The organism is Nonomuraea harbinensis, assembly GCF_019396385.1.
Classification (GTDB): domain Bacteria; phylum Actinomycetota; class Actinomycetes; order Streptosporangiales; family Streptosporangiaceae; genus Nonomuraea; species Nonomuraea ferruginea.
Genome location: NZ_JAHKRN010000001.1, coordinates 226,152 through 336,997, shown reverse-complemented (window position 1 = coordinate 336,997; position 110,846 = coordinate 226,152). Strand labels below are relative to the sequence as shown.

Below are 110,846 nucleotides of genomic sequence, written 5' to 3'. Positions count from 1 at the left end.
GCTGCGACAGCCCGACGAGGGGTCGATCAGCGTGCTGGGGCTCGACCCGGCCAAGGACGGCAGGCGGCTGCGCGAGCGGATCGGCGTGCAGCTCCAGCACACGCAGCTGCCGGAGAACATCAAGGTGTGGGAGGCCCTGGACCTCTACGCCTCCTTCTACGCCCAGCCGCGCGACTGGCGCGAACTGATGGCCGAGTGGGGGCTGGACGAGAAGCGCGACGCCCGGTTCGGGAAGCTGTCGGGCGGCCAGAAGCAGCGCCTGTTCATCGCCCTGGCGCTGGTCGGCAACCCGCGGGTGGCCTTCCTCGACGAGCTGACCACCGGGCTCGACCCGCAGGCCCGGCGCACCACGTGGGAGCTGATCAAGCGGGTCCGGGCGAGCGGCATGACGGTGGTGCTGGTCAGCCACTTCATGGACGAGGTCGAGGAGCTCTGCGACCGGGTCGCCGTCTTCGACCGCGGCCGCGTCGTCGCCCTCGACACCCCGGCGGGCCTGATCGACGGGATCGACGCCGAGCACCGGATGAGCTTCACGCTGATGGACGGCGAGCCCGCCGGGCTGGCGGACCTGCCGGGGGTGACCGGAGTGAGCAGGACCGGCGACCGGGTGGTCGTCAGCGGGCGGGCCGACTTCGCCACCGCGGTCACCGCCCACCTCGCCAGGCACCACGTCCTCGTGAGCGACCTGCGCATCGACAAGCGCACCCTCGACGACGCCTTCATCGCCCTGACCGGCCGTTCCTTCGGCACCAAGGAGTAGGACCCGTGACCAAGCTGACCTTCGTCGAACTGAAGCTGCTCACCAGGGAGCCCGGGGCGATCTTCGCCCTGCTCATCCCGCTGTTCATCCTCGTGGTCTTCGGCAGCTCGATCGAGCCCGGCGACACCGTGCTGGTGCCGATGGCGCTGGCCATCGCGGTGGGGCTCGTCGGCCTCTACATGCTGCCCACCACCCTGGCCACCTACCGTGAGCGGGGCATCCTGCGCCGGCTCTCGGCCACGCCGGTGCGCCCGGTGCGGATGCTGGTGGTGCAGCTGATCCTGCAGCTCGTGCTCGCGGTGGCCGCCTGCGGCCTGCTGCTGGGCGTGGCGGGCGGCGTCCTGCGGGCCCACCTGCCCTCCCGGTGGCCGCTGGTCGCGCTGGTCTTCCTGCTCGGGGCGGGTTCCCTGTTCGCCATCGGGCTGCTCATCGCGGCGCTGGCCCCGAACGGGCGGTCCGCCAACGGGATCGGCGTCCTGCTGTACTTCCCGATGGCCTTTCTGGCCGGGCTGATGCAGCCGACGCACCAGATGCCCGATATTTTGGTGCGCGTCGGTGAATACACCCCTCTGGGGGCTTTCCGGCAGAGTCTGCAGGACATCTGGGCGGGCAGTCCGGCCGATCCGCTGCCGCTGCTGGTGATGGCCGGGTACGCGCTGGTCGTCAGTATGATCGCGGCCAGGTTCTTTCGCTGGGAGTAAGGCATGACGGCGCAGCTCGATCGATGGGAGCGCCTGCTGGAGCGCCAGCTGACGGCAGCACCGTACGTCCTGCTGGCAGCCAGCACGATGCTCGCGCTCCTCACGGAGGACGGCCCGCCATGGCGGGTCGTGGCGCTGGCGGCGCTGGCCGCCTTGTGGCTCCGGCTGGTCCCGCGGGGCGTCGTCTACGTGATCGGGCTGATCGTCCTGATCGGCGTGCTGTGCACGCAGGCGGTGTGGTTCGCCGGCTTCTTCGGCTTCATCGGCTACCTGCACTCATGGGAGTACCTGAAAGGGATGTGGCGCTTCGCCGGGGTCACCGCCACGGCGGCGATCAGCGTCACGGCCTTCTTCGGCGGGCCGCCGGACCCCGTCCCGTCCAAGATCCTCTCGTACCTGCTGCTCACCGCCGCCATCGTGGCCGCGGTCGGGCTGTTCAGCTTCGTCGGCGAGATCACGGCCGCGCGCAGCGCCGAGCGGAAGCAGATGGTGACGCGGCTGGAGGAGACGCTGCGGGAGAACGCCGGCCTGCATGCGCAGCTGCTGGTCCAGGCCCGGGAGGCGGGCGTGATGGACGAGCGGCAGCGGATGGCGGCGGAGATCCACGACACCCTCGCCCAGGGCCTGACCGGCATCATCACCCAGCTCCAGGCGGCACACCAGGCCGGCGACTGGCGCCGCAACGTGGACAACGCCCTGCGGCTGGCGCGGGAGAGCCTCGCCGAGGCCCGGCGCTCGGTCCAGGCGGTCGGCCCCGGCCAGCTGGACGCCGCCCCGCTGCCCGAGGCGCTGCGCGAGGTCGTGGCCCGGTGGAGCGAGCTCAACGGGGTGCGCGCCGACTTCACCACCACCGGCACCGTGCGTCCCATGCACCCGGAGGTGGAGGAGACCCTGCTCCGCACCGCGCAGGAGGCCCTGGCCAACGCGGCCAGGCACGCGGGCGCGTCCCGGGTGGGGCTGACCCTTTCCTACATGGAGGACATGGTGACGCTGGACGTGCGCGACGACGGCGCGGGCTTCGACCTCGAACGCGTACGGGACGGCGGCGGTTTCGGCCTGACCTCGATGCGCGGGCGCGTCAGCCGCCTGGCCGGAACCCTGGAGATCGAGACCGAGCCCGGCGGCGGCACCGCGATCTCCGCGAGCGTCCCGGCGGTGGCGCGTGGCTGACGACCCGATCCGACTGCTGATCGCCGACGACCATCCCATCGTGCGCGACGGCATCCGCGGCATGTTCGCCGGCGACCCGGACTTCGAGGTGCTCGCCGAGGCCGAGAACGGCGCCCGGGCGGTCGAGCTGGCGCGGGCGCTGAGCCCTGACGTGATCCTCATGGACCTGCGCATGCCGGGGATGGACGGCGTCGCCGCCATCAAGGAGCTCACCCGGCTCGGCATCGGGGCCCGGGTGCTCGTCCTGACCACGTACGACACCGACAGGGACGTCCTGCCCGCCATCGAGGCCGGCGCCACCGGCTATCTCCTCAAGGACACCCGGCGCGACGACCTCATCAGGGCCGTGCGCACGGCGGCGCGGGGCGAGTCGGTGCTGTCCCCGTCCGTCGCCACCCGCCTGGTGGGGCAGGTGCGCACGCCGGCCGACCCGCTGAGCGCCCGCGAGCTGGAGGTCCTGGACCTGATCGCGCAGGGCACGACCAACCGCGAGGTGGCCGCGCGCCTGTTCGTCAGCGAGGCCACGGTCAAGAGCCACCTGCTGCACATCTACGCCAAGCTCGGCGTGAACGACCGCGCGGCGGCCGTCGCCGTCGCCTTCCGGCGCGGCCTCATCGGCTGAGCGTCAGAGGCCCGCCTCCCGGGCGCGCATGATGGCCTGTGCGCGGTCGGCCACCTGGAGCTTGGTGAAGACGGCCGAGACGTGGTTGCGCACGGTCTTCTGGCTCAGCCCCAGCCGGGCGGCGATCTGCGGGTTGGTGAGGTGGCCGGCGATCAGGGCGAGGATCTCCCGCTCGCGCGGGGTCAGGCCGGGCAGGGCGGGCTCGGCGCGCTCGCCCGCGGAGAAGTAGCCGACGAGGCGGGAGGCGAGGGCCGGACCGAACACGGCGCCGCCCTCGGCCACGTGCCGATCCGGCGGATCCTCGCCTGGACGTCCGTCCGGGGAGCGTCGCCGGTTGAGCCGCAGCCTGCACGACGGGCTCGGCCGGACGCTCGTCGCGATGGCCAGGACGATCGACCTGGCCCGGGGCGGGCCGGCGGACTGCCCGCACGCCACCGACACGCTGCTACGCGACCTGCGGCGCGGCATGGACGACGCCACGGACCACGTCCGCGTGCTCCTGTACGGCCTGCCGACGGGCGGTTCCGGACCCCGTCAGAGCGGGAACCAGCCGTTGCCCTCGTACCAGTGACCGCCGGCGCGCAGGTGGGCGACGATCGCGTGCTCCAGCGTGGTGCGCGGGGAGAGCTGGTCGGGCGGCAGGTCGGGGTCGCCGAAGACGAACTCGATCGGGCCCCCGTCGTTGGGCTGCTCGGCCGGGTAGCCGGGGCGGAAGCGGCGCTGGAAGGCGACGATGTTGGAGCTTTCCGGCAGGTGGTCGGCGAGCTGGGGGTCGAGGAGCCAGGAGTAGCAGGTGGCGACGGTGGGCTCTTCGTCGGGGAAGTGGCGAGGGAAGAAGGCGCGGGCGCGGGCCAGCGAGTCGTCGCAGGCGGCGGGCGTCAACGGCCCGGAGAAGTCGGGAATATGCAGATTCAGTGAGGGGGCGCCGGGCATGACGCCCTCGATGAGGGTCCCCATGCGGGTGCCGAGGGTGGCGCGCTGGTACTGCAGCCGGCCCAGCTGGTAGATCTCGCCCCGGTAGTGCATCTTGATCCAGGAGGGCTGGATCACGCCGCCGACGCCGTGCCGCCTGCGGTGGACGGCGACGTTGCGGCCGAGGTCGGCGAGGGTGTGCCGGGAGACGTCCGCCGGGACGCCGCGCTCACGGTGGTAGGCGCGCACGTGCGGAAGCGCCGCGACGAAGACGAACAGGTGGAAGTAGCGGCCGGCCGCGCCCAGCCCGGCGGGCAGGTACGGCAGGTCGAAGGGGTGGTCGATCAGCCCGATGCCGCGCACCAGCCGCCGGGCGCAGCGTTCCAGCAGCCACCACAGCCCGGGGTCGGCCCTGATCTTCTGGGCCAGCGCGAGGATCTCGTTGACGTCCTCGTGCGGCACGGCCAGGTCGAGCAGGGTGAAGGCGTCCGGCAGGACGACCTCGACGTCCGGTGAGTCGTCGGCCTCCAGTCCGGCGAGCCAGGCGGCCGTCCGGTCGTCGGCGCGGAGCAGGTCCAGGGGGTTGTCCACAGGGGCTCTCCTCAGCGGGTCCGGTCGAGCGTGAGTCGCAGGTTGACCGCGCGGACCAGGTCCTCGGGGAGTTTGAGCACCTCGCGGTCGTAGGTGAGCAGCCCGTTCAGCTCGTCCTCCACGTCGGACAACTGGGTGTAGACCGTGGCGCTCAGGCCTCGCGGGATGGCCGGGACGATCTGCTCGGCGTGCAGCCGGGCGAAGGCCGCGCCCAGCCGGTCGGGGGTGTCGTAGCGCCGGTAGCCGAAGTTGCGGTCGTTGAAGGTGTGGCCGTCGACCCGCAGGCCGTATCCGCCGTACTCCGACAGCACGAGGACCCGCCGGTCGCGGCGGCGCGGCACGCGGAAGCGGCGGAAGTAGACGTGCAGGCTCCGCAGGTCGCCCGCGCCCTGGTCGTGCCAGCCGCTGGCGTGGTCGACGGTGCGGGTGGGGTCGAGCCTGGCCACCTCCGCCGCGACGCGGGCGGCGTCGAACTGGCCCCAGCCCTCGTTGAACGGCACCCAGACGGCGATGCTCACCACGTTGCGCAGGTGCTCCACCGTCTCGCGGAGCTCGGCGAGGAACCGCTCCCGGTGCGCCCGCCCGAAGAACCGGTCGGGCAGATGGAACGGCACGACCGCCGGGGCGGTGACCACCAGCGGATGGTAGCGGCCGCCCGCGTTGACCATGTCCTGCCAGACGATCATGCCGAGGCGGTCGCAGTGGTGGTACCAGCGCAGCGGCTCGATCTTGATGTGCTTGCGCAGCATGGTGAAGCCGAGCCGCTTCATGGTGGCGATGTCGTGGATCATCGCCTCGTCGGACGGCGCCGTGTACATGCCGTCGGACCAGTAGCCCTGGTCGAGGATCCCGGCGTGGAAGTACGGGCGGCCGTTGAGCAGCAGCCGGGGCACCCCGTCGGCGTCGGTCCCCACCCCGTACGAGCGCATGCCCACGTAGCTCCGCACCCGGTCGGCGCCCAGTTCCACCGTGACGTCGTAGAGGAAGGGGTCCTCCGGGCTCCACGGCCGGACGTCCGGGATCGGGACCCGCACCGGCCGACCGGCGGGGACGGTGGCGCGGGCGACGACGGTCCCCGCGGCGAGGATCTCGACGTCCGCCTCCCCTTCGGCGGCGTGCACGGTCACCTCGACGCACGACTCGTCCAGGTGCGGGGTGAGGGTGAGCCGCTCGACGTGCGTGGCGGGCACGCGCTCGGCCCACACGGTCTGCCAGATGCCCGACTGCGGCGTGTACCAGATGCCGCCCCGCTCCAGCTTCTGCTTGCCGCGGGCGTGCTGCCCGGTGTCGGTGTCGTCGCGCACCGCGACGGTCAGGACGTTCTCGCCGTCGCGCAGCAGGTCCGTGACGTCGAAGCCGAACGGGAGGTAGCCGCCGGTGTGGCGGCCCGCCTCGACGCCGTTGAGCAGCACCCGGCAGGTCTGGTCCACCGCGCCGAAGTGCAGCAGCACCCTGCCGCCTGTGCCGAAGCCGTCGGGCAGGGTGAGGCCGCGCCGGTACCAGAGGGTCTGGCCGGGCATCAGCCGCCGGTCGACGCCGGACAGCGCCGACTCGGGCGAGAACGGCACCACGATCGGCCCGTCGTACGTCACCGGTTCCTCGCCGTCGCCGGTGATGGCGTACTCCCACCGGCCGTTGAGGTTGAGGTAGCTGTCGCGGACGAGCTGGGGGCGCGGGTACTCGGGCAGGACCGCGTCGGGGTCGAGGTCCCGGCCCCAGCGGGTGAGCGTGCTCATGCGATCTCTCTCTTGCGCAGGATCCGGACGGGGACGGCGATCAGCAGCAGCACCGCGGCGGCGGCCAGGAAGATCGCGGGAGTGGGCACCTGTCTGAGCACCCCGAGATCCTCGTAGTACGCGTCCGCGCCCCGGATGACGAGGGCCCCGACGTACGGTCCGATCAGCATGGGGATGAGGATCGCGAACACCATCCGGAGTCCCTGCACGTGCCCGGCGCGCTCCGGCGGCGTGTGGTCGCGCACGAGCGCGCCGATGGTCGCGGCGACCAGCATGAACCCGGACATCATCACCAGCCCGGCCGCGATGACCGGCACCATTCCGCGCGCCGCCCACATCGCCAGCAGCCCGGCCGCGTAGACGGCCACGGCGGGCAGCAGGAAGCGCGCCTTGCCGACGCGGTCGATCAGCCGGCCGGACCCGACGGTGACCGCCGACGCGCCGGTCAGCACCACGCCGAGGACGACCGCGTACGCCTCGATCTGCAGGTAGCGCTGCACGTAGATGATCAGGTACGGGAGGAAGACCTGCGTCGAGACGCCCCAGACCGCCCACGCCGACAGCAGCAGGTAGAGGCCGGGGTTGGCGCGCATGGCGCTCGGGCGCAGGCCGTGGAAGACGGCGGCCAGGGCGCCGTCGCGGGCCCGGGGCACGGACGGCCGGTCACGGACCAGGAACCAGGCCACCACCCCGACCACCGTGATGACCGCGCCGATCAGCACGAAGAACTCCCGCCACTGCCCGGCCCTGGTGAGCGGGTCGAGGGCGCCGAAGACGGCCAGCATGGACACCAGCGGCATGATCGCCAGGACGGACTCCACCCGGCCCCGGTTGGCCGGCCGCGTCACGTCGGTCACCCAGGCCTGGAAGGCGGCGTCGTTCGCGCCGGAGCCCAGGAACGACATGACGCAGTCCAGCACGATGACCGCGACCATGGCGACCAGCACGGCGTTCGCGGCCGGCGCGAGGTTCGCCACGGTGTCCACGGTGACCAGCCCGAACGCCGCCGTGGACAGCCCCCACAGCACGTAACCGGCGGCGATGAACACCCGGCGGCGGCCCGTGCGGTCGGACAACGAGCCGATCAGCAGCGTCGCGACCGTCGCGGTGACCGCGCTGGCGGCGACCATGGTGGCGATGGCCGTCGGGTCGTCGCTGATCGTGTCGTACAGGAACACGTTGAGATACATGTTCTCGACGGTCCAGGCGAGCTGGCCGACGAAGCCGAGCACGATCACCGCCGTCCAGCGGCGGGAGCCCAGCTGGGCCGGTACGGCGATGGTCACGCGCGACAGCGTATAGCTACCAACCGGTACCAAACCGGGTCAAACGCGCGGCGGGTCGTGGACCGGGCGGGCCCGCAGGAGGTCCGCCCGGTCGCCGTCTCTAGTAACGGAGCTTCCTCAGGTAGCGGTAGCCGACTTCGGACGTCTGCCTCGGCGTCACGTCCGGGGTGTCGTTCTCCACGATGTACTCGTTGACGCGGTGCGCGTCGAACACCCGCCGGAAGTCGATCGTGCCCGTCCCCAGGTCGGCCATGTCGCCGTCCAGGTGACGGTCCTTGACGTGGTACTGCAGCACGCGCTGCGGCGCCCGTTTGATGACGTCGATCGCGAACCGCACCGGGTCCCGGGCGCCGCGGCCGACGCCGCCGGTCACCGCCCAGTAGATGTCGATCTCCAGGTGGACCAGGCGCGGGTCGAGTTCGGCGGTGAGCACGTCCCACGGAGTCCGGCCGCCGCCGAGGTCGATGGTGAACTCGTGGGCGTGGTTGTGGTAGCCGTACTTCAGCCCGGCCTTGCGGGCGGCCCGCGCCTCGACGTTCATCCGCTCGGCCCAGGCCTTCCACTGGTCCAGGCTGTCGGAGTTCAGGTACGGCACGACCATGTAGGTCTGGCCGAGGGTCAGCGCGTTCTCGATCTTGGCTTCCAGGGCGGCGTCGTCAGGGCTGATGCCGTCGTGGCTGGAGGTGGCCCGGATGCCGAGCCCGTCCAGGAACTCGCGGAGCTGCTTCGCCGTACGCCCGAAGTAGCCGAGCGCGACCTCGATCCGCGGGTAGCCGATCTCGGCGAGGTAGGCGAGGGTGGCGTCGTAGTTCTGCGCGAGGTCGTCGCGTACGGTCCAGAGCTGCATGCTGATCTGGCCCGGGGGGACGCGGTGCTTGTGGTGCGGCCGGTGCGGCGACGCCGCGGCGGCCGGGGAGGCGGCGGCGAGCGCGCCCGCGCCGAGGCCGAGCCCGGCGGCGAGCAGCGACCGCCGGCTGGGGCCGTAGCCGTAGCACATGGGGTTCTCCTAACGGGTGGGCTGGAGGACGACCTGGTCGGTGCCGGTCAGCTCGGGGAGGCCACCGGTGCCCGGGTCGGTGTAGCCCGCGACGAAGACGCCGGTGAGGTCGTCGTTCTCCGGGTCGTGGCCGCCTGGCTCGGTGGTCTGGATGGAGCCGGTGCAGCCGCGGGCCGTGGTCTGCGGGTGGCCGTGGTCGTCGTGGCCGAGGATGTAGTCCACGGTCACGCGGGCGCAGTCGACCGGCTGGTCGTCGGTGACCCGCACCTCGAACTCGACCACGTCGCCGAACGCGAACGGGTCGCCCTCGGCCGGGCGGAGGATCTCGACGACCGGGGTGTCGTTGCCGACCACGATCCGCACCGACGTCGAGGCCGACCTGCCGCTCGGGTCGCTGACCCGGAGCGTGGCGTTGTACAGGCCGTTCTCGGTGAACGTGAACGCGGCCTCGGGGCTGCGGGAGTCCACCCTGCCGTCGGCGTCGAAGTCCCAGGCGTACCGGAGCCTGTCGCCGTCGGCGTCGGTGGTGCCCGCGCCGGTGAACTGGACGGTGAGCGGCGCCTGCCCGGCGGTCACCGACGCCGCGGCGGCCGGGACGGGGGTGTGGTTGCCGGTGTTGCCGATGTAGTCGATGCGGGCGAGCTGGGCGTCCGGGTTCTCCTGGAAGAAGCCGTCGCCGTACTCCAGCACGTAGAGCGCGCCGTCGGGGCCGAACTCCATGTCCATCGGGTTGTCGAAGACGAACGAGGGGAGCACGTCCTCGATCCGCCCGCCCCGGTGGAACGCCTTGACGTAGTCGCGGGTCCACTCGTAGAACAGCGGGACGCCGTCGTAGTGACGCGGCCAGCCCACGGCGTCGCGGCCGCGCGTGTCACGCTGGTCGAAGTCGTAGGCGGGGCCGGCCATCGGCCCGATGCCGCCGGTGCCCAGCTGGGGGAACTCCGCCGACTGGCCGTAGGAGTACCACACGTCCGGCTGGACGACGGGAGGCAGCTCGCGCCGCCCGGTGTTGTGCGGCGACTCGTTGACGGGCGCGGCGCAGCCGAACGCCGCGCCGGACGTCCCGGTCGCGAAGTCGTAGTCGGTGTACGGGAGCCGCGCGGTCGCGCAGTAGGGCCAGCCGTAGTTGCCGGCCTTGCGGATGACCGTCCACTTCCCGGTGCCGGCCGGGCCGCGCGCGGGATCGGCGTTGCGGGCGTCGGGCGAGTAGTCGGCGACGTAGAGGTCACCGTTGGACCGGTTCAGCTCGATGCGGAACGGGTTGCGCAGGCCCATCGCGTAGATCTCGGGCCGGGTCCCGGGAGTGCCGCGCCGGAAGAGGTTGCCTGACGGGATCGCGTAGGACCCGTTGTCGCGCGGGCTGATGCGCAGGATCTTGCCGCGCAGGTCGTTGGTGTTGCCGGAGCTGCGCTGGGCGTCGAACGCCGGGTTCCGGTCGGCCCGCTCGTCGATCGGGGTGTAGCCGTCGGAGAAGAACGGGTTGGTGTCGTCGCCGGTCGACAGGTAGAGGTCGCCCTTGGCGTCGAAGACGATGTCGCCGCCGACGTGGCAGCAGATGCCGCGGTCCACCGGCACGTCCAGGATGCGCTGCTCGGTGCGCAGGTCGACGGTGGCGCCGGTGAAGCGGAACCGCGACAGCCGGATCAGGCCCTCGAACGGCTCGAAGTCCTCGGGGGCGCCGGTGAACGGGGCGTCGCCCTCGTTCACGCCGGGCGTCGAGGGGTCGTCGATCGGGGTGTCGAGCGGCGGCGAGTAGTAGAGGTAGACCCAGTCGTCCTTCTTGGATCCCTTCCCGAAGCCGGGGCTGAGGGCGATGCTCTGCAGGCCCTCCTCGTCATGCTGGTAGACGTCGAGGTCGGCGGCCAGCGTGTTGAGCCCGGTCTTCGGGTCGTGTAACCAGATTTCGCCTTTCCTGGTCGTGTGGAGCACCCTGGAGTCGGGTAACACCGCCAGGTCCATCGGCTCGCCGGGGTTGTCGTTCAGCGTCACCTTCTGGAACCGGTCATCGGGGGGCGGGGCACTGGTGGTCTCCGCGCCCTGGGCGGCCGCGGCCGGCATGAGGATCGCCGCAGCAGTCATGGCCGCGATCGCGGTTCTCGCTCTCATGCCTCTCCCTTCGGTCAACGTGAGGGATAAGTGAGGGCAGATCAACGTGAATGTAACCCGGGTTACGCCGATAGAGGAGGACCCAATCGGCGGCGGGATGACCGACTTTCGCGTCCGATTGGACAAAGTGCCGCCGCCGCGGGGTCGTGGTCAGGCGGCCTCGACGAGGCCGCCGTCCAGGCCGGTGATGCGCAGCAGCCGGGACATGAACGGGCTCGGCCCGGTCAGTTGGACGGTGACGCCCCTGGCCCGGGCCCGGTTGCGGAGCTCGACCAGGACGGACAGCCCGGAGGCGTCGCAGAAGGTGACCCGCGACAGGTCGAGCACGAGCGTGTCCGTGGCGTGGCAGAGCGCGTTCAGCAGTTGCCGGCGCAGCTTCACGCCCGTGTGAAGGTCGATCTCACCGGACACCTGGACGGTGGTACGGATGGTCATGCGGTTCTCCGTTCGGAGATGAAAAACGTCGGGGGCGCGCGACGGGGCCGAAGAGGGGAGGTCGGCTACCCGAAGCCGGTCACCTGAGCTGGGGCTCCAAGGTGAGCGAACGGCTTGCGCGGTGAACCCACCCTACCTCACGGGCCGACGACCGCCCTGTTTCCGAGCGTCCCGCCATACCCATATGTGATCGGCTTGAGAAAGATGGGCGGGTCCGTGCGTACCTCCTGATGGCAGATTCCGGTCTTCGGGAGGTACTTATGCACCGCAGAGTCGCCCTGCTCTCCGCCGCCGCGCTCGCCTTAGCGGGCGCGCTCGTCCCCGCGCAGGCACAGGCAACCGTTACGGCCGATCACCGGCCCGTCCGGTGGTCCGGCGCGGACTCGTCGTCGGAGCGCAGGACCGTCCTGCAGTACTGGACCACGCAGCGGATGCTGGCCGCGCAGCCGATGGACACCATGGCGGCCCCCCGGCGCGCCACCCGGTCGAGCGGGCCCACCCGGGGTGAGCCATGGGCGGCCAGGGGCGACGCGGCGCGGACGGGGCAGCGGGCCGCCCAGCGGACGCCGTGGCGCACCCAGGGCTCCGGGAACCAGGCCCGCGGCGCCCAGACCCAGCAGGCCGTACCCAACAGCCCCGGCCTGCGGTGGACCGACGGCGGGGCCGTCGTGCGCACCAGCGGGCGGCTGTTCTTCACCACCGCCGAGGGCGCCAACGCCTCCTGCTCGGGAACGGCCGTGACCAGCGCGAACGAGAGCGTGGTGATGACCGCGGGACACTGCGTCAAGCTGAACGGCGCCGCGCACCGCAACGTGGCGTTCGTGCCGGCCTTCGACAACGGCCGCCGCCCCTTCGGTACCTGGGTGGCGACCAGGCTGTTCACCACGCAGCAGTGGAACGCCCGCGAGGACATCAACTTCGACATCGCCGCCGCCGTGGTCGCGCCGCTGCAAGGGCGGACGCTGACCGACGTCGTGGGCGGGCAGGGGGTGGCGTTCAACCAGGCGCGGCAGCGGCAGATGTTCGCGTTCGGCTATCCGGCGGCGGCGCCGTTCGACGGCTCGACCCTGATCTACTGCAGCGGGCGGGCGTTCAACGACCCGGTCGCGACCAGGGGCCAGGGGGTGCGCTGCAACATGACGGGCGGGTCGAGCGGGGGCGGCTGGTTCCTCGGGTTCAACGAGTCGACCGGGCTGGGCATGCTCAACTCGGTCAACAGCTTCACGTACGACTTCGCGCCCGGCTTCATGTTCGGCCCCTTCTTCGGGGACGAGGCGATGGAGGTCTACCAGGCCGCACAGAACTCCGGAGCCCTCTGACACCGGCCGCTGGAAAAGGGAGGGGTGCGGCGGCTACGTTGAAGATCGGCGCATCCCGACAAAAGAGGAGTAACTCACATGACGGGTGAAACCCCTCCCCCCGGCTCCCGAATCGACACCACCGTTCCCCATGCCGCGCGGATGTGGAATTACTGGCTCGGCGGCAAGGACCACTACGACGTCGATCGCGTGGCGGGTGACCAGTTCAGCCAAGCATTTCCGGACATTGTGCATATCGCTCGGCTATCTCGTCACTTGCTCGCCCGTATCGTGCGTTATCTGGTCAATGATGCAGGTGTCCGTCAATTTCTTGACGTGGGGACGGGGCTGCCGACGGTCGACAACACCCACGAGGTCGCGCAGCGGGCCGACCCCACCTGCCGCGTGGTCTACGTCGACAACGACCCGCTGGTGCTGACCCACGCCCGCGCGCTCCTGGTCGGCACGCCGGAAGGCGCCACCGACTACGTCGAGGCCGACCTGCGCGACCCCGAGGCGATCCTCGCCGCCGCGGCCAAGACGCTGGACCTCACCCAGCCCGTCGCGCTGATGCTGATGGGCATCGTGGGCTTCGTGACCGACGAGGAGGGCGCGCACGCGATCGTGGCCAGGCTGATGGACGGGCTGGCGCCCGGCAGCTACCTGGCCCTGTGGGACGGCGTCAACCTCGTCACCGGCGAGGCCCTCGACCAGGCCCAGGAGGACTACAACGAGGGCGACGCGGTGCCCTACAACCTCCGCTCCAGGGAGGAGTTCGGCGCCTTCTTCGACGGCCTGGAGCTGGTGGAGCCCGGGGTGGCGTCCGTCCCCCTCTGGCGGCCCGACCCGGACCCGCTGGCCGAGCTCAAGGAGGTGGACGCCCTGGTCGGCGTCGCCCGCAAGCCGTAGGCCCTACAGCTCCTCCATGATCCGGCGCAGGATGCCCGGCGTGGCCTTGGGCGGGGGCGCGTGCACGCTGAGCTCGTTCAGCAGATGCCGGTACGGGTGCGCCTCCGCGTCCTTCGTGAGGTACTGGGCGCTGGCGAGCTGTTCGAGGTAGACGATGTCGTCCAGCTCGGCCTGGGGGAAGCGCAGCAGGGTGACGGGGCCGACGCCGCCGACCGCGACCTCGACGCTGAACGGCAGCACCTGCAAGGTGACGTGCGCCAGCCCGGCCATCTCGACGAGGTGGCCGAGCTGGGCGCGCATGACGTCGCGGCCACCGACCAGCCGGCGCAGCGCGCCCTCGTCCACGATGGCCCAGAGCCTGCGGCCGGAGGTCTCCAGCAGCTCCCGGCGGCGCATCCGCAGCGCGACCCGCGACTCGACCCGCTCGCGGCTCTCGCGGCCGTGGCCCCTGGCGATCACCGCGCGCGCGTAGTCCTCCGTCTGCAGCAGGCCGGGGACGTACTGGATCTCGTGCGTACGGATCAGCTCCGCGTCCCGCTCCAGCCCGAGATACTCCTCGAACCAGTCGGGCACCACGTCGCGGTAGTCGTGCCACCAGCCGTGCTGGTTGGCCTGCTCGGCCAGGAGCAGCAGCGTGGCGCGCTCGGCCCGCTCGACGACGCCGTACAGGGTGAGCAGGTCCTCCACGTCGCGGATCTTGAACCCGCAGCGCCCGCCCTCCATCCGGCTGATCTTGGAATGCGATCCGCGAATGGCGTAACCGGCACGCTCGCGGGTGATGTTCCGCTCCTCCCGCAGCCTGCGCAGCTGCGAGCCCACCAATATGCGCAACGCGGTCGGCCCGGTCCGCTGGAAATCCCCGCCCACGATTTCGGTCAGACCTCTCATATTGCGATAAGTCGGCATAAGCGCTCCTCTATGCCTCCGTCGCCCCACCCCTTCACCGACAATCCTGCCACGCCAAATACCGTAATCACTCTGAATTGCGGCAGCTCGTGAACGCACCGTCACAACACTGGTACGAAAAAGGGTGTATCAGAACCCGGGAACGGACAGGTCAGGTGACCCATGCGCCCGGGAACGGGGGCGGGCGAAGCTTCAGATGTCCGGAAGAGCCGGTGACCACCGGCCCCGACATCCAGAAGGGAACATCACCATGAAGCAGCTGCTCGCCATCGCCGGATTCGTCGTCACGATGGCCGCCGCCCCTCTCGCCGCCTCCGCGGCCGCCGACCACCTGCCGATCCACCGGGGCAAGTTCCTCTTCCACAGCGACTGCATCACCGCCGGCCAGCAGGGCATCGACCGCGGCCACTGGTCGCGGTACCAGTGCGCGGAGGGCTGGCTGTGGAACCTGTGGACCGACCGGTGACCCGGCGGGCGGGCCCGGGATGGCGGCCCTCCGGTCATCCCGAGCCCAGCCCCGCGTCCCTCGCCCGGGCGATCGCCGCCGCCCTGTCGTGGACCTGGAGCTTGGCGAAGATCGAGCCCACGTGGTTGCGCACGGTCTTGTCCGTGACGAACAGCCGCTGGGCGATCTGCCCGTAGCCGAGCCCTCGGGCCAGCAGGTCGAGGACCTCGCGCTCGCGTCCGGTCAGGGTCGGGAACGCCTCCCTGGCCGGCGCGGCGGAGTGGGCGGCGAACAACCCGGCCAGCCGTCCGGCCATGTCCGGGCTGAACACCGCGCCACCCAGCCCGACCGTGCGCAGGGCGAGCAGGATCTCCTCGCGTACGGCGCCCTTGAGCAGGTATCCGCGGGCGCCGGCGCGCATGGCGGCGAGCAGGCTGTCGTCGTCCTCCGACATCGTCATCACCAGCACCCTGACCTCCGGCCGTGCCCTGAGCAGCTGGCGGGTGGTCTCGATGCCGGACTGTCCCGGCAGGCCCAGGTCCATCACCACGAGATCCGGGCCCGTCCGCTCGGCCTCCACCAGCGCCTGCTCCCCGGTGGCGGCCTGCGCCACCACCACGAACTCACCGTCCAGACCCAGCGCCGCCGCCAGCCCTTCCCTGAACAGCGGATGATCGTCAACCACCAACACCCGCCACGGCCCCGCACCATCCATCGACCCACCCTCAGTCATCAACAACCTCCCCCAAACCAAGAACCCCGGCACACCGACGGAAACCAGAAAGCCCAGCGCCCCCGCCGCCGGGGGCGGTCCGGAGGAGCCGGGGGGTGACGGTCACGATCCCACCGCCGGCGGCGGGGCGAAGGCTCAGGAGCGGGACAATCACCCTCCGGACGCCCAGGGCGGTCCGGAGGACCGGGAGTGCAACGGCCACAACCCCGCCACCGAGGACGGTCCGAAAGACCGAGAGAGCGGCGCTCACGATCCCACCGCCGAGGTCAGTCCGGAGGTGCAGGGGGTGACGGTCACGCCCCCACCTGCCGGAGGCGGGGTGGAGGTCCGGGGGACGACCACGATCCCACTGCTGAGGGCGGGGACCTGGAAGGGCCGCAGGGGGTGGTCATGGTTTCGCCGGTGAGGTGGAGAGGGGGAGGGTGGCGGTGATGGTGGTGCCGGTGGGGGTGGGGTGGAGGTCGGCGTGGCCGCCGACCTCCTCGGCGCGTTCGGTGACCGAGAGGAGGCCGGTGCCCGGGACCGTGTCCGCGCCGAAGCCGGTCCCGTCGTCGGTGACGGTGACGGTGAGGGTGCCGGGGGCGGTGGTGAAGGCCACCTCGACGTGGCGGGCGCGGGCGTGCCGCACCGCGTTGGTCACGGCCTCGGCGGCGATGCGGTACGCGGCCGTCTCCACCGCCGGGGCCATCGCGGGAAGCGGCCCGGCCGTGACCGTGACCCGTACGGCGTCCGTGGTGAGGCGGTGCGCCAGGATGCGGGTGGCGTCCAGCAGGCCGCGCTCGACCAGCGTGGCGGGAGCCAGCCCCGCCGTGATGCGACGGATCTCGGCCAGCGCCTCGACGAGCACTTCCGCCGCCGTGCCCAGATGGGCCCGCGCGGCCGGGGACGCCTGCCCGCACGCCTGCGCGACGCCGAGCCGGAGCTGCACCGCGGCGAGCTGAGGGCCGAGACCGTCGTGGATCTCGCGCCGCAGGCGGCGGCGTTCCTCCTCACGCGCCAGCACGAGCCGCTCACGGGCCGCCTGCGCCTCCTCGCCGAACCGCAGCGCGGCCAGCGCCGGCCCGGCCTGGTCGGCCAGCAGCGCCAGCAGCTCGCTGTCGCGCTCGGCAGGGGTGCTCGCCCCGTCGCGGGCCACCTCCAGCCTGCCCACCACCTCCCCGTGGTGGCGCAGCGGGAAGACCTGCGCCGGGCCGTCGACCGGGGCCCCGGCGGCGGCCAGCAGGCGGGCGCCGGCGCGGGTCTCCAGCGCGATCCGCGCGCCCGACAACCCCAGATCCTCGACGACGCCGCGGCAGATCTGCTCGGGCACGTCGCCGGGGTGCGGTGCCTGCTGCAACCGGACGGCCAGCGCCCGCACCGCCTCGTGCGGCCGGGCGCGCGGCCCGTAGAAGGCGCGTTCGACGGCCAGGACGGCGTGCCGGACGAGCGGCCTGGCGGCCCATCCCGTCACCAGCGCGCAGCCCGCGACCACGGCCGTGACGGTGGTGCGCCCGGTGGGCAGGGCCGCCCAGGCCGCCATGGCGGCGCAGGTGACGGCGATGACCAGCACCGCCAGGACGAACGCGCGGGCCATGCGGTGGCTGGTCACCCGCTCCAGGCGCCACAGCCCGCCGTGCGAGGCGGCCAGCCCGATCATCGCGACCCACAGCACCACCCCGGCCGACCGGGCCACCATCGTCCAGCTCTCACCCCACAGGTCGGAGAGCAGGAGACAGGCGTAGAGCGGGCAGGCCGCGGCGATCACCCACCGGGCCGCGCTCCCCCGCCCGGCCTTCGACGCCACGCGGGCCAGCTCGGCGGTCACCGCCGCCGTCACGACCGGCGCCAGCCAGTCGAGTGCTACCTGGCTGTCGTGCAGCAGGCCGGCGGCCCACGTGGCGGGCGCGGTGCCGGCCCACGGGCTGGCGAACCGGGCCGAGCCGGGGGTGCCCAGCCCCCAGACGACCGCGTACTGGATGCTCGCGGCGGCGGCGGTCACGATCACGGCCGTCCTCGGCCACCGCACGGCCGGGCGGGGCAGCAGGCACAGCGGGAAGAGCAGCACCGTCAGCGGCTGGCAGGCGGTGCCTGCCGCGGCGAGCAGGATCGCGGCGGCGGCGACGGGCGTCCCCGGGCGCTCCACGGCGGCGAGCACGTCGGACATCGCGGGCGGAACGATCCACACGACTCCGGCGGCCAGCACGAGCGCGCCCCTGCGCCGGGCGTAGCGGTCGGCCAGGAGCAGCACCCCGACGACGCACACCGGCAGGCCCACCACCAGCCGGGTCACCTCGGCCGTCATCAGCGCCGCGCCGGAGGAGAGCCTTCCCCACTCCGGCAGCGTCACCGCGGCCCTGGTCACCAGCACCGCCAGCAGCAGCGCGGCGGCCATCCCGGCGAGGTGGGGGCCGCGCGCCTGCCACCGGACGGCGGGCGCTAGCCCACCCAAAGGTCCCAGGTGCCCAGCGCGTAGAAGGACCTGATGCACTGGGGCTTGGTCCACTGCCGCTTGCGCACGCCCTCCTGCCCCGCTTTGAGGCAGCCCGCCTCGGAGTGGTAGGAGGCGATGTAGCGCTTGCCGAGAAGGTCGGCCGCGGCGGGCGTCATCGGGGTGACGGCGACGCAGAGGGCCGTCAGGAGAACGGCGAGCGAGCGAGGGGGCCTACGCATGCGAACTCCCGGAGTCACTGAGAGAGATGGATCGCCCACTCAGTGTAACGGCTGTCGCACACGTCGACGCCGCGCGACCGGGACAGCACGAGCCACCAGCGCCGGTGGGCGGCCTCGGCGTCCTTGAAGTGGACCTGTACGGTGACCGCCTTCTCGGGCATCCGGTCGGGCCGGCACTCCCTGCTGATCTGGACCATCAGCAGCACCGGGTCGTACTCGTCCGGGCGCAGCTCGCGCATCCAGCGGATGCCCCACGCGCCCATCATGGTCACCAGCGGCTCCAGCTCCCGGCCGGCCTCGGTCAGCCGGGAGCGGGGCTCGCCGTCGACCACGTGGCGCTCGACGAGGCCGACCCGCCCCAGCTCGCGCAGCCGGGCGGCCAGCAGCGGCGGCGAGATCCTGGGCACTCCGCGGGCGATGGCGCTGAACCGCTCCTCGCCCCAGAGCAGCTCGCGGAGGATGAGCAGCGTCGTGCGCGGGCTGCCCCGCGCTGGAGGACCTGGTCGAGCGGTACCAGAACGCGGGCGGCACGTTCCTCGTCCGGAACGGGGCATTGACGAAAAATTCTTACATGTTATTCATGGATCAAGTCAGAAACCTTCAGCAGCGAGCGCACCCGTAGAGAGGAACTCGCATGGCTCGAAGCAAGTCCCCCGACCCGCCCGCCGACTTACTCGGCCCCGTCACAGGCGAAGTCTCCTGGTTCTGCTGCGGCACCGCGTGGGGGCCGTGCAGCAGCACCGGCAAGGGAGCGTGCGGCACCTGCAATTCCGGCAGCCTCCAGCACGCCTGGCCCAACACCTCCGACGCCTGCTGGTCGATCACCCGGCCCGACCGGTGCGGCGTCGGGCTGTCGCGCCGGACCTGCGGCTTCCGCCACCGCACCACGGCGTTGTGCGGCGGCGCCAGCGTCGTCACCACGATCGCCGACTGCGGGCCGCAGACCGACCTGTTCTGCGGCGAGCGCAGCTGCTGCGGCGCCACCTGCGCCGACAACCGGCTGATCGACCTCACCCCGGCGGCCTTCAGCCGCATCGCCAGCCTCTCCGCCGGCCTGCGGCCGTGCGAGATCGCGACCGGCTGAGGAGGCGGCGATGACCAGCAGAAGAGATCTGCTCAAGTCCGCCGTGCTCGGCGGCGGCGCCACCGTCGTGGCCGCGACCGCGCTCGGCTCGCTCGGGCCGGAGGCGGCCTTCGCGGAGACCGCGTACGACGCCGAACCCGGCGCCCCCGACCCCGATTTCGCCGAGGGCAGGATCCGTACGATCAAGGACGACACGCTGCTCGTCCTGGGCTCGAACATGGTGTTCCACACCATCCGGATCGTGAACGGGACCAGCCTGTGGAAGCTCGGCCCGGTCCCGTTCGAGGCGGCGAAACCGGGTGACGGCCTCTACGCCCGCGGGGTGCGGATGCCCGACGGGATGCTCGCCGCCGAGTCGGTCTGGCTCAACATCGTGAACATCAAGGGCCACATCAAGAACATCACCGACGGCAAGCTCCACCTGGACCACCACGGCAAAGAAGTGCTGTGCCACGTCGTGCCCGGCAAGTCCGTCGCGATCCAGGCGCAGGCGCCGCCGACCGCCGACCTGTCGATGCTCAAGGTGAGCCAGCACGTGCAGATCCTCGGCGCCTGGCGGCCCGACACGAACGAGGTCGACATCGCCACCGTCTTCTCCCCCCACTAAGGAGGCACCGCATGCACGGGATCGCCGCGTCGCAGCCGTACGTCCTGGCCTTCTTCCTCGGCTGGGCGGGCCTGCTGAAGCTGTTCAGCCGCCGGACGCGGGCGCAGGCCGGGCAGACCGCACTGGCCCGGCTCGTCGGCGCGGCGCGCGCGGTCCCGGCGCTCGTCGCCGTGGGGCTGGTGGAGGTGGCGGTGGCCGCGGCGCTGGTGCTGCCGCCGTACTCCGCCGCCGAGGGCGCGGCCGCCGCCGTGCTCGCCGCCGGGTTCCTGGCGTATCTCGGCTACGCCCACGTCGCCGCGCCCACCTCGTCGTGCGGCTGCCTGGGCGCCCACTCCCGCCCTGCCGACCGGCGCGGATTCGGCAGGGCGGGGCTCCTTCTCGCCGCGGGCCTCCTGTCGATGACAGCGGGGCCGCACCCGCCGGTCGCGGCGCTCGTGGTGGTGGAGGTGGTGATCCTGCTGGCGCTCTCGGCGGAGCTGGACCGCTACTGGCTCACGCCGTCGCGGCGCTTCCTCGTACGGATGCGCGGGCCGCTCTCCGTGCCGCCGCCGGGCGACGTGCCGCTGGAGACCTCGCTGCGGCTGCTCTACCTCAGCCCCGCGTACTGCTCGGCGTCCTCGCGGCTCTCCTCGGACATCCGGGAGACGTGGGACGAGGACGGGACCCGGTTCGTGGTCTACGGCGCGGGCGCCCGGACGGCGGTGTTCGCGGTGCCCCTCACCGGGGACGACCCGTCGGCCGTCCGCGTCGCGCTGGTCGAGGAGCCCGCACCCGCCTGACGCTCATGGGAGTTTAAGAATGGCCGCCTAGATTCGTGGCCGTGCTCAAGCAAGAGGTTGTGGAGGGGCCGGTGCGGGCCCGGCCGCGGCGGGCTCGGACGGCGCGGCTGACCGTCGTGGTGGCGGTGGTGTTCGCGGCCGGGACGGCGATGCGGCTGGGCGGGCTGGAGACCGGGTTCCTCCTGGTGCCGCTGGTGTCGTTCACTCCGTACTTCGGGGTGGCGGCGCTCGTGGCGCTGGCGTGCGCGCTGTGGGCCAGGAGCCGCGCGGCCGTGGCGGTCCTGCTGGCGGTCTGCGTCTGCCTGGCCTGGCTGGTGGCGCCGCGCGCCGTCGCGGGCGAGGCACCCGCCGGGGGACGGCCGCTGCGGCTGCTGACCGCGAACCTCAACGGCGGCCGGGGTGACGCCCAGGTGATCGTCGACCTCGTACGGAAGCTAGACGTGGACGTGTTCAGCGTGCAGGAGCTGACCTGGGCGGCGCGGGAGCGCCTGACGGAGGCGGGGCTGAAGGAGTTGCTGCCGTACGAGGTCACCCAGCCGATGCCGCGCGGGCCGGAAGGCAGCGGCATCTACGCGCGTCACCCGCTGCGCGAGCGTTCGGGGCTGTTCCGGCGGGTGGGGCACCACATGCCGGTGGCGCAGGTGGCGCTGCCCGGCGGCCCGGCCGTGGAAGTGGTGGTCGTGCACCCGGTGGCACCGGTGCCGTGGACCGTGGACGAGTGGGAGGCGGGGCTCTCGAACCTGCCGCCCGCCCAGGCCGAGGGTCCGCCGCGCGTCCTGGCCGGCGACTTCAACGCGACGCTCGACCATGTCGTGTTCCGGCGGCTGCTCGGCACCGGTTACACCGACGCGGCGGCGGCCACCGGGAACGGGCTGGCGCCGACCTGGCCGAATCGGGTGCTACCGCCGCTGGTGGCGATCTCCCACGTGCTGACCGACGGCCGCGGCGCGGCGGTGGCGACGCGGGTCCACGACGTGCCCGGCTCCGACCACCGCGCGCTCTTCGCCGACCTGCGCGTACGGTAGCGGAACTGTCAGTGGGCGCCGATACTTTGCGATCATCCCCCAACCACGGAGGCTGGTCCATGTACCGTCAGGGTGACATCCTGATCATCCCGGTGCCCGAGGAGTCGGCGCCGGCCACGCTCCGCCCCGAGCCGCGTGACGCGCGCGGCCGTCTGGTCCTGGCCCTGGGCGAGGCCACCGGCCACTGCCACGCCATCCCCGGGCCCGGCACGCTGTCCGGCGGGTTCCTCCACCTGCCCGACGGCGGCCGGCTCGTGCACGAGGAGCACGATCCGATTTCCCTGCCGAAGGGGTGGTATCGGGTGGTTCGCCAGCGTGAGTACGTTCCGGGCTCCTACCGGGTGGTGGCCGACTGATGGAGACCCTGACGTTCGAGCGGGTGGCGTCGTGGGAGCGGGTCGCGTTCGCGACGGGGCCCGGGAGCGACCAGGGGCCCGCGGTGCGACAGGCTTACCGCGAGGCCGGGCTGGCCGAGCCGGAGCGGGTGATCGTGCTCGGCTCGCCGGCGGCGGGAGCGCTCGCCGCCGCCTGGCTCACCGGCGACGAGTCCGTACGCCGGACACTGGCAGAGACCGGCTTGGTGGCGGACGTGCTGCTCCGGATGGGTGAGAGCAACGGGCTGGAGGCGGGACGGTCGGTGCGGGAGAAGATCCGCACCCGGCCGTGGGCGGCGGCCAGGGCCGCGGCCTGTGAGGCGCTGGGGCATGACGGGTGGTCCGCGCGGTGGGCGGAGACGGGCGGGCGGATCTGGCCCCGGGTCGAGCGGATCGTCGGCGACATCCGCCGCGCCGTGGGCGACCTGGGCGGTGAGTCCCTGCGTCACCACACGCTGGACGCCGTGCTCGGCCAGCACGACGCCCCGTGGCTCTCAGCTTTCGACGGGCTTGACGGGCTCGGGCGGGTGGCCGGGTGCGCCGGGTGGTGGTGGCCGTTCGAGCGGGTGGCGATCGTCACCGAGCGGCCCGCCGAGATCCATCTCGACGAGCTGGGACGGCTCCACCGCGCCGACGGCCCCGCCCTCGCGTACCCCGACGGGTTCGCCCTGCACGCCTGGCACGGCATGCCGGTCCCGGCCAGCTTCGGCGCCGCGATGACCGGCCTGACGGCCGAGCGCATCCGCGAGGAGCAGAACGCCGAGCTGCGTCGGGTCATGCTGGAGCATTTCGGGTTCGAGCGCTACCTCGCCGACTCCGGCGCCCGGCCGGTGCAGCGCGACGAGACCGGGCGGCTGTGGCGCATCGACCTGGCCGACGACGAGCCGATCGCCATGGTCGAGGTGGTCAACTCCACTCCCGAGCCCGACGGCACCAGCCGCACCTACTTCCTGCGGGTGCCGCCGTGGGTGAGCCGGGCACGCCAGGGCGTCGCGTGGACGTTCGGCCTGACGGAGGAGGATTACCACCCCGAGCGCGAGACGTGAGGCCATGAGGCGGGGATCCGCTCCAGGATCCCCCCGGCGAAGACGTCGTACAGGCCGAGCGGCTCCAGGTGGACGTACCCGATGTGGCAGTCGCACGAGCCGGCGGGGCAGCCGCGGGGGCGCAGCGCCGGCCGGTACGACCCGTCGTAGAGGTTGCCCAGCACCTCGGGGACGAAGTGGCAGCGCCGCACGGTCCCCTCGCCGTCCACCGAGATCACGCTCTCCCCGGTCCGGCACGGCAGGTCCCGGCCGGCGTGCGGGAAGCGACTGTAGGAGAAGAGCGGGTCGATCTCGGTCCAGGTGTCGGCCTCGTCGTCGGTGTAGAGCCGCCCTTCCTCGGCGTTCACCCACAGGTACGTCTCCGCGGGTAGGTCGGCCCTGAGCCGGCGGGCGTCCTCCAGATGCGCCGGGTCGCCGACGACGCCGACGCTGTGCCGTACCGGAAGCGAGCGGATCTTGGCCAGCATGCGCTCGTAGGGCACCTGCGTGGGGTGGTAGGTCACCCAGAGCGCGGCCCGGTCCGATGCCTCGGCGAGCCAGCCGGTGCGGCAGCTCAGGTTGGTCTGGATTGCGACCCTGCGCACATTCGGCAGCCACGACAGCGCCACCAGCGCCCGCCGGTACCACGACCTGACCAGGCCCTCCCCCCACGGGGTGAACAGGATCGAGAGCTCGAAGTCCTGCTCGGCGGCCCAGGCGGCGAACCGCTCCAGCGCGGCCCGGTCGGCGCGCAGCTGCTCGGGCGTGTCGCGGCGCTTGGCGAACGGGCAGTAGGCGCAGTCGTAGTCGCAGCTCGACAGCGGCCCGCGGTAGAGGATCGTCAACACGGCCGGTAGCCCTCCATCAGCGCCTTGACCTCGGGCGAGAACAACGCCGGCCCGATCCCGTCCGAGTAGGCCAACCCTTCGGCGGTGAGCCGCACGACGGACGGTTCCAGCACCAGCCGGTCGCCGAACCGGTCCAGCGGGAAGTCGTCGAGCACGTCGGTGCCGAACCGGGCGCGGTAGAAGCCCCGGTCCAGCCCTTCGACCTGGAGCAGCGACTGGATGAGGTGCCGCCGCCCGCGCTCGGCGGCGGAGAGGACGAAGCCGACGTTGGCGACGCCGAAGTCGTCCCGGCTCACGTAGTCGTCGATGATGGCGCGCACCTGCCGCGCGCCGACCGCGTACTCGAAGGAGTAGTGGAGCCTGCTGGTGTACGAGCGGGCGCCGCAGCCCAGGCCGACCATGCCGTCGGTCTGGCAGCAGTAGGCCGGGCCGGCGCCTGCGCCCGGCAGCCGGAACATGCGCATCGACACCTGCTCGTAGCCCTCGGCCAGCAGCCGGTCGCGGCCGATCCGGTACAGCTCCAGCCGCTGGTCGTCCCAGGCCCTGCTCAGTTTGCCGAGCCCGGTCAGCGGGCGGACGTACAGCGGATACAGGTAGAGCTCCTCGGGCCGCCAGGCGAGCGCCGTCTCCAGGGAGTGGAGCCACGAGGCGGGGGTCTGGCCGTCGATCCCGTAGATCAGGTCGATGTTGAGCACCGGGACGCCCGCCGCTCGGATGGCGTCGAGCGCCGCCTCCACCTCGGCGCGTTTCTGCGGGCGCACGGCCGCGCGCGCCTCGGCGTCGACGAAGCTCTGCACGCCGATCGAGATCCGCGCCGTCCCCCGCTCGGCCAGGACGGCGAGACGGTCGGGGGTGGCCGTGGCCGGGGAGGTCTCGACGGACAGCGGGATCGCCGCCAGGTCGATCCCCATGGCCCGTTCGGTCAGGTCGAACAGCCTCGTCAACTCCCCGGGGGTGAGGTAGGTGGGAGTGCCGCCGCCGAACGCGGCCGTGGTGAACGCCGGCGGCTCCGGCAACACGTCCCTGACCTGCGCGGCCTGCCGCTCCAGGGTGTCGAGGTAGGCGCCCGTCAGCTCTTCGGGCGCGCCGGTGCGGGTGAACAGGTTGCAGAACCCGCAGCGCATCTCGCAGAACGGGATGTGCACGTACAGCGCACCGGGCCGCTCCCCCGCCCACACCTCGCGCAGCGGGGGGCGCGGGTCGAGCGGGCGGTAGGCGGTCTTGTGGGGATAGGCGTAGACGTATCCCTCATAGGGGCGCATGGGGCTCCAGGATGAAGTGGGTGTACGGGACGGTCCACACGACCTCGTGGCCGATCCGGTGTCCGGCGTGGCCTTCTTCGCCGTACGCGGTGCCGTGGTCGGAGCAGACGATCACGAAGCAAGGGCGGCGCATGAGGGCGTAGAGCCGGCCGATGTGCCGGTCGACGTACTCCAGGGCGGCCGCGTGGCTCTCCCTGGAGTCCTCGGCGGCGCCGGGCAGGTAGCAGCGGTTCGGCTGGTGCAGCGCGGACACGTTGACGAACAGGAACAGCCGCCCCCGCGTCCGGCGCACGACCTCGGCCGCGCGGTCGATCTGGTGCTCCAGCGAGTGCTGGTCGGTCACCCCGAAGGCGGGCTCCCAGTGGCTCTCGGCGAACAACTCCGGCAGCGCCGAGCCGAGCGGGGTCAGCTTGTTGAAGAAGCCGACGCCTCCGACGCACACCGTGTGGTAGCCGACTCGGGCCAGCCCTGCGGGCAGGTCGGGCGCGTCGAACACCCAGGTGTCTGGCGCGGTGGTCTCGCTGCCGGGGAAGGTCGCGGCGAACAGCCGTGGATGCGGGCCGGGTGTCACGGGCGTGGGCAGGAATCCGGCGAACATGGCGGCGTGTGAGGCGTAGGTGAAGCTGCCGGGGCTGTGCCGCCGCTCCCAGCGCATCCCCGGCGGAAGAAGGTTCCGCAGCCGCCCGGCCTCGGCCAGCTCGGCCGCCACGTCGTAGCGGAGCGTGTCGAGCGTGACGAAGAGGATGTCGTGGCTGCCCACCACCGCGTTCATGTCCACCTGGCCAGCACCGCCTCCACCTGCTCCTCATATGTCGACCGGCCTCTGCCGGAGAAGTCGGTCAGGCCAGGCAGGAGGTCGCCGAACGCGTTCACCTCGGCCACGGCGACGGACTGCCTGCCGGACCCGATCATGACATCGACCCCGGTCATGAGGCTGCCGGGGAAGCAGGCAGCGGCCCGCCCGGCCGCGTCGAGCACCGACTCCCAGAGCCGCGGCCGGGACCGGACGATCTCCAGGTCGCCGCGCCGGCCGCCCAGATGGAGGTTCGTCATGGGCGCGTTCCCCACCCGCACCACAGCGTGCGTCGGCGCTCCGCCGACCGTCACCACCCGAAGGTCGTACGGCGCGCCGCCGGTCGACGCCTTCGGGAACCACCGCTCGACGTGCAGCCCGTCGGGCGCGAGGTGGTCGACCAGGCACCGCGCGTCGGCCTCGTCCCGGTAGCCGCGCACCCGCAGCGAGTTGTGGAAAACCGCCCCCGTCCGAGCGGCCGATGTGATCGCCCGGACCCGGCCGGCCGCCACCTCGAACGCGATCACCCCGGACGCCGACGAGCCGTGGGCCGGCTTGACGAACACCCGGGTCCAGCCCCGCCCGGCCATCAGATCGCGCAGTTCCTCGTACGAGCGGGCCTCGAAGGCGGGCGGGACGGGCACGCCCGCTCGCTCCAGCACAGCGTGGCAGCGCCGCTTGTCGAACATCACCCCGATCTCGTCCACGTCGGCGAGCAGCGTGACACCGGGGATGGCGGCGATCCTGCCGAGCCCCGCCAGGAACGCGCGGTACCAAGCGGCGCCTCCGCCGACCCGGCTCGGGTCACCGGGCCCGCGCAGCAGTGCGTCGGTCCCGGCGTCCTCCCCCGGCGACTCGACGCGGAGCAGCGCGCCGGCGGGCGCGCTCACCTCCCGGCCCGCGAGCACGTCGCGCCAGGAGATCACGTGCGGTTCGGCAAGCCCGTACGCGAGCGCGGCATCGCGGAAGAGCGAGACACGGCGGTCACCGGGCGTGCCGACCACGGCGAGCCGCACGGTCAGCCGCATGGTCACTCGCTCACCGCGATGTAGCGCCAGTCCTCGTCCGGGGTCTCCTGCTCGCTGAGGTCCACCCGCACGCCGGGGAGCGCGTCCGCGACGCGACGCATCATCGATTCGGTGAGGTAGTGGTGGTGCAGGTCGAGCGCGCGCAGGTGGGTCAGAGGCTGTCCGGTGAGCAGCGACTCCGCGCCGGCGTCGGTGAGCGCGCCCATGGACAGGCCGAGCGACTCCAGGCGGGCGACGACGGGCGCGGTGGCGACGGCGGCGGCGATCTCGTCCTGGATCTCGCTGTCCTGCAGGCCCAGGTGGCGCAGCGCGGGCAGACGCTCGCCGGACAGGATCGGGGCGAGGTCGGCGACCGTGGTGTCGCCACCGTAGTTCTCCTCGCCGAGCCAGAGCTCCAGGTGTTCCAGGGCGGGCAGGTCGCCGGCGGCGATCGCGCGGGTCACCTCACCGGGCAGCCCGCCGGTCTCGACGCGGAGGCTGCGCAGAGCCTGGTGGCGCACGGGGCTCAGTCGCAGGCCGCTGCCGCCACGCACCTCCAGCCGCGTCAGCCGGGGGTAGGCCTCCAGTAGCGGGGTGATGTCGGACTGCCGGATCCAGGAGATCTCGGCCTCCTGCGACGTGATCGCCCCCAGGAACAGCGAGCGGAGCTCAGGGAGGCGGGAGGCGTTGTCGGCGAGCATGCTGACGATGTGCGCAGAGTCCTTCGTGTAGCACTCCTCCCAGGCGCCGATGACGACTGCCTTCACCCGGCTGGTGTCGACGTGCTCGAAGAACCAGTCGAACCCCTCGTCCATGGTGTCGGGGCCGTCGCCCCAGTCGTTCGCCTCGAACCGCCAGGCAGCGGCATCGGCGGCGGGCAGGTCGTCGTCATCGTCGGCGAGCACATGCACCACGGGGAGGCCGGCGTAGGTGTCGTTATGGGGCTGCTGGTAGCCGAAGACGCGGTCGTATTCGATCATCGGAGGTTTCCTCTGCTGGGGGTTCGGCGCGTCCTGTCCTACCAGAGCCGGGTGACATAAAGGACTTCTCCTGCTGTGTGTCACGCCGCAACGTGCTGGTCCGCCTGCTGCGCTTTCGTTGTTCAGCAGATGACGACAGAGAGTGCGGACGCCCTGACGGGCGTTCGCACTCTCTTCGTATGACTAGCCCGCGACGATGAACGCGTTACGTGCTCTTAGACAACGGCGTTCAGCGACATCCTGGGGCGTTGCGCTCGATGTCGCAGATGTCCCACGGGGGCGGCCCATCGGGGTATCTGTCGCCGCCGCCTGACCCGCCGTCGGGGGTCCCGCCGTCGGGGGGCAGTTGCGGCGTACCGCCGCCGCCACCACCACCACCGCCGGGGGTGCCGCCGCCGCCTCCGCCGCCGCCCTGCCCCTCGCACACATAGAAGTCACAGTTCGGCGGCATGGCCGCGGCGGGGCCGGCGCTGATCACGCTCGCGGCGCCCACCGAGAAGAACATGGCCATGACCATTATGGCCTTGCGCTTTTTGTTCATTTCGGTCATCTCCTTTCGTGGTAGGACACACGAAAGGAGCTCCAGCCGGCCTTGGAAGCCGGTTGTGGATCAATGAGAGCCTGACTTAACCGTCGAGCGCCGTTCCGTACAACCGGTCCACCTTCAAGCGGATGACCACCCGGCGCTCGGCGACCAGCTGCTCCAGGAACGCGTCTCCGTCCTCGGGCCTCGCGTCCTCCGGGATCATCGCGAGCAGTTCCCGCCCCACCGCGTCGCCCGGAACCGTCGTGATGTCGGAGACCTCGGCCTCGCCGTCGGCGGCGGCGAACGACCACACGTCGCCGCCCTGCACGTGCAGCGCCGCGCGCGGGTTGTGCCGCAGATGCCGGAGCTTGATCCGGTCGGCCGTCGTCGAGAACCGCGCTATGCGGGCTTCGGGATCCCAGCTGTAGAGCATGGTCGTCAGATGGGGGTGGCCACTGCGCTTGACGGTGGCGAGCGTGCCGAACCGTTGCTTGCCGAGCAGGTCGGAGAGGGCTTCGTCAGAGAGGGGCCGAGGCGCCGGTCCTTGGGTCATGACCTGATCAACGTCCGCGACATGCCGGGAATTTCCCTCTTGTCCGTACTGTGTGCCACACAGTATCGTGTGAGACGTGATAGAGGATGACGTACTGGCCACGCACCGCCAGGAGATCCGGCGCGGCACCATCGTGCTGGCCTGCCTGCTGATCCTGCGCCACCCCGGCTACGGCTACGCGCTGCTGGAGACGCTGGAGAGCTGCGGGTTCGCGGTCGACGCCAACACGCTCTACCCGCTGCTGCGCCGGCTGGAGAAGCAGGGACTGCTGACCGCCGAGTGGAACACCGACGAGTCGCGCCCGCGCAAGTACTACGTGACCAGCCCCGACGGGGCCGAGCTGGCCGACATCCTGTCCCGCGACTGGGACGAGCTGCACACCGCCTTCACCAAGCTCAGGGACGACGAATGACCACGCTCACCGACCGCTACGTCGCCGAGGCGCTGCGCGGCATCCCCGAAGGGCAGCGCCGCGACATCGAGCTGGAGCTGCGCTCCTCGATCGCGGACGCCGTCGAGGTGCGGCTCCGGACGGGCGAGGACGAGTCGCGGGCCGAGGTGGAGGCGCTCGCCGCGCTCGGCGACCCGGCCCGGCTGGCCGCCGAGTACGCGGGCCGGCCGCTCCACCTGATCGGGCCCGCGCTCTACCTGAGCTACACGCGCCTGCTCAAGACGCTGCTGACCACCGCCGTCCCGCTGGTGTTCCTGGGTGCGAGCGTGGTGGGGTTCGCGCGGGGCGGGCCCGCCGGGCGGGCGCTGTGGGAGGCGACCGGGACCGCGCTGACGGTGGCGATGCACGTCGCGTTCTGGGTGACGCTGGTGTTCGCGGCCGTCCAGCGGGCGCCGTCGATGCGCGACAGGCGGCCGGCCCGGTGGGATCCGGCCACGCTGCCCGAGCTGCCCGCGCGGCGGATCGACCGCACGTCGCTGATCGGCGGCACCTCGGTCGCGACGGTGCTGATCTGCCTGCTGGTGCTGGTCCAGCTCTACGGGCCGGTCCCGGTGATCTCGCCGGGGCTGTGGGAGTCCGGCTGGCTGTACCTGGCGGTGGTCTTCGCCGCCGTACGGATCGGCTTCGACCTGGTCGGCTACTACGTGGGCTGGGGCGTTCCCCAGGCGGTGGCGCACGCGGTGATGGGACTGGCGTTCGTCGTGCTCGGCGTGTGGGTGACGGCGGGCGGGGCGCTGCTGAACGACGCGTTCCTGGAGGCCATGGGCTGGCCCGAGGGCGTGGTGACGTGGGTGGTCGTGATCGTCGTGGTCCTCATGGCGGTCAACGACTCGATCAACGGGTTCGTCCGGGCACGGAGGAGGAAGGCATGAAGGCGATCGTGCAGCGGGCGTACGGCCCGCCCGGGATCTTAGAAGTCGGAGAGGTGGACCAGCCGGTGCCCGGTGACGGCGAGGTGCTGGTACGGGTGCGCGCCTCGTCGGTCAACTTCGGCGACCTGGTCACCACCAGGGGCGTGCCGTACGCGGCCCGGCTGGTGCTGGGCCCGCGGCGGCCCCGGCATCGGGTGCCGGGCCACGACCTGGCCGGCGTGGTGGAGGCGGTGGGGCCCGGCGTGACGCGGTTCGGGCCGGGTGACGCGGTGTACGGCGAGGTCGTGGCCGGGGCCTACGCCGAGTACGCGCGGGTGCCGGAGAAGTTCCTGGCGGCCATGCCCGGCGGGCTGAGCTTCGAGGAGGTGGCCACGGTCCCCGTCGCGGGCAACACCGCGCTGAAGGGCCTGCGCGACGCGGGCAGGCTGCGGGCCGGGCAGTCGGTCCTGGTCAACGGCGCCTCCGGGGGCGTCGGCACGTTCTCGGTGCAGGTCGCCAAGGCGCTGGGCGCCGAGGTCACCGGGGTGTGCCGGACGAGGAACGTCGAGCTGGTCCGGTCGCTCGGCGCGGACGAGGTGATCGACTACACCCGTGCCGACTTCGCTCAGGCGGGGCGGCGCTTCGACGTGATCCTCGACCTGGTCGGCAACCGGTCGCTGCGGGAACTGACGCGCCTGCTGAACCCGGGCGGCGTGCTCGTGCTCTCCTCCGGAGGCGGCGGCACGTGGCTCGGCCCCATGGGCCGGATCCTCCGGGCCGTCGTGATGTCGCCGTTCGGCGACCGTACGCTCCGGTCGTCCGTCGCCGGCCGGAGCGCCGGCAACCTGGCCACGCTGAAGGACCTCATCGAGTCCGGCGCCGTCCGCCCGCACGTCGAGTGCGCGTACCCGCTGGGCGAGGTCCCCGACGCATTGCGTCACTTCGAGGAACGGCACGCCCGGTCGAAGATCGCCATCACCGTGTGACGCGGGCGGCCGGGAAGCCAGGGTAGCCCTGGCTTCCCGGCCACGACCCTGCCCTCCGCCAGCCAGAACGCGATGTACTCGCGGGAAGCCAGGGTAGCCCTGGCTTCCCGGCCGTCTCGTCATGCCAGGGTCTCGGTGAGGGGGACGGACGGGTCGGCCAGCTTGGCGCGGTCGGCCGGGGCCGCGGCGCGGATCAGGGTCTTGATGTCGTCGGTGACGTCCCAGACGTTGACGTTCATGCCGGCCACGACCCTGCCCTCCGCCAGCCAGAACGCGATGTACTCGCGGGAGGCCAGGTCACCGCGGATCACCACGTCGTCGGCCTCGCCGGGGCGGACGTAGCCGGTGTATTCCATGCCCAGGTCGTACTGGTCGGTGTAGAAGTAGGGCAGCCGGTCGTAGGACGCCTCCTTGTCCAGCATCGCGGCGGCGGCGACGGCCGGCTGGTTGAGCGCGTTGGCCCAGTGTTCGACCCGGATGTGGGTGCCGAGCAGCGGATGGTAGGCGCGGGCCACGTCGCCGGCGGCGAAGACGTCGGGGTCGGAGGTGCGCAGCGAGGCGTCGACCACCACGCCGTCGTCGACCTTGAGCCCGGCCGCGACGGCGAGCCGGGTGTCGGGCTCGACGCCGATGCCGGCGATGACGGCGTCGGCCTCGACGCGGGTGCCGTCGGCCAGCCGGACGCCTCCCGCGATCTCCTCCACCTTGACGCCGAGCCGCAGGTCGACGCCGTGGTCGCGGTGGAGGTCGGCGAAGGCGGCGCCGAGCCGCGGGCCGAGGACGCGCAGCAGCGGCGCGCCGTCGGACTCCAGCAGGGTCACCTCCACGCCGGCGGCGCGGGCGGCGGCGGCCACCTCCAGGCCGATCCAGCCGGCGCCGATGATCACCACCCGGGAGGCGCGGGCCAGGACGTCGCGGATGCGCTCGCTGTCGTCGACCGACCGCAGGTAGAGGGCGTCGCCCGGGAGGCGGCGCGGGGTGGCGCCGGTGGCCAGCAGGAGCTTGGCGTAGTCGAGCCGCGCGCCGTCGGACAGGGTGACCTGGTGGGCGGCGCGGTCGACGGCGGTGACCGAGGTGCCGGTCAGCACCTCCACCTGCTGTTCGGCGTACCAGGCCGCGTCGTGGACGAAGATCTTGTCGCGCTCGGACTTGCCCTGGAGGTAGGACTTCGACAGCGGGGGACGTTCGTACGGCAGGTGCGGCTCCGCCCCCGCCAGGACCAGGCGGCCGTCGTAGCCCTGCTCGCGCAGCGCCTCCGCGGCCTTGGCGGCGGCCAGGCCGCCGCCGGCGATCACGTAGGTCATCGGTCAGGCTCCTCTCAGTTCGACGCAGCAGGCGCCCGGCCGCGGGGCCAGCACGGCCTCGGCGGTGGACGCGTCCAGCCCTTCGAGGAACCCGGCCAGGAACGCGTGGTTGATCGCGCACACCAGATCGGGGTCCTTGGCGGCCAGCGGGTGGAAGGGGCAGTTGAGCAGCCGCAGCAGGGTCGGGCTCGCTCGTACGGGCTCGAACCCGTGGCGTTCGAGCACCTGCCCGGCGCACGTCAGCGCGCGCTCGGCGCCCAGCCTGCCCGGCTTGGCCCGGTCGCGCTCGGCCGCGCCCAGCTCGCGCCCGCGTGCGGCGGCGGCGCGGAGCGCGGCCTCACGGCCCGTCTCCTCCGGACCCTGGACGCGCAGGCCCTCCAGGAGGATGCCGGCGAGCAGCTCGTGCTCGCGCGGCGGGATGCTGACCCGCACGTCGAGGCCGGTGGGCTGGTAGACCTTGGGCGCCCGGCCGACCGGGCGCGGCTCCCCCGGACGTCCGTAACCGGCCGACAGCAGCCCGACCGCGACCAGCTTGTCGAGGTGGAAGGCGGCGAGCTTGCGCGAGATGCCGACGCTCTCGGCGGCCTCGTCGCGGGTGACGGGCCGGTCGGCGCGCCTGATGAAGTCGTACATGCGCCGCCGCAGGTCGTCGCTGAGCACCGCGACGGCCGCACGGGCCTGCTCCGACATCGTCACGCCGTCAGGTTAACACCCAAGACCGCTGGCGAAACAGCTCACTATTGACCAAATATGGGGATATGACTAACACTTGTTGGTGAAAATAGGAGGTGGTCCCTTGATGGACCTGGCCGAGGCCGAGCACGCGGCCGAGCGGTTCCTGGCGGCGCTGGGCGTCGACACCGACGAGGAGAGCCTGCGCGAGACCCCGCGCCGGATGGCGCACGCGTACGCCGAGATGCTGAGCCCGCGCCCGTTCGAACTGACCACCTTCCCCAACGACGAGGGCTACGACGAGCTCGTCCTGGTACGGTCCATCCCCCTGCGGTCGATCTGCGAGCACCACCTGCTGCCGTTCACCGGGCTCGCGCACGTCGGCTACCTGCCGGGCAAGCGCATCGTGGGGCTGTCGAAGCTGGCCAGGGTCGTGGAGCACTTCGCCTGCCGCCCGCAGGTGCAGGAACGGCTGACCCGCCAGGTGGCCGGATGGCTGCACGACCAGCTCGACCCCGAGGGGGTCGGCGTCGTCATCGAGGCCGACCACACGTGCATGACGCTGCGCGGCGTGCAGGCTCCCGGATCGCGCACCCTCACCTCCACGCTGCTCGGTACGCTGCGTGACGACGCCCGCGCCCGGGCCGAGTTCTTCGCTCTCACGGGACTGCCGAAATGATCGAGATCTGGATCAACCCCGACTGCTCGAAGTGCCGCGCCGCCCTGTCGATCCTGGACGCCGAGCGGGCCGGCTACACCGTCCGCCGCTACCTGGACGACCCGCCGACCGAGCAGGAGCTCCGCGACGTGCTGGCCAGGCTCGGGCTGGAGCCGTGGGACATCACCCGTCACGGCGAGCCGGTCGCCGCCGAGCTGGGCCTGGAGACCTGGCCGCGCACCCCGGAGGGCCGCGACCGCTGGATCGGCGCGCTGGCGGGTCACCCGATCCTGATCCAGCGCCCGATCATCACCGCCGCCGACGGCGCCGCCGTGGTCGCCCGCACCGAGGAGGCGGTCCGGTCAGCCCTCTGACGGGCCGGTGACGCGCCGCTCCCCCTTGGTGGTGATCACGTACACCTGCCAGTTGTAGTAGACGTAGTAGTTCACCGGATCCCGCTTGATCTGGCGGGCGTGCGACTGGATGGCGTTCACGTACCGCTGGGAGGGGTTGTAGGCGTGCAGCGCGCGCCCGTAGTCGCGGGGCGCGCCGGTGGCGCGCAGGTAGTTGGCGGCGGCCATGACCGCGTCGCGGTGGTCCTGGACGTCGCCGCCCATCCCGTACGCCTTCCAGGTGGCGGGCATGAACTGCATCGGCCCCTGCGCGCCGACGTGGCTGGCCGACCTGACCCGGCCGAACTTCGTCTCGGCGAACATGACCGCCGCCAGCACCTCCCACTCCACGCCGAAGCGGCGCTCGGCCTGCTTGAAGTAGCGGAGCAGCTCGGCGGCGGGGCGGGCGTCGCGGGTCCTGATGACCGACGTGCTCTTGACGGGGTGGGCGAGGGCCAGCAGCTCGCGGATGGCCCGGGTGTCGTCCCTGGCTCCGGCGGCCAGCCGCTCGGGCAGACGGGCGAACGCCTTCTCGGCGATCTCCGGGTTGCGCGCGGCGAACCGGTGGATGCGCTGGTGGTGGAGGGCGAGGAGCTCGACGTCCTCGGGCGGCTCCCGCTTCTTGTCCCAGCCGTCAATGGCCGCGGCGAGGGCCTCGGTGGTCTTCTCCAGCGCCGCGGCCAGCTTCGCCGGATCCTTCGGGATGCGTTCGTCCGGATCGGGCAGGTCGGGGCTGGGTTCCGGGGCGGGGGGCGCGGTGGTGGGCACGGCGGTGGGCACGGTGGTGGGCGCGGGGACCGACGGCGGGGCGGCGCTCTCCTGGGCGGCGCAGCCCGCGGCGGCCGTGAGCACCGCCGCCGCCGTCACGACGCGGAAGCTTCGCATGGGCGGCCAATCTACCCGGTGTGTGAAGGTCCGTTCCGGTGGTACGCCAAGGGTGACGGCCACTCACAGCAGGGAGCACATCATGACCGAACTGCTCAACCGTGACGAGATCGACACCGCGCTGGTCGCGCTGGAAGGCTGGCACAGCGAGGGGAACGCCCTGGTCAAGGACGTCCCGATCACGCCCGACAGCTTCGGCTGGCTGAGCGAGGCGGTGCTGAACGAGGCGGAGGAGATGAACCACCACCCGGACATCGACCGCACCGACAGCGGCGTCCGCTTCCGCCTCTGGACGCACAGCGCGGGCGGCGTCACGCCCAAGGACGTGGAGCTGGCGGCCCGCATCGACCAGGTGCTGAGCGGCGCCACACGCGACAAGGGCTGAGGTCCTGTCCCGATTTCGGTAGCTTACGTAGTTCTGAACCACCGGAATCGCGACAGAAGGGACCCGGCACGTGGTCGACGACCCCGCTTTGAGGGCGCTCAGCGAGGCCGCGCGCCTCTCCCCGGACAACCTCCCACTGCGCCGGCACCTGGCAGAGCAGCTGCTGGGCAAGGGATATCTCGCCGACGCGGAGGCCGAGTTCCGTGCCGCGCTCGTGCTCGCGCCCAAGGACCCGGACATCGTGGCCGGGCTGGCCGAGGCGTTCGTCCGGCAGAGCTCGTACGGAGAGGCGCTGTCGGCGCTGGAGCCGCTGCTGGCCGAGGGCGGGTACCCGCCGAAGGTGGGCGTGCTGGCGGCCCGCGCCCTGCTGGGTGAGGGCGACCTGCACAAGGCGGCCTACCGCTACCACGAGGCGGTCTCGCGTGACCCGTCCGTCGGGGACTCCGACCTGGCGGGCCGCTTGGTGGCCCCGCCACCGGTGGTCGCGGAACCCGCCGGGGCCCCCGCGGGAAACCCGCCCGCGTACATGCCGCCCTCGTCCGTCACCCACGAGCGCTCGACCGCGGAGGTCGAGCGGTCCGGCTTCAGCTTCGCCGACGTCGCCGGGATGGACGAGGTCAAGGAGGCGCTCCGGGTCAAGCTGCTGCTGCCGATGCAGCAGCCGGAGCTGTTCGCCGCGTTCGGCAAGCGCGCCGGCGGCGGTGTCCTGCTGTACGGGCCGCCGGGAGCCGGCAAGACGCACCTGGCCAGGGCCGCCGCCGGGGAGCTCGGCGCGGCGTTCGTGAGCGTCGGCCTGGCCGACATCCTCGACATGTACATCGGCTCCAGCGAGCGGAACCTGCGCGCCACGTTCGACCTGGCCCGCCGCCACCGGCCGTGCGTGCTGTTCTTCGACGAGGTGGACGCGCTGGCGGCGCGCCGCTCCGACATGCGCCAGACGCACAACCGGCAGCTCGTCAACCAGTTCCTGGCGGAGCTGGACGGCGTGGACCAGAACGCCAACGAGGGCGTGCTGGTGCTGGCCGCCACGAACGCGCCCTGGTACATCGACGTGGCGTTCCGCCGGCCGGGCCGGTTCGACCAGCTCGTCTTCGTACCGCCGCCGGACGCGGACGCGCGCGCGGCGATCCTGCGCATCCTGTGCCGCGACAAGCCGCTGGCGGAGGTCGACTTCGGCGCGGTGGCCAAGGTCACCGACCAGTTCGTCGGCGCCGACCTCAAGGGCGTGGTGGACCGGGCGGTCGAGGCCAAGCTGCAGGAGTCGATCCGCGCGGGCCGGCCGGTCCCGCTGTCGACCCGCGACCTGCTGGCCGCGGCCAAGACGGCCAGGCCCACGTCCGTGCGGGAGTGGATGGCGACCGCGCGCAACTACGTGATGCACGCCAACGAGTCGGGTGCCTGGGACGACCTCATGCCGTACATCCAGCGCAAATGGTGACGGTCCGCGACTCGCTGGAGCGGGCACGGCTGTTACTGCAGATGGGCCGCCCGGCGGACGCCGAGCGGGAGCTGCGCGGCGTCCTCACTGAGGAGCCCCAGCACGCCGGCGCGCACGCGCTGCTCGGCCTGGCGCTGGTCCAGCAGGACCGTACGGACGAGGCGCTGGAGGAGTCGCGCGAGGGGGTCCGGCTCGCGCCCGACCACTACGTTCCGCACTACCTCTCCGGCCAGGTGCACTTCCAGGCGGGGCTGGTCGACGAGGCGGTCCGCGCGGTCGTCGCCGGGCTGGCGCTCTCACCCGAGCACGCCCCGTCCTGGGAGCTGCTGGCGCGCGTCCACATGACCAGGCACGACTGGCCCCAGATGGCCGAGACCGCCGGCCGCGGCCTGGGGCTGGACCCGCAGCACGCCGAGCTGGCCAGTCTGCTGGCCATCGCCCTGGTCATGCTCGGTCAGAACGAGCGCGCCAGGGCCGTCGCCGCCCAGGCGGTCGGCAACGACCCGGAGAGCGCGCTGGCGCACTGGGCCTACGGCCGCGCCGCGCTCGCCGCCGGCGACCCGAAGACCGCCGCCGAGTCCTTCCGCGAGGTGCTCCGCCTGGACCCGGGCTTCGACGCGGCCAGGGACCTCCTGGTGTACGCGCTGAAGCAGCGCAACCCCGTCTACCGCCTGCTGGCGAAGCTGCGGTTCCGGGTGAGCTGGCGGCTGCTGTTCCTGCTGCCCGCGCTGCCGCCGGTCATCGCGGTCTTCGTGATCAGCGCGCTGCTGCACTGGGCGGCGTGGGTGGCCGAGTCCTGGACCACGCTCCGGCTGGCCAGGGCCAAGGCCACCCGCCTGCTGTTCGAGGGGGCGGCGGGCCGGGTGTCCCCGCTGTGCCTGGCCCTGCCGGTGGCCGGCGCGGTCATGCTCGGCCTGGGCATCGGACTCGGCCTCGATGTCCTCGGCACCGCCGGCGTGGCGACCATGGCCCTGGTCACCCCGGTCCAGGAGGCCGTCCACACCGGTTCGGCGGCCGGCCGGCGCATCCTGGCCGTCTGGGCGGGGGCGCTCGCGGTGACGATCGCCGTCGCGGTCGCCACCTCCTCCTTCGCCCCCGCCATCCTGTCCCTGTACGCCGCCCTGGCCACGATCTGGATCGCGGCCGGCGTACGGAAGGTCTTCCGCCCCCGCCAGGCGGCCTAGCGGGACAGGCGGCTCGGCCACCACATGCGGCGGCCGATGTCCAGCGACAGCGCGGGCACCAGCAGCGAGCGCACGATCAGCGCGTCCAGCAGGACGCCGAAGGCCACCAGGAAGGCGAGCTGGATCAGGAACAGCAGCGGCAGCACGGCGAGCGCCGCGAACGTCGCCGCCAGCACCACGCCGGCCGAGGTGATGACGCCGCCGGTGAGCGTGAGGGCGCGCAAGGTGCCCTCGCGCTCGCCGTGCCGGATCGTCTCCTCCCTGGCCCGGGTCATCAGGAAGATGTTGTAGTCGATGCCCAGCGCCACCAGGAAGACGAAGGCGAACAGCGGCACCGCCGGATCGGCGCCCGGCAGGTCGAGCACGTGGTTGAAGATCAGCGCGCCGACGCCCAGGGCGGTGGCGAAGGACAGCACCGTGGTCGCGATGAGCACCAGCGGGGCCACCAGCGAGCGCAGCAGCGCGATCAGGACCAGCAGCACGACGAGCAGCACGAGCGGGATCACCACCCGCAGGTCGCGCGCCGAGGTGTCGAGCGTGTCCAGGGTGACCGCCGCCGTGCCGCCGACCTGCGCGTCCGCTCCCGGCACCGCGTGCACGGCGGCCCGCAGGTCGCGGACGACCTCGACGGCGGCGGTGGACTCGGCGGGCTCGCCGAGCGTGGCGTGCAGCAGCGTCCGCCCGTCCACGACCTTGTCCACCCGGGTGACCTCGGTGACGCCCGCCACCCCTTCTGCGGCGGCCTTGACCTGCTCCGCCTGGTCGGCCGAGGTGAGGATGGTGGCGGGCGTGGCCGAGCCGGCGGAGCCGAAGCCGCGCTCCAGCGTCCGCTGCCCGGCGACGGACTCGACCTCGGTGCGGAACACGTCCAGTTGCGAGGTGCCCTCGGCCTTGAACTGCGGCACGAACGCCGCCGCCGCGGCCAGCGCCACCACGGTGATGACCCAGTACGCGCGCGGCCGCCGTTCCACGGACCTGGCCACGCGGCCCCACAGCCGGTGACGGCGCACGACGGCGGCGGTCGAGTCGGCGTCGGCCTCCTGGTCGCCGGTACGCGGCAGCAGCGGCCAGAACGCGGCCCGGCCGAGCAGCAGGAGCACCGCGGGCAGGAACGTGAGCGCGGAGACGAGGGCGGCGGCGATGCCGAGCGCGGCCACCGGGCCCAGCCCGCGGTTCGAGGCCAGGTCGCTGGCCAGCAGGCAGAGCACGCCGAGGATGACGGTGCCGCCGGAGGCGACGATGGGCTCGACGGTGCCGCGCACCGCCACCCTGATGGCGTCGATCGGCCGTGCCTTCTCGTACAGCGCCTCCCGGTAGCGCGCGACCAGCAGCAGGGCGTAGTCCGTGCACGCGCCCACGACCAGGATGAACAGGATGCCCTGGCTCTGCCCGTTCAGCTCGATCCAGCCCGCGTCGGCCATCAGATAGACGACGAAGGCGGCCAGCACGAGCGCGAGCATGGCGGAGACGATGACCACGAGCGGCAGCAGCGGCGACCGGTAGACGGCGATGAGGATGACCAGCACCGCGCCGAGCGCCACGAGCAACAGCGTGCCGTCGATGCCGCCGAACGCCGCGCCGAGGTCGGCGCCCAGCGCGGCGGGCCCGGCGACCTGCACGGTCGTGCCCTGGGCCGCGCTGTCACCGAGCAGGGCGCGCAGCGCGTCGACGGCGACGTCGGCCTCGACCTGGTCGCTGATCGGCACGACGAGCTGGGCGACGCTCGGGTCCTCGGTGCCCGGGATGGGCCCGGCGACCTTGCCCTGGATCCAGGGCTCGGCGGAGATCCGCTGCGCGTCCTGGGCGATCTCGGCCAGCCGTTCCCGGGGGAGCGGCTGGTCGGCCGAGTAGACGACGAAGGCGGGCACCGCGTCGCTCTCCTCGAAGGCCTCGCGCGCCTCCTGGACCTGCGTGGATTCGGCGCCGATGGGCAGGAAGGCAGACTGGTCGTTGGTCTGCACCTCGGTCAGCTTGCCCATGAACATGCCGAGCGGGCCGGCTCCGAACAGCCAGACCACGGCGATCAGCACGGCCGCGCCGTACCAGGCTCGGTGCCGCCGCGGCCGGGCATGACGGCGCTCCGTACCGGTCCGCGTGCGGGTGTCGTGAACGGACATCCTGCGCCTTCCCTCGATAATCAAGCTACTTGAAAATCAAGATACATGACGCGCGAACGGGCCCCCACACCGCCCCCCTGAGCTGCCCCTACAATGACGGGCGACACCGCGCCGGCCGGTAGGGAGAAAGATGGACACCTCGCGCTCCGGATCCCGCGAGCGCCTCTATCTCGACATCCAGCAGGACGGGCAGCGCCTCGCGACCGGGCTCGTCCGGCTGCTCCACACCATGTCGCTGGGCCTCGACCTCAACCCCACCGACTTCCAGGCGTACGCGCTGCTCCGCATCCAGGGCCCCATGACCCCCGGCGAGATCGCCCAGTGGCTCAGGCTGGCCACCGGGTCGGTCACCGCGCTGATCGACCGGCTGGAGGCCCGCGGCCTCGTCGCCCGCGACCGCCACCCCGACGACCGGCGCAAGGTGATCGTCCGCCCCGCCACCGAGCCCGAGCCCGGCCCCGCCACCGGCGACCAGCTCGGCATCGCCCAGGCCATGCTCGCGATGCACGAGCGCTACTCGGAGGCCGAGCTGGAGGTCATCGCCGACTGGTTGCACCGCGTCACCCAGACGCTGAACGAGCTGGCCTCCCGCCGTTGACCTAGGACGGAGCTCCGGCCAGGCGCCGCGTGACGTACTGGGCGAACAGGCCATGAGCCACCACGACGGCGCCGAACCCGACCACCACCATCGCGATGTACGTCATGCGCCCGTCGGGCGCGAGAATGACCGCGGCGCCGTCGGCGAACCCGGTGGACGCCACCCCGAACCCGGTCACGGCCGCGGTCACCCACCGCCCCGCCACCCGCACCGCCCTCGGCGCGGCACCGGTCACCGCCGCCGGCACGGCGAGCACCGTGAACGCGATGAAGACGCCCACCGTCCCCATCAGGCTGAACTGGCTCTGCTCGGCCGCCGCGATCGCGATCAGGCTCATCAGCAGCCGCGCCGCACCCCCGACCACGATCCCCGCCACGACCGCTCCCCCGGCAGCCGCCGCCATCAGCCGGACCACGCGCCGGCCAGTAATCCCCGACATACACCCCTCCAGTTGCTCAAAGAGGGTTGTAGCGACGCAAATCCCCTCCCGGCAATGCCCGAATTGCAATGCAATGATGCTGTTATTGATGATTTGTCGGGAAAAGCCTGACAGGCGCTGGTCGGAGAGGGGCTTCGAGGCGGTTTGACATGATCCCCTCGCGAGCGATAAACGCGTCGCTGGTGTCGTCCAGAATCTCCGTGCCCGCCTTATCCGCCCTCGCGATCCTCATGCCGCTGGCCCCCGCGGTCCTCGTGCCCAAGACCGCGAACGTCGTCGCCGGCGCGGTCATCGCCGCCCTGCTGGTGGCTCCCGTGGTGGCGCTGCGCCGTAAACGTTGGGCGTCGCGCGCCGGCGCCGCGCTGCTGACGCTGCTCGCCGTGGCCGCCGCCGTGCCGCCGGTCTCCGGGCTCGGCAGGCCGGCCTCGGAGGAGATCCAGCGCTACGTCGCGGTCCAGGTCGCTCTCGGCAGGCCGGTCGACCTCCATGGCGGGGTGCTGGGGTCCCTCCCCTGGGACGACACCGATCTGCTGCTGCTCGCCGTCGCCTGCCTCGCCACGGCGGCACTGCTGCTGATGCTCGGCCGAGCCGTCCATGACGACGGACGGCGCGAGCTTCGTCCGCTGCGCTGGCGATGGCCGCTGGTCATGTGGGGCGCGGCTCTGCTGCTGGTGAGCGTTCCTCAGACGGTGGTGGTCCTCGCCGCCGGTACGGCCGAGTACGGGATGATCGTCATGGACGGCTCCTGCTTCGGCGCCCTGGAGGAAATCCTGCTCTGGCCTGCCATGGCCATGGTGATCCTGCTCCCGCAGCCGCTGGTGGTCGCGCTGGGCTTCGCCCTCTGGGCGCTGCTGGCCCGCACCGGTCACCGGCTTTTGGGCCGGGCTGTGGGCTGGTTGACGCTGGCGCCCCTGCTGGCCGCCGACCTGATGATGACCTGGATGCCTCTGCTCGGATGTACCCGGTCCACGGACCCTGCCGATCCGATCACGTTCGCGTGGGCGCTGTTCACGTTCCTTCCCGTCGTCCTCATCGTGCTGGCGGTACAGGTGCGCCGGGTGGCATGACTACTGATAAGTGTTGATTCAGCAGCACTTCTCAGTTACTGATCAAATTTCAGAGGGTGTCATGCTGGTCGGGGACGCGGTCCTGGGGCTGCGCAGTCCAGGCGGGAGGCTCGTCCACGCCGAGTGATTCGTCGCGCTCGGCGTCGGTGCTCGAAGGCTGGACGATGCCGCGCGAGTGGTGGACCGGGGCGTAGATCGCGTAGAGGCGCAGTGGCTCGTCACCGGTGTTGATCACGTCGTGCCAGGTGCCGGCCGGGACCTGGATCGACCATCCGTCGGAGACCTGTTGCTCGAAGTCCAGCCGATCCTTGGCCGGGCCCATGACACAGGTGCCTTGCCCCGCGTCCAGACGAAGGAACTGGTCGGTCTCCGGGTGGACTTCGAGGCCGATCGACTTACCGACCGGGATGGACATCAGGGTGACCTGCAGATACTTCCCGGTCCATGCGGTGGTTCTGTAGTTCTCGTTCTGCCGCGTAGCCGCTTCGATATCGAAGGCGTTCGGCCGGGGCCCGTTGTCGCTGATGTGCATCGTCTCTCCCAGTCGGCGCTGACTGCTCCTGAGGCGCGGGTAAGTTCCAGGTGCCGGATACCGAAGATGGTTGTCGCTAAACCTGCTGGTCGCTGATCGTTGACGCGGCGGCATCGTCCTCCGGCAGCCTCATGCCGGGCACGGGGAGGACGCGGTGCCGCACCGAGGCGCTCTAGAGTCGCCGGCATGCGGCGACGGACAGGAATGCTGATAGCCGGGGCTGGAGTCCTGGTCTGGGGCGAGTGGTTGAACTGGCGCTGGTCTCGCGCTCTCGTGGCGAACGGTGAAGGCTCGACCGAGGCCGTTGTCGTGTTGGGTTACCGGAACCCCCAGCCCACGGCGAACTTCATCAACCGATGGCGAGTCCGTGCTGGAATTCGCTCCGTCGCTATTGACACCCGCGTCATCTTCAGCGGCGGCGCGACCAGCGGTGGCGCCGCGGAGGCGCGGTTGATGGCCGATTACGCGAAGTCGGTGCTCGAATTCGACGGCGCGGTGCTCCTCGAAGACCAGAGCGCGACGACATGGGAGAACATCACGAACGTGATCCCCCTGCTTGAGGACGTCGACCGTATCAAGATCGTCTCCCAGCCGGCTCACGCCCTCAAGGCCCGCGCGTACCTGCGGCGGCAGCGCCCCGATCTCGCCGAGAGGCTTGTGCGCGCGGACGACTACCGCCCCGGCGAATGGACGCTCGTCAAACCGCTGCTGGCTCTGTACGGACTGTGGACACTCCGCGGTCTCAAGGCCGGCGAACGGAAGATCTCGCGTAGACGGCCACGGTCGCGTCGCAGCTCGTAGGTACTCGATCACGTCGGTTAAGTTCACGTTCACTGTTGCTATCAGGAGCCTCCGAACAGCAATCCGGGGGCAGGTCCCGGCCTCGGAGTCGATCGCCCAACGATCTACCAGGCGTGCTCGGCGTCACTGGCCGAACTCGGCGACCCCGAAGCCTCGTGGATCGCCGCCGACCGGGCCATCAGCGCGGCGGAGCGCGCGGGCAACCCGCTGATGATCGCTGCCGGCGCCTTCCGGCTCGGCGCGCGCCACTTCGACCAGGCCACAGGAGGGGCGCCACCCGCAGGCTCACAAAGTGCGACGACTCATCCCGGGCACGTGGAACCCGGCGTCCCCGCAGCGGGATGCGAAGACCGTAGCTTGCCATGCGAGTGAATGAACTTGAAGTGTCGCCTACGCGCCTTGCTCATCTTGCCTGCCCGTAGCCGGTAAGTACCGCTAGGGAAGCTGGCTGTGAGCTCAAGCCGTCCGCCGATGGCCTCCACGTAACGGGCCACCACATCCACTGAAGAAACTTCGCCACGCTCGATCTGCGAGACGCGTGCCTTCGTCACACCCATCAAGGCAGCAACCTCGCTCTGCGTCAGAGCGGCGTTCTTACGGCGCTGGGCAAGCTGCCAAGCATCGATGAAATCGTCGACCATGCGCCGGGTCTCGACAAGTGCCGCTTCCCCTCCTGCCTGCTCCACGTGCTTGGCGCGGTTCCACTTCTTGAACGTCGTCATGGGTTCCGCCCCTCCTCTTCTGCGCGTTCTTTCAGGTAAATCTCGTACAGCCGCTCTGCGTGCGGTATGGCCTCCTCGTACCAGCGGTTGGGATCGCGAGGGCTTGCCTTGATCTTGTCTGCGGCAACGGAACAATGGCGTCCCGCCTCGGATCGAAGACGAACAGCAGTCGAAGCGCGCTACGCCCGGTGGACCGGGGGCATAGTTCCTTGAGGTTGGCGATGCGCGAGCCGTTCATCTTGCCTACGAGTGGCCTACCCAGCGCTGGACCATTCTCCGCGAGCCGATCGAGCGCATCGATGACCAGCCGATGCGCCTCTGGATCAAGGCCACTGATCCAGGCATCGACCTCATCGGTAACGTAGATCCCCCACTCGTCCTGCACACTCCAAGTATAGGGGTTACTATACTTAGAGCAATCGGGTACTCCGAGAGCGCCCACGAGATACAAGGGCATGGCGGCGCCTGTTCACACCGGTGGCGTGCGCCGTTCCCTGGGACACGCTTGCCAAGCCGACGAACCCCGCCAGCCGACACAGAGAAGCGGGGTTTCCACACGTCAGGGTCTACTTGGCCAAGTGCCGGCTGATCACCAGCCGCTGGATCTGGTTGGTCCCCTCGAAGATCTGCATGATCTTCGCCTCGCGCATGTACCGCTCCACCCGGAACTCCCGCGTGTACCCGTACCCCCCGAACACCTGCACCGCGTCCGTGGTCACCTTCATCGCCGCGTCCGTGGCCACCAGCTTCGCCACCGAAGCCTGGCGCGAGTACGCCAGCCCCGCGTCCCGGCGTCGCGCCGCGTCCAGGTAGGTGGCCCGCGCCGAGTCCACCGCCGCCGCCATGTCCGCCAGCAGGAACCCCAGCCCCTGGTGGTCGATGATGCGCTTGCCGAACGTCTGCCGCTCCTTGGCGTACGTCACCGCCTCGTCCAGAGCCGCCTGGGCCAGGCCGACGGCGCAGGCGGCGATGCCGAGGCGGCCGGAGTCGAGGGCGCTGAACGCGATCTGCAGACCCTCGCCCTCCGAGCCCAGCAGCCGGGAGGAGTCCAGCAGGACGCCGTCGTAGTGGGCGGTGGTGGTGGGGACGGCGTGCAGGCCCATCTTCTCCTCCGGACGCCCGAAGGTCAGCCCGTCGGCCGTGCCGGGAGCCAGGAAGCAGGAGATGCCGCGGCTCCCTGAGCCGGTGCGGGCGAACAGGGCGTAGAAGTCGGCGATGCCGCCGTGGGTGATCCACGCCTTGTTGCCGGTGATCCGGTAGCCGTCGTCGGTCTTGACCGCCTGGCAGGTGAGGGCGGCGGCGTCGGAGCCGGCCTGGGGTTCGGAGAGGCTGTAGCCGCCGATGAGCCGGCCGGCCAGCATGTCGGGCAGCCAGCGCGACTTCTGCTCGTCAGTGCCGTAGGTGAAGACCGGGAAGCAGGCGAGGGTGTGGACGCTCACGGCGACGGCGACCGACGCCCAGCGGGCCGCCAGTTCCTCGATCACCTGGAGGTACACCTCGTACGGCTGGCCGCCGCCACCGTACTCCTCCGGGTACGCGAGGCCGAGCAGCCCCGCCTCGCCCAGCAGCGGGAACAGACCCGAAGGGTAGGTCTCTTCGCGTTCGTGCCGGTCGGCCCGGCGGGCGAGCTCCTTGTCGGCGATCTCGCGGGTCAGCTCGATGAGGTCCCGGGCGTCCTGGCTGGGGAGCAGGCGGTCGACGGTCATGATCTCTCCCGAGCGGTGGTCCGGAGCCGGTCGTCCTGGGTGAGGGCCGCGAGGGCCGCGGCGGCGCGCTCGCGGTATTCCGCGACGCGGGCCAGCTTGATGTCCTCGTATCCGCGGATGCCCTCCGGCAGCGCCGCCAGCTCGGCCACCGCGTCGGCGGTCGAGGGGGTGAGGCGGTCGAGGGCGTCGTTCATGAGATCACGGTATTTTCCCACGAGCCCGCGCTCGACCCGGCGTACCTCCGCGCGGCCGAACACGTCGAGCGCGGTGCCGCGCAGCACGCGGGCGGCGCGCAGGCCGCGGAAGAGCACCCCGGCCGAGCGGCGCAGCTTGATCTTGCGCTTCATGCCGAGCGCGCGGAACACGGGCGGGTGCAGCAGCACGGACACCTTGGCGTCGGGCCCGAACTCGCGGTCCCGCCGTGCCTGCTCGGCGGGGTCGAGGTGCAGGCGGGCGACCTCGTACTCGTCCTTGTAGGCCATGAGGTGGTACAGGCTCCTGGCGTAGGCGAGCGCGACGCGGGTGCCGGCCTCCTGGCCGGCCCGTTCGACGGCGAGCGCGGTGACGCGCCGCACGTCTTCCGCGTACGTACGAGCGTACGTGGCGTTCTGGTAGCCGGTGAGGTCGGCGACGCGGATGGCGAGCGCCTCCTCCAGGCCGGTGGGCTCCGGGACGACGAGCCCGGCGGCCTTGAGCACGGCGTCGCGGTCGTGAGCCAGGGCGCGGCCCCAGCGGAAGGCGGCCACGTTCTTGTCCACGGCGGCCCCGTTGAGCGCGATGGCGCGCTCGAGAGCGGTGGCGGAGACGGGCAGGCAGCCGTGCTGGTAGGCGGCGCCGACCAGGAGCATGTTGGCCGGCATGTGGTCGTCGAAGAGCGCCTCGGCGAGCCCGTGCGCGTCCACGTAGAGGCCCGCGCGGGTGGCGGACTCGATGCGGGCCAGCGCGTCGGCGGGCGAGCCGGGCACGGCGGCGCGGCCGGTCACCATGGCGGCGGTGGGCACGACCGAGGTGTCGACGACGGCGATGGTCCGCTCGGGGGCGGCGACGGAGAGGTTGCCGTCGGCGGCGGCGCCGAGCAGGTCGAAGCCGATGAGCACGTCGGCGGCGCCGCGGGTGGCCCGCACCGAGCCGGTGAGCGGCCGGGCGGAGATGCGGACGTCGCTGACGACCGGGCCGCCCTTCTGCGCGAGCCCGGTCTGCTCCAGCCCGGCGGCGTGCAGTCCGTCGAGGTGGGCGGCCATCTGCAGGATCTGGGAGACGGTGACGACGCCGGTGCCGCCGATGCCGGGCATCCTGATGAGCACGGTGTCGCCGACCTTGCGGTCCGGTTCGCCGGGTTCGACGGGCAGGTCCGGCACCCGGTGCGCGCTTCTGGTGCCCGGCTCGACCAGCAGGAACGACGGGCAGTCGCCCTTGAGGCAGCTCAGGTCGGTGTTGCAGGACGGCTGGTGGATGCGGGTCTTGCGGCCGAACTCGGTCTGCACCGGCTGCACCGACAGGCAGGTGGAGACGTCGCCGCAGTCGCCGCAGCCTTCGCAGACGCGCTCGTTCACCACGACCTTGGCGGCCGGGACGGGCAGCTTGCCGCGCTTGCGCAGCCGCCGCTCCTCGGCGGCGCACCGGTCGTCGTGGATGAGCACGGTGACGCCGTCGACCGCGGCCAGTTCCTTCTCGGCCTGCTGGAGCTCGTCGCGGTGGCGGACGCGGGCGATGCCGGGCAGCCGGACGCCCCGGTACGTCTCCGGCTCAGGGGTGGTGACGACGATCTCCCGTACGCCTTCGAGTGCCAGCTCGTGGGCGAGGGCGGGCACGTCCAGGCGGCCCTCGGCGCGCTGGCCTCCGGTCATGGCGACGGCGTCGTTGTAGAGGAGCTTGTACGTCATCGTCACGCCGGCGGCGACGGCGGCGCGGACGGCGAGGGAGCCGGAGTGGTGGAAGGTGCCGTCGCCGAGGTTCTGCACGAAGTGGCGGTCGCCGGTGAACGGGGCGAGCCCGATCCACTGGGCGCCCTCGCCGCCCATCTGGGTGAGCCCGACCTGGGTGCCGCGCCCGTCGCCGTCCAGCGCGATCATGGCGTGGCAGCCGATGCCGACGCCGACGAGCGTGTCGTCGGAGGTGCGGGTGGAGGTGTTGTGCGGGCAGCCCGAGCAGAAGTACGGGGTGCGGGCGGCGACCAGCGGCAGCATGCGGCGCGCGGGCCTGGGCGCGGCCGGTTTCCTGGGGAGCCGGTCCGGGCCGGCGCAGCGGGCGACGGCTTCGGCCACCTCGTCGGCGCCGAGCGTGCCGCGGGCGGTGAGCAGGTCGCGGCCGTGCACGGCCGGGGTGTGCTCGCCGCCGTAGAGCGCCTGCTTGAGCTGGCCTTCCAGGAACGGCACCTTGTCCTCGACGACGAGCACCCGCTCCAGCCCGGCGGTCTGGGCGGCCAGCGCGGCGTGGTCGAGCGGGAACGGCATGCCGATCTTGATCAGCCGGATCCCGAGGTCCGTCATGGCGCTCTCGTCGAGGCCGAGGTCGGCCAGCGCGCGCCGGACCACGGCGAATCCGGTGCCGGAGGCGAGGATGCCCAGCTTGGCGTGCGGGGCGTCGAACACGACGCGGTTCAGCCCGTGCGCGTGGCCGTAGGCTCGGGCCACGTCGAGGCGGCGGGTGAGCATGTCGTGCTCGGCGTCCAGCGAGGCCGGGCCGACCAGCACCGGCGGCTTGCGCGGGCCGGGCCGCCCGGGCTCCGGGACGCCGTGGTGGCCGCCGACCTCGACGGTGGCGGCGGCGTCCGCGACGTCGGCGACGATCTTCAGGCCGGTCCACAGGCCGCTGGCGCGGGACAGCGCCACCGCGTGCAGCCCGTACTCGATGATCTCGGCGACCGAGCCGGGCGCGAGCAGCGGCATCGACAGGCTCTGGCACATCGGCTCGCACGAGCTGGGCACGGTGGAGGACTTGCTGCCGGGGTCGTCGCCGATCCAGGCCACGGCCCCGCCGAGCGGCGCGGTGCCGGCCAGGTTGCCGTGGCGGATGGCGTCGGCGGCCCGGTCCAGGCCGGGGTTCTTGCCGTACCAGAAGCCGGTGACCCCCTCGTGGCGGCGGCCGGGCAGCGCGTCGAGGAGCTGGGTGCCGGCCACGGCGGTGGCGGCCAGTTCCTCGTTCAGTCCGGGCCTGAACACCACGCCGGCGGGCTCCAGGAAGCGCGCCGCCCGCCCCATCTCCAGGTCGACGCCGCCCAGTGGGGAGCCCTGGTAGCCGGAGACGAAGACCCGGGTGTCCAGGCCGCGCTCGCGGTCGAGCCTGCGCTGCTCCAGGGTCAGCCGGACCAGGGCCTGGATGCCGGAGATCAGCACCCGGCCGCTCTCGGCCGCGTACTTGTCGTCGATCGACACCTCAGCGGGAGTCACGCTCACGCGAACCTCCTTCGTGCGGGGGGAACCCCCAGCACAGCAACGCGGCCCATGGACGCGCAAGAGTCAAGCGGGGAGGGTGTTGAAAGACGCAAAAAGTTTGAGACTGTTGGGGGATTCGGCTGCTTTCTTTGCGCCGGTGAGGAGGCTTTCCCATGTCAGACGTCGACGAGATCGACCACCGGCTGCTGCGCCTGCTCCGGGAGGACGGCCGCCGCACGTTCTCGGAGATGGCCGAGCGGATCGGCCTGTCGGTGGCGGCGGTCAAGCGGCGCGTCGACCGGCTCAGGGAGCTCGGCGTGATCACCGGCTTCACCGTCCAGATCGACTATGCGAAGCTGGGGTGGGGCATCGAGGCGTTCACCGAGCTGAGCTATCCGGGCACGACCCCGGTCGCCGAGATCGTCCGCACGGCGGCGACCGTGCCGGAGGTGCAGGAGGTGTTCACGATCGCCGGCGATCCCGACGCGCTCATCCACGTCCGGGTGCGCGACCTGGGCCACCTGCAGCAGGTCGTCGACCGGCTGCGCAGGGCGGGCGACGTGACGGGCACCAAGACATTGCTGGTGCTGGGTTCCTGGACGCGCGACACGCTGACGCCGCGGACGTCCTGAAGGGCTCTTGTCGGCACTATTTCGGAATGCCATTCTGGAATCCCGTCCTTCGGAGCGCGCATCGTGGACAAAGAGGCCATTCGCCTGAAATATCGGGAAGAGCGCGACAAGCGGTTGCGTCCCGACGGCAACGACCAGTACGTCCGGCTCACCGGCCGGTTCTCCCGCTACCTCGACGACCCGTACACGCCGAGGACCGAGCGGGAGCCGAAGACCGACGACGTGACGGTCGCGTTCATCGGCGGCGGCTTCGCCGGCCTGCTCACCGGGGCCCGGCTCAAGGAGGCCGGCGTCGAGGACGTGCGCATCGTCGAGAAGGGCGGCGACTTCGGCGGCACGTGGTACTGGAACCGCTACCCGGGCGCGCAGTGCGACACCGCCTCGTACGTGTACATGCCGCTGCTCGAAGAGACCGGCCACATGCCCACGGAGAAGTACGCGCACGCGCCGGAGATCCTCGAACACTGCCGGCGCATCGGCAAGCACTTCGGCCTGTACGACGACGCGCTGTTCCACACCGAGGTCACCGGCCTCGAATGGGACGGGTCCCGGTCCCGCTGGATCGTCACGACAGACCGGGGCGACGCGTTCACGGCGCGCTTCCTGGCCATGGGCATCGGGCCGCTGCACGTGCCTAAGCTGCCCGGCATCCCCGGCATCGAGGACTTCCGCGGCCATTCCTTCCACACCAGCCGGTGGGACTACGACTACACCGGCGGCGACCCGTCCGGCGCGCCCCTGGACCGGCTCGGCGACAAGCGGGTGGGCGTCATCGGCACCGGGGCCACGGCCGTGCAGTGCGTGCCCCACCTGGCGCGGGCCTGCGGCGAGCTCCACGTGTTCCAGCGCACGCCGTCGTCGGTGGACGTGCGCGACAACCGGCCGACCGACCCCGAGTGGTTCGCCTCGATCGCCACCCCCGGCTGGCAGCGGCGCTGGCTGGAGAACTTCACCGCCATGCAGACCGGCGTGCTCGCCGACGAGGACCTGGTGATGGACGGCTGGACCGACATCGCGCGCAGGGTCCGCACCAGGATCGCCGAGCTGCCGCCGGAGGAGCGGACCCTGGAGCGGATGCTGGCCGCGTTCGAGGACTCCGACTTCGAGAAGATGGCGGAGATCAGGGACCGCGTGGACGCCGTGGTCGAGGACCCGGAGACGGCCCGCGCGCTGAAGGCGTGGTACCGCCAGCTCTGCAAGCGTCCCTGCTTCCACGACGAGTATCTGCAGGCGTTCAACCGGCCGAACACCCACCTGGTCGACACCGACGGCAAGGGCGTGGAGCGGATCACCGCGAAGGGCGTCGTGGCCGCGGGCCGGGAGTACGATCTCGACTGCCTGATCTACGCCTCCGGGTTCGAGGTGGGCACCGAGTTCACCCGGCGGGCCGGCTACGACCTGGTCGGGCGCGGCGGGGTCAGGCTGTCGGAGCGCTGGGCCGACGGCATGCGCACGCTGCACGGCATCCACGTGCACGGCTTCCCCAACGTCTTCATCGTGCAGCCCACCCAGGGCGCCAACCTCGTCTCCAACATCCCGCACAACCTCACCGAATCCGGCAGGACCATCGCGGCGATCGTCCGGCACGCACTCGACCACGGTCACCGCGAGGTCGAGGTGACCGCCGAGGCCGAGGACGCCTGGGTGGAGCTGCTGCTGACGGGGACGGGCGGGCTGCTCGGCGGGGCCGACTGCACTCCCGGCTACTACAACAACGAGGGCCAGGACGCCGGGCTGCTCGGCCGCCTCTTCGTCGGCTACCCGCACGGCGCGACCGCGTTCTTTGACTACATCGACCGGTGGCGCGCGTCCGGCACGTTCGAGGGGCTCGCCTTCCGCTGAGGTCGCGTCTCCTGTGAGGTTCCGGCCGTCCGGGGTAGCGGGCGATGGACGGCCTGAAAACCTGGAGGGGACGCTGTGACTGAGCACATACCTGAACACGATCCGCGCTCGCGGTTCGAGGACGAGGGGATCCCGGATCTTCAGGACGGCACGCCGGAGCAGCAGTGGGCCGAGGACCCGCAGGAGGCTCCGCTCCCGGCGGACCATCCCACCGCCGTCGACGACTTCGGCACCACCGTCGACGAGCAGATCCGGGGCGAGCCCTTGGAGGGCCGGCTGGAGCGCGAGGTGCCGGAGGAGGAGGCGTCGTTCGGCACGGACACGCCGGTGACCGTGCAGCGGGCCCCGTCCCCCGACCCCGACGAGCAACCGCTCACCGACGAAGGCGGACTGGGCGTCGGTTCCGACCTCGACACCGACTTCCAGGAGGACAGCGGGGTGGACGAGGGGGACTACCCGGACCGCGCCGGCCGCCTGGTGGCCGCCGACGAGGGCGCGCACCCCGACACCGAACCGGACGAGGTGGCCCGCGACGTCGGCCCGGACGCCGGCGGTTACTCCGCCGAGGAGTCCGCCATGCGGGTCGAGCCGGAATAGGGAGACCACATGACCAGAAAAGAAAGGGACAAGGGCGGTTACTCCGAGGAGGCCGGCTACATGGCCGGTCGCGACGACGAGTACAGCGTCACGGCAGGCTCCGACGAGAAGGCCGTGGCCGCCCGCACCGACGAGATCGAGGGCCACGAGGAGGTCGTCGCCGGTCCCAGCCCGCATCCGATGCCGCCCGGCGCGCGTGGCGACCAGGGCCACGGCGGCGACCCGGGCTTCCGCGTGCGAGGTCCGGTGGACGAGGCCAGGGAGGGCGAGGTCGAGGACGACGGCGAGAACCTCGCCGAGCGCGTCCCGGCCGGCGGCCACCTGAGCGGCGACACCGAATGGGTCGACTCCGACCTCGCCGAGGACCCGGACGCCGGCTCCGGCCGCACCGACGCGGATGACGGCGACTACCTGCCGGGCGAGGGCACCGGCCGGCCTTACTGACACGTACCGAACGAGGGAACGGTGGCATGGAGCAGCAGCGAGGCAGCGACAAGCACAGCCCCCGCATGGACGAGGAGCAGAAGCACGACAGCCGGTCGGAGGAGCACCAGCGGCCCGAGCCGACGGGCGACGCGCCGGGCGAGGAGAGGCTCTCCGCGCCGCGCGCGCAGGAGCCCGGCTCTCCGGAGGGCATGACCGCCGAGGAGGTGGACAGCCGCAGCAACCTGGCCCGCTGGGTCAGCGGCGTGCACGCCTTCCCGGCGGACAAGAAGGAGCTGGTGGAGCGGGCCCAGGAGCAGTTCGCGCCGGACGCGGTGCTGTCCGCGCTGCGGTCGCTGCCGGACCGCAGCTACGAGAACATGAACGAGGTGGCCGAGCAGCTCGGCATCGCCGGGCGGGGCCAGTTCGACTGACGGCAGGGACCGATCATGAAGGCTCCGCCCTCGCCCCGCGTCGCGCGTCCGGTGCTGTACCACCGCTGGTCCAGCATGACCTTCCTGCACTGGCGCTACCCGGCCGAGACGGTCCGGCCGCTGGTGCCCGGCCATCTCACGGTCGAGACGTTCGACGGCAGCGCCTGGGTGGGGATGACGCCGTTCCTCATGGAGGACGTGCGGGCGCCGGGTCTGCCCAGGCTGCCGTGGGTGTCGCGGTTCCCGGAGACCAACCTGCGCACCTACGTGCGTGACGAGCACGGGCGCGGCGGGATCTGGTTCCTGTCGCTCGACGCCGGGCGGCTGCCCGCCGTGCTGGGCGGCCGGGCCGGCTACTGGCTGCCGTACCACTGGTCTGACATGTCGGTACGGGTCAACGCCGGTCGATGGCGTTACCGGTGCCGCAGGATCTGGCCGGGGCCGCGGGGCGCCCGCTGCCACGCCGAGTCCAAGGTCGGACTGGTGCTGTCGGAGCGCGAGCGGGACGAGACGGCGCACTTCCTGACGGCCAGGTTCAGGCTGTTCTCGCAGGTCGCGGGCCGGCCCGTCACCGCCGAGGTGGAGCACCCGCCCTGGCCGCTGCACCGCGCGGCGCTGCTGGACCTGGACGAGACGCTGCGGCGCGCGGCGGGCCTGCCCGACACCGATGACGAGCCCCTCGTGCACGCCTCCCCCGGCGTGCCGGTCCGCATCGGCATGTGGAAGCCGCTCTGAGTCAGGCCGTGATCCGGTCCCAGGCCGGGATCGGCAGGACGATCACGGAGGCGGGGAACAGGCCGTGCTCCTCCTTGTCGATGTGCTCGTGCAGCCGCTTCACCGCGCCGAGCACCCGGTCCCAGTCGGGGTCCGCCCGGTCGACGGCGGCGAGCACGCCGTGGATCTCCGCGTGCTCCCCGCACAGCCGGTCGACCTCCCCGGCCAGGGTGCCCTCCTCGCGCAGCTCGGCGAACAGGCCCCGCTCCTCCTCCGCGGTGTGCGGCAGGAGCAGGGCGAGCAGGTCGTCGAGCAGGTCGCGCGCCTCGGCGTAGGCGGCCCGGTCGACGGCCATGCGCAGCGTGCGGGCGACCTCCCCGATCTCCACGTGCTCCGCCGAGAGCCGTCCGATCAGCGGGAAGTCGCGGCATCCGCAGTAGTTGCACATGCCCCCAGTCTCACCGCCGGGCGCCGGGCCGGGCAGGGACCTTGGTCCCTGGTCAGGCGGCCGGAAGCCACAGGTCGGGGCCGAAGACCTCGTAGTGGAGGTCACGCGGCGCCACCCCGGCGCCGATCAGCCGCTCCCGCGCGTCCCGCATGAACTCGAGCGGTCCGCACAGGTAGGCGACCGCGTTCTCCGGGACGTCCACCCCGGTCAGGTCGATCCGGCCGGCCCGGCCGCCGGGGCCGTGCTCGTACCAGAAGACCCGGTCGGCGCCGGGCAGCGCGTCCGCCAGCTCCTCCATGTCGCGGCGGAGCGCGTGGTGCGCGGCCGAGCGGTCGGCGTGCAGCAGCAGGACGCGGCGCCGGTCGGCGGTGAGCGCCAGGTGCTGGAGCATCGCGGTGATGGGGGTGCAGCCGATCCCGGCGGAGGCGAGCACCAGCGGCCGGTCGCCGTCGCCGAGCGCGACGTCGCCGAACGGCGCCGACAGGGTCAGCTCGTCGCCGGGCCTGGCGGTGGCGTGCAGCAGGTTCGACACCTCGCCGTCGGGTGCGCCCTCGCCGCGCACCCGCTTGACGGTGATGCGGCGCTGCCCGCCCTCGCCGAAGCCGGAGATCGTGTACTGCCGGAGCTGCCGGATCCCGTCGGGCATGCGCACCCGGACGCTGACGTACTGCCCCGGCAGGGCCGGCTGGACGGGCTCGTCGCCCACGGGCGCCAGCACGAGCGACATGACGTCGGCCGTCTCCTCCCGCCGGTCGGCGACCCGCCAGGGCCGCCAGGTGCGGCCGTCGCGCGCGCCGGCCTCGGCGTAGATGCGGGCCTCCATGGCGATCAGCGCGCCGGCCATCAGCCAGTAGACCTCGTCCCAGGCGGCGGCGACCCCGGGCGTGACGGCGTCGCCGAGCACCTCGGCGATGGCGCCGAAGAGGTACTTGTGGACGATCACGTACTGGTCCTCGGTGATGCCGACGGCGGCGTGCTTGTGCGCGATGCGGGCCAGCAGGGCGTCGGGGCGCTCGTCCGGGTGCTCCAGGAGCGCGGCGGCGAAGCCGGCGATGGACCCGGCGAGCGCCCTGCGCTGTTCGCCGCTGCGCTGGTTGCCCCGGTTGAACAGGCCGTCGAGCAGTTCGGGACGGTCGGCGAACATCGTCTCGTAGAACCTGGTGGTGATCGTGTCCAGCGCCTCGCCGACGACGGGCAGCGTGGCGCGGACGACGGCCGCGCTCTCCGCGGAAAGCATGGGGGAACCTCCCAGATAATTGGAATCTGAGATGCATATTAAGTGGGCGGTCCCCCGGTCCCTCATTCGGGCGGGGCGGTCAGCGACAGCAGCACCGGCCCGGCGGGCGCCGCCACCAGCGAGGCGATCGTGATCTCGTCGAGCGAGGCGTAGAAGGCCTCCTGCGCCTCGCGGAGCGCGGCCCGCAGCCGGCAGGCGGCGCGCAGCGGGCACGGCATCAGCGCGTCCTCGCAGCCCACCACCTCGCCGTCGCCCTCCAGGCCGCGCACGACGGACCCCACCGACGCGCCGCGCCCCAGCTCCGTGAGCTGCAGCCCGCCGCCGCGCCCGCGCCTGGCCTCCACCAGCCCCATCTCGCTCAGCCGCGCCACCGCCTTGGCGGCATGCGTGTACGGGACGGCGAGCACGTCGGAGATGGCCCGCGTCGTCATCAGCTCGTCGCCCCGCTCCACGGCCAGGCGCATCACGATCCGCAGCGAGATGTCGGTGAAAGCGGTCAGGCGCATGGCCCACAGGTTAGGCCGTCCCCACCCGCGCTCCCGTCAGGATCCGGTCGATCACGTCGGCCGCCGAGTGGTCCCGCGGCAGTTCGGCCAGGAAGCCGGTGTCCTGACCCAGCGTGAGCAGGGGCGGCTCGGCGTAGCCGTCGGGACGGTGCTGGCCGAGCCCGATGGCCGCGAGCAGCCCGTTGCACAAGCAGCGCCGCTCCTCGGCCTCCTCCGCCGGGCGGCCCTTGCGCACGTAGACGTCGACCGGCTCGGCCGCGCACCGGTAGCCGATCGCGCCGTCCGCCTTCTCGTACGGGGTGCGCAGGTAACCGAGATCGCACAGGCGCGGGCGATCGGCGTAGACCACCGGGTCGGCGAGCGTGCCGGGCACGTCGGCGACCTTGAAGGGGAAGCCGGTCGGCGAGGCCAGCGGGTCGTTGCGCACCCGGAGGGTGCCGTCGGCGGCGCCCCGCAGCAGGCGGTCCCGCAGCGCCGGGTCCAGGCCCGACTCCCGGCAGAGCGCGAAGGCCGAGCCCACCTGGATGCCGTTCGCGCCCGCGGCCAGCGCCCCGGCCAGGCCGTCGGCGGTGCCGTAGCCTCCGGCGAGCCAGAACGGCAGCCCGATCGCGGCCACCTTGGCGACGTCCACCTCGTCGCGCGGCCCGTACACCGGCTCGCCCGCCTCGTCGAGCGTCATCCGGCCGCGTGGCGGCGCGCTGTGGCCGCCCGCCACCGGCGACTCCAGCACGAACCCGTCGGGCCTGGTGCGCGGCGTGCGGGCCAGGTAGGCGGCCAGCACGTGCGAGGAGACGATCGCGAGCAGCCGGGGCCGCGGCAGCGGCGGGAGCGTCCGCCCGAACAGCCGGTTCGGCTCGACCGCCACCGGCCGCCGGTCGCCGTCCGCCACGGTGACGGCCACCTCGCCCCGGCGGTGCGCGGCCAGCTCGTCCAGCAGGTGCGGGATCTCCGCCGGGATGCCGGCGCCGACCAGCACGTAGTCGACCCCGGCCAGCATCGCGCCGTAGACGGCGGCGGGCGTGGCCATCTGGATCTTCTCCAGGTAGTTGACGCCGACCAGTCCGTCATGCCCCTCCTTGGCCAGGTACACCTCGGCGAAGTTGGCCACCACGGTCAGCTCGTCCAGCGCGCGGCTCTGCCGCAGGCCCAGCCGGGGCACGGGCCGGTACGGCGTGCCCTCGGGGATGCCGCCGGACACGAAGTAGCGCCGCAGCACCCGCGCGGCCACCTCGGGCACCGGGAAGGCGGCCAGCGCCCGGCGCAGGTCTCCGCCGGGATCGCCCCGCTGCAGCCGCCGGGCCAGGGTGAGGTCCAGGGCCGTCCCCGACACCACGCCCAGCTGCCCGGCGCGGGACACCGCCCGCGCCAGCCGCCATCCTGACACTCCCACGCCCATGCCGCCCTGGATCAGGACGGGCGGGGCGTCGTGCACACTCCTGCCCATGGTGGCCAGTGCAGCACGCGGGCCGGGTGGCGCTGTAGGGGCCAAAGTCCTTCCCGGCGGTGACCCCCGCCCCTACCGAGGGACCGCCACCGGCCGATGTCATGCTGGCAGGCCCTCGCACCGTTGAGGAGTGACCGCTCGTGACCGCACGCATCAAGGCCGGGCTCCCGCCGCCCTACGACGGGATGTACACGGCCTACGCCGCCGCCCTGGCCGGCGCCCGGCTCGCCGAATCCAGCAAGTCCCGCTACCTCACCCGGGTACGCGCCTTCCTGACCTGGACCGCGGACGCCTCCGCCCGCGGCGTGCTGGGCCACGACCCGCTCGGCGACATGTCCGCCGCGATCCGCGCCGCGCACGGCTACCACCGCCATCTCAGGGACGGCGGGTACGCGCCCGCGACGATCGACGGCGTGCTGGCGGCGGTCGACGACTTCTACGGCCGCCACGGCATCGGCGCCACGGGCGCCCGCCGCGAGCGCTCCCGCGCCTAGTCCGGGAAGTCGAGGACCAGGTACTCGTACTCGGCCGGGCCGGTGAGGTCGAACCGCTTGTCGCCGTCACGGTCGATGAAGATCGACAGATGGAGGTCGCCCTTCCACTCGCCGGCCGGGGTCGTGGCGTCCCCCTTCTGGATGGTCGAGAACAGGACCTTGTCCGTGGTGTCCGAGTGCTCGGCGAGCCGGTCGCCGATCAGGTAGTTGTGGGCCTCCTCGTTCAGGTAGAGCGTGCCCGACCCGTGCTCGTAGTCGGCGATGCCGGTGCCCGGGCTGTAGCAGGTGTGGTCCTCGACCTTGGTGTCCCGCTCGATGCGGAAGACCGAGTCGTCGGTCCAGGCGCAGATCTGGGCGGCGGTGTCCTCCGGGAGCGTCGGCAGGCGCAGCTCGAACGGCTCCGCCTTCATGGAGACGGTGCTGATCTCCTTGTCCTCGTCGGTGAACGCCATCGTGCTCGCCGCGCCGCCCTGCCACACCTCGATACCCAGGCGGGGCGAGCGGGCGATCTGGTTCTCGACCGGTGAGGGGCTGCCGGAGGCCGCCGACCCGCCGGGGCTCGGTGTGGGGGTGGGGGTCGCCGGGCGGTCCAGGTTGAGCACGAGCGTCACGGCCACGGTGGCCACCGTCACGGCCGCGGCGACGAGCGACGCGCCGATGGCCATCCCGGCGCGCCTGCGGCCGGGCTCGGTGGTGGGCGACCCGGTCGGCCCGGACCCCCACGGGGTGTTCACGTACCCGGGCGGGGGCGTGGAACCGGGCGGGGGTGTGGAGCCGGGCGGGGGTGTGGAGCCGGGCGGGGGTGTGGAGCCGGGCGGGGGTGTGGAGCCGGGCGGGGGTGTGGAGCCGGGCGGGGGTAGCGGCACCGGCGGGCCGCTCGGCGGCGGGAGGGATCCCGGCCTGGCCGTCGGGAAGGCTTCCTGGCGCTTGTCCATCAGGCCGAGCAGCGCCTGCTGGGCCGTCGGCCGTCGGGCCGGGTCCTTGACCAGGCAGGCGGCCACGTACTCGCGCAGCCGTCCCGACAGCCGGCCCAGGTCGGGCTCGCCGTTGAGAATCCGGTTGATCACGGCGGGCATCGGCTCCTGCCCGAACGGCGGGCGCCCGTTGGCCGCGAACGCGATCGTGCACGCCCAGGCGAACATGTCGAGCGGCGCCCCCGCCGGATGCCCCGCCAGCTGCTCGGGCGACATGTACGCGGGAGTGCCGACGATCCCGCTGGCCGGAGCGGCGGTGCCCTCGAACGGCCGGGCGATGCCGAAGTCGATCACCCGTGGGCCGTCGGCGGCCAGCAGCACGTTGCCGGGCTTGAAGTCGCGGTGCACGATGCCCGCAGCGTGGATGGCGCCCAGGGCCGTCGCGGTGGCCACGGCCAGCCGGTCCAGGTCGGTGCCGGTCAGCACGCCGCGGTCGCGCACGGCCTCATGCAGGGACGGGCCTTCCACGTACTCGCTGATCACGTACGGCGGGTCGGACTCGGGGTCGGCGGCGAGCACCCGCGCGGTGCAGAACGGCGCGACCCGCTGGAGCGCGGCCAGCTCGCGGTGGAAGTAGCGCCGGGCGTCGGTGTCGTTGCCGAAGTCGGCGTGCAGGAGCTTGACCGCCACCTGCTGCCCGGAGTCCGACTCGCCGAGGAACACCACCCCTTGCCCGCCCTCGCCGAGGCGCCCCCGCAGCGCGTAGCCGGCGATCTGGGTGGGGTCGTTGGCGCGGAGGGGACGGATGCCGCTGATCGAAGGCATGCCGTCGATTGTGCCGGACGAGGCGATCGTCCGGCTTGCAGGCTGCTTGACGACGGCCTCCGGCAGAGGTTATCTTCGGAACGAATATAAAGGAAACTTTACTAATAGTTTCCTGGACGCGCGACTCCCATCCCACCCCCCTGTTCACCCCTCCAACCGGATGTCGGAGCATCATGAAACACAGAGTCCTGGCCATCCTTGCCGCGTTACTCATGCCGCTCACCGTGCTGGTCGCCGTCCCGGCGACGGCCTCCGCCTCCTCCTCGGGCATGTCCGCGCTCGCCGAGTGGGCGCCGTGGACCTCGTACACCACGGGCACCCGGATCACCTATCAGGGCGTCGAGTACGAGTGCCGTCAGAGTCACACGTCGCAGCCCGGCTGGGAGCCACCGAACGTGCCGGCGCTGTGGCTGCCGACCGGCGGCGGAGGCGGTGACACCCAGGCCCCGTCGGTGCCCGGCAACCTGCGCTCCACCGGCGTCACCAGCGCCAGCATCTCCCTCGCCTGGAACGCCTCCACCGACAACGTCGGCGTCACCGGCTACGAGGTCTACCGAGGCTCCACCCTCGTCACCACCGTCACCGGCACCACCCACACCGACACCGGCCTGAACGCCGACACCGGCTACACCTACACCGTCCGCGCCCGCGACGCCGCCGGCAACCGCTCCGCCGCCAGCGCCGCCGTCACCGCCAGAACCTCCACCGGAGGCGGCGGAGGCGGGGACAAGGTCCTCGGCTACTTCGTCAACTGGGGCGTCTACCAGCGGAACTACCACGTCAAGAACATCGACACCAGCGGCTCGGCGGCCAAGCTCACGCACATCAACTACGCCTTCGCCGACGCGCGGAACGGCGGCTGCGCGCTGACCGACACCTACGCCGACTACGACCGCTTCTACAGCGCGGCCGAGAGCGTGGACGGCGTCGCCGACACCTGGGACACCGGAGCCCTGCGCGGCAACTTCAACCAGCTGCGCAAGCTCAAGCAGAAGCACCCGCACATCAAGGTGCTGCTCTCGGTCGGCGGCTGGACCCTGTCCGGCGGCTTCGGCCAGGCGGCCCGGAACCCCGCCGCATTCGCCGAGTCCTGCTACCGCCTGGTCGAGGACCCGCGCTGGGCGGACGTCTTCGACGGCATCGACATCGACTGGGAGTACCCGAACGCCTGCGGCCTCACCTGCGACACCAGCGGCCCGGCCGCGTTCCGGAACCTGATGCAGGCGCTGCGCGCCCGGTTCGGCTCCGGCAACCTGGTGACCGCCGCCATCACCGCCGACGGCACCAACGGCGGCAAGATCGACGCCGCCGACTACGCGGGCGCCGCCCAGTACGTCGACTGGTACAACGTCATGACCTACGACTACTTCGGCGCCTTCGCGGCGCAGGGCCCGACCGCCCCGCACTCGCCGCTCACCTCCTACAACGGGATCCCGACGGCCGGGTTCTACTCCGACGCCGCGATCCAGAAGCTGAAGAGCAAAGGCATCCCGTCGAGCAAGCTGCTGCTCGGCATCGGCTTCTACGGCCGCGGCTGGACCGGCGTCTCCCAGGCCGCCCCCGGCGGCACCGCCTCCGGCGCGGCTCCGGGCACCTACGAGGCGGGCATCGAGGACTACAAGGTGCTCAAGACCCGCTGCCCCGCCACCGGCACCGTCGCGGGCACCGCGTACGCGCACTGCGGCAACCAGTGGTGGAGCTACGACACGCCGGCCACGATCGGCGGCAAGATGGGCTACTCGAAGAACCAGGGCCTCGGCGGCGCGTTCTTCTGGGAGCTCAGCGGTGACACGACCAACGGGGAACTGATCACCGCGATGCGGAACGGCCTGCGCTGACCCGCTGACAGATGAAGGGCCGGCCCCGCGATCCGGGGCCGGCCCATTCACGTCCGCCGGTAACCGCGCACGTGATCGACGGTGAACTCCTTCGGGTACGGGCCGCTTTCGGGCCCGGGGAACTCGTAGACGTTGAGCATGAGCTGCATCGGATAGGCCGGTGACTGGCGGACCGTCCTGATGTGCTCGCCGTCCACGAAGAAGGACACGCGGTCAGGCGTCCACTCCGCCGCGTAGGTGTGGAAGTCGCGGGCGTCGATGGGCAGCGTCTCGCGGGTGAAGTCGTCGGTGATGGCGGGGTCGCCGAACGGGTGCACGCCCATGCCGACGCCCGTCGAGTCCGGGCCGACGTCGCGGCCGAAGATCTCGCAGACGCAGATCTCGGCCGAGCGCTCCGGAGCGTCCTCGTATCCGATCATCCAGAGCGCGCACATGGCGCGCGGGTCGTCGGTGACCTTGGCCCGCATCTCGATCAGCCCGTAATGAGGGGTGTAGAGGCGGACGTTCGCCTGGGCCTCGCGGACCACGGCGGCGCCGCGCCCGTGCTGGCCGACCGAGCTGCCGACCGGGCCCGCGAACACGCCGGTCTGCAGCGACGAAACACGCAGGCCGCCCTCCAGCTCGGGGCTCCACGGCGGCTGGTCCTCCTCGATCAGCAGGCGCAGCCGCCCGCCGCCGGTGCGGTAACGGGCCGGCGAGCGGTCGCCGGTGGTCCACTGCGGCAGGTAGCGCGCCACCCACCTGCGCGCGTCCAGCTCGTCGTCGTCGAAGGTGTCTTCGAACTCCAGCTCGTACCCGTCCTCACGCACCAGCACACGGTACGTCAGCGGACCGACATATCAGTGCCGGAGGCCCACCGCCTGAACTTGATCGGGCTGCGCGGCGCCACGGGCTCCAGGTCGATCACCCGGGCGTCCTCAGGGACGTGCCGCAGGTCGTGGGTGATCATGATGGTGGTGCGGCCCGTCATCAGCCGGCGCAGCGGCTCCATCACGCGGGCGACCGTGGCCTCGTCCAGCCCGGTCATGGGCTCGTCCAGCACCAGCACCGGGGCGTCGCGCAGGATCGCCCTGGCGATCGCCAGCCGCTGCCGCTGCCCGCCCGACAGCAGCCGGCCGCGCTGGCCCACCGCGCTGTCGTAGCCGTGCGGCAGGCTTCGCACGAAGTCGTGCACCCCGGCCAGCACGGCGGCCTTGATCACCTCGTCGGTCGAGGCGTCCGGCCGCCCGTAGGCGATGTTGTCGCGTACCGACCCCGAGAACAGCAGCGTCTCCTGGTGCAGGATCGTGATGTTGTCGCGCAGCGACTCCGTGGTCAGATCCCGGATGTCCGAACCGTCCAGCAGCACGCGCCCCGACTCCGGGTCGTAGAACCGCAGCAGCAGCTTGGCCAGCGTCGACTTGCCCGCGCCGCTCGGCCCGGTGAACACGACCAGCTCGCCGGGCTCGACGGCGAACGAGAGGTCCACCAGCGTGGGCCGCCTGCGACCCGGATAGGTGAAGGTGACGCCGTCGAACGCGATCCGCCCGCGGCTGCGGCCCGGCAGCGGCTTCGCGTCCTCCCGGTCGGTCACCGCGGGCCGCACCTTGAGCACCTCGATGACCCGGTCGGAACCGGCGGCCGCCTCCGACACGGTGAGCGCGATCTCCCCCAGGTTCTGCACCGCCGGGTAGAGCATGGCCAGGTACGCGGCGAAGGCCAGCAGCCCGCCGAGCGTGAGCCGGCCCGTGGTGATCTCCCAGGCGCCCACGCCGAGTATGACGATCAGGCAGACGGTCTCCAGCACCTGCATCAGCGGCCCGTACACGCCCGAGAGCCACGCCTGCCGCAGGTTCGCGTACAGCCAGCGGCGTCCCGCGCGGTGCAGCCGCCGCGACTCGGTCTCCTCACGGTTGTACGCGTGCACCAGCGCCTGGTTGGCCAGGCCCTCCTCGATGACGCTGTTCATGTCGCCGTTGCTGGCCCGCTCGCTGGCAGAGGCCGTCCGGAACCGGGACGCGAACACCTTCGAGGCGATCAGGAAGGCCGGGAACAGCGCGATCGTGATCAGCGCCAGGTCCCAGCGGATGAGGAACGCCGCCCCCGCGAAGAAGATGGCACTCGTCACCGTCGTCAGCAGCTTGACCAGCCCCGAGCCCATCAGCTCCTGGATGGCCGCGATGTCGTCGGTCAGCCGCGCCATCAGGTCGCCCAGACGGCGGTTCTCGGCGAAGTCCGGCGACAGCTTCTGCAGGTGCGCGAACACCCGGTCACGCAGCCGCAGCAGGAACCGCTCGGCTCCCACCGCCGTCGCGTACGCGCCCCCGATCGACGCCACGGCGGCCACGGCCGCCAGCCCCAGCCAGGCGAACGCCGGCGTCCAGAACGACGTCATGTCGCGGGTGGCGAGCACCTCGTCGGTGATGTAGCCGAACAACCGGATGGCGGCCACCTCACAGAGGGAGGCCAGCACCGCGAAGAGCACCCCGGCCGCGAAGAACCAGCGCAGCCCACGGGTATCGGGCCAGAATTCCCGAAATGTCCGGCGCAACGTCACCGTCGGCGCCAGCATCCCCCGCTCGCCCCGATCGGAGAATTGGAGGGAGAGCCGACGGGTAACCCGCCGGCCCTCCCGACTTTCCACTACCAACACCACCACCTACGGCAGCATCGGTAGCAGCGACAGCCGCCGCAGCACCTACGCCTTCTGCAGCAGCCTCGCCTTCCGCATCCACTCGTCAGAGCCATTTCTGCCTCCCCCGATCGGATTCGAACCGTCTTTTTCGGACGGTAGCACCGATATACCCAGGAATCCCCCCAAACACATCTGTCGAAAGAGACTTTGACTTCTCTCCGGCATCAGGAATAGTCGTGCTCTATTCCCCGCAAATCCTTCACAAAAGTCGTCCAGTTCGCCTACATACGATCTTGAAAGACCGGAAATTCCCGACCTCGATTTCCGGGACACCACTTCTCAGGCCCTTCAAGGCATGCCATGCCTGTGGACAAACATGCCGCCCGGTCAAGGATCACCCTCGCTCCGGCCGAGAACCCGTCACCCCAAACCGGACACGGTGCCACGCGAGCGTGGAACTGCGCAGAGTAGCGCATCAGCAACAGACCGAGTTCGTCTCCCCGGCCCTCAGCTTGATACCGTCACGAGTCCTGTTGGCCCACGGAAAGCGCGTCCGTGTTCCGTGCCGCCAGCACCGTAACCGCCGCCAGCCCCGCCAGCCCCGCCCCCGCCACGTAAGGCAGCGCCACTCCCGCGTCGAACAGCACCCCCGCGCCCGCCGGTCCCACGATCCTGGCGAAGGCGCTCGCCGACTGGCCGGCGCCCAGGCGGGCGCCACGGCGGTCCGGTGGGCCCGCCGCCGCGAGGAGGCTGGCCACGGTGGGGGTGACCAGGCCGTTCCCGGCCGACAGGACGCACACGGCGAGCACACACAGCCAGGCGGGGCCCGCGGGGACGACCGGCAGGCAGGCCGCCATCACCACCGCCCCGGCCGCCGCCACTCTGGCGTCGCCCCACCGTCTGGCCAGCAGCGTGACCGGCCCTGCCTGGACGGCCGCCATGGAGAGGCCGGCGGCGGCCATGGCCAGGCCGATCGCCTCGGGCCCCCAGCCGTACCTGTCTCTGCCGAGGAAGGCGAGCGTGGTCTCCATGCCGACGAACGCCGCCATGGTCAGGAAGCCCGTCCCGGACAGAAGCAGCACGCCGGTCCCCGGCGGGCCGGTGCGGCCGGGGGCGGCAAGGCGTCCGGGCGGCTCGGGGAGCAGGAACCAGGCCGCGACCAGGTTGGCGGCGGCGAGCGCCGCGGCGGCGTACGCGGAGGCCTGGAAGCCCCACGGGGCGAGCACCGCCCCCAGCGCGGGGCCGGCCACGAACGCGGTGCCGATGGCCATGCCGAGCCGCGCCATCGCGGCCGTGCGGCGTTCCTCCGGCACGGCGTCGGCGAGGTATGCCTGGGCGACCGAGATGCTGCCGCCGAAGGCCCCGGCCAGCGCCCTGGCGGCGATGAGCCAGCCCAGCGAGGTGGCCGCGCCGGACAGGGCCAGCGACAGGGCGGAGCCGGCGAGGGCAAGCAGCAGGACGGGGCGCCGCCCGTACAGGTCGGAGAGCCGGCCGAGCAGGGGCGCCGCCAGGAACTGCGCGACCGAGTAGGCCGTCACGGTGAACCCGTACAGGATGCCGGTGGCGCCCAGGTCGGCGGCGAAGAACGGCAACGACGGCAGGATCACCGTGAACCCCAGCAGGTCGATGAAGACCGTCAGGACGATCACGAGCTGGACCGGCCGCCGCATCGGCACTCCAAGGAGGTGGGTCTCTGTTCGGCGTGTCATGCTACAAGCCGTCGTGGCCGGTCCCCGTGACAGGACTGAGGCGGCCGATACGCTGGCGGCCCCTTCTTACGGGTGATAGACAGCGATATGCCGGGACAAAGGAGCAGGCCGCCGTCCGGCCGGGTCGGGTGGCCGTGACATGGACGGTCCTGAACAACCGATGGAGCCCTCGCAGAACTACTTCGACCGCCTGGCCGATCTCGACGCGCGGCTGGGGCGGGTTCGCGGCGATCACGCGCTGGCGCTGGAACGGGCCGCCGGGATCCTCGCCGGGCGCACCTCGTGCCGCATCGCCGAGGCGCACGCGTACCTGCGCGGGCTCGCCGCCGACCAGGGGCGCGACGTGTCCGAGCTGGCCGCCGAGGTGGTGGCGGCGTTGGAGGGGCACTCCGATGAGGGGCCCGAGCGGCTGCGCGCCACCGTGGCGTCGGCGCTGCGGCCGCTGCGGCAGCCGCCGCAGACGGGCGACTGGGCGCGCATCGCCCAGCAGGTCCTGGACGGCGTGGCCGGCAACCACACGGTGCTGATGCCGGTACGCGCCGAGGACGGGAGCGTCGAGGACTACCTGTTCATGGCGGCGGGCCCGGAGCTGGTGGACATCTCGGGACGGCGCGGCTCGGAGATCGTCGGCCTGCGGCTCAGCGAGGTCTACCCCACGCTCGTGGGCGGCCCCGTGTGGGACGCGTGGGAGCGGTGTCTCGCCGACGGGATGCCGCGCCAGGTCGGCCCCATCCCGTACGTGAGCGTGGCGGCGCGGGCGCCGGCCGAGATGACCATCTCGGTGCAGATCAGGCCGGTGGGCCCCGGTGTGATCAACAGCTGGGTCAGGCACGACGTGCAGAGCCGGCTGGAGGAGCGCGCGGCGCAGACCGAGCGGCTGGGCAACCTCGGGTGGGGCGAGTGGGACCTGGTCACCGGCGAGGTGGACTGGTCGCCTGGCCTCTACCGCGTGTACGAGCGCGACCCCGCGAGCGGTCCGCTGCCCCGCGACGTGCTCGACACCCTCACGGTCGAGGAGGACATGCCGCTGCGGGCGCAGGCGGCCGAGGACTTCAGCCGGGGCAAGACCATCGACCTCACCTACCGGGTCAGGATCGGCGGCCGGGTCAAGCACCTGCGCATGGTCGCCGACGCGGTACGCGACGCCGAGGGCCGGCCGGCCAAGATCTTCGGCGTCATCCAGGACGTCACCGCGCGCGAGACCACCCGGGCCAAGCTGTCCAAGGTCGAGCAGGAGCTGCGCGAGCACCAGCGGAACCTGGAGGCCGAGCACCGGCTCGCCGTCACCCTCCAGCAGATCGTGCTGCCCATCCCGACCGAGCCGATCGACCTGCCGCGGCTGCGGGTGGCGGTCCGCTACCTGCCCGCCGTGCAGGCGGAGCGGGTCGGCGGCGACTGGTATCACGCGGCGCAGGCGGGCGACGGCAGCGTGGTGCTCGCCATCGGCGACGTCGCGGGTCACGGGGTGCGCGCGGCGGCCTGCATGGCGCAGCTCCGGCACGCGCTGGCGGCGCTGGCCGTCACCACCACGAGCGAACCGGCCGAGCTGCTCGGCCACCTCAACCGCCTGCTGTACATGGGAGGCACCGGGACGAGCACGGCCACCGCGGTGGTGGCCCGCTACCTGCCGGAGACCGGCGAGCTGCGCTGGGCGCAGGCCGGGCACCCGCCGCCGCTGCACAGCCGGGGCGGGCACACCATCGAGCTGGACCGCCCGGACGGCTCGGTGCTCGGCGCCGTGCCCGCCGCCGCCTACGGCACCGCCGCCGTCACCATCGCGCCGGGCGACCTGCTGCTGCTCTACACCGACGGCATGGTCGAGCGGCGGGACAAGACGCTGCGCGAGGGGCTCGCCCCCGTGATCGAGACCCTCGACAGGACCTTCACCCGGCGCAGCCGGCAGCCGGTCGCCGACGTGATAGCCCAGCTTCCCGACGCCAACCCGGAAGACGACACCTGTGTGCTCGCCGCCCGCCGGCTGCCCCTCTCCCCGGAAGGCGCCCATGGCTGAGGAGCTGGAGACGCTGCTCAGCCGCGACTTCGATCTGGAGTCCCTGATCAGCCTGCGCCGGGAGGTGGAACGGCACAGCGAGGAGGAGGGGCTGGCCGGGCTGGCGCTGTACCGGTTCGTGGTGGCGGTCAACGAGATCACCACCAACTCCGTACGGCACGGCGGCGGGCACGGCCGGCTGACCCTGTGGAAGGGCGCCGACCGGCTCTACTGCGAGGTCACCGACCGGGGCCGCGGCCTGCCCCCCGGCCGGGAGCGGGCGCAGCCGCCGCCGTCCACCAGCGCCAACGGCCGGGGCCTGCTGCTGGCCAGGCACGGCGCCAGCCGGCTCAGCATCCACAGCGACGGCGACGGCACCAGCGTCATGCTGGAGGTCACGTACACCTGAGCGAGGGCTCCGCTAGGAGTCGCCGAGCGGTGCGTCGCCGTCGACCAGGTCGCACGGCGCCACGGGGCCGTCGGAGACCCGCGCCCAGATCGCCGCCACGACGCCGCCCGCCTCGGGGTTGTCGTTCACCGCGAACTCCAGCACGCCGGTCTGGCCGGGCTTGATCTGTGACGGGTCGATCTGGAAGCCGTGCGTCTCGATGGTGGGCGGGAAGACGGCGAGCGGGGCCTCCTCCTTCGGCAGCCAGTTCTCGCCGCGCGGACGGGTGGCGCACTTCTTGCCGGCGGGCAGGTAGTCGACGACGATGTCGTGGCCCATCCCCCTCAGCTCGGCCTCCAGAGCCTCGGGGTCCTTGGCCTCGTTGATGGTGATGGTCACGGTGCCGTCGGGGTTCTCGGCCACCGCGTACGCGGGGGCGCCGCCGAACAGCAGCGGGAGCGCCACCGCGGCCGCGGCGGCCAGTCCCAGCGCGGGGGCCAGCACGCCGGCGCGAAGCAGCTTGCGAGGCGCCTTGGGCTGGTCCTGAAGAGAGGTCATCACGAACTCCTTGAGCAGTTGGTGACGGCCCTCGGGAAGGTCCCGTTCCTGCGGGAAGATGTTCATCGGGTGCTCTCCTTGACGGGCCGGACCGCGGTGCCGCGGTCACCATCTATCTGTCGTCGGGACAGGGCCAGTTCCAACTTTTTCCTGGCCCGGGACAACCGGGATCTGACAGTGCCGATCGGGATGCCCAGCGCCTCGGCCGCCTCGGCGTAGTCGAGCCCGGCCCCGGCGCACAGCAGCAGCACGTCCTGCTCGTGTGCGCGCAGGCGGCCGATCGCCTCGCGCACCTCGGCCAGCCGCTCCTGGTCGGCGAGCTGACCGACCAGCTCGTCGGCGAAATCGGGGACGGCGTCGGCACGGGGCATCCTGGCCATGACGTCCTCGTGGCGCCGCCTGGTTCGCCGCAGGTTGCGCGTCACGTGGGTGGCCACCCCGAGCAGCCAGGGCCGCAGTGAGCCCCCGTCCGGTGTGAGCCGCTCCCGTGACCGCCACGCCTCCAGGAAGGTCAGCGACACCACGTCCTCGGCCACCGACCAGTCGCCGGTCAGGCGCCAGGCGTGGTTGTAGACGCTTCTGGCGTACTGGTCGAAAAGCTCCTCGAACGCTCGTTGATCGCCGTCCCGTATGCGGGTCCGCATCACATCCATACGCCGTACTGTCCGGCAATCCCGGACGAGTTCCCCGCTAGATCCGATCTAGCGGGTTTCTCGCGCCTCACAGGTGACGGCGGCGAGAGAGGAGAAGGCGATGCTGGGCGTCTCGGTGATCCTGGGCAGCACCCGGGACGGCCGCGCCTGCGACACGGTCGGCCGGTGGTTCGCCGGACTGGCCCGCGGGCGCGCCGATGTCGCGGTCGAGGTGCTCGACCTGGCCGGGTACGCGTTCCCCGGCAGCTATCCAGGAACGGCGACCCCTGCCATGCGGGAGTTCACCGCGGCGGTGGGGAGCGCGGACGCGTTCGTGGTCGTCACCCCGGAGTACCACCGCAGCTTCCCCGCCCCGCTCAAGCAGGCGATCGACTACGCCTACGACGAGTGGCACGCCAAGCCGGTGGGCTTCGTCTCCTACGGCTGCGGCTCGACCGGTTTCTACGCCGTCGAGCAGCTCCGCACCGTCTTCGGCGCCCTGCACGCCGTCACCGTCCGCGACTGGGTCGGGCTCGACCTGCTCGCCGACGCCGACGGTGACGGGTGCCCCCGCGACACCGACGGCAGGCTCCGCGCCGTCGCCACCATGCTCGACCAGCTGACCTGGTGGGGCCGCGCGCTGCGGGACGCGCGCCTCGCCCATCCGTACGTCTCTTGAGAGGAAGCCCATGAACGAGCCGGCGATTCGGCTATCGAAACTGGTGAAGGTCTTCGGCGAGACCCGCGCCGTGGACGGACTCGACCTGGAGGTGCCGGCCGGCGCCGTGTACGGGGTACTCGGACCCAACGGGGCCGGCAAGACCACCGCCGTACGCATGATCGCCACGCTGCTGCGGCCCGACGGCGGCGAGGCCACCGTGTTCGGGCACGACGTGGTGCGCGAGGCCGACGCGGTCCGTTCCCGCGTCAGCCTGACCGGACAGTACGCGTCGGTCGACGAGGAGATGACCGGGGCGGAGAACCTCATCCTGCTGTCCCGGCTGCTCGGCCACCGCAAGCCCGCGGCCAGGGACAGGGCGGCCGAGCTGCTGGAGGCGTTCGGGCTGACGGACGCCGCCGGGCGGCAGGTCAAGACGTACTCCGGCGGCATGCGGCGGCGGCTCGACATCGCCGCCAGCATCCTCAGCACGCCGGACCTGCTCGTCCTCGACGAGCCCACCACCGGGCTCGACCCGCGCAGCCGCAACCAGGTGTGGGACATCGTGCGCGTCGTCGTCGCGCACGGCACCACGGTGCTGCTCACCACCCAGTATCTGGAGGAGGCCGACCGGCTCGCGTCCAGGATCGCGGTCATCGACCACGGCCGGTTGATCGCGGAAGGCACCCCGGGCGAGCTGAAGTCGTCCGTCGGCGCGGGCTCCGTGCACGTGCGGCTGCGCGAGGCCGCCGACCGCCCGGAGGCCGAGCGGCTGCTCGCCGAGGCCCTGGACGCGCCCGTCCACCTGGAGGCCGACCCGGTCGCGCTGACCGCGCGCATCGGCGACGGCCGGGACGAGGTCGCCGCGGCGCAGGCCTCGGCCGCCCTGGCCCGGCTCGCCGGGGCGGGCATCGTCGTCGACGACTTCTCCCTCGGCCAGCCCAGTCTGGACGAGGTCTTCCTGGCACTCACCGACCACCCCGCCACCGAGGAGGCAGCGGCATGACCACCACCGCGGAGACCACCGCTTACGTTCCCACCCCCGGCATGCTCTCCTCGGTCCTGGCGCCGGCGACCAGGCCGCCCCGGCCGAGCGCGCTGTCGGCGTCGGTCACGTTCGGCTGGCGGGCGATGCTGAAGATCAAGCACGTGCCCGAGCAGCTCTTCGACGTGACCGCGTTCCCGATCATGATGACGCTGATGTTCACGTACCTGTTCGGCGGGGCGCTGGCCGGCTCGCCGACCGAGTATCTGCAGTTCCTGCTGCCGGGCATCATGGTGACGAGCGTCGTGATGATCACCATGTACACCGGTGTCGAAGTGAACAAGGACATCGAGAAGGGCGTCTTCGACCGGTTCCGCACCCTGCCGATCTGGCGGCCGTCGACCATGGTCGGCTACCTGCTGGGCGACATGCTGCGCTACATCATGGCCTCGGTGGTCATCCTCTGCGTCGGCCTGGTCATGGGCTTCCGTCCGGAGGGCGGTTTCGTGGGGGTGATCGCCGGGATCGCGCTGCTGCTGGTCTTCTCGTTCGCGTTCTCGTGGGTGTGGACGATGTTCGGGCTGCTGCTGCGCAGCGAGAAGTCGGTGATGGGGGTCAGCATGCTGGTGCTGTTCCCGCTCACGTTCCTCAGCAACGTGTACGTGGACCCGTCGACGATGCCGGGCTGGCTGCAGTCCTTCGTGAACGTCAACCCGATCACCCTGCTGGTCTCGGCGGTCCGCTCCCTGATGGGCGGCGCCCCCGACACCGGCGCCGTCACCGGGGTGCTGGTGGCCTCCGCCCTCTTCGTCGCCGTCTTCGGCGCGCTGACCATGAGGCTCTACAACCGCAAGTGACCGCCCGCACGGCCCGGCCCTCTTCCAAGGGCCGGGTCTTTTCTTTTATTATAGTAATGATTCGACGTTAGGAGTGGTATGCGGGCGGGCAGGATCGGCACGGTGCACTGCTACGGCAGGTTCGCCGTGGACGCCGTGTCCCGGGCGGGAGCCGTGCTCGGGGACCGTGAGGTGGTGGCCTGCCGCACGCCGGAGAGCTTCCTCGCCGAGCTCGACCGGGTGGAAGCCGTGCTGGGGCTGGGGATGCGGGTGCCCGACTGGTCCGTGGCCCGCCGGCTGCGGCTGATCCACCTCGTGGGCTCGGGGGCCGACAGCATCCTCCCGGCGGCCGGGCTGTCGCCGGACGTGCGGGTGGCCGCCGCCAAGGGGCTGTCCGCGCCGGCGATGGCCGAGTTCGCCGTGGCCATGCTCCTCGCGCTGGCCAAGCGGCTGCCCGAGGTGCTGGCCAGCCAGCGGTCTCGGGCGTGGGAGCCGCATCATCCCGTCGTCCTGTCCGGGGGGGCCCTCCTGGTGGCGGGGGCGGGGCCGGTGGGGCGCGAGGTGGCCCGCCGCGCCAAGGCGCTGGGCATGGACGTGATCGGGGTGCGCAACGGCCCGGACCCGGTGCCGGAGTTCGACGAGACGCATCCCGCCGGGCGCTTCGCCGAGCTGGCCGGGCGGGCCGACGCCATCGTCCTGGCCGTCCCGGCGACCCCGCTGACCCGCCACCTGCTGGACGGGAAGGTCCTGGACCGGTGCCGGCCGTCGTGCCTGATCGTCAACGTGTCGCGCGGCGAGGTGGTGGACGAGCGCGAGCTGGCCGCCCGGCTGCGCGCGGGCTCGATCGGCGGCGCCGCGCTCGACGTGTTCGAGAAGGAGCCGCTGCCGCCCGTCAGCCCGCTGTGGGACGCGCCCGGCGCCATCCTCACCCCGCACGTCTCGTGGAGCTCCCCCGGCTACGGCAGGCAGGTGGTCGAGCTGTTCGCCCGCAACCTGGAACGGGTCGAGCGGGGCGAACCGGTGGTCAACCCGGTCGACCTGGCGCGCGGATACTGAGCCCGTGATCCCCTCCTGGTTCCGCGACGCGCTCGCCCATCCGGTCGACACCGGCGAGGTGACCGTCGCCGGCGTGCCCATCCGCTACCGGGCCTGGGGCGCGGCGGGACGCCCCGGCATCGTGTTCGTGCACGGCGGCGCGGCCCACAGCAGGTGGTGGGACCACATCGCGCCGCTGTACGCCGGCGGCCACCGGGCCGTCGCCCTCGACCTGTCCGGTCACGGCGACAGCGGCCACGCCCCGCGCTACGGCCACGACACCTGGGCCGAGCAGGTGCTGGCGGTCGCGGCCGACGCCGGGATCACGGGCCCCCCGGTGCTCGTCGGGCACAGCATGGGCGGGCTGGTCTGCCTCCGCGCGGCTCTCTCGTACGGGCCCGAACTCGGCGGCGTGGTCAGCGTGGACTCGGTCCTGCGCGAGGAGGCCGACACCCCGGCGCACGTGGCGCGGCGGCAGGAGGCGCTGCGGCGGCCGCGCCTCTACCCGACCAGGGAGGAGGCGGTGGCGCGCTTCCATCCGATCCCGGAGGTGGGGCGGGCGCACCGGTTCGTCGTGGACCATCTCGCCGAGACCTCCGTCAGGGCCGTCGAGGGCGGCTGGACGTGGAAGTTCGACCCGCTCCTGTTCGGCCAGCCCAGGCTCACCATGGAAGAGCTGTTCCCGCCGGACTGCCCGGTCGCGCTCATGAGGGCCCGTGACGGGCTGCCGCCGCCGGAGATGACCGCCGCCATGCACCGGCGGCTGGGCGTCTCGCTGCCGGTCGTCGAGATCGCCGACTGCGGTCACCACGTCATGCTCGACCAGCCGCTGGCCTTCGTCGCCGCGCTGGACGGGGTGTTCGCCGAGTGGGGCCTTGTGCTGAGAGGACAGACAACGACATGACGGATCTCGACCTGCCGGAGCGGCTGCGTGCGGTCCTGGGCGTCGACCCCGCTGCGCGGGCGCTGGAACTGGACGGCCGGTGGTGCGCCTGGGGCGACCTGGCCGCGGGCGCCCGCGCGCTGGACGAGCGGCTGCGGTCGATCGGGGCGCCGGAGGGCGCGCGGGTGGGCGTGGTGATGCGCAACCGCCCGGGGGTCGTCGGCGCGGTGATCGGGGCACTGGCCGGGCGGTACGGCATCGTCTCGCTCAGCCACCTCCAGCCCGCCGAGGCGCTGGCCCGGGACGTCCGCGAACTGGACCTGGTGGCGGTGGTCGCCGACCCGGCCGACTGGGAGCCGGAGAGCCTGCGGGCGGCCGCCCGCTCGGCCGGCGTGCTCGGGCTGTCCGTGCCCGCGTACGAGCCGGCCGCGTACACCGTGGTCACCGGGTGCGCGCTGGACCCCGGCGTGGTCGCGGCGCGGGCGCAGCCGGGGGTGGCGGTGAGCATGCTGACGAGCGGCACGACCGGCCCGCCCAAGCGCGTCCCCATCGGCTACCGCAACCTGGCGGCCAGCTTCGCGGGCACCGCGCACTACGAGTCGGGCAGGCCGTGGCAGCCCCGGCTGCGCTCCGGGGTGGCCATCCTGGTCGCGCCCGTCCTGCACACCAGCGGGCTGTTCCGCCTCCTGCTCAACCTGCTCGAAGGCCGGAGCGTGGCGATGCTGGAGCGGTTCACGGTGGACGGCCTGGTGCGGCTGGTCACCGCGTACGACGCGCGGGTGCTGGCGCTCACGCCCACCTCGCTGCGGATGGTCCTGGACGCCGGGGTGGACCCTCAGGTGTTCGCCAGGGTCCGCGCCGTCGTGTGCGGCACCGCGCCGCTCCGGCCGGAGCTGGCGCGCCGGTTCGAGTACGCCTACGACGTCGCGGTCCTGGTCATGTACGGGGCGACCGAGTTCGCCGGCGGGATCGCGGGCTGGACCATGAAGGACTGGGAGCGCCACCGCGACGACAAGCGCGGCAGCGTGGGCCGCGTGCATCCCGGCGTGGACGTACGGGTGCGCGACCCCGAGACCGGCGAGCCGGTGCCGCCGGGCGAGGTCGGCCGGCTGGACGTGCGGACACCGCAGTCGCCGGACCCCGACCGCTGGCAGGAGACCACCGACCTGGCCCGGGTCGACGAGGACGGCTTCCTGTGGGTCGTCGGCCGGACCGACGACGTGATCATCCGGGGCGGGTTCAAGGTGTCGGCGGGCGCGGTGGCCGAGGTCCTGAAAGGTCACCCCTCGGTACGGGACGCCGCCGTGGTCGGTCTGCCCGACGTCCGGCTGGGCGAGGTGCCGGTCGCGGCCGTCGAGGTGGCCGACGGCGCCGCCTTCGACCCGGCCGAGCTGGAGACCTGGGCGCGCGCCCGGCTGACGCCTTACCAGGTGCCGGTCCGGTTCTTGGCGGTGGACGCGCTCCCCCGTACACCGTCGCTGAAGGTGAGCCAGCAGCTGCTGAAGGCGATGCTCGCGTGAGAAGCGGGGGCGGCCTAGACCGCCCCCGTGGCTCAGCCGCCGGGCAGGGAGTCCCGGTAGGCGTCGCGGGCCACGCTGCGCGCGGTGCGCCCGGCCGCGTCCCAGTAGGCGTCCTCCCAGCCGCGTTCCAGGTCGGCGTGGATCTGCTCGCGCATCTGGGCGATCGAGTGCGGCGAGACGGCGGCCAGCTCACGGGCGTAACGCACCGCCTCGGGCAGCACCCTGTCCGCCGGGTGGAGGAACTCGGCCAGCCCGTACGCGTACGCCTCCTCGCTGGTGAAGACCCGGGCGGAGAACAGCAGGTCCTTGGCCCTGCCGACCCCCACGAGCCGGGGGAGCAGCCAGGACACGCCCAGCTCGGCGACGAGCCCGTACCGCGCGAACGCGGTCGTCCACTTGGCCCCGGCTGCGGCGAAGCGGACGTCGGCCATCAGCGCGTAGGCCAGCCCCGCCCCGCCGACCGCGCCGTTGACCGCGGCGACCAGCGGCTTGGTGAGGCGCATCGCCACGTCCCTGCGCCGCTCGCGGTGCGTATCCATGACGCTCGCGGCCTCGACGGTGCGCATCCGCTCGAAGTCGGCGCCGCCGCAGAACCCCCGGCCCGCGCCGGTGAGCACCACGGCCCGCACGTCCTCGTCCCGGTCGGCCCGCTCCAGCAGGTCCAGCAGCCGGTTCGTCATGGGCGGGACGAGCGCGTTGAGCCGGTCGGGCCGGTTCAGTGTGAGGACGGCGACCCGGTCCTCGACGTCGTACAGGACCAGCTCTGTCACGTGGCCTCCACGGAGACGATCAGCGCGTCGACGGCGACCACCCGGTCCCCGGTCACGATGAGCGGGTTGACGTCGATCTCGCTGATCGCCGTCTCGGCGGCGGCGAGGCGACCGAAGCGCTCGACCACCGCGGCCAGTTCCTCGGCGGCGGCCGGGGTGAGGCCGCGCGGGTGGCGGACCAGCCGCCCGCCCCAAAGGCCGCCCACCAGGTCCCTGGCCCGCGCCAGGGTGACCGGGGGCAGCGCGTCGTGGCGCTCGGCGAGAATCTCGGCCAGGGTGCCGCCGGCGCCCACCGTGATGACGGGGCCGAACAGCGGGTCCTTGGCCATGCCGCAGAGGATCTCGATTCCGGCGGGCACCATCTCCTGCACCAGCACCTCGACCCGTTCGCCGGGGAGCAGGCCGCGTGCCAGCTCCGCCAGCTCGCGGAAGGCGGCGCGCACGGCGGCCTCGTCCGGCAGGCCGAGGCGGACGGCGCCGGCGTCGGACTTGTGCGCGAGAGCGGACGAGGACAGCTTGAGCGCGACCGGGAAGCCGATGCGGCCCGCCAGGGCCGCGGCCTCGTCCGCCGAGGCCGCGACGCCCTCTTCGGTTACCGGGATGCCGTACGCGCCCAGCACCTGCTTGGCCGCGCTCTCGGTGAGCGTCCCCGCCCCGGCCGGCACGAGCCGTGCGCCCGCCGCGGCCCCCGGCCCGTCCGCCCGTGCCAGGGCCGACTCGCGGAGGGCGGCGTAGCGGGTGAGGACGGCCGCGGCGGCGGCCATCGCCTCCGCGTCCAGGAAACCGGGCGCGCCCGCGCGGGTCATCGTCAGCGCCACGTCGGCCTGCGGCGTCCAGGTGAGGAACGGCTTGTCCGAGGCCCGGCACGCCTCGACGATCGCCGACAGCACCTCCGGCGGGTGGGTGCGGTTGACGCCCGTCATGCAGACGATGTCGTACTCGTCCGCCGCGCTCACCCGGGCCAGCAGCGGCGGCACCGATCCCGGGTCGTTGAGCGCCTGGCCGGTGAAGTCGATCGGGTTGCCGGCCGAGCCGAAGCTGGGGATCAGCGACTCCACCTCGGCCCGCAGCTCCGGGCTCGGCGGCGGCAGCTCCAGCCCGGCGGCTTCCAGGTGATCGGCCATGAGGATGCCCGCGCCGCCGCTCCCGGTGAGCACACAGGTGCGCCGACCGGCCGGGAGCCGGCCGGACGCGAGGGCCTTGACCAGGGCGAGCAGTTCGCGCAGCGTGGGCACCACCATGATCCCCGCGGACTCGGCGGCGGCCCGGAACGCGCGCGCCCCGACCATCATCGAACCGGTGTGGCTGAGCGCGGCCCGCCCGCCGGTGGCCGAGACGCCCGCCTTCAGGAACACCACCGGCTTGCCCAGCTCGGCCGCCCGTCGTCCGGCGGCGAGCAGCAACTCCGGCTCGCGCACCCCCTCGGCGAACAGCGCCAGCGCCGCCACCTGGTCCCGTTCCACCAGGTGGCCGGCCACCTCGCCGAGGGTGACATCGGCCTCGTTGCCGGTCAGCACCATGTGGGACAGGCCCAGGCCCTCGGTCTGGGCGCCTTCGAAGACGCGGATGCCGAACGCGCCGCTCTGGCTCACCACGGCCACGCCGCCGGTGGCGATAGGGAAGCCGCGCAGGCTGGCGAACGTGGCGTACAGGCCGTTGGTCAGGTTGATGCTGCCCATCGAGTTCGGGCCGAGGATCCGCATCCCGCTGTCGCGGCCGACGGCGGCCAGCTCGTCCTGCAGCTTCCGCCCGGCCTCGGTGCCGATCTCAGCGAAGCCGGACGAGATGACGACGGCCGCGCGGACGCCCCGCTCGGCGCACTGCCGGGCGGCCTCCGGCACCAGGTGGCTCGCCACCGCGATGACGGCCAGGTCGACGTCCTCCTCGACGTCGCCGACGCGGGCGCGGGCGGGCAGGCCCTGGACGGTGTCGCGACGCGGGTTCACGGGGAAGACCGCGCCGCCGAACTTGGTCCGCAGGTGTTCGAGCACCCGCCCGCCGATGCGGCTCGCCGATTCGGAGGCTCCCAGGACCGCGACGGAGCGCGGGTCCAGCAGCGCCTCCAGCCCGCCGCCCGTCATGCCGCCACCGAGAGGCCGTGCGGGCGCGGGGTGGACTCGCCGGGACGCAGCACGACGTCGCCGGTGACCTTCGCCGACACGGCCGCCCGCTGCGAGGTCCACATCATCGGGAACATGAAGCCGCGGTCGAGGACCTCCTTCTGGATCTCGTCCCAGATGCGCTTGCTCTCGGCCTCGTCCCCCGCGGCGTCGGCCTTGGCGGCCAGCTCGTCCAGGTCCGCCATGTCCTCGGCGCCGAAGGCGGCGTTGTACGGCCCGGCCTTGGAGATGTAGGCGCTGTACCAGCTCGCCGGGACGACGTGCCGGGAGGTGACGGTGATGACCGGGAACTTGCCCTCGCGGTTGCCCTTGGCCAGCGAGTTCGGCGGGACGGTGACCAGCTTCATCTCGATGCCGCCCGCGGCGAGCATCTGGGCCAGGGCGCTGAGGCGCTGCTTGACCAGGTCGACGGTGGCGATCTCGAACGAGAAGCCGTCGGGGTGGCCGGCCTCGGCCAGCAGTCGCTTGGCCTGCGCCACGTCGGGGGTCTTGTACACGCCGTCGAGGGCGGTGTTGTGCCATGTCGAGGCGGGCGGCATGAACCCGCCGACCTCCGGGTTGCCGCCGCCGGAGTAGGCGGCCGCGTTCATCGCCTGGCGGTCGATGAGCAGGCCGATGGCCCGGCGGACGCGCTCGTCCTTGAGCGCCGGGACCATCTTGCCGACCCGGTCCGTGACGATGATCGCGTTGCACTCGATGGGCGTCTCCAGGATCGCGGCGCCGCCGCCCTTGGCGGTCTGGATCTGGCCCGGCTGCAGGTGTCCCAGCACGTCGAGCTGGCCGCCCTGGTAGGCGTTGAAGCGGGCGCTGTCGTCGGCGATGATGCTGTATTCCAGCCGGTCCACCTTGACCAGGTCCTTGGCCCAGTAGTCCCGGTTCGCGGCGTAGGCGATGCGCGCCTTGGGGTCGTACGTCGACGCCTCGAAGATCCAGCCGCCGCTGCCCGCGACCGTGCGGGTGAGGTCGGTCTTCTCCTTGATGGCCTTGGGGCTGACCATGGCGCCGCTGATGGAGGCCATCTCCGTCGGGAACGACGGGTACGGGCGGCCGAAGACGACGTCCACGGTGTGCGGGTCGACGACCTTGACCTCGTCCATCGCCGAGTAGAGCGCGATGTACGGCGAGGACTCCAGGGTCTTGCCGCGCTCGAAGTTCAGCTTGACCGTCTCGGCGTCGAAGGCGGACCCGTCATGGAAGGTCACGTCGTCGCGCAGCTTCAGCCGCCAGGTCCTGTCGTCGGGCCGGCTCCACTCCGTCGCCAGCCACGGCTCGACCTCGAACTTCTCGTTCATCACGGTCAGCGTGTCGTAGGCGGGGTAGAGCATCGCCGCCACCGTCTGGATCGTCAGGTAGGGGTCCAGCGACTCGGTGCCGCCGAAGACGCCGAACCTCAGCACGGAGCCGTCCTTCCGCTCCGAGCCGGCCGGCCCGCCGCATCCGGCGGCGAGGACGGCGAGTGCCAGCAGGAAAGTCAGTAAGCGAGATCGTGCACGCATGGGGGATGCCCTTCATCGGTCGGGTGCGGTGCGGAAGGAGGCCGCCAGCTCGCGCCGCCGCGCCCGCCTGGCCTCACGGCCGTCGAGGTCGGCATCCAGCACGGAGGCAAGCAGGAGCTGGGCGTACGGGTGTGCGGGGGCGTCGCAGACCTGGTCCGCGTCGCCGATCTCCACCAGCCGGCCCCGGTGCATCACGGCGATCCGGTCGCTGATGTGGCGGACCACGGCCAGGTCGTGGGCGATGAACAGGTAGGCGACGCCGGTGCGCTCCTGCACGTCCTCCAGCAGGTTGACGACCTGGCTCTGGATGGACACGTCGAGGGCGCTGACGGGCTCGTCGAGGATGATCAGCTCGGGTTCGAGTGCCAGGGCGCGGGCGATGGCGATGCGCTGCTGCTGCCCGCCGGAGAAATGGTAGGGGTAGCGGCCCAGGTGGCGGGCGCTCAGCCCGACCAGCTCCAGCAGCTCGACGACCCGTTCCTCGCGTTCGCGGCAGGTCAGGCCGGTGTGCAGGCCCAGCGGCTCCCCCACCAGGTCGGCCACGACCATCGTCGGGTTCAGCGACCCGTACGGGTCCTGGAAGACCGCCTGGACCCGCCGCCGGTAGGCCGTCGGCACCACGCGGCCGAACCGGGTGACGTCGGCGTCGCCGCACGTCACGGTGCCGGAGTCAGCCCGCTGGAGGCCGAGCACGGTGCGGCCCACGGTGGTCTTGCCCGACCCGGACTCGCCGACCAGGCCGAGCGTCTCGCCGGGGGCGACGGTGAAGGACACGCCGTCGACCGCCGGGTGGAAGGTCCGCCGGTGCCACGGCCGGCGCCGGGGCAGCGGGAAGCGGACCACCAGGTCACGGACTTCGAGCAGGGGTCTCATCGGGCCGTCCACGCCTCCGTGCCGTCGAAGGTGAGCTGCTCGGCGACGCGCAGGCAGCGGGCCGCGCCGTCGCCGAGCGCGGTGAGCTCTACCGGGGCCTCCCGGCAGCGGTCGATGACGAACGGGCAGCGGGCGGCGAACCGGCAGCCGGGTCCCGCCTCGCCGGGGTGCGGCACGGTGCCGGGGATGGCGGGCAGCCGGCCGGCGCGGGGCCGGTTGCGCGGCATGGACGCGAGCAGCCCGGCCGTGTACGGGTGCCGGGGCCGCTCGAACACCCGCCTGACGCTGCCGGTCTCGACCAGCTCGCCCGCGTACATGACCATGAGGTCGTCGGCCAGGTCGGCGACGACTCCCTGGTCGTGCGTGATGACCAGCACCGACATGCCGATCTCCGCCTGCAGGTCGCGCAGCAGGTCCAGCACCTCGCCCTGCACGGTGACGTCCAGCGCGGTGGTGGGCTCGTCGGCGATGAGCAGCTTGGGCGTCATCGACAGCGCCATCGCGATCATCACCCGCTGCGCCATCCCGCCGGAGAACTGGTGCGGGTAGTGGCCGAGCCGCTCGGCCGCGCGGTGGATCCGCACCAGGTCGAGCAGCTCGACGGCGCGGGCCCTGGCCTCGCGCGCGGACATGCCGCCGAGCACCCGCAGCGGCTCGGTGAGCTGGGTGCCGATGGTGAAGGCGGGGTTGAGCGCCTTGAGCGGGTCCTGGAAGACGACGCCGACCTCGCGTCCGCGGATCCGGCGCAGCTCGCGCCCAGACGCGCCGGCCAGCTCCCGGCCGTCGAACGTGATCGTCGCCGCGGTCACCCTGCCGGGGTCGGGGACCAGGCCGAGCAGGGCCATAGCGGTGACGCTCTTGCCGCTGCCGGACTCGCCGACCAGCCCGAGCATCCGCCGCCTGCCGAGGTCGAACGACACGCCGGACACGACGTCGGCCCGTTCGCCCGGTCCCGTGGGGAAGGAGACGCTCAGGTCGCGCACCCGCAGCAGCGGCTCCTCGCCCGCGGGCTCCGGCCCGCCGGCGCGTTCCGTCACCTGCGTGACGCGGCGGGCCGGGGCGGCGTGCAGCACGCTGCCGGTCGCCTCGCGCGCGAACAGGTCGCGGACCCCGTCGCCGAACAGGTTGAACGCGAGCACCGTCAGCATGATCGCGAATCCGGCGGGCAGCGCGAGGAAGGGGTGGTCGTACGCGGACGCCTGCGCGTCGGCGAGCATGTTGCCCCAGCTCGCGTCCGGCGGCTGGGTGCCCAGCCCGAGGTACGACAGCGTCGCCTCGACGATGATGCCGGTGGCGAACATCGCGGTGATCTGCACGATCAGGGACGGCGCGACGTTGGGCAGCACGTGCCGCCACAGCAGCCTGCCGGTGCGGTTGCCGACCACGAGCGCGCCGGTCACGTACAGCTCCTCGCGGGCGGCGAGGACCTCCCCCCGCACCAGCCGCAGCACCATGACGGCGTAGATGACGCCGACGGCCGCCATCGACTTGATCAGGCCAGGGCCCAGGATCGCGATGAGCGTGATGGCGACCAGCAGGAACGGCATGGCGTTGACGGCCTCGGCGACCCGCATCGCGATCCGGTCGGGCCAGCCGCCGAGGTAGCCGAGGACCAGTCCGAGCGGCAGCCCGATCAGCACCGCGATGACGACGGCGACGAGGGCGGCCAGCAGGGCGGCCCGCGCCCCGTACATGAGCCGGCTGAGCACGTCGCGGCCGAGCGAGTCGGTGCCCAGCCAGTGCCCGGCGGACGGCAGCTCCGAGGGCCGCAGCAGGTCGCCGGTGTCAGGCGGGTACGGGGCGAGCAGCGGCGCGAGGAGGGCCGTGAGCACGACCGCGGCCAGGAACAGGCCCGCCACCGGGGTGGCCTTCTGCGCCAGCAGCCTGCGCAGGCGGGTCCCGGCGGTCATGACGGCCGCACCTTCGGGTTGAGCCACGCGTACGAGAGGTCCAGCACGAGCTGGATCACGATCATGACGGCCGCGGCGATGACGATGACGCCCTGGATGACGTCGGGGTCGCGGCGCAGCACCGCGTCGATGGTGACCGAGCCGAAGCCGCGCATCGAGAACATCCGCTCGACCACGATGGACCCGCCGAACAGGCTCGCCACCTCGAAGGCGATGACGGTCACGATCGGCACAGCCGCGTTGCGCAGCCCGAACTTGCCGACCACCCGCCACCTGGGGAGCCCCTGGGCCAGGGCGGTGCGGATGTACTCCTGCTGAAGGACCCCGATGATCGCCGAGCGGGTCTGCCGGGCCAGCACCGCCCCGGCCGCGGTGCCGAGCGCGATGGACGGCAGCGTGATGCTGTGCAGCCACGGCCCGACGCCTTCGGAGATCGGCACGTACCCGACAGCCGGGAAAATCCTGAAATGTACGGCGAAGGCGAGGATGAGGAGGAGCGCCAGCCAGAAGTTCGGCACCGCCTGGCCGACCGTCACCAGACCGGTCGTCACCCGGTCGCCCAGCCGCCCGGCGCGCAACCCCGCCCAGATGCCCGCCGGCAGGCCGAGCAGGACCGACAGCACCAGGCCGCCGAGGGTGAGGCTCAGCGTGACCGGCAGCGCCCTGATCAGCGTGGCCGAGACCGGCTCGCCGGTGAACACGGAACTGCCCAGGTCGCCCCGGACCGCCCCGGCAGCCCACTCCTGGAACTGGGCGAGCACGGGACGGTCCAGGCCCATCTCCTGGCGCACCCGGTCGACCTGCTCCTGGGTGGGGTCGGGGCCGAGCACGAACTCGGCGGGGTCGATCGGCGACAGCGCGCCGAGGAAGAAGGTGGCCGTGGAGACCATGACGATCATCGGCACGGCCACGCACAATCTGGTGATCACCAGCCGCCACATGGACGCTCCTCCGCCCCGTTCAGGTGATCCGCTCGAAGACGGCGGCGATGCCCTGGCCGCCGCCGATGCAGAGGGTGGCGAGGCCATAGCGTTGCTCGCGGCGGTGCAGTTCGCGGGCGAGGGCGCCGACCATGCGGGTGCCGGTGGCGCCGACCGGGTGGCCGAGGGAGATGCCGGAGCCGCGCGGGTTCGTACGCTCCAGGTCCTTCTCGCCGAACCGCCACTCGCGCATGACCGCGAGGGCCTGGGCCGCGAACGCCTCGTTGAGCTCGATGAGGTCCATGTCGGCCAGCCGCAGCCCGGCCCGGTCCAGCGCGACGCGGGTGGCCGGGACCGGCCCGACGCCCATCCGGTGCGGCTCGACCGCGCCGACCCCCGACGACACCAGCCGCACCAGCGGGCGCAGGCCGAGCGCCGCGGCCCGGTCGAGGGTGGTGACGACGCAGAGCGCGGCGGCGTCGTTCTGGCCGCTGGCGTTGCCCGCGGTGACCGTCGACTCGGGGTCGGCGGCGGCGCGGATGGGGCGCAGCCGGGCCAGCGACTCCAGGGTGGTGTCGGCGCGCGGGTGCTCGTCGCGGTCCACGGTCGTCTCGCCGCCCTTGACGGGGACCGTGACCGGGATGATCTCCTCGGCGCTCCTGCCGTCGCGCTGCGCCTCGACGGCCCGCCGGTGCGACAGCAGCGCGAGCTCGTCCTGCTCCTCGCGGGGGATCGCGTACTCGCGGCGCAGGTTCTCCGCCGTCTCCAGCATCCCGCCGGGCACCGGGTGGTGGCGGCCGCCCGCGGTGACCCGGCCGCGTTCCAGGCTGTCGTGCAGCTGGACCCCGCCCTGCCGGGCGCCCCACCGGAGGTCGAAGGAGAAGTGGGCGGCGTTGCTCATGCTCTCGACGCCGCCGGCGACGACCACGTCGGCGTTTCCGGTCATGACCTCCCTGGCCGCGTACAGGATCGCCTGCAAACCGGAGCCGCAGCGCCGGTCGACGGTGAGCCCCGGCACGGTGACGGGCAGCCCCGCGTCCAGCGCGACGACGCGGCCGATGGCCGGGGCCTCGCTCGTCGGGTAGCAGTGGCCGAGCACGACGTCGTCGATCGCCTCGGGCTGGAGCCCGGTGCGGGCGAGCAGCCCGCGCAGCGCCTGGGCGCCCAAATCGGGAGCGGGGAGCGCCTTGAGCGAGCCGCCGTAGCGGCCGATCGGGGTCCGCACCGGCTCGCAGATCACGGCGTCACGGGAGCCGGTCATCGGGTGGCCACCTCACGCATCAGATTCCTGGCGATGATCAACTTCTGCACCTCGCTGGTCCCTTCGTAGATGCGGTAGAGCCGGGCGTCGCGGTAGAGGCGCTCGACCGGCACTCCGTGCATGTAGCCGCTGCCGCCGTGGATCTGCACCGCGCGGTCGGCGACCCGGCCGGCCATCTCGCTGCAGAACAGCTTCGCGCTGGACGGCCCGATCCGCCGGTCGGTGCCGTCGTCGTAGGCGCGGGCGGCGGAGAGCACGAGCGCGCGGCCGGCCATCAGTTCGGTCTGCGAGTCCGCGATCATCGCCTGCACCTGCTGGAAGGTGCCGATCACGGTGCCGCCCTGCTTCGCCGACGCGGCGTACCGCACGCTCTCGTCGACCAGCCGCTGCGCCAGGCCGACGCAGCAGGCCGCGATGTGCAACCGGCCCTTGGCCAGCGAGCGCATGGCGGCGGCGAACCCTTCGTTCTCCACCTCGCCGATCAGCCGCGAGGCGGGCACCCGGACACCGTCGAAGTGGATCTCGCTCGTGTGGGAGCCGCGCTGCCCCATCTTCTTGTCCCTGGGGCCCACGGTCACGCCCGGCGTGCGCGTGTCCACGGCGAAGACCGAGATGCCCTTCGGGCCGGCCTCCCCGGTACGGGCGAACACCATGAGGACGTCCGACCGGTCGGCGTTGGTGATGAAGCGCTTGTGGCCGTCGATGACGTAGTCGTCGCCGTCGCGCACGGCGCGGGTGCGCAGGCCGCTCGGGTCGGACCCGGCCTCCGGCTCCGTCAGCGCGAACGAGGCCACGCACTCCCCCGCCGCCATCCGCGGCAGGAACTCCGCCTTCTGCCGCTCGGTGCCGAAGTTGACCAGCACCTGCCCGGCGATGCCGTTGTTGGTGCCGAACATCGAGCGGAACGACGGGGTGGTGTAACCCAGCTCCATGGCCAGGCGGGCGTCCTGCTCGGCGTCGCAGCCGAGCCCGCCGTACTCCTCGGGGACGGTGTAGCCGAACAGGCCCATCCCGGCGGCGGCGCCGCGGATCCGCTCAGGGATCTCGTCGGTCTCCTCGATCACGTCCTCCGCGGGCACCACGACCTCGCGTACGAACTCCCGTACGGTGCTCAGAACGGCGGCGAAGTCCCCGCTGTCCATGTGTCGTCTTCCTTTCTCACGTCACCTGCCCATGCAGGCGTCCTTGATCCGCTCCAGGTCGTCGATCTCGGCCACCGGGGAGCTGACCACGACCTTGCCGACGTCGATCACCGTCACGTGGTCGGCGACCTCGACCGCGGCCTCGACCGCCTGCTCCACCAGCACGATCGCCAGCCCCGACGCCTTCAACTCCGACACCCTGGCCATCACCTCGGCCACCACCGACGGCGCCAGGCCGCCGGACGGCTCGTCGAGCATGAGCAGGCGCGGCCTGGCCATCAGGGCCTGCCCGATCGCCACCATCTGCTGCTGGCCGCCGGACAGCGCGCCCGCCGGGGAGTCGCGCTTCTCGCGCAGGATCGGGAACAGCTCGTGGATCCGGTCCAGCTCGCCTTCCAGCGCCCTGCGGCGCAGGCCGAGGCTGTAGCCGCCGAGGAGCAGGTTCTCCTGTACGGACTGCTCCCGGAAGACCCGCTTGCCCTCCTGGACGTAGCTGATCCCGAGCTTGACCCGGGCGTGCGCCGGAACGGAGGCCAGCGGGCGGCCGTCGTAGACCAGCTCGCCGCCGAGCACCGGGTTGAGCCCGGCGACGGCGCGCAGCGTGGTGGTCTTGCCCGAGCCGTTGCGGCCGAGCAGCGCGGTGACCTGGCCGGGCCTGGCCTCGAACGAGACGTCCCAGACCGCGCGCAGGTCGCCGTAGCCGGTGGCGAGGTTGGCTACGGTCAGCAGGGCGTCGCTCATGCGTGTCCCTCCTTGCCGGTGGTGACCGAGTCGTCGGTCACGCCGAGGTACTCGTCGCGCACCCGCGGGTCGGCCTCGATCTCGGCCGGGGTGCCGGAGGCGAGCACGGAGCCGCGGGCCAGCACCACGATCTCGTCGGCCAGCGACAGCACCAGGCCGAAGTTGTGCTCGACCAGGATGACCGTGCAGCCCGCGTCGCGGATCCGGCGGATGAGCGCGGCCAGGGTCTCCACCTCGGCCTCGTCCAGCCCGGAGGCCACCTCGTCGAGCAGCAGCACCTTGGGCTCGGCGACCAGCGCCCGCGCGACCTCCAGCAGCCTGCGCATGCCGAGCGGCAGCGTGGCCGCCTCGGTGTCGGCCAGGTGGTCCAGCCCGACGAGCGCGAGGGCCTGGCCGGCCCGCTCACGGTCGCGCCGCTGGACCCGGCGGAAGCGGCGGGTGCGCAGGATCGCGCCGCCGAACGAGGCGGGCTCGGCGGTGTAGCGGCCGGAGGCCACGACGTCCCTGACGGTGATGCCGGGCGGGATCAGCGGGGTCTGGAACGTCCGCGCCACGCCCAGCCTGGCGATGGCGTGCGTCGCCGCCGTGCCGATCTCCTTGCCGTCCAGCGTGATCGTGCCCGCGTCCCTGCGGTAGTAGCCGCAGACGAGGTTGAGCAGCGTGGTCTTGCCGGAGCCGTTAGGGCCGATCAGGGCCGTGACCCGGCCGGGTTCGGCACGCAGCGCCGCGTTCGTGAGCGCCTGGTTGCCGCCGAAGGCCTTGGCCACGCCGGTGACCTCCATCGTGCCGCCGGTGATGGGCGCGATCTCCGTCTCCGTGCCGCTCTTCGCACCGGGCAGCACGCCGGCGGCCCGGTCGAGGCGGGCGGCCAGCTTGCGTGCCGCGCCGGCCACGCCGCCGCTCATCAGCACGCCGCCGATCAGGAGGAACAGGCCGAAGAAGACCAGCGAGTACTCCTGGAAGCTGCTCGACTGGGAGTTGCCGTACTCCACGACTCCCGCGCCGAGCAGCGCCCCGTACACGCTGACCGAGCCGCCCAGGATGGAGGCGGCCAGCGCGCCGGTCGCGACGTGGAAGCTGAAGGCGTCCAGCGAGACGAACAGGTCCAGGTTGGCGAAGAGCGCGCCCGCGAGCCCGGCCGGGACGGCGCCGATCGCGTACCCGGCCAGCTTGGTGCGGAAGACGGACATGCCGACCGACGACGCCAGCACCGGGCTCTGCTTGAGCACCTGGAAGGCGATCCCGTGCCGGGAGGCCACGATGTTGCGGAACGCCGCGAACCACAGGATCGTGACCGCGACCACGCAGAAGTAGAACTGCTCGGGCCCGAGCTGGTAGCCGAACAGCGTCGCGGGCGGGATGCCGGAGAGGCCGTGCGCGCCGCCGGTGTGCTCCTCCAGGATCGTCACCACGTCGGGCACCAGCAGCACCAGGAAGAACGAGGTCATGGCCAGCGACCAGGAGCCCAGCCGGAGCCCGGGGATGCCGGTGAGGATGCCGACGACCAGCGCCGCCAGCCCCGCCACGAGCAGGTGGACCAGCAGGTCGGTGGTCCCGGCCTTGGAGATGATCGCCGCCGTGTAGGCGCCGGCCGCGTACATGGCCACCTGACCGATGGCGAGCTGGCCCGCGTACCCGAGCGACAGGTTCAGGCCGCTGACGATGAGCGCCATGATGAGCGTCAGCTCCACCTGCCGGGTGAGCCCGTAGTCCGCGCCCAGGAACGGCAGCGCCAGCAGCAGAGCGCCCAGCAGCGCCGGGTACACCCACGACGGCACCGCCCGGAGGGCTGCCCACGCCTTCATCTCGTCACCACGCACTCACAGCGTGGACGCCCCATCCCGCAGGGCGGGGAGGAAACGCGGAACGGTCGGACACTTCTGTCTCCCGGAATTCTGTCGGTGCTGATCGGTAGTTTGATCGGCGTGTCCCGCTACCGGCTCCAGCCTTCGCCCGCCCAGGAGCAGGCGCTGCTGGAGCACTGCGGGCACGCCCGGTATGTGTGGAATCTCGCGGTTGAGCAGCACGCCTGCTGGAAGCCGGGCCGTAAGTCCGCGCCAGGGTTCGCCGAGCAGCGCCGTCAGTTGACCGAGGCGCGGGCGGAGTCCGCGTGGTTGCGGGCGGGGTCGATCATCGTCCAGCAGCAGGCGCTCAAGGACTTCGCGCAGGCCATGAGCACCTTCTTCGGCGGCAGCCACCGTCGTCCGGCGTGGCGCAAGCAGGGGCGGGGTGAGGGGTTCCGGATCGTCGCCGCCAAGGCGGGTGACGTGCGCCGCCTGTCGCGGCACGTGGGCGAGGTGAGGGTCCCGAAGGTGGGCTGGGTGCGGTTCCGCTGGTCCCGCGCCGTCCCCGAGGGGGTGAGGTCGTACCGCGTCACCCGCGACCGAGCCGGGCGCTGGCATATCGCGTTCGCCGCGATCCCCGAACCCGTCCCCGCGCCGGGCCTGGGAGAGGTGGTCGGTGTCGACCGTGGCGTCGCGGTCTCGGCGGCCCTGTCCACCGGCGAGATGCTGCACGCCCCCGGGCTGCACGACACGGAGAAGGCGCGACTGCGGCGGCTGTTGCGCAAGCTCGCCAGGGCCACGCGCGGATCGAACCGGCGCGCCAAGGTCAAGGCCGCCATCGCCCGGCTGAAGGCACGCGAGAGCGACCGGCGCAAGGACTGGGTGGAGAAGATCAGTACTGACCTCGCCCAGCGGTTCGACGTGATCGCCGTCGAAGACCTGCAGATCCGCGCCATGACCCGGTCGGCACGTGGCACCGTCGAGGCGCCGGGCCGGAAGGTGCGTGCCAAGGCGGGGCTGAACCGGGGCATTCTCGCCGCCGGATGGGGCGGTCTCGTCCGACGCCTGGAGGACAAGGCGCCCGGGCGGGTGGTGAGGGTCAATCCCGTGTACACGAGTCAGCGGTGCTCGGCGTGCGGGATCGTGGACCGGATAGCGCGTGAGAGCCAAGCGCGTTACCGGTGCCGGTCCTGCGGATACGCCGGCAACGCCGATGTGAACGCGGCCAGGAACATCGCATACGCGGCAGGGCATGCCGTGTCCGCGCGGGAAGGGCCACGGGTTGCCGGGCCGGAGCACCGCGAACCTCAACCTGTCCTCCTCTCCGTGTGAGACGCGTTGGAATCCCCTGCCTTCGCAGGGGAGGATGTCAAACCACCCGTTCCTGGACCTTGCCGAACAGACCCGTGGGCCGGATCATCAGCACCAGCAGGAGGATCGCGAAGACGCTCAGGTTGCTGAACTCCGAGCCGAGGTAGCGGGCCGCGTGCTCCTCCACCAGCCCGACGGTGAAGCCGCCGGCCAGCCCGCCGTAGAAGCTGCCGAAGCCGCCGATCGCCAGCGCCACGAAGCCCTTCAGGGCCAGCGCCGAGCCGAGCGTCGCGACGGCGAACGTCTTGGGGCCGATGAAGAAGCCCATCAGCCCGGCGAGCAGCCCGGTGACGGCGAACGCGGCGAAGGCCAGCGTGCGCACGTTGACCCCGCGCAGCACGGCCGCCTCGGCGTCCTGCGACATGGCCACCACGGCGAGGCCGTTGAGCCGCCTGCGGGTGTAGAGGTGGATGCCCACCACGAGCAGCACGGCCATGGCGATCAGGCCGAGCTCGAAGGTGTACACCCGGCCGCCGGCGAGCGTGATCGCCTCCTTGGAGCCGATGAACGGCACCTCCAGCGGCTGGGTGCCCCAGATGAGCTGGGCCAGGCCCGTCAGGACCGTGCCGAACCCGAGCGTGGTGATCAGCTGGGTCTGGTGGTCCGCGACGGGCCGGACGGCGACGCGCTCCAGGACGGCGGCGATGAGCATGACCACGGCCATCGTCAGGAGGATGACGGCCGGCGCCGGGAGCCCGAACGTGACGTGGCCGGCGTAGGCGACGAAGGCGCCGATCATCATCAGCTGGGCCTGCGCGAAGTTAAACGACCGCGAGGCCACGTAGACGATGTTGTAACCGATGGCCACGAGCGCGTACACGGCTCCCAGCGACAGCCCCGCGTAGACGAGCGTCACTTGGACGCGCCCATCTGGCCGTTGACGATCGGGGCGGGGTCCACGAACGTGTGGGTGCCGCGCGCCAGCTTCGGCTCGTGCGACTCCGCCGAGTACGGGTAGCCCGCGTAGACCGCGGTGCCCGCGTTGCCGTTGACCTCCGGCTTCTCCAGCGACTTGGCGATGGCCGCGGCGTCGGTGCTGCCGGCGTCCTTGGCCCCGGCGGCGATGAGCAGGACGCCGTCGTAGCCGAGGACATTGACCATCGCGCCCTTGATGCCGCCGAGCTCCTTCATCTTCGCGACGGCCTTGTTCGTGGCCTCCGCCGCCGGGTCGTAGACCGTGGCCGCGTTCACCTCGATCTTGAGGTTCTTCACCTCGGCCGAGCCCAGCAGGCCCTCGGGGGGCTCCTGGGTGACCAGCGGGGTCGAGGCGACCGACGTCTCACCGAGCAGCGGGACGTCCCAGCCCAGCTTGGTGATGCCCTTGAGCACGTACCCGGTGGGGGCGCCGTAGGCGTTGAAGACGACCACGTCGGGGTCGGCGTCGCGGAGCGCGGAGATCTGGGCGGTCATGTCGAGCGCGGCGGAGTCGTACTCGACCTTGCCCACGACCTCGTAGCCGTTCTCCTTGAACACGGTCTCGGACAGTTCGCCGAAGTTCTTGGCGTACGGGGAGTTGCCGTGCAGGATGCCGATCTTCTTGTAGCCGTTGGACTCGAACACCGGCAGGTAGTCCTCGACCACCACGCGGGGGGAGGCGGCCAGGTTGAAGGCCAGCGGGTGCTGCTTCGGGTCGGCCGTGTCGTCGATGTTGGCCGAGTTCATGAACAGGATCTTGTTCTGGTTCAGGATCGGCGCCACCGCCGAGCTGACCTGGGTGCCGGCCGTCACGATGTAGGCGTCGGGCTTCTCCTTGGCGAGCTGCGCGCGCAGGCCGGACACCGCCTTGGTGGGGTTGGCGTTGTCCGGCGACTCGATGAGCTTGATCTGCCGCCCGTTGACGCCACCGGACTCGTTGACCGTCGCGACGCCGGCCTTGACCGAGTTCACGCCGGTGATGAGCTGGTCGGTGACGGGCCCGGCATCGCTGCCGGCGCTCACCATGATCACGTACGGGGCGTCGTCCGCGCCCGTTGTCCCGGCTTCCTCTGCGGCGGCGCCGCATGCCGGGAGCGCGAGCAGGGCGGCCGCCAGAACCGCCCACCTCGCCCGGTGGCCCTTCATTGAATCAATCCAATCTTATCTATGATTGAATCCTAGTAAGAGAAGGCTGGCACAAGGGCCTCTCCTTGGCAATGGGGCGACGGTGAAAAGGTCAGAGCGCCGCGCGCAGGTCGCGCCTCAGCACCTTGCCGCTGGCGTTGCGGGGCAGCTCCTCGACGAACTCGACCGTACGGGGGACCTTGAAGTTGGCCAGCCGCTCCCGCGCCCAGGAGATGATCTCCTCGCCGGTGGCCTCGGCGTCGCGCCGGCGCACCACGTACGCCCTGGCCACCTCGCCGAGCCGGGCGTCCGGCACGCCGACCACCGCCACCTCGGAGACCGCCGGGTGGCGCGCGAGCGCCTGCTCGACCTCGGCGGGCGAGACGTTGAACCCGCCGACGAAGAAGAGGTCCTTGATCCGGTCGGTGATCTTGAGGTTGCCGTCGGCGTCGAGCGTGCCGACGTCGCCCGAGTGCAGCCAGCCCGCCGCGTCGATCGCCTCCGCCGTGGCGGCGGGATCCTCCCAGTAGCCGGGGGTGACGTTGGCGCCGCGGATCAGCACCTCGCCCGGCTCGCCCGGCGGCAGGTCGCGGCCCTCGGCGTCCACGACCCGCAGCTCGACGCCCGGCAGCGCGCGCCCGTTGGTGCGGGCGATCACGTCGGCGGAGTCGCCCGCGCGGCACATCGTCGCGGTGCCGAAGCACTCGCTCATCCCGTACGCGGTGATGAAGTGCTCGAACGGCAGCTCGGAGCGGGCCCGCTCGACCAGCGCCACCGGCACGACGGCCGCACCGGTGGCGGCCACGCGCAGCGAACCGAGGTCGAAGGACTCCCGGCCGGGGCTCTCCAGCAGCGAGTAGTAGATGGTGGGCGGCCCGTTCATCACCGAGATCCGGGCGGACTCGATGATCCGCATGACCTCCACCGGGTCGAACACGGGGAGCGGCACGATCGTCAGCCCGTTCATCAGGCTCGTGATGATGCCCGCCTTGTTGCCGCCGGTGTGGAAGAACGGCAGCGACACCAGGTAGCGGTCGCCGGGCCGCAGCCCCCAGATCCGGCCGTACGCCGCGTACAGGTCCAGGCAGGTGCCGTGCGGGATGGTCACGCCCTTGGCCCGGCCGGTGGTGCCGGAGGTGAAGATGACCTCGCTCAGGTCGGCGGGGTCCACGGCCAGCGCCGTCTCCCTCGCGGTCTCCGGGCTCACCGCCGCGCCGCCCGCCAGGAAGTCGCCCCAGCTCCCGCCGTCGAGCATGTCGACCACGGCGAGCTCGCCGAGCGCGGGCTCGTCCTCGTCACGCTCCCGCAGCGCCGCCGCGTAGTCGTAGCCGAGGAAACCGTTGTCCAGGAAGACCGCCTTCGCCCGGACCCGGCCCAGGATCTCCCGGGCCTCGCGGCCGCGGTAGCGGGTGTTGAGCGGGACCACGGTGGCGCCGGCGCAGTGCAGGCCCAGCGAGGCGACGATCCAGCGGTGGGTGTTGGGCGCCCAGATGCCCACCCGGTCGCCCGGCCGGACGCCGAGCGCGATGGCGCCGCGCGTCACCTCCAGCGCCGCGGCCAGCAGCTCCCGGTACGTCAGCTCGGTCTCGCCGTCGATGACCGCCGGCCGGTCGCCGAACCGTTCGACCCCGGCCATCAGCATGCGCGGAACGGTCCGCTCCGTGTCCATCAAGGCCTCCTATTTCCCGGTGAACTTCGGCTCGCGCTTCTCCACGAAGGCGCTCAGGCCCTCGCGGAAGTCCTGGGCGCGGGAGGAGACCTCCAGCGCGAACGCCTCGGCCGGCAGCTGCTCGCCGAGCGCGGCGTCGGCGGCCTGGTTGATCAGGGCCTTGGTGAGGCCCAGCGCCACCGTCGGCCCGGCCGCCAGCCGGGCGGCGAGCGCGCCCGCCGCCTCGTCCGCCCGGCCCGGCTCGACGACCTCGTGCACGACGCCCCACGCGCTCGCGGTCTCGGCGTCGAGGCGTTCGCCGAGCATGAGCAGGCGGCGGGCGCGCAGCGGGCCGACCGCGCGGGCGGTCAGCCAGGTGGCGCCGCTGTCCGGCGTCATGCCCCGGGTGATGAACGGCTGCCAGAAGGTCGCCGTGGTGTCGGCGACCACGAAGTCCGAGGCCAGGGCGAGCTGGAACCCGATCCCGACCGCGTACCCCGTGACGGCGCACACCACCGGCACCTGCAGCTCGCACAGCTGGGGGATCAGCCGGTGGGCCTGCGACGGCAGCCGCCGCTGGATCGCGCCCGGCCTGGGCCGGCCGCCGGAGCCCGCGTTGCGCGCCACGATGTCGAAGCCGCTGCAGAAGTCGCCGCCCTCGCCCGACAGGAGTACGGCGCGTACCCGTTCGTCGTTCTGGGCCAGCTCCAGGGCGTCGATGACGGCGCGCAGGGAGCGGTCGTTGAGCGCGTTGCGCCGGCGCGGGTCGGCCAGGCGCAGGGAGAGCACGCCTTCGGAAAGCCCTGTGACCAGGCCTTCCACGGCGGGATACTCGCTATACATGCAAGCATTATAAAGATGCACTCTTTGATCCCGTCACTCCTACGTGTAGATGTTACTATCTTTGTAATGATTGCGTTTCATGGAGAGGACGCGGATGAGCACGAGCGTTCCACGGGGGGACGGGCAGGCCACCGGGCCGGCCGGGCGATCGCTGACGGAGCTCCTCGACGAGCTGCCCGCGCTCGACGAGGCCACCGTCGTGCATTCGACCAGCAGCACCCTGACCCTGGCAGAGCTGCGCGCCGCCGTGTCCCGGGTGGCCGGCGAGCTGACGAGGGCCGGGGTCCGGCCGGGTCATCCGGTCGGGGCACTGGTCGGGTCCGGCGCCTCCGGCGTGGTGGCGATGTTCGCGGCCTGGCGGGCCGGGGCCGTCTACATGCCGGTCAACCACCGCATGACGGGCCACGAGGTGGCGGCGCTCATCGACGACACCCCCGTGTGCCTGCTCCTGGGCACCACCGGGGACCTTGAGGGGCGGGACGCCGGCATCGGCGTCGTGGAGCTCGACGAGACCACCTGGAGCGCCCGCACCCGCAGGCCCGTGCCGGCGGACGCGACCACGTACGACGACGACATCGCCCTGGTGCTGCGCACGTCGGGGACGACCGGCAAGCCCAAGGCGGTCCTGCTGCGCCACGACGGCACGCTGGACGCGCTGGACGCGAGCCTGCGCAAGCTGCGCAGGCGGAGCTCGGGGCCGCGCGAGCCCCGGGCGGAGCTGCGGGCCAACCTGATCCCCCTGTCCCTGGCGCTGTGGGCGGGGATCTTCAACACGCTCTTCTCGTTCCGCGCCGGGTTCGGCGTGGTGCTGCTCGACCGGTTCACGCCGGAGGAGTTCGCCAGGGCGGTGCGCGAGCACGAGCTGACCTCGACGGTGCTCGCGCCCGCCATGATCACCATGCTCAGCGAGGCGGACGAGGTCGACACCCTGGAGCCGCTGCAGATCGTGCGCTCCATCACCGCGCCGCTCTCCCCCGCCGTCGCCCAGCGCTTCCACGACCGGTACGGCGTGCTCGTGCTCAACTCGTACGGGCAGACCGAGCTCGGCGGCGAGGTCGTCGGCTGGACGATCGAGGACATCCGCACCTACGGCACGGAGAAGCTCGGCGCGGTCGGCCGCCCCTACGACGACGTGGACGTCCGGATACTCGACGAGCACGACCAGGACCTGCCGGCGGGCGAGCCGGGCCACATCCACGTCCGCTCCCCCTACCGCATGCGCGGGTACGCGGTCGCGGGCGACGAAGACGCCGACCGGATGCTCGACGGGTTCCTGCGCACCGGCGACGTCGGCCGGCTCGACGCCGACGGGTTCCTGTGGATCGAGGGCAGGGTCAGCGACATGATCAACCGGGGCGGCCTCAAGGTCTTCCCCGACGAGGTGGAGGAGGTGCTGCGGCGCCACCCCTCGGTGCGCGACGCGGCCGTCGCGGGCGTGCCCGACCGCCGGCTCGGCGAGGTGCCCTGCGCGTGGATCGTGCCGGTCGACGGCGAGGTGGACGAAGGGCGGCTGACCGCGTGGTGCCGGGAGCACCTGGCGCCCTACAAGGTGCCGGTATCCTTCGTCGCCGTCGACGCCATGCCGCGCAACGACGTGGGCAAGGTGCTGCGCCGCCAGTTGCGGACAAGCGCCCCGCCCAAGGAAGTTATGCTGTAGTCATAAAGATTGTAAGATTGACAGGGTGTCGCGAGCGCCTGTCCGGCGCCTCGCCCGCTCCCGGAAACCATAGGAGAGAAGAGGCACGCGTGCGACAGCTACGACAGCCGCGTCTCGCCGAGATCGTCGCCGCGAAGCTGCGCGACGACATCCTCTCGGGCCGGCTCACCGAAGGAGACAGCCTGCCCAGGCAGGAGCATCTCTTCACGGAGTTCCGGGTCAGCCTGCCGGCCGTGCGCGAGGCGATGCGCATCCTGGAGACCGAAGGGCTGGTGTCGGTGCGCCGCGGCAACGTCGGCGGCGCCGTCGTCCACCTGCCCACTCCGCAGCGCATCGCCCGCACGATCAGCATGGTGCTGCAGACCCGCCGCACCACGATGTCCGACGTGAGCGGGGCGCTGCTGAGCCTGGAGCCGACCTGTGTCGCGCTCTGCGCCGCCCGCCCCGACCGGGCCGAGACCACCGTGCCCGAGCTCCGCAAGGTCATCGCGGAGCAGCAGGCGGCGTTCGACGACGCGGAGCAGTTCCCGCTGCTGGCCCGGCGCTTCCACGAGAAGATCGTCGAGACGTGCGGCAACGAGACGATGATCGTCATCATCGGTTCGCTGGAGCTCATCTGGACCGCCCACGAGTCCACGGTGTGGGGTGACGTCCCGGCGGGCGACGACACCGACTCCCCCATGGCGCGCAAGTCGCTCAGGGCGGCGCTGCGCGACCACGAGAAGATCGTCGACGCGATCGAGGCCGGCGACGGGGCCCGCGCCGTCAAGCTGGCCACCGCCCACCTGGACGCGACGCGGAGCTCCAGCCTGGGCGCCTCGCAGAACGACCTGGTCAACACCGACCTGCTCGACAACATCGACTACGGCACGCGCTGACCTCACACGGAAACGGCCGCCGGTCTCCCGGCGGCCGTTTCTCGTCCGTACGGGTCAGGCCGCGCCCACGGCCTCGGCCCTGAGCGTGTCGTCCACGAGCTTGTCGGCCGGGAGCAGGTCGGTGTAGGTGAGAATGCCCTCGACCTTCACGAACATCTCCTGCATCTCGGTCAGCGTGCCCTCGTTGATGGCCAGGCTGCTGTCGAAGGCGTAGAGACCGCCGCCGCTGATGGTGTTCTCCGGCACCTTCATGAAGTCGGCCAGCATCTTGACGATCTCGGCGTCCTTGCGCCAGTCACCCTCGAACCGCTTGGCCGCGCAGGCGTTGGCCTTCAGGAAGCTCACCCCGGTGGCGCGCTCGGTCTTCAGCAGCTTGGTGCCGAAGATGATGCCGGCCGTGGTGCTCGATCCGTACGCCTTCTTCGAGTCGACCAGGGCGTGCGCCACGTCCTGGTCGATGGCCTTCTGGGTCTCGGGGGCGAACAGCAGCGCGGCCTCCACGCCGCCGTTCTTGAGCGCGGGCACCATGTCGGAGCTGCCGAGGGTGACCAGCTCGACGTCGCCGAAGCTCAGCCCGCCGGCTTCGAGCGACTTGCCCAGCAGGTAGGAGGTGGCCGAGCCGACGGAGCCGAGCAGGGCCACCCGCTTGCCCTTGAGCTCCTCCACCGACTTGATCGACTTGGCGCCGAACAGGCCGCTCGGCGCGGCCTCGCCCTCCGGCGTGTTCACCGAGCCGAGCGAGGCGACCATCTTGAGCTCGGCGCCCTTCGCGACCTGGTTGAACATGCCGGCCGACGGCGAGCCGACGTAGGCGTCGAGCTTGTCGGTGGCGAGGAAGGCGATCGCGTCGGCCGGGTTCTTGATGGGCTCGAACTCGATGGTCAGGCCCTCGTCGCGGTAGCACCCGAGGGCGTCGGCGACGAAGGCCGGGCCCAGCGAGGTGCCGGAGATGTAGCCGACTTTGAGCGTGCGGGTGGTGTCACTGGCGGGCGTGCCGGTCTCCTCCTCGGCGCCGCAGGCGGTCAGCGCGCCGAGGGCGAGGATGGGGAGGGCGAGCGCGGCCATGACGCGCCTGCTCAACGAGAGCCGTGCGGTCACGGGTCGTTCCTTTCGATCGGCCGGTGGGGGAAGTCACCGGTTCCAGGGGGTGAGCAGCCATTCGACGCCCCGGAGCACCAGGCCGACGATCACGCCGATCAGCGAGATCGAGACGATGCCCACGTACATGTGCTCGGGGACGCCGAGGTTCCACGAGTTCCACACGAGGAATCCCAGGCCGGCGTCGGCGGCGACGAACTCGGCGCCGACGATGACGATGACGGCGAGGCCGGAGGCGATGCGCATCCCGGTGAGGGTCTGCGGCAGCGCCGCCGGCAGCGTGATGTGCACGAGCGTGGACCAGCGCGAGGCGCCGCACGAGCGCCCCACGTCGTGGTAGCGGGGGGAGACGCTGCTGACCGCGTCGATCGTGTTGATGAGCACGACGAAGAAGCAGGTCAGCGCGACCAGGAGGATCTTGCTGGTCTCGCCGAGACCGAAGATGAGCAGCAGCAGCGGCAGGATCGCCAGCTTCGGCACCGTGTAGAGCGCCGAGATCGTGGGTTCGAGCGCCACCCTGAGCAGCCGTACGGAGCCGATCACCATGCCGAGCGCGACCGCGCAGGACGTGCCGAGCAGGTAGCCGGAGACGATGCGGCTCAGGCTGGCCAGCACCGACTCCTGGTAGACGCCGCTGGCCAGGAGGTCGGCCCAGGAGGCCGCGATGTCGCTGGGCGGGGGGAAGTAGTTGCTCTCCAGTACCCCGGCCCCGGCCAGCAGCTGCCACAGGCTGATGAGCGCGACCGGCACGAGGATCGCCAGGCCGCGCTCCATGAGCGTGCGGCGGCGGGCGTAGCCGCGCGGGTCGAGCTCGGCCGGTCCTGGGGCGATCGTCCGCCAGGTGCCGGTGCTCTCGACGGCCTCCTGGTCGCGGGTGACGGGGCTCATGCGGGCTGGAGTTCCCTTCGCAGTCGGTGCCAGATCTCGTCGCGCAGGGCGGCGAAGTCGGGCGAGGCGCGGATCTCGTCAGGGTGCCGCGGCCGGTCGAAGGGCACGTCGATCACCGTGGCGATCCGGCCGGGCCGCGCGCTCATCACCGCGATCCGGTCGCCGAGCAGCAGCGCCTCGTCGATCGAGTGGGTGACGAAGACGACCGTGTTCTGGTTGGCCTGCCACAGGTCCAGCAGCTTCTCCTGGAGCAGCAGGCGGAGCTGGGCGTCGAGCGCGGCCAGCGGCTCGTCCATGAGCAGCGTCTCGGGTTCGACGGCGAGCGCCCTGGCGATCGCGACCCGCTGCTTCATGCCGCCGGAGACGGTGTCCGGGTACGCGTTCTCGAAGCCGGACAGGTCGAGCTGGGCGAGCCAGTGATCGGCGATCTCCTTGGCCCGCGCCCTCCGGACTCCGGTCTGGAGCAGCGGGAAGATGACGTTCTCCCTGATCGTCTTCCACGGGAAGACGGAGTAGTCCTGGAAGACCACGGCCGACAGGGATCGGGACGGGTCGTCGTGCCGCATGTCGATCGTGCCGCTGGACGGCCGCTCCAGCCCGGCCATGACCCTGAGCAGGGTGGTCTTGCCGCAGCCCGAGGGGCCGAGCAGGCACAGGAACTCGCCGTCGTGGACGTCCAGCACGATCTCGTCCAGCGCGCGGACGGAACCGGCGCCACTGGAGAAGACCTTGCCGAGCTTGCGCACGGCGATCTTCACGGGCTGTGTGGGCGGCATGCGAACGCCTTTCTGAGCGCTGCCATCAACACTGATCTAATACTCAATCATTAATAAGATACGCAAAGCATGGGTCAGCGACAAGGCCGTTGCCCCGGTTAAGGCCAACCCGTAACCTTCCAGTCCACGGCCGCTCACCCGCCCAGCACCTCGTCCGACACCCGCGACTCGACGGCGTACGCGTCCGCGAGCGTGCCGCGCACGCCCTCGCCCACGGCGCGCTTGATCCCCCGCACGGCGGCGGCCGGGTGGCCGGCGATCAGCTCGGCCAGGTCGAGGGCGCGGCCGAGCGCGGCGCCGTCCGGCACCACCTCGCCGACGAACCCCCAGGCGCGCATCCGCTCCGCGCCGAAGCGCTCGCCCGTGAGCATCACCTGCATCGCCGCCGGGTAGCCGATCTGCCGGGGCAGCCGGGCCACCGACCCGCCGCTCGCGATGAACCCGTGCCGCACCTCCGGCAGCGAGAACAGCGCCGACTCCCCGGCGATCCGGATGTCGGTCGCGCCCGCAAGCTCCATCCCGGCGCCGAAGCAGATGCCCTCGATCGCGGCCACGACCGGGACCTCCAGCACCACGTCACGCAGCAGCGCGTGATGCACATCGGCCCACACCGCCGCGGCGGGCCCGCCACCGCGGATCGCCGCGGCGACGTCGGCGGAGAACGTCGCGAGGTCGGCGCCGGAGGAGAAGTCGCTCCCGCCCGTCACCACGACGGCCCCCGCGCCGGAGGCCGCCACCTCCCGCCAGGCGGCGGCCAGGTCGCGGAAGCCCGCCAGGTCCAGCGCGTTGCGGCGGGCGGGACGGTCGAGCGTGACGAGACGGACGCGCGGCCGGGGCTCGGACACCACGATCATGAGCACTCTCCTCTTATGATTTACATCATTAAAATGATAGATTGCGGCAATGGTCGACACCAGCCACGCCGAGGACGAGGTCCTCATCCGCTCCCTCATCGGGCTCGCCGCCCACCTCGCCGACGAGGGCGAGCCGGACGACTACCGCGCGCTCTACACCTCCGACGCCACCTGGAGCTTCGGCGGCAGCACCCAGCACGGCGCGGACGAGATCGTCGCCGCCACCCGGCAGCGCCGCGCAGAAGGCATCAGCGGGCCCGGCACGAACACCCGCCACCTGGTGGTCCCGTTGCACGTGACCGTGACGGGCGACACAGCCACCGCGGTCTCGTACTTCCTGTTCTTCGGCGACACCACCGGCACCCCCGCGGTGCGGGTCTTCGGGGTCTACACCGACGAGCTCGTCCGTACGCCGGAGGGCTGGCGCATCAGCAGCCGGACGAGCCGGGCGGGATGACCTTTCGTGCGTGATCCGGCAATGATGTCCTCTACTCGGGAGGGCCACTCACCATGACGACGACGATCGAGACGCTGCTGGCAGCCGCGGCCGGAGACGCCGCGGACGTCCCCGCGCTGATGTGCGAGGGAGAGTCGGTGACGTACGCCGAGCTGCACGCGCGCGTGCGCGAGGGCGCCGCCGCCTGGATCGCGCACGGCCTGCGCCCCGGCGACCGGGTGGCCTGCTGGGCCGCGAACACGATCGACTGCACCGTCGCCATGCTCTCGGCCATCGTGGCCGGGGGCGTGCTCGTCCCGCTCAACCCGCGCTACACGAGCGCCGAGGTGGCCGCGATCCTGCCCCGGGTCTCCGCCCCCTTCCTGGTCGCGCCCGGCCTGCTGGCGGGGCGGCGGCTGGCGGCCGAGGCGCTCCCGATCGCGGGCGGCGCCCAGGTGATCGCCCTCGGCCCCGACGTGCCCGAGGGCGCGGTGGGATGGGACGAGTTCCGCGCCGGCGCGGGTGCGGCGGCACGGGTCGAGCCGGGCGAGATCATCGCGATCCAGTTCACGTCGGGCACCACCGGTCGGCCCAAGGGCGCGGTGCTCCGGCAGGAGCCGTTCCTCACCACCGCCCGCACCTGGGCCGAGGTCGTCGGGCTCGGCCGGGGCGACGTCTACCCGGTGACCTATCCGCTCGCGCACATCGGCGGGTTCAAGACCGGTCTCATCTCGCCGTTCCAGGTGCGGGCGACCGCGGTGCTGATCCCCGTGGTGTCGGCGGAGTCGATCGCCGAGGTCGTCCGCACGCTGCCGGTCGCGGTGCTCAACGCGCCGCCCGCCGCGCAGCGGTACGTGGTCGCGGCCCGCCGGAACGGCGACATCCCCGGCGAGCCGGCCATCCGCGTGGCGGTCATCGGGTCCGCGATCGTGCCGCCCGCTCTCGTACGGGACCTCAAGCAGGAGCTGGGGGTCGGCGACGTGGTCATCGGCTACGGGCTGACCGAGGCGACCGGGGTGTGCACCATGACGCGCCCCGGCGACCCGCTCGACCTGGTGTGCGACACGATCGGCCGGCCCATCGACGGCGTCCGGGCGCGCGTCTGGGCGCCGGACGCGACGGGCAGCCCCGTGGTGGGCGAGATCGAGGTGACCGGCTCCAACGTCATGGCCGGCTATCTCGACGACCCCGCCGCCACGGCCGAGGTGATGCGCGACGGCTGGCTCCGTACGGGCGATCTGGGCTGGATCGGCGAGGACGGCTACGTGCGCATCGCCGGGCGGACCAGGGACATGGTCATCGTGGGCGGGTTCAACGTCTACCCGGCGGAGGTCGAGCACGTTCTCGCCGACCATCCGTCGGTGACGGACGCGGCGGTCGTCGGCGTGCCCGACGACCGCCTCGGCGAGGTGACGGCGGCCTTCGTGGTCGTCTCCGGAGAGCTGGACGAGAGCGAACTCCTCGCCTGGTGCCGCGAGCGGCTGGCGAACTTCAAGGTGCCCCGGCGCGTCTGGATCCTCGACGAGCTCCCGCGCGGCGCGGTCGGCAAGATCGCCAAACCGCGCCTCCAGGAGCTCGCCGTGGACCTGCTCCGCCGGCCGGGCTGACCGCCGCCTAGCCCTTGACGGCCTTGTCGACCAGGGCGCTCAGCCGCTTCGCCTCGGCGGAAACGCCGATCTGGCCCAGCTCGAACTCCTTGGCCAGCGCCGTGAACCGCCAGGCGGGAAGGACCGCCGCCGCGCGGCACAGCCCCGCGACCGTGGTGAGGTCCACGCTGAGGACCTTCTTCTTGCCCGACGCCGGCGGCGGAGGCAGCTTGGCCGGGCCCGTGTCGTGGACCACGTCGACGGTCTTCTCCTTGAGCAGCGAGAACAGCTCACCGGCGAGATAGCGCTGGGTCTCGATCGTGACGCCGCCCGTCCGCTTCGCGAAGAACCCGGCGAGCAGCGGCACCAGGGCGTCCTTGTGGAAACCCACGTTCTGGACGGCGAACACGCAGTACGAGGCCGCGATGTTGTTGCGGTACCGTTCGACGCCGGCGTCACCCTTGACCTCGTCCAGAGCTTTCAGGTGCTCCAGCACCGCCTCCAGCGGCAGCCGGCCGAGATCGACCTGCTTCTGGCCCGGCTGCCCCGCGCCGGGAGGCGTGCTGGTCGCCAGGTGGCCGAAGGCGTAGAAGCACTCGACCATCGTCTCCTTGGACTCGTGGCCGGGGTTGATCCGGACGTACCACTCCTCCTTCTGCTCCGCCGGCGACGCCCCCCACGGCCCCGGGATCCTGCCGACGTACGACGTCCGCAGGAACGAGAAGCTGTCGCGCCAGTCGATCAGGACGAGCTTGCCGAAGAGGGTGTCGATCTTGCCGGTGGACGTCGCGCGCAGGAGCAGGGGGATCCCGTCCACGTAGGTGGTGCCCTGGCGCTTGCTCTTCGGGTCGATCGGCCAGCAGAACTCGTCCACGAACTTCGCGTTCCGGGCGGCGCTGTCGATCAGCGCCAGCTCGTCACGGTGCCCGTGCCGGAGCATGTGGATCACGAGCTGTCCCTCGTCGTGCCGGGCGAGATCGAGCTGGATGTCCTGCAGCAGCGCCTCGGCCCGCGCGAACACGGATTCGAGGTTGCCCTTCTGGGACAGCAGCGTGAGATCGCCGGCGGCCACCTTGCCGGTGCCGAACGAGGCGTACTTCTGGTAGCTCTTGCACAGGAAGACCTCCAGCCTGCCGGCGGCGATGTCCTCCTTCAGGCTGCCGAGGATGACGTCGAGCCGGCCCCTGCCGCCGGTCGACCCGGGCGCGAGCTGGATGGTGGTGTCGATGATCAGCACGCACGGCGCCGCGCCCTTCTTCTGCGCCGCCAGGGCCTCGCGCACCGAGACCACGAGCTCTTCGGGCGACGGCTTGGAGTAGGGCGCGCTCGGGTTCAGCGTCGCGACCAGGACGTCCTGGTGCGGCGTCAACGTGTCGCCCTCTCTGAGCCTTCTGAGCAGCTCGCCGGTCTCGAAGTAGTCGATCGGCTCGGTAGAGCGCGAGACCTGCTCGTGCCCCCGCCAGGACAGCGCGATCCACAGCGCCGTCCCGAGCGCTTCCATGCCGCTGGTCGTGAGGTAGCTGTACATGTGGACCTGCTCGCCCTCGACCAGCGGCGCGATGCTCGGCGCGCGTTCCAGCATGACCCGCCGCACGGCCCGCCGGTAGTCGTCCCCCGTGTAGTTCCCGGCCACGGCGACCACGATGCCGATCTCGTCCATCATGAGGTCGACCGCGCGCAGCGCCACCGACGGGTTGTGCTGGTTCGCCACGACGATGTCGAGGAGCCGGCCCAGCGAGCGCAGCGCGTTGGCGGTCAGCGCGTCGGTGCGCTTCGGGCCGGCCTCGTCGGTGAGGCCCAGCACGAGGTGCTCGACCATGGCGCACACCGGCGCCAGCTCGGTCTTCTGCCGCGCGATCTCCTGCAGGCGGGCGAACGGGCTGCCGGTGATGAGCGCCACGAGGTCGGCCCACGTGTTGACGGTGGAGTCGGCCTGGGCGTCGGGCTTGCCCGTGTCCATGAGCTCGTAGAGCTGGTAGGCCGACGGCGTCGCGCCGAGCTCCTGAAGGATCGACTTCCAGGCGATGTTCTGGTCTTTGAAGGCGGCGGTGCCGCTCAGCACGCTGATGCCCGTCCGCCCCACGACCGGTTTGATTCTGAGCCCGGCCACCACCTTCGGGTCCACCATCATCGCCAGCTTCTCCAGCACGCGCGGGCTGTTGACGAGGATGTCGTCCGGGTCCGGCATCACGGTGCCCAGCTTGGCCAGGAACTTCTGCAGGGTGTCGACGTAGTTGGTGCGCCAGTAACTGGCCGCGAACTCGTTCTCGGCCGACAGGCCCCGCTCCTTGTCGCGCTGGGTCTTCGCCGCCCGGAAGCCGATCTGGTCGACGATGTGCTCCTGCGTCGTGCCCTTCACCGCCGCCGCGAGCTCGGCGCGGCGCTCCTGTGAGTACGTCGTCGGCTCGGCGTTGATGGAGTCGACGAGCTCCGCCGCCTTCCGGAGATGGCCCATGGACGAGGCGTCGCGCTCGTCGGCGACGCGGTCAGCGAGCGCGGCCAGGTCGGCCGTGGCGAGGTCGAGCGCCTCCAGCGTCAGCGGGTCGTGGCCGCCCGGGGTCGTCTCGGGGCGCTCGCCGGGCTGCTTCGGCGGCAGGACGTCGAGGTAGTGCGCCACGTCCTGGTGCTGCGGCGCCGGCTTCTCCACGGGCGTCCGCACCGTGGGGTGGGCCAGGCGGGTCGCCGCGGTCGCCTTCATGAAGGCGTGGGCGACCTCGCCCCTCAGCTGGGCCGCGATGAGCCGGGACTTCTCGCTGCGTTCGGCCGCCGAGCGCTCGGCCAGCGTCTCGGCGATGAGCTTCACGGATTCGAGCGCGGCGGGCGAACCCAGCTGCGTCAGCGCCCTCGCCACCGCCTTGGCCGTGGCCGGGTCGGGCTTCGCGACGAACTCCTGCCAACCCGCGGGCAGCACAGGATCGTTCGACATTACCGACATGCTTCCTCCCCTTGTCCCATGCGCTGGGACGGACAGATGACGGTGGGCCCCCACCCGATGCTCGATGCCGGACCGACCCGCGTCAATGCGATCGGCCACGGTTTTTTGGAACGGGACAATGGCTGTCCACCCTCGTCCGGGGCCCGCTCTCAGCGGCGGCGGACGCGTTCGCGGAGGGCGGCGACCGCGTCGGTGAACGCGGGCTGGCGCATCGACCAGTCCTGGGCGATCTGCTCGACGCCCGCGGCCATCCGGGGGTCCGTCAGGGAACGGCTGAGCCGCATGGTGGCCTTGGCGCGGCGCACCGCGTCCGGGGAGCGGCCCGCCACCCGGGCCGCCATGCGGCGTGCCGTGTCCATCAGCTCGCCGTCCTCCACGCAGCGCCAGATCAGGCCGCGCCGCTCCGCCTCCTCGGCGGTCAGCGGGTCGCCGAAGAGCACCATCGCCGCCGTGCCCTGCCGGCCGACGCGCTGCTCCATCCGCCACAGGTGGCCGCCGCCTGGGTGGATGGCGAGGTCGAGGAAGCGCGGGTCGAACGTGGCGCTCCTGGCGGCCACCACCACGTCGCACGCCAGCGCGAAGCTCACCCCGGCCCCGATCATCGGCGCGTGCACCGCGGCCAGCACCGGGACCGGCAGCGCGGCCAGGGCGTCGAAGCCCCGGTAGACGGCCGTCGGGTCGTCCGCGGGCGCGCCGAGCGCGTCCATGTCGCCGCCCGAGGAGAAGACCGGTCCGTTGGCCCGCAGCACCACGGCCCGCACGTCCCTGCCGAGCCCCGCGCACGCCTCGGCGAGCTGCCCGACCAGCACCGGGTTCAGGCTGTTGCGCCGCCGGACGTCGTCCAGGGTGATCCACGCGACGTGGTCCTCCACCTCGACGAGCACGGCCTTCCTGTCGTCCGTCATCGCTTCCTCCTCGGGTTCGTTGCCGCGCGGGCGGCGGGGGTTCTATAATGGCCCTATTCTGTAAATGATAAAAAAGATAGTCCTCGGAGTGGCATGGAGATCGAGCTCACCGCCGAGCAGCGGGCCTTCCGCGATTCCTGCGGCAAGCTGGCCGCCCACCTGGCGTCCCGCTGGCACCGCGGGCGCGGCCCCCACGACGTCGGCCCATCCGCGCCCGACGAGGCGTCCTGGTCGCGCGTCGCCGAGGCCGGCTGGCTCGCCATGCGGCTGCGCGAGGAGAACGGCGGGGCGGAGGCCGGCGCCGTCGACATGATGATCCTGGCCGAACAGCTCGGCCACCACGCGGTCGCCTCTCCCGTCCTGGGCACGGTGATCGCGGCCGAGCAGCTCCAGTCCTGGGGCGCGGCGTCCGGGCTCCTGGAGGAGATCGCCGAAGGCACCCGCCGCCTCGCCCCCGCCCTCACCCCGGACCTGACCGGCTTCGCCGACGCCACGGGGTCGCTGGCGTGGGACGCCGCCGGGGCCGAGTTCGCGGTGGTTCCGGCAACGGGGACCGCGTATGCGCTCGGGGAGCCCGTACCGTTCGCTGATCAGACGCGCGCCGTACGGCCGCTGGGTGAGCCCGTGCGGACCTTGACCGAGCTGACGGCGCCGGACGGCGAGACGGCCGCGCGGACCTCCGCGTTCGCGCTCAGCCTGCTGGTGGCCGACCTGCTCGGCACCATGCAGGCCGCGCTCGACGCGGCGCTCGACCACGCGAGGACCCGCGTGCAGTTCGGCAGCCCCGTCGGCGCGTTCCAGGCCGTGCAGCAGCTCCTCGCCGACAGCCACGTGCTCACCGAGGCGTCGCGGAGCGCCTGCTGGTACGCGGCCTGGGCCGTCGACGCGCTCCCCGGTGAGGAGGCGCTGCGCGCCGCCCGGGTGGCCAAGGCGTACGCCTCCCGCTCGGCCGTGGAGGTGTGCGAGAACGTGATCCAGGTCTTCGGCGGCATCGGCATGACCTGGGAGGCCCCCGCGCACATCTGGCTGCGCCGCGCCCACGCCGCCCGCGCCGCGTTCGGCGACGAGCACCACCACGAAGCCGTCATCGCCGCCACCGAGTTCTCCGGGAGCTGACCGTGGACTACTCCGACGACCCCGAGGTGGCCGAGTTCCGCGCCGGCCTGCGCGCCTGGCTCCGCGACCACCTGGACGAGCACCGCGACGCCACCGGCTACGAGTCGGCCGAATCCGTCGAGCGGACCCTGCGCTGGCACCGCGCCCTGGCCGCCGCCGGCTACGTGGGCCTGTCGCTCCCCGCCGCCTACGGCGGGCACGGGCTGCCCGACCTGTACGAGGCGGTGCTCAACGACGAGCTGGCCACGGCCGGCGCGCCCCCGCCTCCGCCGATCGGCCACATCGCGCACGCCGTCGCCGACTTCGCCGGCGAGGACCTCAAGACGCGGGTCCTGCCCGGCCTCCTCGGCTGCACCGAGGTCTGGTGCCAGGGCTTCAGCGAGCCGGGCGCCGGATCCGACCTGGCCTCGCTGACCACCACCGCCGCCCCCGACGGCGACCGGTTCGTGGTCGACGGCCAGAAGATCTGGACCAGCGGCGCCATGTGGTCACGCTGGTGCCTGCTGCTCGCCCGCACCGAACGCGACCAGCCCCGCCACCGCGGCCTGTCCATGCTGGTCGTGGACATGGAGTCGCCCGGCGTCGACCGGCGCGAGATCGTCCTGGCCAGCGGCAGCCGCGAGTTCGCCGAGGTGTTCTTCGACGGCGTCGAGGTGCCCGCGGCCAACCTGGTCGGCGAGCGCGGCCAGGGCTGGCGGATCGCCATGCACATGCTCTCGTACGAGCGAGGCCCGGCCGACATGGGCTGGGTGGGACGGCTCGGCCGGGTGCTGGCCGCCGCCCGCGACGACGTCCGCTCGGGCCGCCTCCCCGCCGACGAGCCGCTGCGCCGCCGCCTCGCCGCCGCGTCGGTGGACCTGCGGGTGCTGCAGTGGCACGTGGCCCGCTCCCTGGCCGGCCGCGACCCCGGCGGGTCGGCGGGATCGGTGGACAAACTGCTGACCACCCGGATCGAACAGAACCTGCACCACGTGGTCGGCGACCTCGCGGGCGCGTCGTTCGTCCTCGGCGACCCCGCCCCGTACGGCGACTACCTGTGGTCCCGCGCCCAGTCGATCTACGGCGGCACCCAGCAGATCCAGCGCCAGATCGTCGCCCAGCGCGTCCTGGGGCTCCCCCGGGGCTGAACCCGGCGCTCAAGGCAAGGCGGGCACGGTGGGCGGGGAGTCGGTCCAGCCCACCTCGATCAGCGTCTTGTCGTACGACCCCTCAAGGAGCGGCTTGCCGCCGAGTGTGGACTTCTGGCTGTCCGACAACAGCACCATCCTGCCGGTGTCGACGATCAGCCTCCGCTCGACCACGTTCCTCTTCTCGCCCGTCCCATACGTTGTGTTGATCACGACGACGGTGCCGGACCTGCCCAGGCTGTCCTTCGCGGTGCCTTCCATGCGGACGTTCGGAGACTTCAGCAGAGCCTCCCAGGCCGCGGCGCGGACCTCCCTCGGCGCGGGAAACTGGTGCAGGAGCTGCGGCAGGACCGAGGTGAGCCAGTTCGCGACGGACTCGGTGAGCCCGCCGACGCGGGCCGCCCTCGTGAGCCAGTCCTCCAACCGTTCCGGGTCGGCGGGCAGGCGCTGGACCTCCTCGTACGTCAGCCACTGCCCCGCGACCCAAAACTGGCCGCGATCCGGCAGGAGGAGACCCACATGGCCCTTGGAGTGCTTGCCGGACAGCTTCACGATTTTGCCGTCGATCGTCTTGCCCCATTGTGTGGGGGAGCCGTCACGCTGCCACGCCTTCTTGTCCGCCGGGCTTTCCGGCCGCGTCGCCAGTTCCCGGTATCCGTTCCAGGCCTTGCCTGCGGGAGTCGCCCACTCCTCCGAGACGCTTGTCTCCAGGAGCGCGTAGGGGTGCGACTTGGTGCCGAACCGCCAGGGGTGGGTGGAGGTCGTCACCGACCTGGTGTGCCAGTAGGCGCCCTCGGGAGGAGCGGCCGCGACGGCCGCGGGCGCGCTCAGGACGGTGGCGGTCAAGGCCAGGGCGGCGGTGAAGGTCATCGATCTGCTGCGGGGAAACGCGGTCATGACCATCCATACGCCTGAGCCGCCCGAACGGTTGCCCGCGAGATCGTACGAGCCCTGCGGGCAACGGTTCCGGGGACCGGGGCGTAATAGAAGGCGTGAAATCGAACGGACAGACGTGAACGGAGCAGAGCATGACTTCGGCTCCTTCGTGGCCGCTCGCGCCACCAGCCTCTTACGGGTCGCCTATCTCGCCTGCGGCGACCAGACGGAGGCCGAGGACCTGTTGCAGACGGCGCTGGAGCGTACCTACAGGAACTGGCACCGGGTCCGCCACGACAGTCCCGAGCCCTACGTGCGCCGCGTCATCATCAACGCGGCCATCAGCCGCGCCCGCCGCCGGGCGATCCTCAACATCATCCCCATGCACAGCCCGCCGGAGACGTCGGCCCGCGAGAAGGACTCCGACCTCGTCCACGTGCTCATGAACGCGCTGCGTGCCCTCCCTCCCCGGCAGCGCGCGGTGATCGTCCTGCGCTACTGGGAGGACCTCACCGAGACGCAGACCGCCGAGGTGCTCGGATGCGCCGTCGGCACGGTCAAGAGTCAGGCGTCGAAGGCCCTGGCCAAGCTCCGTACGGCGCTCGGCCGGGACATCATGGAAGGAGCGTGTGACAATGCCCAGGCTTGAGGACGAGATCCGCCGGCTCATGGAAGGCGAGACCGCGCGGTTGCACGCCGCTCCCGACCTGCTCGACCGGGTGATGCGCCTGCGCCGGGCACGGCGGGCCAGGGTCAAGACCGCGATGGTGACCGCGTCCGTGCTCGCGTCCGTGGCCGTCGTCGCCGCGCCTGTCGTCTACCTGGCCACCGCCGCCCAGCGGGCCACGCCCAGCACGCAGGTCACGACCTCCGCGACGCTGGAGCCCGCCATCGACGACACCCCGCCCGTGCGGACCGAGCCGAAGAACCTCGGGGACCTGGGCGACGGGTTGGCGTT

General features: G+C 72.1%; 110 protein-coding genes (2 of these 110 cut by a window edge). 50 read left to right on the top strand and 60 right to left on the bottom strand.

Features of this window, described 5'->3' with window-relative positions; genetic code table 11:
* The 4 genes in view from KME79_RS01610 to KME79_RS01595 are tightly spaced (at most 5 nt apart) and all read left to right on the top strand, a layout consistent with a single transcriptional unit that may run on beyond the window.
* Positions 1-760: the 3' portion of an ABC transporter ATP-binding protein gene (locus tag KME79_RS01610; protein ID WP_219542989.1), read on the top strand. 152 nt of this gene lie to the left of the window's left edge; only the last 760 of its 912 coding nucleotides appear in the window; its start codon lies beyond the left edge, outside the window; the stop codon is at positions 758-760.
* A 5-nt stretch (positions 761-765) separates the two neighbouring features.
* Entirely contained in the window at positions 766-1,461 is a 696-nt protein-coding gene (locus KME79_RS01605) for an ABC transporter permease (RefSeq protein ID WP_148035325.1), read from the top strand.
* Between the two features lie 3 nt (positions 1,462-1,464).
* A complete protein-coding gene (locus tag KME79_RS01600; RefSeq protein WP_148035326.1) occupies positions 1,465-2,631 on the top strand; it encodes a sensor histidine kinase in 1,167 nt (388 codons plus the stop codon).
* The gene (locus KME79_RS01595; protein ID WP_148035327.1) at positions 2,624-3,253 is read left to right on the top strand and encodes a response regulator; all 630 of its coding nucleotides are present in this window, start codon (positions 2,624-2,626) and stop codon (positions 3,251-3,253) included. The genes KME79_RS01600 and KME79_RS01595 overlap by 8 nt, the downstream gene beginning before the upstream one ends.
* A 3-nt stretch (positions 3,254-3,256) precedes the next feature.
* Here KME79_RS01595 and KME79_RS44465 read toward each other — a convergent pair whose 3' ends face one another.
* Positions 3,257-3,535, bottom strand: coding sequence for a response regulator transcription factor (locus KME79_RS44465; RefSeq protein ID WP_308248737.1), 279 nt, complete (start codon positions 3,533-3,535; stop codon positions 3,257-3,259).
* Between the two features lie 52 nt (positions 3,536-3,587).
* Here KME79_RS44465 and KME79_RS01585 point away from each other — a divergent pair, with 52 nt between their 5' ends.
* Complete coding sequence (locus KME79_RS01585; RefSeq protein WP_219542988.1) at positions 3,588-3,824, top strand: histidine kinase dimerization/phosphoacceptor domain-containing protein; 237 nt, start codon at positions 3,588-3,590, stop codon at positions 3,822-3,824.
* Here KME79_RS01585 and KME79_RS01580 read toward each other — a convergent pair.
* The 6 genes from KME79_RS01580 to KME79_RS01555 all read right to left on the bottom strand — a co-directional run bounded on the left by KME79_RS01580 (position 3,788) and on the right by KME79_RS01555 (position 11,316).
* Positions 3,788-4,756 carry an acyltransferase domain-containing protein gene (locus KME79_RS01580; RefSeq protein WP_219542987.1) on the bottom strand — a complete coding sequence of 323 codons (969 nt, stop codon included), beginning with the start codon at positions 4,754-4,756 and terminating at the stop codon, positions 3,788-3,790. The genes KME79_RS01585 and KME79_RS01580 overlap by 37 nt on opposite strands.
* 11 nt (positions 4,757-4,767) lie before the next feature.
* Complete coding sequence (locus tag KME79_RS01575; protein WP_219542986.1) at positions 4,768-6,492, bottom strand: glycoside hydrolase family 2 protein; 1,725 nt, start codon at positions 6,490-6,492, stop codon at positions 4,768-4,770.
* The gene (locus KME79_RS01570; RefSeq protein ID WP_308248736.1) at positions 6,489-7,778 is read right to left on the bottom strand and encodes an MFS transporter; all 1,290 of its coding nucleotides are present in this window, start codon (positions 7,776-7,778) and stop codon (positions 6,489-6,491) included. The genes KME79_RS01575 and KME79_RS01570 overlap by 4 nt, the downstream gene beginning before the upstream one ends.
* Positions 7,779-7,878: 100 nt before the next feature.
* On the bottom strand, positions 7,879-8,775 hold the full coding sequence (locus tag KME79_RS01565; RefSeq protein WP_219542985.1) for a sugar phosphate isomerase/epimerase family protein: 897 nt from the start codon (positions 8,773-8,775) through the stop codon (positions 7,879-7,881).
* Positions 8,776-8,784: 9 nt separating this feature from the next.
* Positions 8,785-10,881, bottom strand: a complete 2,097-nt coding sequence (locus tag KME79_RS01560; protein ID WP_219542984.1) for a PQQ-dependent sugar dehydrogenase — start codon at positions 10,879-10,881, stop codon at positions 8,785-8,787.
* A 150-nt stretch (positions 10,882-11,031) separates the two neighbouring features.
* Positions 11,032-11,316 carry an STAS domain-containing protein gene (locus KME79_RS01555; RefSeq protein ID WP_219542983.1) on the bottom strand — a complete coding sequence of 95 codons (285 nt, stop codon included), beginning with the start codon at positions 11,314-11,316 and terminating at the stop codon, positions 11,032-11,034.
* Positions 11,317-11,576: 260 nt separating this feature from the next.
* On the opposite strand from KME79_RS01555, the gene KME79_RS01550 reads away from it, so the two are divergent.
* Together KME79_RS01550 and KME79_RS01545 are read left to right on the top strand one after the other, a co-directional pair.
* A complete protein-coding gene (locus KME79_RS01550) occupies positions 11,577-12,635 on the top strand; it encodes a trypsin-like serine peptidase (protein ID WP_219542982.1) in 1,059 nt (352 codons plus the stop codon).
* A 78-nt stretch (positions 12,636-12,713) separates the two neighbouring features.
* A complete protein-coding gene (locus KME79_RS01545; RefSeq protein ID WP_219542981.1) occupies positions 12,714-13,523 on the top strand; it encodes an SAM-dependent methyltransferase in 810 nt (269 codons plus the stop codon).
* Positions 13,524-13,526: 3 nt separating this feature from the next.
* On the opposite strand, the gene KME79_RS01540 is transcribed toward KME79_RS01545, so the two are convergent.
* Positions 13,527-14,411, bottom strand: a complete 885-nt coding sequence (locus tag KME79_RS01540; RefSeq protein WP_219542980.1) for a Sco1979 family transcriptional regulator — start codon at positions 14,409-14,411, stop codon at positions 13,527-13,529.
* Positions 14,412-14,679: 268 nt separating this feature from the next.
* On the opposite strand from KME79_RS01540, the gene KME79_RS01535 reads away from it, so the two are divergent.
* Positions 14,680-14,895, top strand: coding sequence for a hypothetical protein (locus KME79_RS01535; RefSeq protein ID WP_148035339.1), 216 nt, complete (start codon positions 14,680-14,682; stop codon positions 14,893-14,895).
* A gap of 34 nt (positions 14,896-14,929) precedes the next feature.
* Here the strand turns inward: KME79_RS01535 and KME79_RS01530 are convergent, their stop codons facing one another.
* The 4 genes from KME79_RS01530 to KME79_RS01515 form a co-directional block, all read right to left on the bottom strand.
* On the bottom strand, positions 14,930-15,559 hold the full coding sequence (locus tag KME79_RS01530) for a response regulator (protein ID WP_308248735.1): 630 nt from the start codon (positions 15,557-15,559) through the stop codon (positions 14,930-14,932).
* Between the two features lie 436 nt (positions 15,560-15,995).
* Positions 15,996-18,035, bottom strand: a complete 2,040-nt coding sequence (locus tag KME79_RS01525) for an ATP-binding protein (RefSeq protein ID WP_219542978.1) — start codon at positions 18,033-18,035, stop codon at positions 15,996-15,998.
* Positions 18,023-18,256, bottom strand: coding sequence for a hypothetical protein (locus tag KME79_RS01520; RefSeq protein WP_219542977.1), 234 nt, complete (start codon positions 18,254-18,256; stop codon positions 18,023-18,025). The genes KME79_RS01525 and KME79_RS01520 overlap by 13 nt, the downstream gene beginning before the upstream one ends.
* A gap of 14 nt (positions 18,257-18,270) precedes the next feature.
* Positions 18,271-18,810 (bottom strand): winged helix-turn-helix transcriptional regulator, encoded by a 540-nt coding sequence (locus KME79_RS01515; protein WP_219542976.1) that lies wholly within the window; start codon positions 18,808-18,810, stop codon positions 18,271-18,273.
* 80 nt (positions 18,811-18,890) lie between these two features.
* Between KME79_RS01515 and KME79_RS01510 the strand changes: the two genes are divergently transcribed.
* From KME79_RS01510 to KME79_RS01485, 6 genes are read left to right on the top strand one after another with little or no spacing between them, the layout of a single operon-like run.
* The gene (locus tag KME79_RS01510) at positions 18,891-19,340 is read left to right on the top strand and encodes an RlpA-like double-psi beta-barrel domain-containing protein (RefSeq protein WP_148035344.1); all 450 of its coding nucleotides are present in this window, start codon (positions 18,891-18,893) and stop codon (positions 19,338-19,340) included.
* A gap of 10 nt (positions 19,341-19,350) precedes the next feature.
* Positions 19,351-19,947, top strand: coding sequence for a cell wall protein (locus KME79_RS01505; protein ID WP_148035345.1), 597 nt, complete (start codon positions 19,351-19,353; stop codon positions 19,945-19,947).
* Between the two features lie 11 nt (positions 19,948-19,958).
* On the top strand, positions 19,959-20,726 hold the full coding sequence (locus tag KME79_RS01500; protein WP_219542975.1) for a MauE/DoxX family redox-associated membrane protein: 768 nt from the start codon (positions 19,959-19,961) through the stop codon (positions 20,724-20,726).
* 41 nt (positions 20,727-20,767) lie between these two features.
* Entirely contained in the window at positions 20,768-21,751 is a 984-nt protein-coding gene (locus KME79_RS01495) for an endonuclease/exonuclease/phosphatase family protein (RefSeq protein WP_308248734.1), read from the top strand.
* Positions 21,752-21,810: 59 nt separating this feature from the next.
* The gene (locus KME79_RS01490) at positions 21,811-22,107 is read left to right on the top strand and encodes a DUF8820 family protein (RefSeq protein WP_219542974.1); all 297 of its coding nucleotides are present in this window, start codon (positions 21,811-21,813) and stop codon (positions 22,105-22,107) included.
* Entirely contained in the window at positions 22,107-23,171 is a 1,065-nt protein-coding gene (locus tag KME79_RS01485) for a DUF6745 domain-containing protein (RefSeq protein WP_219542973.1), read from the top strand. Before KME79_RS01490 ends, KME79_RS01485 begins: the two co-directional genes overlap by 1 nt.
* Here the strand turns inward: KME79_RS01485 and KME79_RS01480 are convergent.
* The 7 genes from KME79_RS01480 to KME79_RS01450 form a co-directional block, all read right to left on the bottom strand.
* Positions 23,147-23,998 carry an STM4011 family radical SAM protein gene (locus KME79_RS01480; RefSeq protein ID WP_219542972.1) on the bottom strand — a complete coding sequence of 284 codons (852 nt, stop codon included), beginning with the start codon at positions 23,996-23,998 and terminating at the stop codon, positions 23,147-23,149. The genes KME79_RS01485 and KME79_RS01480 overlap by 25 nt on opposite strands.
* Positions 23,992-25,260, bottom strand: a complete 1,269-nt coding sequence (locus tag KME79_RS01475) for an STM4012 family radical SAM protein (protein WP_219542971.1) — start codon at positions 25,258-25,260, stop codon at positions 23,992-23,994. Before KME79_RS01475 ends, KME79_RS01480 begins: the two co-directional genes overlap by 7 nt.
* A complete protein-coding gene (locus tag KME79_RS01470; RefSeq protein ID WP_219542970.1) occupies positions 25,247-26,032 on the bottom strand; it encodes an STM4013/SEN3800 family hydrolase in 786 nt (261 codons plus the stop codon). The genes KME79_RS01475 and KME79_RS01470 overlap by 14 nt, the downstream gene beginning before the upstream one ends.
* Positions 26,029-27,081, bottom strand: coding sequence for an STM4014 family protein (locus KME79_RS01465; RefSeq protein ID WP_219542969.1), 1,053 nt, complete (start codon positions 27,079-27,081; stop codon positions 26,029-26,031). The genes KME79_RS01470 and KME79_RS01465 overlap by 4 nt, the downstream gene beginning before the upstream one ends.
* A gap of 2 nt (positions 27,082-27,083) precedes the next feature.
* Positions 27,084-28,040: an STM4015 family protein gene (locus KME79_RS01460; RefSeq protein ID WP_219542968.1), complete on the bottom strand. Its 957-nt coding sequence runs from the start codon at positions 28,038-28,040 to the stop codon at positions 27,084-27,086.
* Positions 28,041-28,269: 229 nt separating this feature from the next.
* Complete coding sequence (locus tag KME79_RS01455; RefSeq protein ID WP_219542967.1) at positions 28,270-28,581, bottom strand: hypothetical protein; 312 nt, start codon at positions 28,579-28,581, stop codon at positions 28,270-28,272.
* Between the two features lie 85 nt (positions 28,582-28,666).
* Positions 28,667-29,119, bottom strand: a complete 453-nt coding sequence (locus tag KME79_RS01450) for a pyridoxamine 5'-phosphate oxidase family protein (protein WP_219542966.1) — start codon at positions 29,117-29,119, stop codon at positions 28,667-28,669.
* Between the two features lie 76 nt (positions 29,120-29,195).
* On the opposite strand from KME79_RS01450, the gene KME79_RS01445 reads away from it, so the two are divergent.
* From KME79_RS01445 to KME79_RS01435, 3 genes are read left to right on the top strand one after another with little or no spacing between them, the layout of a single operon-like run.
* On the top strand, positions 29,196-29,531 hold the full coding sequence (locus tag KME79_RS01445) for a PadR family transcriptional regulator (protein WP_219542965.1): 336 nt from the start codon (positions 29,196-29,198) through the stop codon (positions 29,529-29,531).
* Complete coding sequence (locus KME79_RS01440; RefSeq protein ID WP_219542964.1) at positions 29,528-30,442, top strand: HAAS signaling domain-containing protein; 915 nt, start codon at positions 29,528-29,530, stop codon at positions 30,440-30,442. The genes KME79_RS01445 and KME79_RS01440 overlap by 4 nt, the downstream gene beginning before the upstream one ends.
* Entirely contained in the window at positions 30,439-31,407 is a 969-nt protein-coding gene (locus KME79_RS01435; RefSeq protein ID WP_219542963.1) for an NAD(P)-dependent alcohol dehydrogenase, read from the top strand. The genes KME79_RS01440 and KME79_RS01435 overlap by 4 nt, the downstream gene beginning before the upstream one ends.
* A 119-nt stretch (positions 31,408-31,526) precedes the next feature.
* On the opposite strand, the gene KME79_RS01430 is transcribed toward KME79_RS01435, so the two are convergent.
* The gene (locus KME79_RS01430) at positions 31,527-32,711 is read right to left on the bottom strand and encodes an NAD(P)/FAD-dependent oxidoreductase (RefSeq protein WP_246639059.1); all 1,185 of its coding nucleotides are present in this window, start codon (positions 32,709-32,711) and stop codon (positions 31,527-31,529) included.
* A 3-nt stretch (positions 32,712-32,714) separates the two neighbouring features.
* Positions 32,715-33,401, bottom strand: coding sequence for a helix-turn-helix transcriptional regulator (locus tag KME79_RS01425; protein ID WP_148037124.1), 687 nt, complete (start codon positions 33,399-33,401; stop codon positions 32,715-32,717).
* Between the two features lie 109 nt (positions 33,402-33,510).
* On the opposite strand from KME79_RS01425, the gene folE reads away from it, so the two are divergent.
* Together folE and KME79_RS01415 are read left to right on the top strand one after the other, a co-directional pair.
* Positions 33,511-34,062, top strand: coding sequence for a GTP cyclohydrolase I FolE (gene folE / locus KME79_RS01420; RefSeq protein WP_148035352.1), 552 nt, complete (start codon positions 33,511-33,513; stop codon positions 34,060-34,062).
* On the top strand, positions 34,059-34,415 hold the full coding sequence (locus KME79_RS01415) for an ArsC/Spx/MgsR family protein (RefSeq protein WP_219542961.1): 357 nt from the start codon (positions 34,059-34,061) through the stop codon (positions 34,413-34,415). Before folE ends, KME79_RS01415 begins: the two co-directional genes overlap by 4 nt.
* On the opposite strand, the gene KME79_RS01410 is transcribed toward KME79_RS01415, so the two are convergent.
* Positions 34,404-35,318, bottom strand: a complete 915-nt coding sequence (locus KME79_RS01410) for a lytic transglycosylase domain-containing protein (RefSeq protein ID WP_219542960.1) — start codon at positions 35,316-35,318, stop codon at positions 34,404-34,406. The genes KME79_RS01415 and KME79_RS01410 overlap by 12 nt on opposite strands.
* Before the next feature lie 82 nt (positions 35,319-35,400).
* Between KME79_RS01410 and KME79_RS01405 the strand changes: the two genes are divergently transcribed.
* The 3 genes from KME79_RS01405 to KME79_RS01395 all read left to right on the top strand — a co-directional run bounded on the left by KME79_RS01405 (position 35,401) and on the right by KME79_RS01395 (position 38,325).
* On the top strand, positions 35,401-35,703 hold the full coding sequence (locus KME79_RS01405; protein ID WP_219542959.1) for a 4a-hydroxytetrahydrobiopterin dehydratase: 303 nt from the start codon (positions 35,401-35,403) through the stop codon (positions 35,701-35,703).
* Between the two features lie 70 nt (positions 35,704-35,773).
* Positions 35,774-37,141, top strand: coding sequence for an ATP-binding protein (locus tag KME79_RS01400; protein WP_219542958.1), 1,368 nt, complete (start codon positions 35,774-35,776; stop codon positions 37,139-37,141).
* Positions 37,135-38,325, top strand: a complete 1,191-nt coding sequence (locus tag KME79_RS01395; RefSeq protein ID WP_219542957.1) for a tetratricopeptide repeat protein — start codon at positions 37,135-37,137, stop codon at positions 38,323-38,325. The genes KME79_RS01400 and KME79_RS01395 overlap by 7 nt, the downstream gene beginning before the upstream one ends.
* On the opposite strand, the gene KME79_RS01390 is transcribed toward KME79_RS01395, so the two are convergent.
* Positions 38,322-40,442, bottom strand: coding sequence for an MMPL family transporter (locus tag KME79_RS01390; RefSeq protein WP_219542956.1), 2,121 nt, complete (start codon positions 40,440-40,442; stop codon positions 38,322-38,324). The two genes, KME79_RS01395 and KME79_RS01390, sit on opposite strands and share 4 nt — an antisense overlap.
* Before the next feature lie 130 nt (positions 40,443-40,572).
* Here KME79_RS01390 and KME79_RS01385 point away from each other — a divergent pair, with 130 nt between their 5' ends.
* Positions 40,573-41,040, top strand: a complete 468-nt coding sequence (locus KME79_RS01385; RefSeq protein ID WP_148035358.1) for a MarR family winged helix-turn-helix transcriptional regulator — start codon at positions 40,573-40,575, stop codon at positions 41,038-41,040.
* 1 nt (position 41,041) lies between these two features.
* Here KME79_RS01385 and KME79_RS01380 read toward each other — a convergent pair whose 3' ends face one another.
* A complete protein-coding gene (locus tag KME79_RS01380; RefSeq protein WP_219542955.1) occupies positions 41,042-41,479 on the bottom strand; it encodes a hypothetical protein in 438 nt (145 codons plus the stop codon).
* 200 nt (positions 41,480-41,679) lie between these two features.
* On the opposite strand from KME79_RS01380, the gene KME79_RS01375 reads away from it, so the two are divergent.
* The gene (locus tag KME79_RS01375; RefSeq protein WP_219542954.1) at positions 41,680-42,546 is read left to right on the top strand and encodes a hypothetical protein; all 867 of its coding nucleotides are present in this window, start codon (positions 41,680-41,682) and stop codon (positions 42,544-42,546) included.
* Between the two features lie 49 nt (positions 42,547-42,595).
* On the opposite strand, the gene KME79_RS01370 is transcribed toward KME79_RS01375, so the two are convergent.
* A complete protein-coding gene (locus KME79_RS01370) occupies positions 42,596-43,078 on the bottom strand; it encodes a cupin domain-containing protein (protein ID WP_219542953.1) in 483 nt (160 codons plus the stop codon).
* 186 nt (positions 43,079-43,264) lie between these two features.
* Between KME79_RS01370 and KME79_RS01365 the strand changes: the two genes are divergently transcribed.
* Complete coding sequence (locus KME79_RS01365; RefSeq protein WP_246639058.1) at positions 43,265-43,879, top strand: YdcF family protein; 615 nt, start codon at positions 43,265-43,267, stop codon at positions 43,877-43,879.
* 302 nt (positions 43,880-44,181) lie between these two features.
* Here KME79_RS01365 and KME79_RS01360 read toward each other — a convergent pair whose 3' ends face one another.
* From KME79_RS01360 to KME79_RS01345, 4 genes are all read right to left on the bottom strand, one after another.
* Positions 44,182-44,601, bottom strand: a complete 420-nt coding sequence (locus tag KME79_RS01360) for a helix-turn-helix domain-containing protein (RefSeq protein WP_219542952.1) — start codon at positions 44,599-44,601, stop codon at positions 44,182-44,184.
* Between the two features lie 31 nt (positions 44,602-44,632).
* On the bottom strand, positions 44,633-44,986 hold the full coding sequence (locus tag KME79_RS01355) for a type II toxin-antitoxin system RelE/ParE family toxin (RefSeq protein ID WP_219542951.1): 354 nt from the start codon (positions 44,984-44,986) through the stop codon (positions 44,633-44,635).
* 181 nt (positions 44,987-45,167) lie between these two features.
* The gene (locus tag KME79_RS01350) at positions 45,168-46,307 is read right to left on the bottom strand and encodes an acyl-CoA dehydrogenase family protein (RefSeq protein WP_219542950.1); all 1,140 of its coding nucleotides are present in this window, start codon (positions 46,305-46,307) and stop codon (positions 45,168-45,170) included.
* Positions 46,304-49,702: an indolepyruvate ferredoxin oxidoreductase family protein gene (locus KME79_RS01345; protein WP_219542949.1), complete on the bottom strand. Its 3,399-nt coding sequence runs from the start codon at positions 49,700-49,702 to the stop codon at positions 46,304-46,306. Before KME79_RS01345 ends, KME79_RS01350 begins: the two co-directional genes overlap by 4 nt.
* A 152-nt stretch (positions 49,703-49,854) precedes the next feature.
* Between KME79_RS01345 and KME79_RS01340 the strand changes: the two genes are divergently transcribed.
* The 6 genes from KME79_RS01340 (at position 49,855) to KME79_RS01315 (ending at position 54,344) form a co-directional block, all read left to right on the top strand.
* Positions 49,855-50,313 carry an Lrp/AsnC family transcriptional regulator gene (locus tag KME79_RS01340; protein ID WP_148035372.1) on the top strand — a complete coding sequence of 153 codons (459 nt, stop codon included), beginning with the start codon at positions 49,855-49,857 and terminating at the stop codon, positions 50,311-50,313.
* 63 nt (positions 50,314-50,376) lie between these two features.
* On the top strand, positions 50,377-52,155 hold the full coding sequence (locus KME79_RS01335) for a flavin-containing monooxygenase (protein ID WP_308248733.1): 1,779 nt from the start codon (positions 50,377-50,379) through the stop codon (positions 52,153-52,155).
* Between the two features lie 75 nt (positions 52,156-52,230).
* Positions 52,231-52,752 (top strand): DUF5709 domain-containing protein, encoded by a 522-nt coding sequence (locus tag KME79_RS46790; protein ID WP_219542948.1) that lies wholly within the window; start codon positions 52,231-52,233, stop codon positions 52,750-52,752.
* Positions 52,753-52,761: 9 nt separating this feature from the next.
* Positions 52,762-53,196: a hypothetical protein gene (locus tag KME79_RS01325; protein ID WP_219542947.1), complete on the top strand. Its 435-nt coding sequence runs from the start codon at positions 52,762-52,764 to the stop codon at positions 53,194-53,196.
* Positions 53,197-53,222: 26 nt separating this feature from the next.
* Positions 53,223-53,609, top strand: coding sequence for a DUF2795 domain-containing protein (locus KME79_RS01320; RefSeq protein WP_219542946.1), 387 nt, complete (start codon positions 53,223-53,225; stop codon positions 53,607-53,609).
* Positions 53,610-53,624: 15 nt separating this feature from the next.
* Positions 53,625-54,344 (top strand): YqjF family protein, encoded by a 720-nt coding sequence (locus KME79_RS01315; RefSeq protein ID WP_219542945.1) that lies wholly within the window; start codon positions 53,625-53,627, stop codon positions 54,342-54,344.
* Between the two features lies 1 nt (position 54,345).
* Here KME79_RS01315 and KME79_RS01310 read toward each other — a convergent pair whose 3' ends face one another.
* From KME79_RS01310 to KME79_RS01295, 4 genes are all read right to left on the bottom strand, one after another.
* Positions 54,346-54,771: a hemerythrin domain-containing protein gene (locus tag KME79_RS01310; RefSeq protein ID WP_219542944.1), complete on the bottom strand. Its 426-nt coding sequence runs from the start codon at positions 54,769-54,771 to the stop codon at positions 54,346-54,348.
* A gap of 52 nt (positions 54,772-54,823) precedes the next feature.
* A complete protein-coding gene (locus KME79_RS01305) occupies positions 54,824-56,008 on the bottom strand; it encodes a globin domain-containing protein (protein WP_219542943.1) in 1,185 nt (394 codons plus the stop codon).
* A 62-nt stretch (positions 56,009-56,070) separates the two neighbouring features.
* Positions 56,071-56,514: an RrF2 family transcriptional regulator gene (locus KME79_RS01300; protein WP_219542942.1), complete on the bottom strand. Its 444-nt coding sequence runs from the start codon at positions 56,512-56,514 to the stop codon at positions 56,071-56,073.
* Positions 56,515-56,524: 10 nt separating this feature from the next.
* Positions 56,525-57,958 (bottom strand): nitronate monooxygenase, encoded by a 1,434-nt coding sequence (locus KME79_RS01295; RefSeq protein WP_219542941.1) that lies wholly within the window; start codon positions 57,956-57,958, stop codon positions 56,525-56,527.
* Between the two features lie 140 nt (positions 57,959-58,098).
* On the opposite strand from KME79_RS01295, the gene KME79_RS01290 reads away from it, so the two are divergent.
* On the top strand, positions 58,099-58,452 hold the full coding sequence (locus tag KME79_RS01290; protein WP_219542940.1) for a hypothetical protein: 354 nt from the start codon (positions 58,099-58,101) through the stop codon (positions 58,450-58,452).
* Here KME79_RS01290 and KME79_RS01285 read toward each other — a convergent pair.
* Positions 58,449-60,191, bottom strand: coding sequence for a serine/threonine-protein kinase (locus KME79_RS01285; protein ID WP_219542939.1), 1,743 nt, complete (start codon positions 60,189-60,191; stop codon positions 58,449-58,451). The two genes, KME79_RS01290 and KME79_RS01285, sit on opposite strands and share 4 nt — an antisense overlap.
* Positions 60,192-60,364: 173 nt before the next feature.
* Here KME79_RS01285 and KME79_RS46075 point away from each other — a divergent pair, with 173 nt between their 5' ends.
* Positions 60,365-62,029 carry a glycosyl hydrolase family 18 protein gene (locus tag KME79_RS46075; RefSeq protein WP_219542938.1) on the top strand — a complete coding sequence of 555 codons (1,665 nt, stop codon included), beginning with the start codon at positions 60,365-60,367 and terminating at the stop codon, positions 62,027-62,029.
* Positions 62,030-62,076: 47 nt separating this feature from the next.
* On the opposite strand, the gene KME79_RS01275 is transcribed toward KME79_RS46075, so the two are convergent.
* The 3 genes from KME79_RS01275 to KME79_RS01265 all read right to left on the bottom strand — a co-directional run bounded on the left by KME79_RS01275 (position 62,077) and on the right by KME79_RS01265 (position 66,313).
* Complete coding sequence (locus tag KME79_RS01275; protein ID WP_187281494.1) at positions 62,077-62,838, bottom strand: glycoside hydrolase family 16 protein; 762 nt, start codon at positions 62,836-62,838, stop codon at positions 62,077-62,079.
* Between the two features lie 14 nt (positions 62,839-62,852).
* On the bottom strand, positions 62,853-64,580 hold the full coding sequence (locus KME79_RS01270) for an ABC transporter ATP-binding protein (protein ID WP_219542937.1): 1,728 nt from the start codon (positions 64,578-64,580) through the stop codon (positions 62,853-62,855).
* Positions 64,581-65,164: 584 nt separating this feature from the next.
* Positions 65,165-66,313 carry an MFS transporter gene (locus tag KME79_RS01265; RefSeq protein WP_219542936.1) on the bottom strand — a complete coding sequence of 383 codons (1,149 nt, stop codon included), beginning with the start codon at positions 66,311-66,313 and terminating at the stop codon, positions 65,165-65,167.
* A gap of 178 nt (positions 66,314-66,491) precedes the next feature.
* Between KME79_RS01265 and KME79_RS01260 the strand changes: the two genes are divergently transcribed.
* Both KME79_RS01260 and KME79_RS01255 read left to right on the top strand, forming a co-directional pair.
* Positions 66,492-68,363 carry a SpoIIE family protein phosphatase gene (locus tag KME79_RS01260; RefSeq protein ID WP_246639055.1) on the top strand — a complete coding sequence of 624 codons (1,872 nt, stop codon included), beginning with the start codon at positions 66,492-66,494 and terminating at the stop codon, positions 68,361-68,363.
* Entirely contained in the window at positions 68,356-68,751 is a 396-nt protein-coding gene (locus KME79_RS01255) for an ATP-binding protein (RefSeq protein WP_219542935.1), read from the top strand. Before KME79_RS01260 ends, KME79_RS01255 begins: the two co-directional genes overlap by 8 nt.
* A gap of 12 nt (positions 68,752-68,763) precedes the next feature.
* Here the strand turns inward: KME79_RS01255 and KME79_RS01250 are convergent, their stop codons facing one another.
* Complete coding sequence (locus KME79_RS01250; protein ID WP_219542934.1) at positions 68,764-69,354, bottom strand: hypothetical protein; 591 nt, start codon at positions 69,352-69,354, stop codon at positions 68,764-68,766.
* Positions 69,351-69,941 carry an RNA polymerase sigma factor gene (locus KME79_RS01245; protein ID WP_219542933.1) on the bottom strand — a complete coding sequence of 197 codons (591 nt, stop codon included), beginning with the start codon at positions 69,939-69,941 and terminating at the stop codon, positions 69,351-69,353. Before KME79_RS01245 ends, KME79_RS01250 begins: the two co-directional genes overlap by 4 nt.
* Positions 69,942-70,041: 100 nt before the next feature.
* On the opposite strand from KME79_RS01245, the gene KME79_RS01240 reads away from it, so the two are divergent.
* From KME79_RS01240 to KME79_RS01215, 6 genes are all read left to right on the top strand, one after another.
* Positions 70,042-70,599, top strand: a complete 558-nt coding sequence (locus KME79_RS01240) for an NADPH-dependent FMN reductase (protein WP_219542932.1) — start codon at positions 70,042-70,044, stop codon at positions 70,597-70,599.
* Between the two features lie 10 nt (positions 70,600-70,609).
* Complete coding sequence (locus tag KME79_RS01235; RefSeq protein WP_148035394.1) at positions 70,610-71,584, top strand: ATP-binding cassette domain-containing protein; 975 nt, start codon at positions 70,610-70,612, stop codon at positions 71,582-71,584.
* Complete coding sequence (locus tag KME79_RS01230; RefSeq protein WP_219542931.1) at positions 71,581-72,420, top strand: ABC transporter permease; 840 nt, start codon at positions 71,581-71,583, stop codon at positions 72,418-72,420. Before KME79_RS01235 ends, KME79_RS01230 begins: the two co-directional genes overlap by 4 nt.
* A 78-nt stretch (positions 72,421-72,498) precedes the next feature.
* Positions 72,499-73,455, top strand: a complete 957-nt coding sequence (locus KME79_RS01225; protein ID WP_219542930.1) for a D-2-hydroxyacid dehydrogenase — start codon at positions 72,499-72,501, stop codon at positions 73,453-73,455.
* A 4-nt stretch (positions 73,456-73,459) separates the two neighbouring features.
* Entirely contained in the window at positions 73,460-74,338 is an 879-nt protein-coding gene (locus tag KME79_RS01220; protein ID WP_219542929.1) for an alpha/beta fold hydrolase, read from the top strand.
* The gene (locus tag KME79_RS01215; protein WP_219542928.1) at positions 74,335-75,837 is read left to right on the top strand and encodes a class I adenylate-forming enzyme family protein; all 1,503 of its coding nucleotides are present in this window, start codon (positions 74,335-74,337) and stop codon (positions 75,835-75,837) included. Before KME79_RS01220 ends, KME79_RS01215 begins: the two co-directional genes overlap by 4 nt.
* Positions 75,838-75,869: 32 nt before the next feature.
* On the opposite strand, the gene KME79_RS01210 is transcribed toward KME79_RS01215, so the two are convergent.
* The 10 genes from KME79_RS01210 to KME79_RS01165 are packed head-to-tail and all read right to left on the bottom strand — an operon-like array spanning position 75,870 to position 88,875.
* Positions 75,870-76,607 (bottom strand): enoyl-CoA hydratase-related protein, encoded by a 738-nt coding sequence (locus KME79_RS01210; RefSeq protein WP_219542927.1) that lies wholly within the window; start codon positions 76,605-76,607, stop codon positions 75,870-75,872.
* Positions 76,604-78,688 (bottom strand): acetate--CoA ligase family protein, encoded by a 2,085-nt coding sequence (locus KME79_RS01205; protein WP_219542926.1) that lies wholly within the window; start codon positions 78,686-78,688, stop codon positions 76,604-76,606. The genes KME79_RS01210 and KME79_RS01205 overlap by 4 nt, the downstream gene beginning before the upstream one ends.
* Positions 78,685-80,223 carry an ABC transporter substrate-binding protein gene (locus tag KME79_RS01200; protein ID WP_219542925.1) on the bottom strand — a complete coding sequence of 513 codons (1,539 nt, stop codon included), beginning with the start codon at positions 80,221-80,223 and terminating at the stop codon, positions 78,685-78,687. The genes KME79_RS01205 and KME79_RS01200 overlap by 4 nt, the downstream gene beginning before the upstream one ends.
* Positions 80,224-80,235: 12 nt before the next feature.
* Positions 80,236-81,096, bottom strand: a complete 861-nt coding sequence (locus KME79_RS01195; RefSeq protein ID WP_219542924.1) for an ATP-binding cassette domain-containing protein — start codon at positions 81,094-81,096, stop codon at positions 80,236-80,238.
* Positions 81,093-83,006, bottom strand: a complete 1,914-nt coding sequence (locus KME79_RS44440; RefSeq protein ID WP_246639054.1) for a dipeptide/oligopeptide/nickel ABC transporter permease/ATP-binding protein — start codon at positions 83,004-83,006, stop codon at positions 81,093-81,095. The genes KME79_RS01195 and KME79_RS44440 overlap by 4 nt, the downstream gene beginning before the upstream one ends.
* Positions 83,003-83,947 (bottom strand): ABC transporter permease, encoded by a 945-nt coding sequence (locus tag KME79_RS01185; protein WP_219542923.1) that lies wholly within the window; start codon positions 83,945-83,947, stop codon positions 83,003-83,005. The genes KME79_RS44440 and KME79_RS01185 overlap by 4 nt, the downstream gene beginning before the upstream one ends.
* 19 nt (positions 83,948-83,966) lie before the next feature.
* Entirely contained in the window at positions 83,967-85,187 is a 1,221-nt protein-coding gene (locus KME79_RS01180) for an acetyl-CoA C-acetyltransferase (RefSeq protein ID WP_219542922.1), read from the bottom strand.
* A complete protein-coding gene (locus KME79_RS01175; RefSeq protein WP_148035400.1) occupies positions 85,184-86,329 on the bottom strand; it encodes an acyl-CoA dehydrogenase family protein in 1,146 nt (381 codons plus the stop codon). The genes KME79_RS01180 and KME79_RS01175 overlap by 4 nt, the downstream gene beginning before the upstream one ends.
* 21 nt (positions 86,330-86,350) lie before the next feature.
* Complete coding sequence (locus KME79_RS01170; protein WP_219542921.1) at positions 86,351-87,070, bottom strand: ABC transporter ATP-binding protein; 720 nt, start codon at positions 87,068-87,070, stop codon at positions 86,351-86,353.
* A complete protein-coding gene (locus KME79_RS01165; protein WP_219542920.1) occupies positions 87,067-88,875 on the bottom strand; it encodes a branched-chain amino acid ABC transporter ATP-binding protein/permease in 1,809 nt (602 codons plus the stop codon). Before KME79_RS01165 ends, KME79_RS01170 begins: the two co-directional genes overlap by 4 nt.
* 96 nt (positions 88,876-88,971) lie before the next feature.
* Between KME79_RS01165 and KME79_RS01160 the strand changes: the two genes are divergently transcribed.
* Positions 88,972-90,186, top strand: coding sequence for an RNA-guided endonuclease InsQ/TnpB family protein (locus KME79_RS01160; RefSeq protein ID WP_219542919.1), 1,215 nt, complete (start codon positions 88,972-88,974; stop codon positions 90,184-90,186).
* Between the two features lie 37 nt (positions 90,187-90,223).
* On the opposite strand, the gene KME79_RS01155 is transcribed toward KME79_RS01160, so the two are convergent.
* From KME79_RS01155 to KME79_RS01140, 4 genes are all read right to left on the bottom strand, one after another.
* A complete protein-coding gene (locus tag KME79_RS01155; RefSeq protein WP_148035403.1) occupies positions 90,224-91,081 on the bottom strand; it encodes a branched-chain amino acid ABC transporter permease in 858 nt (285 codons plus the stop codon).
* Complete coding sequence (locus KME79_RS01150) at positions 91,078-92,286, bottom strand: ABC transporter substrate-binding protein (protein ID WP_219542918.1); 1,209 nt, start codon at positions 92,284-92,286, stop codon at positions 91,078-91,080. The genes KME79_RS01155 and KME79_RS01150 overlap by 4 nt, the downstream gene beginning before the upstream one ends.
* Positions 92,287-92,377: 91 nt before the next feature.
* Positions 92,378-93,934 carry a FadD3 family acyl-CoA ligase gene (locus tag KME79_RS01145; RefSeq protein ID WP_219542917.1) on the bottom strand — a complete coding sequence of 519 codons (1,557 nt, stop codon included), beginning with the start codon at positions 93,932-93,934 and terminating at the stop codon, positions 92,378-92,380.
* Positions 93,935-93,943: 9 nt separating this feature from the next.
* A complete protein-coding gene (locus KME79_RS01140) occupies positions 93,944-94,756 on the bottom strand; it encodes an enoyl-CoA hydratase-related protein (RefSeq protein ID WP_219542916.1) in 813 nt (270 codons plus the stop codon).
* Between the two features lie 94 nt (positions 94,757-94,850).
* Between KME79_RS01140 and KME79_RS01135 the strand changes: the two genes are divergently transcribed.
* Together KME79_RS01135 and KME79_RS01130 are read left to right on the top strand one after the other, a co-directional pair.
* The gene (locus tag KME79_RS01135; protein WP_219542915.1) at positions 94,851-96,413 is read left to right on the top strand and encodes a class I adenylate-forming enzyme family protein; all 1,563 of its coding nucleotides are present in this window, start codon (positions 94,851-94,853) and stop codon (positions 96,411-96,413) included.
* Between the two features lie 89 nt (positions 96,414-96,502).
* Positions 96,503-97,291: a FadR/GntR family transcriptional regulator gene (locus tag KME79_RS01130; protein WP_148035408.1), complete on the top strand. Its 789-nt coding sequence runs from the start codon at positions 96,503-96,505 to the stop codon at positions 97,289-97,291.
* A gap of 54 nt (positions 97,292-97,345) precedes the next feature.
* Here the strand turns inward: KME79_RS01130 and KME79_RS01125 are convergent, their stop codons facing one another.
* The 4 genes from KME79_RS01125 to KME79_RS01110 form a co-directional block, all read right to left on the bottom strand.
* Positions 97,346-98,389: an ABC transporter substrate-binding protein gene (locus tag KME79_RS01125; RefSeq protein WP_219542914.1), complete on the bottom strand. Its 1,044-nt coding sequence runs from the start codon at positions 98,387-98,389 to the stop codon at positions 97,346-97,348.
* A gap of 33 nt (positions 98,390-98,422) precedes the next feature.
* Entirely contained in the window at positions 98,423-99,277 is an 855-nt protein-coding gene (locus tag KME79_RS01120) for an ABC transporter permease (RefSeq protein WP_148035410.1), read from the bottom strand.
* Positions 99,274-100,053, bottom strand: coding sequence for an ABC transporter ATP-binding protein (locus tag KME79_RS01115; RefSeq protein ID WP_148035411.1), 780 nt, complete (start codon positions 100,051-100,053; stop codon positions 99,274-99,276). The genes KME79_RS01120 and KME79_RS01115 overlap by 4 nt, the downstream gene beginning before the upstream one ends.
* 134 nt (positions 100,054-100,187) lie before the next feature.
* Complete coding sequence (locus tag KME79_RS01110; RefSeq protein WP_219542913.1) at positions 100,188-100,907, bottom strand: enoyl-CoA hydratase/isomerase family protein; 720 nt, start codon at positions 100,905-100,907, stop codon at positions 100,188-100,190.
* 49 nt (positions 100,908-100,956) lie between these two features.
* Between KME79_RS01110 and KME79_RS01105 the strand changes: the two genes are divergently transcribed.
* A complete protein-coding gene (locus KME79_RS01105) occupies positions 100,957-101,364 on the top strand; it encodes a nuclear transport factor 2 family protein (protein WP_219542912.1) in 408 nt (135 codons plus the stop codon).
* Positions 101,365-101,417: 53 nt separating this feature from the next.
* The gene (locus tag KME79_RS01100; protein WP_219542911.1) at positions 101,418-102,950 is read left to right on the top strand and encodes an AMP-binding protein; all 1,533 of its coding nucleotides are present in this window, start codon (positions 101,418-101,420) and stop codon (positions 102,948-102,950) included.
* Between the two features lie 7 nt (positions 102,951-102,957).
* Here the strand turns inward: KME79_RS01100 and KME79_RS01095 are convergent, their stop codons facing one another.
* Positions 102,958-105,855, bottom strand: coding sequence for a hypothetical protein (locus tag KME79_RS01095; RefSeq protein WP_219542910.1), 2,898 nt, complete (start codon positions 105,853-105,855; stop codon positions 102,958-102,960).
* A gap of 158 nt (positions 105,856-106,013) precedes the next feature.
* On the bottom strand, positions 106,014-106,769 hold the full coding sequence (locus KME79_RS01090) for an enoyl-CoA hydratase-related protein (RefSeq protein ID WP_219542909.1): 756 nt from the start codon (positions 106,767-106,769) through the stop codon (positions 106,014-106,016).
* A gap of 93 nt (positions 106,770-106,862) precedes the next feature.
* On the opposite strand from KME79_RS01090, the gene KME79_RS01085 reads away from it, so the two are divergent.
* Positions 106,863-107,885, top strand: a complete 1,023-nt coding sequence (locus tag KME79_RS01085; protein WP_219542908.1) for an acyl-CoA dehydrogenase family protein — start codon at positions 106,863-106,865, stop codon at positions 107,883-107,885.
* A 2-nt stretch (positions 107,886-107,887) separates the two neighbouring features.
* The gene (locus tag KME79_RS01080) at positions 107,888-109,012 is read left to right on the top strand and encodes an acyl-CoA dehydrogenase family protein (protein ID WP_219542907.1); all 1,125 of its coding nucleotides are present in this window, start codon (positions 107,888-107,890) and stop codon (positions 109,010-109,012) included.
* A gap of 9 nt (positions 109,013-109,021) precedes the next feature.
* On the opposite strand, the gene KME79_RS01075 is transcribed toward KME79_RS01080, so the two are convergent.
* Positions 109,022-109,909, bottom strand: a complete 888-nt coding sequence (locus KME79_RS01075; RefSeq protein WP_219543077.1) for a hypothetical protein — start codon at positions 109,907-109,909, stop codon at positions 109,022-109,024.
* A 115-nt stretch (positions 109,910-110,024) separates the two neighbouring features.
* Between KME79_RS01075 and KME79_RS01070 the strand changes: the two genes are divergently transcribed.
* Together KME79_RS01070 and KME79_RS01065 are read left to right on the top strand one after the other, a co-directional pair.
* Positions 110,025-110,537, top strand: a complete 513-nt coding sequence (locus KME79_RS01070; RefSeq protein ID WP_308248732.1) for a SigE family RNA polymerase sigma factor — start codon at positions 110,025-110,027, stop codon at positions 110,535-110,537.
* Positions 110,524-110,846: the start of a hypothetical protein gene (locus KME79_RS01065; RefSeq protein WP_219542906.1), read on the top strand. Its footprint extends 418 nt past the window's final position; the window shows 323 of its 741 coding nt (coding positions 1-323); it begins with the start codon at positions 110,524-110,526; its stop codon lies beyond the right edge, outside the window. The genes KME79_RS01070 and KME79_RS01065 overlap by 14 nt, the downstream gene beginning before the upstream one ends.

What these genes read in the sequence shown, in the direction of transcription:
- KME79_RS01325 (WP_219542947.1), top strand. Translation starts at nt 52,762, where the DNA reads ATGACCAGAAAAGAAAGGGACAAGGGCGGTTACTCCGAGGAGGCCGGC.
- KME79_RS01485 (WP_219542973.1), top strand. Translation starts at nt 22,107, where the DNA reads ATGGAGACCCTGACGTTCGAGCGGGTGGCGTCGTGGGAGCGGGTCGCG.
- KME79_RS01575 (WP_219542986.1), bottom strand. Translation starts at nt 6,492, where the DNA reads ATGAGCACGCTCACCCGCTGGGGCCGGGACCTCGACCCCGACGCGGTC.
- folE (WP_148035352.1), top strand. Translation starts at nt 33,511, where the DNA reads ATGGACCTGGCCGAGGCCGAGCACGCGGCCGAGCGGTTCCTGGCGGCG.
- KME79_RS01560 (WP_219542984.1), bottom strand. Translation starts at nt 10,881, where the DNA reads ATGAGAGCGAGAACCGCGATCGCGGCCATGACTGCTGCGGCGATCCTC.
- KME79_RS01470 (WP_219542970.1), bottom strand. Translation starts at nt 26,032, where the DNA reads ATGAACGCGGTGGTGGGCAGCCACGACATCCTCTTCGTCACGCTCGAC.
- KME79_RS01390 (WP_219542956.1), bottom strand. Translation starts at nt 40,442, where the DNA reads ATGTCCGTTCACGACACCCGCACGCGGACCGGTACGGAGCGCCGTCAT.
- KME79_RS01205 (WP_219542926.1), bottom strand. Translation starts at nt 78,688, where the DNA reads ATGACGGGCGGCGGGCTGGAGGCGCTGCTGGACCCGCGCTCCGTCGCG.
- KME79_RS01555 (WP_219542983.1), bottom strand. Translation starts at nt 11,316, where the DNA reads ATGACCATCCGTACCACCGTCCAGGTGTCCGGTGAGATCGACCTTCAC.
- KME79_RS01305 (WP_219542943.1), bottom strand. Translation starts at nt 56,008, where the DNA reads ATGCTTTCCGCGGAGAGCGCGGCCGTCGTCCGCGCCACGCTGCCCGTC.
- KME79_RS01310 (WP_219542944.1), bottom strand. Translation starts at nt 54,771, where the DNA reads ATGTGCAACTACTGCGGATGCCGCGACTTCCCGCTGATCGGACGGCTC.
- KME79_RS01465 (WP_219542969.1), bottom strand. Translation starts at nt 27,081, where the DNA reads ATGCGGCTGACCGTGCGGCTCGCCGTGGTCGGCACGCCCGGTGACCGC.
- KME79_RS01245 (WP_219542933.1), bottom strand. Translation starts at nt 69,941, where the DNA reads ATGGATGTGATGCGGACCCGCATACGGGACGGCGATCAACGAGCGTTC.
- KME79_RS01435 (WP_219542963.1), top strand. Translation starts at nt 30,439, where the DNA reads ATGAAGGCGATCGTGCAGCGGGCGTACGGCCCGCCCGGGATCTTAGAA.
- KME79_RS44440 (WP_246639054.1), bottom strand. Translation starts at nt 83,006, where the DNA reads ATGACCGCCGGGACCCGCCTGCGCAGGCTGCTGGCGCAGAAGGCCACC.
- KME79_RS01075 (WP_219543077.1), bottom strand. Translation starts at nt 109,909, where the DNA reads ATGACCGCGTTTCCCCGCAGCAGATCGATGACCTTCACCGCCGCCCTG.
- KME79_RS01235 (WP_148035394.1), top strand. Translation starts at nt 70,610, where the DNA reads ATGAACGAGCCGGCGATTCGGCTATCGAAACTGGTGAAGGTCTTCGGC.
- KME79_RS01215 (WP_219542928.1), top strand. Translation starts at nt 74,335, where the DNA reads ATGACGGATCTCGACCTGCCGGAGCGGCTGCGTGCGGTCCTGGGCGTC.
- KME79_RS01550 (WP_219542982.1), top strand. Translation starts at nt 11,577, where the DNA reads ATGCACCGCAGAGTCGCCCTGCTCTCCGCCGCCGCGCTCGCCTTAGCG.
- KME79_RS01410 (WP_219542960.1), bottom strand. Translation starts at nt 35,318, where the DNA reads ATGCGAAGCTTCCGCGTCGTGACGGCGGCGGCGGTGCTCACGGCCGCC.
- KME79_RS01385 (WP_148035358.1), top strand. Translation starts at nt 40,573, where the DNA reads ATGGACACCTCGCGCTCCGGATCCCGCGAGCGCCTCTATCTCGACATC.
- KME79_RS01185 (WP_219542923.1), bottom strand. Translation starts at nt 83,947, where the DNA reads ATGTGGCGGCTGGTGATCACCAGATTGTGCGTGGCCGTGCCGATGATC.
- KME79_RS01240 (WP_219542932.1), top strand. Translation starts at nt 70,042, where the DNA reads ATGCTGGGCGTCTCGGTGATCCTGGGCAGCACCCGGGACGGCCGCGCC.
- KME79_RS01285 (WP_219542939.1), bottom strand. Translation starts at nt 60,191, where the DNA reads ATGCCTTCGATCAGCGGCATCCGTCCCCTCCGCGCCAACGACCCCACC.
- KME79_RS01150 (WP_219542918.1), bottom strand. Translation starts at nt 92,286, where the DNA reads ATGAAGGGCCACCGGGCGAGGTGGGCGGTTCTGGCGGCCGCCCTGCTC.
- KME79_RS01415 (WP_219542961.1), top strand. Translation starts at nt 34,059, where the DNA reads ATGATCGAGATCTGGATCAACCCCGACTGCTCGAAGTGCCGCGCCGCC.
- KME79_RS01095 (WP_219542910.1), bottom strand. Translation starts at nt 105,855, where the DNA reads ATGTCGAACGATCCTGTGCTGCCCGCGGGTTGGCAGGAGTTCGTCGCG.
- KME79_RS01425 (WP_148037124.1), bottom strand. Translation starts at nt 33,401, where the DNA reads ATGTCGGAGCAGGCCCGTGCGGCCGTCGCGGTGCTCAGCGACGACCTG.
- KME79_RS01395 (WP_219542957.1), top strand. Translation starts at nt 37,135, where the DNA reads ATGGTGACGGTCCGCGACTCGCTGGAGCGGGCACGGCTGTTACTGCAG.
- KME79_RS01175 (WP_148035400.1), bottom strand. Translation starts at nt 86,329, where the DNA reads ATGGACAGCGGGGACTTCGCCGCCGTTCTGAGCACCGTACGGGAGTTC.
- KME79_RS01145 (WP_219542917.1), bottom strand. Translation starts at nt 93,934, where the DNA reads ATGGACACGGAGCGGACCGTTCCGCGCATGCTGATGGCCGGGGTCGAA.
- KME79_RS01230 (WP_219542931.1), top strand. Translation starts at nt 71,581, where the DNA reads ATGACCACCACCGCGGAGACCACCGCTTACGTTCCCACCCCCGGCATG.
- KME79_RS01295 (WP_219542941.1), bottom strand. Translation starts at nt 57,958, where the DNA reads ATGGGCAGGAGTGTGCACGACGCCCCGCCCGTCCTGATCCAGGGCGGC.
- KME79_RS01370 (WP_219542953.1), bottom strand. Translation starts at nt 43,078, where the DNA reads ATGCACATCAGCGACAACGGGCCCCGGCCGAACGCCTTCGATATCGAA.
- KME79_RS01545 (WP_219542981.1), top strand. Translation starts at nt 12,714, where the DNA reads ATGACGGGTGAAACCCCTCCCCCCGGCTCCCGAATCGACACCACCGTT.
- KME79_RS01170 (WP_219542921.1), bottom strand. Translation starts at nt 87,070, where the DNA reads ATGAGCGACGCCCTGCTGACCGTAGCCAACCTCGCCACCGGCTACGGC.
- KME79_RS01505 (WP_148035345.1), top strand. Translation starts at nt 19,351, where the DNA reads ATGACCAGCAGAAGAGATCTGCTCAAGTCCGCCGTGCTCGGCGGCGGC.
- KME79_RS01340 (WP_148035372.1), top strand. Translation starts at nt 49,855, where the DNA reads ATGTCAGACGTCGACGAGATCGACCACCGGCTGCTGCGCCTGCTCCGG.
- KME79_RS01120 (WP_148035410.1), bottom strand. Translation starts at nt 99,277, where the DNA reads ATGAGCCCCGTCACCCGCGACCAGGAGGCCGTCGAGAGCACCGGCACC.
- KME79_RS01225 (WP_219542930.1), top strand. Translation starts at nt 72,499, where the DNA reads ATGCGGGCGGGCAGGATCGGCACGGTGCACTGCTACGGCAGGTTCGCC.
- KME79_RS01430 (WP_246639059.1), bottom strand. Translation starts at nt 32,711, where the DNA reads ATGACCTACGTGATCGCCGGCGGCGGCCTGGCCGCCGCCAAGGCCGCG.
- KME79_RS01490 (WP_219542974.1), top strand. Translation starts at nt 21,811, where the DNA reads ATGTACCGTCAGGGTGACATCCTGATCATCCCGGTGCCCGAGGAGTCG.
- KME79_RS01475 (WP_219542971.1), bottom strand. Translation starts at nt 25,260, where the DNA reads ATGCGCCCCTATGAGGGATACGTCTACGCCTATCCCCACAAGACCGCC.
- KME79_RS01090 (WP_219542909.1), bottom strand. Translation starts at nt 106,769, where the DNA reads ATGACGGACGACAGGAAGGCCGTGCTCGTCGAGGTGGAGGACCACGTC.
- KME79_RS46075 (WP_219542938.1), top strand. Translation starts at nt 60,365, where the DNA reads ATGAAACACAGAGTCCTGGCCATCCTTGCCGCGTTACTCATGCCGCTC.
- KME79_RS01250 (WP_219542934.1), bottom strand. Translation starts at nt 69,354, where the DNA reads ATGAACATCTTCCCGCAGGAACGGGACCTTCCCGAGGGCCGTCACCAA.
- KME79_RS01270 (WP_219542937.1), bottom strand. Translation starts at nt 64,580, where the DNA reads ATGCTGGCGCCGACGGTGACGTTGCGCCGGACATTTCGGGAATTCTGG.
- KME79_RS01450 (WP_219542966.1), bottom strand. Translation starts at nt 29,119, where the DNA reads ATGACCCAAGGACCGGCGCCTCGGCCCCTCTCTGACGAAGCCCTCTCC.
- KME79_RS01200 (WP_219542925.1), bottom strand. Translation starts at nt 80,223, where the DNA reads ATGCGTGCACGATCTCGCTTACTGACTTTCCTGCTGGCACTCGCCGTC.
- KME79_RS01350 (WP_219542950.1), bottom strand. Translation starts at nt 46,307, where the DNA reads ATGACCGTCGACCGCCTGCTCCCCAGCCAGGACGCCCGGGACCTCATC.
- KME79_RS01195 (WP_219542924.1), bottom strand. Translation starts at nt 81,096, where the DNA reads ATGAGACCCCTGCTCGAAGTCCGTGACCTGGTGGTCCGCTTCCCGCTG.
- KME79_RS01510 (WP_148035344.1), top strand. Translation starts at nt 18,891, where the DNA reads ATGGCTCGAAGCAAGTCCCCCGACCCGCCCGCCGACTTACTCGGCCCC.
- KME79_RS01520 (WP_219542977.1), bottom strand. Translation starts at nt 18,256, where the DNA reads ATGCGTAGGCCCCCTCGCTCGCTCGCCGTTCTCCTGACGGCCCTCTGC.
- KME79_RS01440 (WP_219542964.1), top strand. Translation starts at nt 29,528, where the DNA reads ATGACCACGCTCACCGACCGCTACGTCGCCGAGGCGCTGCGCGGCATC.
- KME79_RS01600 (WP_148035326.1), top strand. Translation starts at nt 1,465, where the DNA reads ATGACGGCGCAGCTCGATCGATGGGAGCGCCTGCTGGAGCGCCAGCTG.
- KME79_RS01265 (WP_219542936.1), bottom strand. Translation starts at nt 66,313, where the DNA reads ATGCGGCGGCCGGTCCAGCTCGTGATCGTCCTGACGGTCTTCATCGAC.
- KME79_RS01540 (WP_219542980.1), bottom strand. Translation starts at nt 14,411, where the DNA reads ATGAGAGGTCTGACCGAAATCGTGGGCGGGGATTTCCAGCGGACCGGG.
- KME79_RS01110 (WP_219542913.1), bottom strand. Translation starts at nt 100,907, where the DNA reads ATGATCGTGGTGTCCGAGCCCCGGCCGCGCGTCCGTCTCGTCACGCTC.
- KME79_RS01320 (WP_219542946.1), top strand. Translation starts at nt 53,223, where the DNA reads ATGGAGCAGCAGCGAGGCAGCGACAAGCACAGCCCCCGCATGGACGAG.
- KME79_RS01360 (WP_219542952.1), bottom strand. Translation starts at nt 44,601, where the DNA reads ATGACGACGTTCAAGAAGTGGAACCGCGCCAAGCACGTGGAGCAGGCA.
- KME79_RS01565 (WP_219542985.1), bottom strand. Translation starts at nt 8,775, where the DNA reads ATGTGCTACGGCTACGGCCCCAGCCGGCGGTCGCTGCTCGCCGCCGGG.
- KME79_RS01085 (WP_219542908.1), top strand. Translation starts at nt 106,863, where the DNA reads ATGGAGATCGAGCTCACCGCCGAGCAGCGGGCCTTCCGCGATTCCTGC.
- KME79_RS01535 (WP_148035339.1), top strand. Translation starts at nt 14,680, where the DNA reads ATGAAGCAGCTGCTCGCCATCGCCGGATTCGTCGTCACGATGGCCGCC.
- KME79_RS01515 (WP_219542976.1), bottom strand. Translation starts at nt 18,810, where the DNA reads ATGCCCCGTTCCGGACGAGGAACGTGCCGCCCGCGTTCTGGTACCGCT.
- KME79_RS01500 (WP_219542975.1), top strand. Translation starts at nt 19,959, where the DNA reads ATGCACGGGATCGCCGCGTCGCAGCCGTACGTCCTGGCCTTCTTCCTC.
- KME79_RS01380 (WP_219542955.1), bottom strand. Translation starts at nt 41,479, where the DNA reads ATGTCGGGGATTACTGGCCGGCGCGTGGTCCGGCTGATGGCGGCGGCT.
- KME79_RS01140 (WP_219542916.1), bottom strand. Translation starts at nt 94,756, where the DNA reads ATGTATAGCGAGTATCCCGCCGTGGAAGGCCTGGTCACAGGGCTTTCC.
- KME79_RS01115 (WP_148035411.1), bottom strand. Translation starts at nt 100,053, where the DNA reads ATGCCGCCCACACAGCCCGTGAAGATCGCCGTGCGCAAGCTCGGCAAG.
- KME79_RS01105 (WP_219542912.1), top strand. Translation starts at nt 100,957, where the DNA reads ATGGTCGACACCAGCCACGCCGAGGACGAGGTCCTCATCCGCTCCCTC.
- KME79_RS01460 (WP_219542968.1), bottom strand. Translation starts at nt 28,040, where the DNA reads ATGATCGAATACGACCGCGTCTTCGGCTACCAGCAGCCCCATAACGAC.
- KME79_RS01135 (WP_219542915.1), top strand. Translation starts at nt 94,851, where the DNA reads ATGAGCACGAGCGTTCCACGGGGGGACGGGCAGGCCACCGGGCCGGCC.
- KME79_RS01255 (WP_219542935.1), top strand. Translation starts at nt 68,356, where the DNA reads ATGGCTGAGGAGCTGGAGACGCTGCTCAGCCGCGACTTCGATCTGGAG.
- KME79_RS01165 (WP_219542920.1), bottom strand. Translation starts at nt 88,875, where the DNA reads ATGAAGGCGTGGGCAGCCCTCCGGGCGGTGCCGTCGTGGGTGTACCCG.
- KME79_RS01300 (WP_219542942.1), bottom strand. Translation starts at nt 56,514, where the DNA reads ATGCGCCTGACCGCTTTCACCGACATCTCGCTGCGGATCGTGATGCGC.
- KME79_RS01405 (WP_219542959.1), top strand. Translation starts at nt 35,401, where the DNA reads ATGACCGAACTGCTCAACCGTGACGAGATCGACACCGCGCTGGTCGCG.
- KME79_RS01180 (WP_219542922.1), bottom strand. Translation starts at nt 85,187, where the DNA reads ATGACCGGCTCCCGTGACGCCGTGATCTGCGAGCCGGTGCGGACCCCG.
- KME79_RS01315 (WP_219542945.1), top strand. Translation starts at nt 53,625, where the DNA reads ATGAAGGCTCCGCCCTCGCCCCGCGTCGCGCGTCCGGTGCTGTACCAC.
- KME79_RS01260 (WP_246639055.1), top strand. Translation starts at nt 66,492, where the DNA reads ATGGACGGTCCTGAACAACCGATGGAGCCCTCGCAGAACTACTTCGAC.
- KME79_RS01455 (WP_219542967.1), bottom strand. Translation starts at nt 28,581, where the DNA reads ATGAACAAAAAGCGCAAGGCCATAATGGTCATGGCCATGTTCTTCTCG.
- KME79_RS01365 (WP_246639058.1), top strand. Translation starts at nt 43,265, where the DNA reads ATGCGGCGACGGACAGGAATGCTGATAGCCGGGGCTGGAGTCCTGGTC.
- KME79_RS01100 (WP_219542911.1), top strand. Translation starts at nt 101,418, where the DNA reads ATGACGACGACGATCGAGACGCTGCTGGCAGCCGCGGCCGGAGACGCC.